The sequence below is a fragment of the Dyadobacter alkalitolerans DSM 23607 genome (genome assembly GCF_000428845.1).
Lineage (GTDB): Bacteria > Bacteroidota > Bacteroidia > Cytophagales > Spirosomataceae > Dyadobacter > Dyadobacter alkalitolerans.
The window spans coordinates 1-115,343 of sequence record NZ_AUAS01000008.1; the positions used below are offsets into that span (position 1 = coordinate 1).

Consider the following 115,343-nt stretch of genomic DNA (forward strand, 5'->3'; position numbering starts at 1 on the left):
AATATTCAATACAGATCAGGGTAGCCAGTTTACTAGCCCATGGTTCGTTAATTCCTTGCTAGAGAAGGGCATAAAGGTCTCAATGGACGGAAAGGGAAGAGCTCTCGACAACGTCTTCATTGAAAGATTTTGGAGATCGCTCAAATATGAATATGTATACCTGAACCCTCCCAATGGTGGGGTGGATTTGTATAATGGAGTAAAAAAATATGTAAAATTCTATAACGCTGAACGCAGACATACTACTATTGGATCTACCCCAAATGACCTGTTTTTTGGCGCAAAAGCATCTTAATCGAACTTAATTGTAATCACTGGCTGTCCAGCCAAACGGGAGTACTTCAGAGCTTTATGGCCAGGATCATTTCGAGCCGAAACGTATACGGAAATAACCTGTGAAGCAAATCATCGTTTTTCGACATTCATGCGACTACATGTTAAATCGCATGATTACTTCTTTGGCCCAAGAACCAAGAATTTGCCATAGGTCTAAGATGGTAAAAAGGATAACAACTCCCGCAATGGTCATAAACAATCCAGCCCAGAAAGATCTCCCTTTTAACGATCCATTACTGTTTGGAAGAATAATGGCTCGGACGATTGCAATAAATAAAATGAAAGTGATCAGTGATAAAAAGAAAACAACAAACTTCACCACGCCTCGTATTTCCAAGAACCACGGGAAAATGAATATAAGGAAAAGCGCCATTGAGGAAAAGTACTGGATGGCTGAGAGAATAAATTGTTCCCTTTTAGACTCATCTATTTCCCTATATACATACCGAACATTTAAGTCTAAAACCTTATTGTACGGCACTATAAAGCAATGCCCTGGAATTCCTATTGCTTCACCTTTTGAACTCGAGAATCGCTTGGCGTCAGTTAAAAAAATTGTCTCTAATTCTCCTGTCTTGCTCGAAATAGCATAGTCAGATAGAAAGCCTGAAACCATTTTATGTTTTCCCCCCTCTTCTATATTCAAAATGATATCCACATAGGTTTCGATGACTTTTCCCTTTGGAAGCGACTTGAAATTCTTTGAATAAATGATGTCACCCTTAAAGAAGTAATACCATTGATTATTAAAGCGTAATAGCGAAAATCGAGAATCCAAGCGTAACGTTCGGACAAGCATATGGGCAATTTGGCCTAATGCCGCGGCTACTACTAAACTAGTTATCAAGTAGCCAAAGGCAACCCATAAATATTGAGAAGTAACTTCTTGGAACTTCGCAGTGGTAACCGACTGATATGCACTAGAGGCCGGTTTTTTGATGGTTTCGAAGGTGAAACCATATATTTTACCAAGGATTAGGAAGCTAACTATCTGAACCAGAATGCCGAGAAAGATGCTGGTAATTAATCTGTCTGCAAAAATCCCGATTCCGAACTCTTTGGTAAAATGTCCCTGAAAGTAAAACCTTTTAAGGACTACTCCAGGGACAATCAATAGTACAACAAATATGATGCTGGTAGCCGATACGGGAAATTCCATTAACGACTAGAAATGGTCATAGGTCCTGTGGAAAGCGTAATCGTGTCAGACATCCCAGGTTTGAGTTTTTCAACGGCATCAACGTATATCTCCCTGTCTTTGGGATTTGCCATGATTTCCTTTGCCTCAGAACTTACCACATCTGTATCTGAAGAGAAAATCGATTCCAGCACCGTCAAAATCGAATTCCAGATTTCTTGATATATGTTCATGGTCGTAAAGTTTGCTTTCAAACTGACTTTTAGTTAACGTGAAACGGACAAATTTTATTCCAACGCTGAGTGAAAGAGAAACGCTAAACGGCTCGGCTACCTCGAATACCTACATCTTAATATCCACAAGCCAAACGATAGCGCAATTTACTTAAATAATGAAAATCTTGATCAAAAAGTATACTCTTGCATTACCTCCCCTCAAACCCGCTTCTTAAAAATCTTAACAAACTCCGACACACTTCCTCCTATCAACATCAAACCGCCAGCTGCAAAAAGGATGTAGAGGCCGGTGTAATGTTTGACTCGTTCGGATGTTGTTGGCAGGAATGCTCTGCCGCTTGCCGGGTCGAAATAGACTGCGATGGTATCTACGCCTGCCAGACTTCGGTAGTACTTTCTTCCCATCGAGAAATCGTAGGTTTTGCCCAGATATTCTGCGTAAATGCGATCGGGATATTTAACGGTTCCTAAGCCCTTTGTTCCGTAAGTGATTTTCATGCAGACAACTGGTAAATGGGGCGACATGTCGTCTTCCCATTTTGCACTGGTGTACATCATGTAGGTTATCACGAGGAGGCAAATACCCAGAAGAAACGGGACGAAAGGGACTATCCATCCGTATCGCCGGTTTTCAACGATCAGAACCTCATTCATAGGTTGCCTCGCTTTTGAAAGTTGTGCGGATTAGCGGGACATGCTGTATGTGGTTTTCCATTGGTATGCCTTTGAAATATTCATTGATGACCCATATGCCTTCTGTTTTAAAGGAGAGCAGGAAGCTGTTGCCGTTGGTAAGTTGGAATTGGGCAAAGCCCATTTGCAATTTGCCTTCGTTATGATACATCGTGATTTTGCGAATGTCGCCTTCTTTGATGCGTAAGGTTGTGTTGGGGAGTTGTATGTCAAGTTCATGTTCATCTGGTAATGTCGTAATCACGACGCCGCGGGCATAAGGCCAGTGATTTAAGTCAATCACTAAAATGATCATCCCCATACAAAGAAGGGCAAAGCCAGAGATGATGAGAATCGTCCGTCCAATCATGGGGTCGGGCCCTGAAAAGGTTGCGAAGAGCGAAGCTTTTAGAATTACGAAGCCCATAAAAAGACAAATCAATACAAACACAGATTCGAATCTGACAAAGAACGAGCGGAATGTAGTCTGGTAAATCCGTTGCACTTTAAGCGGAGAGTTCGTACCGATTGTATTACGTGTGAATCGCAGCAGTCGCCAGAATACCCAACCCATCGGAATAAAGACGATCAGAAATACCAGCAGCGTGCCCATTGTTACAATGATATGATTTGATCCTTAATATAATTAAATAAAGGTTACATATAAAGAAGATTGAAACATTTTTTGCTGTGATTTTCCTTGCAAAGGCGCTTCGCTAAAAGCAAATGACCGGTCGTCTTTTCTGGCGACCGGTCGGGAAATGTGCTCGAAATGAGCAGATAGGATTAGTATCCGTTGTTCTGTTTCAAGTTTGCATTTTTGTTAAGCTCTGGCCTTGGGATTGGAAGCAGCGTTCGGTAGGCGCCGTTGGGCACGTGGGATAACCAGGATTTGGTTGTAAACACACCAAAACGGATCAGATCTTGCCGACGGCGCCCTTCCTGTGCAAATTCCCATCCCAATTCATCGAGGAAACGGCCAAATTTGATATCCGCTCCGCCCTCGTTTGTAGTTGTATTGTGGTTTTTCAACCCGTAAGCATAAGTGCTTCCTTTTTGAAGATCCGCAGCAGTAACAACGGCCTTCGCAGGATTTGCTTTGAAATTTCGTGCTCTTACAGTAGTCACTATGGTTGCTGCTTCTGCGGCTTTTCCGCTTCTCAGTAACGATTCTGCCTTCATCAGTAACACATCTGCATAGCGCAGCAAGGGCCAGTCGTTGCTCAGGTTTACCGTGGTTCCTTTTTCAATTTCAAATTTCCCAAGCCTGAAACCATGCACTTCTTCCGACTGATCCACGCCGGGCAGTTGATTAATGTAGCTCAACGGTTTGCCCGCGTATGCACCCAGGGTGCTCGTTAGCGGTGTTCCGCCTGCCGAATACTGCGGACCTTGTATCCAGTTGCTTACCAGGCGCTCGTCGTCCTTGTCGAACGAATCAATAAACTGCGGAATGGCGCAAATTCCACCCCAGGGCGTGTTCAGCAGGTTGTAAGTGGCTTGATTGGCTGGCTGCAATGTTTCCATGTGAATAGAAAATCCGTTCCAGTCGGTTACGTATTTTATATCAAAAGGTATGGCAAAAATGATCTCCTTAGAAGATTCATTATTTGTTTTAAACACCTCTTTCTGAGTAGCTTCTAATGCATATCCGGCCTTGGAGTTGATCACCAGGTTGCATTGTTCGATACACTTCTCCCAAGCAGGTGTGCCGGTGTAAACTTCTGCATTGAGATACATTTTGGCAAGAAGCGTATGTGCCCCCCATTTATTAAAACGTCCGTAGGTTGTCGGATCGTTCTTTTCTGATAGCAGCGGCAAATTGTCCTGAATATCCTTGACAATAAAATCGAAAACCTCTTTCCGTGTGCTTTGCTTTGGAATAAAACCTGCGGGCACATCAAATTGCGTGATAATCGGCACATTCCCGAACAGGTCGCAAAGCACATAGTAATAGGATGCCCGAAGGACTTTCAGCTCGGCAATTACCGCCTCTTTCCCTTCTGTAAACGGAATACTTCCCGATTCGATCTGGAAAATAAGCCGGTTACAATTGGCAATCCCTGCATAAGACCTGTTCCAGTTATTGATCGCGATCTCGTCGTCGGCGGTCCATTTGTGATCGTGGATCCTACGGTAAACGCCGCCATCCACCCAGCCATTCGGACGGGAAGGGATAACAAGCTGGTCCCCCGATATCTCCTGGGTTCGGAAAAGCCCGTTCCATTGCTGCATCACATCCCGCCAATTGGTATAGGCAGCGCCCACCAGCGAGGCCACGTCACCGGAAGCAGGTGTGAACTGATTGGCTATAATACGGTCGAAGCTTTCGTCTTTCAGATCAGTACACGAGCTGCCCAGCAACAGCGCTACAACAGCAATTTTACTTTTTAAACCAAAGTGTATATTTTTCATAATCAAGTTTAGAGTTTTTACAATGACAAGTTTAGCCCCAGTGTGAATGTCCTGGTCATTGGATATTTATCGCGGCTGTCATTTCCCGGAGAAAGTCCCAGTCTGTCCACCTCAGGGTCTACGCCTTTGTATTTAGTAAAAGTGAATGTGTTAAGCGTAGAGCCGTAAACCCGAATGGCTTTAATGTGTTTTGTTTTCAACTTCGGGATGTTGTAGCCAATCGTGATGTTGTCGATTTTCCAGAAATCCCCGTCTTCAATGTAGTAACTGTTGAATTCCTGTGGCATGGTTGGGCTGAGTACAGCTTTGTCAAAAACCTTGTCATAGGACGATTTCAGGTTGTTGTACTGTTGAAGGCCAGTGCTTTCGAAGAACATTCGCTGGTAATTCAGGATCTGGTATTTGAATGCCCCACGCATGGTTACGCCCAGGTCCAGATTTTTGTAACGCAGGTTATTATTGAAGTTGAGATAGAACTTAGGCAAACCGTTTCCAAGCACGCGTTTGTCTTCAAAGGCATGCTGGAACTCATCGTAATTTTGCGGCTGACCGTCGCGGCCTTCGTAAATCCACTTACCGTCTTCGGATATATCCACCACCTTGAAGCCATAAAAATCACCCACCTGGTCACCAATACGCACAATGTGCGTAAAAGTCTGAACCGGGTCGCCGGTTGCACCCGTGGTAAAAAAGTCGTTGGTTGTCTTATAAATGTCATTTGAAAGACTCACCAGCTTGTTGGTATTGGTCGAATAGTTTACACTCGAGTTCCAGGTAAAATTGTTGGTCTGCACCGGCACGAAGTTCACCAGCAGTTCCAGTCCCCGGTTCTCCATCACGCCCACATTAGCGCGGGTAGATGTGTACAAGTTGGGCGGGCTGGGCACCTGGAAATCATACAAAAGCCCTTTGATCTTCCTGTTATAAAAATCAATGCTACCATTGATCCTGTTTTTCAGGATGGCAAAGTCAAGACCTATATTCGATTCATGCTTTTCCTCCCATCTCAGGTCGGGATTCGGGTTTTGGGCAGGAACCAATGTCTGGACCCACTTGCCATTGCTGTAAAAGAACTTCTGATAATTCAGGATCGCCACGCCGAGGAACAAGTTATTAGGCTGCGTTCCCGTAACACCATAACCGGCCCTGAGTTTCAGATCGTCGAAGATCGTCTGGCCTTTCATGAATGCTTCGTTGCTGATACGCCATCCCAGCGAAACGGCCGGGAATGTTCCCCAAGGGTTTTTTGCGCCATATAGCTGGCTCGCACCTTCGTGTCTGATACTTGCCAGCAACAGGTAACGGTCGTCGAAGTTGTAAGTGGCCCTTGCAAAAAAGCCGATCAGGTTCGTTTCCCTTTTGGAGCTGCCAATCGGCGCAAGCCCGGTTTTCAATGCGTCTCCGATGCCGATATTATTGTAGGAAAACTTATCAGTCGGGAAATCCCAGTTCTGCATGAAAGAATCCGAGAACGAGTTGTCCTGATAGCTGTAACCACCCAGCAGGGAGAACTTGTGACGGTTCAGGTTTTTGGAATATTGCGCGGTAAGCTCCATAAGCTTATCCACCGACCGCACCGAACCAATCGAGGCGTAACCATTACGCCCGTCCCGCAGTGCAGATACGTGGCTTTTGGTTTCTGAATAACCACGGTTCTGATTGTATTGATTGTAGGAAAACAGGGCCGACAGTTTAAGGTCTTCAATGGGACTGTAGCTGATATTGGATGTTATCCTGGTATTCTGGGAGTTGTTTTTCCCATCACTTTCCTGCAAACGCGCCACAGGGTTATCATAGTTAAAGATCCCCGTTTGCTGAAACCAGGTTCCATCCGGGTTCCGCAATGGTGCGGTAGGATTCTGGATGATCGCCTGGCGATAGGTATATCCGTTGAAACTTACGCCATCGCCGGTGGTAGGATAGCTGTTGTATGAGTTGATGAAACCAAGATTAATGTTGAGTTTATCATTCAACATGGTATGGTTTACATCGGCGCGTCCATTAAAGGTTTTGTTTTCAGATTTGATAAAAATACCGTCCAGATATCGGTAGTTAAGGTTCACAAGATAGTTGGTACGGTGATTTCCGCCCCGAAACGTAAGGTTATGGACCTGGCTCAATGCTTTTTTAGAAATTTCCTTCATCCAGTCTGTATCCGCGCCCAGGTCCCACGACGGCTCGCGGATGCCCTGCTCAATGTGCGCGCGATAATCCGCTGCTGAGAGGAGGTCAAGCTTCCGGGCAACTGTTTGTGTGCTGAAAGAGGTGTTGTACTCAACCGTGCTGTTATAATTGCCACTGGCTCTTTTTGTAGTGACAATGATAACGCCGTTGGTGCCCCGGGTTCCATAGATCGCTGCCGCAGAACCGTCCTTAAGAACGTCTATTGACTCAATATCCTCGGGCGCTACGGTTTTAAGGTCGCCGGGAACACCATCAATAAGCACAAGGGGGTTTGAGTTAGCACCCAGCAAAGTTGTATTTCCCCGGAGCAGGATCTGAGAGCCCTGGGTAGGGTCACCGCTTGGAGCTGAAATGGTAAGACCGGCTACTTTTCCCTGTAAAAGCTGTCCCGCATCCACGGCAGGGGTTTTTACAAAATTCTCTTGCGTAACACGCACTACTGAGCTGGTAATGTCTGCTTTACGCTGACTTCCGTATCCTACCACAACCACTTCCGTAAGTTCTTTGCTGTCGACAGCCAGCACAACATCGAAATTTGACCGACTGCCAATGGCAACTTCCTGGGTAACATAACCAATAAAGGAAAAGACAAGCGTGGCAGCCTGATCTTCTGCTTTCAATTCAAAATTTCCCTCGGGATCCGTAATAGTTCCGGTAGAAGTTCCTTTAACCACAACACTTACGCCGGGCAATGCTGCATTGTTGTTGTCCAGCACTTTTCCCTTCAGTACTTTTTCCGCCCTAACCGGCAGCTCCATGCCAGCCGTTGTTGGCGGGTGTACGGCCGCCCTCACCTGGCCAGTAAAGATGGATCCCGCGATCAGCATGGCACAAAGCGGTCTGCCAAACCCCGCGAGAGGAGTAAGTCTATTTGTAATCATAATGTTACCGGTTTAGTTAATTGTTACTGATATAGATGTATTTGTTGTTGTTTTTTGATATTTTAAATAATTTAAATCCTATTTATTTTGAGGCGTACTAATCCTTTCTACGTTTTAATGACCGTAATGGGCATAGCATGGCCGAAACCATTGATGGTTTATTTCGGGCTTTCTAACGATCTGTAATATACGTAACAAGATGTGCCGAATTGTTCAGCACATCAAATTACAATACAATTTTAAGCTTAAATAATGCTAAACAAAATACGGTTTTTGATAACTACTGACTATATTTTGACCTTATTCAGACATAACAGCCAGAAAGGTGCAAATTTTAGCCGTATCATCGATTCGTGTTTGGATGGAGATTTGTCGCATTAAATTCCAAACTTGCGCAGGTTATACACAAAGCTAAAAACGAAGTATCTTTTCAATACAACACTCTGAATATCTTCAATGTAAGTTTCCGTAGTGCTGCGGGCCAGGCTGCGGTTTTGGTTAAAGATGTCGTAGACCTGCAAGCGGATTTCGCCTTGTTTTCCCTGTAAAAATTGGCGGGATACGGAAGCATTCCAAAGCGTGAATTTTTGATTAAACCCTGTGGTGCGGCCCGTGTTGGCGGTGTAGGTCAGGTCGGTGGAGAATATAAATTGAAAGGGGAGCTGCCAATGGATATCTGCGGTCATATGCTGTGACCAGTATTGCGTATTTTGCTGAGGCAGAAGCGAATAATGTGCCTGCTGATAACTGATGCGCGCGCCAAATCCATAGTCCATCTTCCCGTCGAATGCAGATTGAATGTGGATACCCTGGCCTAGTAATGTCGTTTTCGCCTGATTTTTGAGGTTGTTCACAATGCTCCGACTGGCCGAAACATTGGCTTGCGTATTGAGCGTAAGGCCGAATTTTAATGAACTGATATTCTTGCTCCATGACAAGAAGCTGTTCAGCGCCCAATATCCCGGTGTGTTAATAGGCTTAGACAATCTTGCACCATTATCGTTGATTGTAGTCGCATTGCTGATCCGGCTGTTGCTTTGGTTGAGATTTGCAAACACGAAAAGACTGCGTTCGCCGCTGCTTTCCGAGCTGTTATAGTTCAATGTCAGCGTGTTATAATATTCCGGACGAAGCCCCGGATTACCACTTTTGATATCAAGCGGGTTGGTATTGTCGATCACGGGCTGCAATTGCGTTACGCTTGCAGGGGCAATGCGTGTGCGATACTGCAATCTCGCGCGCCGGTTACCCGAAAAAGTATAGCTGAAAAGTGCATTCGGCATCCAATGAAAATACTGTTTGCCTATGCGTGAATCCTGCGATAAATTATCAGAAACCTGCCTGGACGCTTGTACATCCAAACCCAGTGTGTAACTAAACCGCAGCCGCTGCGTCTGCAATGTTGCGCCCGCTTTATGCCCTGTAAATGTACCCGCAAAGCGGTTCGTGAGCATGGTGTCAGGCACCGAGTAGTTATTTGTTTCTTCATTTTTATCAAAAACAAACCGGGACTGGCGGTTCTGATTATTGAGCCAGGCATATCTTACTTCAATCTTATGACGAAAAGAAAGCGGCTCGGTAAAGTAGAAGTTCAGATTGTTTTGCGCGGAAAAAGTATTTTGCCGGTTCTGCTGATCAATGTGGTCAAGTATTTTTTCCAAACCCAAAGAATCGTAAAACACATTTTCGGATTGGTTATAGCCCGTATTTTTTCCGTTTGACAGCACGGTGTTCAGGTTAGCCGACAATGTCCGGCCTAGCTTCGTAAACTTCCGCATGAATATGAGATTGTTATAACCGTTTATCCCGCTGCCTGCTGAGCGGTAATGTGTTTCTCCCTGATTCAAAGGAATACCGTTTTTTGAGTACGAAAAATTGCCCAGATCGTTTTTGTAACGAACATTTTGCCAGGAAATATGGGGCGTAAGGCGCAGGCTTGTGAGGGAATCCAGCTGAAACTCAAACCGCCCGTTAAAGCGCTGATTAAATGCCTGGTTCCGGTTATAGTTTGATTGTTCTGTCAATAAGGATTGGCCCGGGAGAATGTATTCGCGGCGGCTGTTCTGGTTGGTGGTGGTAATGGCCTGATTTGCAAAGTAACTGGCCGATATTTCAGCACGCTTTCCATAGCGCACTTTTTCACCTTCTGTCCGGTAATTGAAGCCACCCGCGCGCACTTCGGTAATGTTGGCTGGCGTCTGCCCGTTTTCGTTACCGAAGGATCCCGGCTGCCCGATGAACATGGGGCCACCCATCCCGCCGCCCGGAAGTCCGCCGTCACCAAGAGAAAAATTCTGCTGATTCAGATTATTGGCCTGGCCAACGAGCGATATCTGTCTTCCCGGTCCGCCGTTACGGTTATTGAAGCGGTTCAGACTTAGTTTTCCCTCGTAACGCAAGGCATTGTTTTCCGTATTCCGGCCGGCACCTATCGCATTTTGACCAAAATAACCCTTTCCCTTGTCTTTTTTAATTGTAATATTGATCGTACGTTCTCGGTTGCCATCATCAATGCCCGAAAACTGCGACTGGTCCGACGACTGATCGTAAATCTGCACTTTGTCCACAATATCGGCTGGCAAATTGCGCGTCGCCATTTTAGGATCGTCGCCGAAAAACGGCTTCCCGTCTACGAACACCCTGCGCACCGCCTGCCCGTTGCTTTTGATTTCGCCGTCACGGGAAACCTCCACGCCCGGGAGTTTTTTGAGCAATTCTTCAAGCTGCGCATTCGGCTCGGTTTTGAATGATCCGGCATTGAATTGCACCGTGTCACCCTTGATAGTAACCGGTGGCGCTTCCTGTTTGATGACCACTTCTTGCAAATCCGTTCCCTGCTCGCTCATCCATAATGTATCCAGCCGCACAGGTTCTCTGTCAGCTATCAAGAAGGTAGCAGATTTGTTACGGTAACCAACATACGTCACCAGCAGCCGATAACTGCCTGTTGAAATATTTTTGAGGCGGAATTGTCCGTTCCCGTCGGTCACAGCGGCAGTAACATAAGCAGAATCGTGCTGCGTGAGCAGGGATATGGAGGCTGTGCGCAACGGCTTTCTGCTGATCGAATCGAGCACGATTCCCGACACCTCCGCCCGGACAGTGGTTTTCTGCCCGGCGGCGGTGAAGTGCAGCAGCATGATGGCTAATAGCATTGTAAGTTTCATAGGGTCATCTTCCGCCGTCTCCCGGCATCATTTTCTGCTGACGGAAATCGGCCAGCGCCTTTTCCCGAATGTCATTTAATTCTTCTTTGGAAATGGCCTGCGCACCAGGCTGCGGCTCCACCTCTTTGCTGTTCACAGCCCTGGGCTGCACTTTGGTTGCCTTAAATTGTTCACGACTTCCTTCGATCAGCAACACTATACCTTTTTCAGGAGTCAGTTCGTGCACAGGCGAATACGTTCCTGGCAACTCTTCCGTCAGCCATACAGTATAGGATTCATTTTTAAAGTTGACCAGGGCCTTTTTGCATTGATAACCCGCTATTTTTTTGGTTTGATCCGAATGTTGCCAGCCCGTAACGCGCTTGATTGGCGATTCACTTTGATAGGTTTTGGCATCCGGACCTTTCATGCTCAGCACGGTAATAACTTTTGAACCCGCCACATCCACACATCTGTTTTCATCAAATGGCCTGCCGAGGTTGGTCGTTTTGGGAGGCCCGCCGCCTGGGAAAACGCGGCTTACCATTGTATTCTGATCGTCGGAAACCTCTTTTACATAATTTCCGGAAAAGAGCGATTTCAGTCCCGAAGTGCGCGAGTCGGGGAGGTCGGTAGGGAAATTCGGGTCGCCTGGCTTCACGGGCTCACCATTGATGACCATCCGCAACTGTGAAGGATCAATCTTGCGGACGATCTCATAGCTGATCTGTCCCGAAAACTGCGCGTAAGCTTGTCCGGCGGCCACCCACATTGCGGCCAGAAAAATCTTGGTTTTCATAGCATTCGTTTGTTTAGTTTGAATGTTCCAAAATTGGCGGGAAGCAATGTTAAGCACTGGTATTTAGTGTTAAATAGTGTTACAGCCCTATAAAACCCGCACGCCGCATTGTAGCTTTGTACCATGAGCAGCGCACGTATCAGGTTCATTTTCTGGATGATGACCATTTGCATTGTAGCGATCAATGCTTTTCAGGGCTATTGGCTCCTGACCACTTACCGGCTGCACAACTCACAGTTCCAGCATACCGTGCAGGACGTGCTGTTCCAGGTGGTGGATCAGCAGCAGGTCGCGTGGGCGGATGCCATGTTTGGCCGTAACGGGACGAAACTTGCTGTTCCGGGCGCACCACCTTTGTCGCGGCAGCGGGTGATCGTTCGCAGAATCCAATCGGATTCGGAAACGCGCGTTTATATAAGCCCAAACATGGATGGTGTAAAAATGGCCCTGGGAGACACACTGGCAAACCGTATTTCTAAAATGCTGGTAACGGGCTGGGCAAAAGGCGACCAGATCGATAAAAGAAAATTGTTTAAGGCTTATCAATCAAAACTGCAAAAGCGCGGAATCCAGGCTAGTTTTTTAATTGACACCATACGCCTCATTCCCAGGTCCGATGGGGAGAATACACTTTATACCAATACCAGGACTGGCCGGTTGAATTCCGCAAAGCAGTTCAAGACCATCCCAGTGCCTATTAATCCGGTCAAAAACCTTTTTGTGCAGGCCACATTCGATATGCCGTTTTTGTATTTGTTCAAAAAAATGGGTGGCCTGCTGGCGGCAAGCAGCATTTTGCTTATCCTGACAACGGGCTGTTTTCTTTATATGCTGCGAACGATTTTAAGACAAAAGCGCCTGTCGGAAATTAAAAATGATTTTATCAATAACATGACCCACGAGCTCAAAACGCCCATAGCAACCGTCACAGCGGCTGTGGAAGCGATGATGCATTACGGCGTGCTCGACAATCCGGAAAAAACGCAAAGTTACCTGTCCATTTCCCGGAACAACCTCGGCCACCTTTCCGAACTGGTGGACAAAGTGCTACATATGGCTGTGGAAGATAAGCAGGAAATTACGCTTCACCCGGAACCGGTAAATCTGCGCCGGCTGGTTGGGGAGATCACCGAAAGCTACGCACTCAAAACGACGAAGCGGGTCAGTTTCGAGCATGATTTCAATGAGCATGACACGGTTGTCGTGGACCGTGTGCATTTCGGCAATGTACTCAGCAACCTGGTCGATAACGCCATTAAGTATTCTAATGAAGAGGTAACCATAGTTTTCAGGTACAAAAAGGATGGAGACAACTGGCGCCTGGCCGTCACCGACGATGGGTTAGGAATTGCAAAAAACCATCAGCAAGCTGTTTTTGAGCGTTTTTTTCGCGTGCCAACGGGCGATTTGCATGCAGTAAAGGGTTTTGGGCTGGGGCTTGCCTATGTGCGGCAGGTTGTGGAACGGCATGGCGGCAGCATTGATCTGGTCAGTGAGCCGGGAAAAGGAAGCGAGTTTATTTTGAAATTCTGATTTATGCCAAAAGTTTTACTCATTGAAGACGAGGCTGCCCTGGGTATGATTGTGAAAGACAGCCTGATTTATCGTGGCTTTACGGTTTTCTATGCTGAAAACGGCGTCGCCGGTCTGGCACAATTTAATGAGCACCATCCGGACATTGTAGTAGCAGACATTATGATGCCGGACATGGACGGCTTTACTATGGCGAAGCACATTCGCGAGCTGAACCCCAATGTTCCCATCATGTTTCTGACGGCCCGGTCGCAAACCGCCGACGTCGTGAAAGGTTTTGAGCTGGGCGGCAATGATTATCTCAAAAAACCTTTTAGTCTCGACGAGCTGGTCGTCCGCATTGAGGCGCTGTTAAGGCCCAGAAATACCATGAATTTTGCTCCGGCGGTTTTTGAAATCGGACAATACACCTTTGATCCTGCCAAACAAAAACTCACACTCTCCGGAAAAGAGGTGTCATTATCTCACCGCGAAGCCGAATTGCTGCGACGTCTGTATCAGCTCCGAAATCAGGTTTTGGAGAAGAATGTTGTGTTATTAGAGCTCTGGGGTGACGATTCTTTCTTCAATGGCCGCAGCCTGGATGTTTTCATCACCCGCCTCCGCCGCTATCTCAAAGACGACCCGCAGATCCAGATCGTCAATATCCGCGGGATTGGGTATAAGCTGATATGCTGAAACCGGCCAGTGGAATGGCCATGCGAATGCTGATGATTTTTAATTCAGGTTTCGGTATTCATTAGGCGTAACGCCCGTTTTTTGCTTAAAAAGCCTCGTAAAATGCTGCTGATATTTAACCCGAGCTGATATGCTATTTCGCTTAGAGATTGACTGCCTTCAAACATCTTTACTTTGGCCTCATCAATTAACCTTGACTGAATAAATTCCAGCGCAGTATGCCCGGTCTCTTTTTTAATTAAATCACCAAAATAATTGGGAGACAAATGCAATTCATCGGCGCAGTAAGCAACGCTCGGCAAGCCGGATGTCTGCGATTTTCCTGATTTGAAATAATCACTTAATAATTGCAGCCAGCCTGGGCGACCTTTGTCTATGATTTGGTTAATAAACAATAAAAAACGATCCGCATGCGCCCGTACAAAGTTATCCTGCTTCTCATTTTTATTCTCAGCTCCACGACCATGATGGCGCAACCTAAGACGTCCCTCAGCCAAACGAATGCGGAGATGATGGTCCGAATATCAGAAATTGAGATCGTGCCGGAGTTTCTGGCGGAGTATAATGCGATTTTGAAGGAAGAGGCCGCAGCGTCTGTCAAAAAGGAGCCGGGCGTGGTGGCCATTTTTCCAATGTATATGAAAGATCAGCCCAATCAGATCCGGATCGTGGAGATCTATGCCGATAGCGCTGCCTATCAGTCGCATTTAAAAACCCCACATTTCCAGCATTACAAAACAACAACTTTGAAAATGGTGAAGGCATTGAAATTGTTAGATATGAATGCAATCGATTCGCAGACCATGCCGGAAATCTTTAAAAAATTGAAATAAAGGTTAATGAGTACAGAAAAAGACATTTTCGCCCGGTTGCAGGCCGGTGAGCTGCTTCGGAAAGATGATCCTGAATATGGGAAATTCGCGGAAGTAGTTGCCCGGACAATCCGGTTGTCGCAGGCATTCCCGCAAGAATTATAAAAGAGAAATTTTAAAAATTTACATATTAAAAAAATGACCGAAACAACAAATGTAAAGGCTTACGGGACAGATGCTGCCGAGGCACCATTGGACCAAATGAATATCAACCGGAGAAAACCCACTCCTCATGATGTTGAGATAGATATTTTATTCTGCGGGGTCTGCCATTCCGACCTGCATACTGCCCGGAGCGAATGGGGTCCTTCCATGTATCCCTGTGTCCCCGGCCACGAAATTGTGGGAAAGATCATCAGCGTAGGCGATCATGTGCAAAAATTCAAAGTAGGAGATATGGTGGGCGTCGGCTGTATGGTTGATTCTTGTCGTGAGTGCGAATATTGCAAGGAGGATCTGGAACAGTTTTGCGAAAATGGCATGACCGGCACCTACAATTCGCCCGACAAGCATATCCCGGGTTCGCCAACATTTGGCGGCTATTCTGAGAAGGTTGTCGTGAATGAAAATTACGTACTGCGGATCCCGGAAAACATGGATCTGGCTGCGGCAGCTCCCTTGCTGTGTGCAGGCATCACCACCTATTCGCCGTTACGCCACTGGAACGTTGGTCCTGGTAAAAAAGTGGGCGTTGTAGGCATCGGCGGACTGGGCCACATGGGGATTAAGATTGCCAAGGCCATGGGTGCGGAGGTGGTTGCTTTTACCACATCGGAATCAAAATTTGGGGAAGCGAAACGCCTTGGAGCGGACGAAGTGGTTTTGTCCAAAGACGAAGCGCAGATGTCGGCGTATAAAGGAAAGTTGCATTTTATTCTGGATGCCGTTTCTGCCGAGCATGATATCAATGCTTACCTCAACCTGCTAAGGGTAGATGGTTCGCTTGCGCTTGTCGGCGCACCCGAGCATCCTCTTCCGGTGGCAGCATTCAGTGTGATCCAGGGGCGTAAAAGTTTTGCCGGTTCTATGATCGGCGGGATTGCCGAGACACAGCAAATGCTGGATTTTTGTGCGGAACACAACATTGTAGCGGACATTGAAATGATTGACATTCAGGAAATCAATGACGCATACGAACGTTTGCTGAAAGGCGATGTGAAATACCGCTTTGTTATTGACATGGCTTCTATTAAGGAGAATGCATAAACCAGTTATCTCAGGCATGCCAGCAGGCAATGCCTGAGATAACCAACTTCTGGCCTGATCTTTATAGTTTCTGCGCCCCTGGCCCGCGCACAAATCAACAATCACCATGGACAAAAATAAATCTGCCGAAAAGCCTGAAAAAGTGCTGGATAATGAATCCCGGCGCGACTTCCTAAAAACAACTTCCATCCTCACCGCCATTGCTGTTGCACCGGCAACAGTTGCGAAAGCAGCAAAGCATGAATTGGGAGAAAAGATCAGTGTAGCATTGGAAACTACACCTGTGAGTTTCAAGGTAAATGGTGTAAAGAAACAGCTCAACCTTGAACCACGCTCCACACTGCTGGACGTGCTCCGCGAACAGTTGCATTTGACGGGAACCAAAAAGGGGTGTGATTATGGTCAATGTGGTGCGTGTACAGTCCATGTGAACGGCGAGCGCGTGCTATCGTGTCTGAGTTTGGCTGTTATGCATGAAGGTCAGGAAGTTACAACCATTGAAGGATTAGCAAAAGGCGAAGAGCTGCACCCGATGCAGCAGGCGTTTATCAAGCACGACGGTTTTCAGTGCGGTTACTGCACGCCGGGGCAGATCATGTCGGCTGTGGCTTGCATTAACGAAGGGCACGCGAATAACGAAGACGACATCAGGGAATTCATGAGTGGGAATATCTGCCGTTGCGGAGCATATCCCAACATTGTGAAGGCGATTCAGGAAGTTAAAAACGGGGGGCAGAAATCATGATACAATTTCAATACGAACGCGCGGCAACCACGAAAGCAGCTGTGAATGCATTGGCCAACAGCAGCAATGCGAAGTTCATTGCCGGAGGTACGAACCTGGTGGATCTGATGAAGCGGAACATTACCGCACCAACCAAGCTGGTGGATATTAACCAGGTCCCGCTCAAAGATATACAACACCAAAATGACAAGATCAGCATTGGTGCCCTGGCATTAAACAGCCGCGTTGCCGAACACAAACTGATCATTGAAAAACATCCACTTCTATCACAAGCATTAAATGCAGGCGCATCGCCGCAAATCAGGAATATGGCCACCGTAGGCGGAAATATGATGCAGCGTACGCGATGCCATTATTTTTACGACACAGCGCTGCCCTGTAATAAGCGCGAACCAGGTTCCGGCTGCGGCGCATTGGAGGGATTGAACCGGATGCACGCCGTTTTCGGGACGAGTGAACAATGTATTGCTGTGCACCCGAGTGACATGTGTGTAGCGCTTGTAGCATTGGATGCAACGGTGCTGGTGGCAGGCCCGAAAGGAGAAAGAAGGATCCCGTTTGAAGAGTTTCACAGGCTCCCGGGCAATCAGCCTGAAAAGGACAATACGCTCCAAAATAACGAAATGATCATTTCAGTTGAGATCCCGGATAATGGATTCAGTAAAAACAGTCACTATATGAAGGTCCGCGACCGGGCTTCTTATGCGTTTGCATTGGTGTCGGTGGCGGCGGCTTTGAATTTGGATGGAAAGGTGATTAAGGAAGCAAGGCTCGCAATGGGGGGTGTGGCGCATAAGCCGTGGCGTTTGAAAGAAGCAGAAAAAGCGTTGATCGGCAAACCAGCCACCGAAGAGACTTTCAGGCAGGCCGCCGAAATTGCCATGCAAGGTGCAAAGGCTTTTAAATACAATGCATTCAAGCTGAAACTGGGTCCGAATGTAATTGTAGAAGCATTGAAAAATGCAGCTAACCTGGCGTAATCCTAACCCTGAATTCCAAGATCATGAACGAAGCATTTTTCGATAAAAAAGAATATAAGCCACTCGACCGGGTGGATGGACGCCTGAAAGTTACCGGCGCGGCGCAATATTCAGCAGAATATCCCTTACCGAATATGGCCTATGCCGTGCTGGTTGGCAGCCGGATCGCCAAAGGCACCATTAAAAGCATTGATACCAAAGCGGCCGAGCGCGCCCCGGGTGTGCTGGCGGTTATATCGCACCTCAATGCGATCAAAGTGCCTGGATACCAGCCCAAAGGCGAGCATCCCTCGGAGCCGTCGACCAGTGGCCAGCCGCTGCGCGTATTTTTTGACAATAAGATTTATTCCAATGATCAGCCTATTGTAGCGGTTGTTGCAGTGAGTCTGGAAAAGGCGCAGCATGCCGCGTCGCTGGTCAAAGTCCAGTACAATAAGGAGCAACATCAGACCGATCTGGAAGCAAACGCTAAAAATGCGAAGCTGCCTGAATCTGCCAAGAAAAACCCAAAGTCACCGACTGCGGATTACGACCGGGGACAAAAAGACGCATTTCAAAATGCCGCTGTAAAAATCGAAGCGGAATATGTGTTGCCTACCGAAATGCATAATCCAATGGAGTTGCAGGCGATAATCGCTCATTGGGAAGCCGATGACAAGCTCACGGTTTATGATAAGGTGCAGGGCACAAAAATGACGCAGAAGAATTTTGCAAAAGAATGGAATATTCCGGAGCAGAATGTGAAAGTGATCGCGACGTTCGTAGGCGGCGCATTCGGGAATGGACTGCATAACTGGCCGCATGAAACGGCTGCTATCATTGCTGCAAAACAGGTGAAAAGGCCCGTTAAGCTGGTTTTAACCCGCGAGCAAATGTTCACGATGGTCGGTTACCGGCCACGGACCTGGCAAAAAATACAAATGGGAGCCATGCAGGACGGAAAACTGGTGGCTATCAACCACGAATCCATCGGCCAGACGTCGAGCTACGAAGAGTTCACCGAATCGACTTTACAGCAAACGCGAATGATGTATGCTTCGCCCAGCATAAGCACGCGTTATCGAATCTTGCCACTCAACCTGGCTACGCCTATATGGATGCGTGGGCCGGGTGAAGCAACCGGTGCTTTTGGGTTGGAATCTGCCATGGACGAAATGGCGTACGCCATCGGAATGGACCCGATCGATTTCAGGCTTGCAAACTATACGGAGTCCGATCCGGACAAAAAAATGCCGTGGTCTACCAAGTATATGCGGGAATGTTATGAGGAAGGAAAAAAGCGCATTGGCTGGGAAAACCGTAAGCTGAAACCGGGCGAAGTGCGCGAGGGGGAATGGCTTGTAGGTTACGGAATGGGCACCGGCACATTTGGTGCAAACCGCAATTCGGCCACTGTACATGCAGAGCTGGACAGGGAAGGCAACCTCATTATGCATTGCGCTATCACCGATATCGGCCCCGGCACCGGAACGGCAATGGTACAAATCGCATCCAATGCTACGGGCATCTCGACCGACAAAATAACATTTCACCTAGGAAGTTCTGAATTTCCGAATGCAGGATTGCAGGGAGGTTCTTCGACTGTGAATAGCGTGGGGCCGGCAGTGCTTGCTGCTTGTAATGCGCTGAAAGAACAGCTCATTACCATGGCAGCGGCCAAAGGAAATGCAGCATTCACTTTGGCAAAGGCTGATGATCTGATGTTTGATAAAAATGAATTGCAGCTCAGTGGCAAGTCTGCAAAAACAACGCTCGCCGATTTATTTAAACAAAATAACATTGAAAAAATAGAGACCACCAACGAGTCCAAGCCCGACGAAAACCGGAATAAATATTCGATGTATGCATTCTCCATGCACTTTGCCAAAGTGCACGTGCATCCGTTCACAGGCCAGGTGCGGGTGAAAAAAATCGTATGCTGCGCGGATGCGGGCACCATCGTAAGCCCCAAAACCGCGGCAAGCCAGATGATCGGTGGCGCTACGGGTGGCATTGGAATGGCATTGACAGAAGATGCGGTAATGGACCACCGTTATGGACGATACGTTACCAAGGACCTGGCGGATTACCACATGCCGGTTCACGCCGACGTGCCCGACATTGATGTGTATTTTGTAAACAAACCCGATTTACTGGCTGATCCGGTGGGCAGTAAAGGACTGGGCGAAATTGCAATCATCGGCGTAGCGCCTGCCATTGCAAACGCAGTCTTCAATGCAACGGGAAAACGGGTCCGCGAGCTGCCGATCACGCCGGATAAGCTGATATAGCTTCACTAAGCTCCTTTATTTAACTTCTATACTGGACCAGTAGGGCTTTGATTCTGTCTTATCCGGAAAAACGCCCGTTACAATGTATGAGCCCGATGGCAGGTTTGCCGGGATTGTATATTTGCCGATGGCAAAAGTTACCCCAGCCATTCCCCAGTTGTAAGTTGCCAGCTCTGGAACGAGGTCGATTGCTTTTCCAGCAGATTTGAGGCGCAGCCGCGGCAGGTGGTTTACATCAAATTCAGTTCTGGGATGAATGAACAGAGCCGGTGTTGATTTGGCATAAAAAACGTCGCCTTTGCGAAGTGACAATTGCTCAACGCTCCTGTTGAGACTCTGGTTGAGATCGCCTTTCCAGATGCTTTCCAGACAATTTGTCTGCGCCTTTCCCAGATACACGGCTCCTTTTCCAATCAGCTTGTCTTTTTCATAATAGGAGAGGAGATAGGAGCCGTCGGGCCAACCGGCAGGGATTTTATCCAACATCAAGGTATGAACATCATGCACCCGCACAGGAAGCACTACCGGCACAGGCAGCGAAACACTCGAAACGGTCATGGTGTATTTTTCTGTGGGCAAAAAGAAACCACCTCCTGCCTTAATGGTATCCTGCCGTGCATATTGAAATGGAATATAGCCAAAATCACGCACGACGGGCGTATCCCGCCTGAATCTGATTCCTTTGAAAACCACCGGATTCTGATTGTAAAACCTGATTTCCATAGTTAAGGGATCATTGGTGGCCAGCGCCAGCGCATTGGACAGATACATATGCGGATCGCCGATATAGAAAGTGGCTTCCTCAGAATTGCCTGATTTTTCATTGGTAATCTTAATCAAGGGATCGCCCGAATCCGGCGCAGAGGGCGAACTTCCTTGCTTCACATTAAACTTAAAAGGCAGCTTAATCGCATCCGCATTAACCGCAATCTCTCTTTGCAGCAATTCGATTTGAGGTGTTCCTGAAAAATTGAAATAGATGTTTATATGGGTGAAATCATTGTCTGCCTTGTCCTGCAACGATAAGTACAAAGGCGGAGTGCCTTGAAATTTGTAGCTGATTACGCTATCCCGCGTTGGCTCACTTGCATTATAGAGCAGTAGATTTATTCGCAGTGCACATTTAACTATCATTCATTCTTCAAACTATTCACCGGATTTAAAATGGCGGCTTTCACCGCCTGAAAACTGACTGTGGCGAGGCTGATGATAAAAGCGCCTGCAATGGCTGCTGCAAAAATCCACCAGGATAATGATGTTTGATAAGTGTATTGTTGCAACCAGTCGTGCATGAGATAATATGCGATGGGTGTCGCCAGCAGGCAGGATATCATTACCAGGGTCAGGAAATCTTTGGAAAGCAGTTTCCATAAGTTGGCCACGGAAGCGCCAAGGACTTTTCGGATACTGATCTCTTTCTGGCGTTGTTCGGCAAAGAACGTAGCTAAGCCAAAAAGACCGAGGCAACTAATAAAAATTGCCAAAGACGCAAAAGTTGTCGAGATTTGCCCGATCCGCTCTTCTGCCCGGAATTTCCGTTCATATTCATCACTGGCAAACTTATATTCAAAAGGACTTCCGGGATTGTGTTTCTTGAAAACCGGTTCAAGCTTTGAAAGAGCCTCCCGGGTCGGAATAGCCGGATTAAGCCTGATGTGAATGAAAGATACCCAATCTTCTTTCAGCATAAAAACGGTGGGCTGGATAGACATAAACGGCGAACCGGTAACCACATCATGAATCACGCCGATAATGGTATACTGATCTCCATTCCATTGCACGCGGGTTCCGACGGCTTCTTTGAGTCCCATGAATTTGACTGCACTTTCATTAATCACCATGCCAAGGCTGTCGGTAGAAAAAGCGCGCGAAAAGTCACGTCCCTGCTTGATTTTCCAATTAACAGTTTTGCCATAATCGTGGGTGACACCAACAGTTCCCAGATCACCCAGCTGGTGGGGATCTTTGCCGGTCCAGTTGAAACTTGCATCGCTGCTCCAGACCTCCGAAGTCGGACTCGAAGATTTAGAAATATCGATAGCAGCACCGGTTTGGAGTAAATCGTCTCGGAGCGGCTGTGAATGTGCTTGCAGATCTGGGGTGTTTATTTCAACGGACAGTAATCCCGAACGATCGAAACCCACCGGTCTGTCTTTGGCATACTGGATCTGGCGAAGCACAACCAAAGTGCCAATTATCAGCGTGATAGAAACTGTAAACTGGACAATAACCAGGGTTTGACGGGGTAAGGCGGCAAGCCGCCCTGCATGAACCTGTAACGACGAACCAGCGCCTTTCAGAACTTTGATCGGACGAAAGCCTGACAAGTAAATCGCGGGATAACTGCCAGCCAGAAGCCCGGTCAAAAGCGTAAAGCCCACACCAATAACCCAGCTCGTCTGATTTGTCCACGGAAATGTAATTTGCTTATCAGAAATCTGGTTGAACCAGGGTAATAGCAGCTGTACCAACAGCAAAGCCAGCATAAATGCAAATATTGCGACCATCACCGATTCTCCCAGGAACTGCGCCACCAGCTGACTACGCAGGGAGCCCACTGCCTTGCGAATGCCCACTTCCTTGGCCCGCTTTTGCGACCGGGCCGTGGACAGGTTCATGAAGTTGATACAAGCCAGCAGCACTACAAATGCACCAATGATGCCAAACAGCCATACAAATTGTATCCGCCCACGGACCGGCACGCCGTTTTCCCACTCCGAATACAAATGCCAGCGGCTCATCGGGTGAAGAAATGCTTTTGGGCTAAATCTGGCTTCTTCTTTTGCATGACGGGCTTTGATATTTTTAATCTTGGCGTTGATCTGGTCGAAGCTTGTGTTCGGCGCGATTTGTGCCAGCAAAAGGAAAGAATTATTTCCCCAGTTTGTTTCTGAGCGTTTTACCCAGGGTGTTTCCTCTAAAAAGTGCTTCCAGGGCAGCAGGAATGTTACATCATGGAATTCCGTCGCGTAAGGAAGGTCCTCGTAAATGCCGGTAACCTTGAAGTAATTTTTGTTGTCAACCTTTATCGTTTTGTTAATCGGGTCTTCTTCGCCAAACAAAGCTTCTGCAACTGATTCCGATAGCAGGGCTGAAGCCGGGTTATCAAGACCGGTGGCCGTGCCCCTGATCATCCGCAGCGACATCATGAATGGAAAATCCGGCTCGACGCAATTGCCCTTTCTGGAAATCTTCTTTTCGCCAGATGCTAAAATATGTTCCTCAGTCCATGACGAAGATGCGATATACGTGAATTCACTGGCATGCTCACTTTGTAAAGCCGCTCGCATGGGCAGGGGAGTGGCGGGAAAAGTATTAGTGATCCCGTTATAAGTTTGATGCTGCATGACCCGCGCAATGCGGTCGTAATGCTGATGATTTTTATTGTAGGAAAGCTCATCCCACATCCAAAGCCCTATCAGAATGGCCGTTGTCATCCCGATGGACAAGCCAACAATGTTGATGCCGGAATAAGTACGATTTTTTGCAAGATTGCGAAAGGCGATCTTCATGTAGTTTTGCAGCATATCTGTATGGCTTGGGTTTGGATATTGAGTGGATTTATCTCTCATGAGTGAAGGCCGCAGCAGGCTAAATACATCCATAATATAGCGCCGCCTAGCCTTACGCAAGCCTATTGCCTGAATCCGTTGCTGGAACAGCTCATATAAGTCACCTTCCATTTCATTGGCCAGGTGCGCGGGGCAGAACAATTGTAGCAGCCATGTTGCCCAGCGTGGCGGGACTTTACCGGCAGGTTTTGAAGCGCTCATGACCAGGCGATTTTTGGAATGGTATCCCACATCTGATTGCGAAGCTGCCTGATTTCCTCCAATGCGCGTCGGCCCAATGCGGTCACGACATAGAGCCGTTTGCTCCTTCCGCCCCGCTCGCCCGTGGCGCCACCCATTTCGGATTTAACAAGTCCTTTCTCTTCAAGCCGGTGCAGGGCAGTATGCACTGCTCCTAAGTTGACTGCCCGACCAAGTTGCTGCTCAATTTCATTAACCACAGCGGCCCCATAAGCATCTCCCGTCCGTATGGCGACGGCCAGCAAAACCACTTCTTCAAATTCTCCAAGGTAAGTTCCTTTCATCGTCTCGTATTAGTTATGTAAATGTATAACAAATACCTTACCAACAATCCAAATAAGCTCAGAACGCCAGGAAAGCCACATTTTAAAATTTAAGGTGTTCAAAAACGCACAATTTCGCGTTCAGATCTGGACAAACGAATGATTGGATAGCAGGCATAAATGCGTCATTATCGAGGCACTTGCCTATCTATCCAGCTGCTTGTCAATTTCCAATGCAGCGCTGATTAATGCCAGGTGCGTAAATGCTTGCGGGAAGTTGCCCAGGTGCTCGGCTTTGTGGCCGATTTGTTCGCTAAACAAGCCCAGGTGATTGGCATAACCTATCATTTTTTCAAAACTATCGAGCCCTTTCGCGACTTCGCCGCTCTTGGCGAGGGATTCAATATACCAGAAGGAGCACATGTTAAATGTGCCTTCTTCACCTTCCAGACCATCAAATGATGCTTCACCGTTTTTGTAACGATACAGCAGCACGTCCACACCCAACTGTTCTTCCACGACTTTCAATGTGGACAACCAGCGCGGTTCGTGAGGTGAGATAAAATGCATTAGCGACATCAGCAAGACGCTGGCATCCACCGTTTTTGCACCTTTGTGCTGCACCCAGGCACCGATCTCATCGTTCCAGAAATTTTCATAAATGTCTGTATAAATGTCGTCACGCACTTTTTTCCAGTCATTTTCGGGAAAAGGGAATGAGCGGTGCTGCCCGATCTTTATTGCGCGGTCCATGGCGACCCAGCACATAAGCCTGCTGTGCAGGAAATGTTTCTCGGTGTTCCTGATCTCCCAGATCCCGTGATCGGCCGTATTCCACTGTTTGGTAACCACATTTACCTGTTTCACAATTGTTTCCCAAAATTCAAACGTGATCGCCGTATGCTGTTTGTTGTATATGTAAATGGTGTCGATCAGCTCCCCGTAAATGTCGAGCTGATACTGATCTTGTGCACCGTTGCCGATCCTTACAGGCTTTGAATCCAGGTAGCCGCTTAGGTGTTCCAGCTCCTTTTCTTCCATATCATGGCCGCCATCGATCGTATACATCAGGTAAAGCTTATCTTCCTGGGCACGGTCGTGGATCCATTCCAGAAATGCCGTGGCCTCTTCTGTATAACCCAGCCGGAGAAATGCGTACATCGTAAATGCCGCGTCCCGGATCCACATAAAGCGGTAATCCCAGTTTCGCCCGCCGCCGATCACTTCCGGCAAGCTGAACGTCGGGGCAGCCACCATGGAACCCTGCTCGCGGGAAGTGAGCAGTTTGAGCGTAATAGCCGAACGGTTCACAGCGCCCGTCCAACGACCTTTATAAGTCGACTTCTTGGACCAGTTCCGCCAGAAATCAACCGTATCCTGGTAGGTATCTTTTTTATAAACATCAATTGGATTTTCATCCTCCACCTGCGTTTTGCCACATTCCAGCACCAGATAAGCCGTGTTTCCCTGTCCCAGCGTAAATTCCGCATAACCTGCATTTTTCCTGATCTGCAACGGAACATCCGCTATCAGGCGCATAACAGTTCCATCCTTGTCATCTGCTTTGAAATAAACACCCTCATCACGCATCTCGCAAGTGTGTGAAGCGCCGGCGTAGTCAAAAGCAGGCTCACATCTCGCCTGAAAAGTAATGTTGCCACGCACTGTTTTAACCTGCCGAACGATTGCATTCGATTTGTCCATCTGATCATTAACTGGCATGTAGTCCGTCACTTCTGCGATCCCGTATTGCGAAAAAAACCGGGTAAGCAGCACAGCCGTTGCCGGAAGATAGAGCTGCTTGGTATTATACCCGTCCATTTGGGGGAATATACCAAAGCTGCCACCGCTTTTGTTATCCAGTAATTTTGCAAAAACGGTCGGCGAATCAAACGCAGGATAACACATGAAATCGATAGAGCCTTCTACGGACACGAGGGCAACGGTTTTGAGGTTTCCAATCAATCCATAATCCTCAATCCGCGCATGTTCAGGGTTCTTTCTGGGCATTTGTTATTTTGTAAGTGTGAGAACGGAGTGTGTAAATTATCACGCCAGGAGAAGGGCCTCACAGCCTTTCCAACGAAGAATAGTCTCTCTTTAAGAGCTGATTTGCGAACAAAATCCCCAGTTCCCAGCCTTGGAACATTTGCAAACCAAGGTTTACTCAAACACTTTACCGTTCAATCATCCATCCCTGCCGGAGGGAAACCCTATTGCGTAAATCGCGGGGTAGGGCATAGGTTTCGATGTTGGGTTTGAAAGTTTAATTATCATTTTTTCACTTAAATTAAAATCAAACATGAAGACGAACAGATCAATTATAGTTTTAGCTGCTTTGGCGGCACTATCAGCATGTAAGGAAAAAGAAGTTCCGAAAGCAGATTCTTCATACATCACGGTGACCTCTCCGACCTGGAAGCAGGAGATTAATGATAATACGGACATCGTTGTAAAGGCCGTTATCAAGCCCCAGGAAAAATCTGTGGTTAGTTATCACATATTTCTTGTAGATGACAAGAAAAGGGAGATATATAATACAAAAACAGACTGTGACTGCAAAGACAAGAGTGAAGTTCAGTTGGAGGCAGCATTCAAATATGACATTAAGAAAACCTCAGAACTGCTCCTCCGCATTGATGCTGTGCTCAGTGATGGCAGCTCTATCAGGGAGGAAATTCCATTCAAATTAATTGACGCCAAAAAATAGAAAGCGCCAGCATTCACCAGAACTGAGCCAATCAATTGAATATCCTTTCACTAAATTCAAAAGACATGAAAACGAACAGATCAATTCTCACCATAGCCGTTTTGATAGGGACATTAGGTTCATGCAAGATGAAGGACGTCTCAAAAGATTCCCCGCTGATAACCGTGATTTCACCTTCCCGCAAGCAGGATGTGAAAGACATCGTTCCATTTAATGTTGAGGCTATTGTTGAACCAAAAGATAAGTCGGTGGTCCAATACACTTTAACACTGCTTGACAGCGAAAAACGCAAGGTTTTTGAAAAAGATGTAGACTGCGATTGCAAAGGAGAGAAGCGCGTTAAAATTAAAGAATCCATTGAATATGATGTGAATCAATCGACCGATGTGTTATTGCGACTATGGGTCATCTTTGAGGACGGCACCAGCGTCGTAGAAGAGGTTCCATTCAAAATGATTGACACCAAAATTTAAACTCAGACATTTTGATTCGTTGGTTAACTCCCGACAAAGTTCTTTCGAGTTAACCATCATTTTCCACCACGCATTCAAGCGGGGATGCTAACCCTATGTTCAGGCGAGCCAGAACCAATGATCTGGCGTGCCTGGACTTACCAGGACGTGCGTCTTTGAATGCAATAAGCTTGATATTATATGAGAATAAACATCTTTATAGCCCTATGGCTGGCTTCTGTGGCCGCACTTGGGCAAAAACGTATAACCATTAGCGGTTTTGTGAAAGAGAAAGGGAGCCAGGAATTGTTGACCGGGGCAAATGTTTATGTTCCGGGAACATCTTCTGGCGCTACAACCAACAATTATGCATTCTATTCACTCACCATTTCAGCAGCTGATTCGGTGAGCGTGACCTATTCTTTGGTTGGTTATGAGAGTCAAACAATACGCATTTCCGCGCAGAAGGATACGGAATTGAATGTGTATCTGCCTTCCATTCGTCAGCTGGATGAGGTGACCATTTCTGCGCGGAAGCAAGAGGATAATGTCAGCAGCTCGGCCCAAATGAGCGTGCTGGAAATCCCGATTGACCAGATTAAAAAAATTCCATCGCTGCTGGGAGAGAAGGACGTTTTGAAAGGTCTCCAACTCATGCCCGGCGTCCAAAAAGGAACCGAAGGCCAGACCGGATTATATGTACGCGGCGGCGGGCCAGACCAAAACCTGATCATTCTGGATGATGCCGTGGTTTACAATGCAAGTCATTTGTTTGGCTTCTTTTCGGTCTTCAACAGCGATGCTATCAAGCGCGTTGAATTGACAAAAGGCGGCTTTCCGGCTCGCTATGGCGGGCGGCTTTCTTCGGTTGTGGAAATGGATATGAAGGAAGGAAATAAGGAAAAGCTGCATGGAGAGGGCGGGATTGGGCTAATTTCGTCTAGACTAACATTGGAAGGGCCGATAAAAAAGAATAAATCCTCCTTCCTGATCTCAGGGCGAAGGACTTACCTGGATGTTCTGGCAGGTCCATATTTGAATTATAAAGAAAAACATGGTGGAAACGGAATTCGGCCAGGATATTATTTCTACGATTTAAACGCAAAAGTCAATTACGACCTTGGTACAAGAGACAAACTCTATGTAAGCGGCTATTTGGGAAAGGATAAATTATCTGTAAAAAAAGAGCATGGAAATTCTAAACTGAAAGCGGGGCTGAATTGGGGAAATGCAACGGCAACCATGCGCTGGAACCACGTGTTCAACCGAAAACTTTTTGCAAATACAGCCCTGATCTTCACCAATTTCAACTTTGCTACAGCAAGCTATACCCGGGAACCCGGAGTTGGTGATGGTAGCCCTGCGACCGAGTCGAGGCTCAAATACCATTCGCGAATCCAGGATCTGAGCTTTAAAAGTGATTTTGACTTTTATCCCAATGCAGCTCATGCGATAAAATTTGGAATCCAGGGCACGCGACATAAATCTACACCGTCGGCGTTGGCGATTTCAGACACAAATGCCGAGGGAACGATTGACCCATTAGAGAAGCCTCTGTATTCTTTGGAAGGCGGAGCTTATGTGGAAGACACCTGGCAGCCGTTTGACGCACTTAAAATGAACCTGGGCTTCCGCATGAGTTATTTTAAAGCAGATAAAAAAACATATCTTAACCCCGAGCCGCGCTTTTCGACAGCGTTGAAGCTGGCCCCTGATTTTTCTGCCAAGGCTTCCTACGCCCGTATGAACCAGTATGTGCATCTGCTTTCCAACACAGGCTTGGGTTTACCGACTGACTTATGGGTAACCAGCACAGACCGCATTGCTCCTCAGCAATCGAGCCAGGTTGCACTGGGATTGGCAAAGGATCTTCATAATAAAGGCTTGACCATTACATTGGAAGGGTTTTATAAGGATATGAAAAGCATTCTTAGTTATCGTGAAGGAGCCAGTTTTCTAGGTGTGAACGGAGAAAATGCTAATGATGTAAGCTGGCAGGACAACGTTACATCAGGGAAGGGTTGGTCGTACGGCTCTGAATTTCTGATTCAGAAAAAAAGCGGAAAGTTCTCAGGGTGGGTTGGTTATACATTATCCTGGATTTACTGGAAATTCCCCGAATTGAACAACGGGCAAACATTTCATCCGCGTTACGATCGCAGGCATGACGTTTCGGTGGTTGGGATTTATGAGCTGAACAAGCGGGTTACCATATCAGCAAGCTGGGTTTACGGAACCGGAAACGCGCTTACTGTTCCTGCGGCAACATTTTATCCAGTCAGTGATAATTTTTTCACACGATTTGATCCGTCTGAGAATATTTTAAACAGCAGTTACAGAGAATTGAAAGCTTCTGAATTCCCTGCCAAGAACAGTTTTCGAGCGGAAGCATTTCACAGGTTGGACCTCGCTATTCAGTTTCATAAAAAAAAGAAACGCCACGAACGGACCTGGGAATTTAGCGTTTACAATGCCTACAACCGCAAAAATCCATTTTTTTATGATCGCTCTGAAGAGAAAATAAGTGAAAGCGAACAGAAAAGTGTATTAAAAAAGTACTCGCTATTCCCAGTGGTGCCCTCAGTTATTTACAATTTTAAATTTTAAGCCATGAACACATTGAAATCCATATTGAGCATTACGCTCATATTCATCAGCTTTTCTGCTTGTGAAACGCAAATGACAAACATTCCGCCTTCCAAATTACCACAAGCAGATTCAAAGTTGGTAGTCAACTCCATCATTTCACCCGAGCTCCCTTTTATCAATGTGGTAGTAACGGAATCTATCCCTTTATTTGCACAAACAGATGCGACCGAAAGGCGTGTTGAAGATGCTACTGTCAAGCTTTCCGATGGGGTAAATGAGATTTTAATTCCATACAGTGTTGAGAATAAACTTTACAGTATTCCACAATCCAAATTCCCAATTAAAGATTTAAAAACATACTATTTATTTGTGTCGGATAAAAGCAGAAGCGTTACTGCCAAATGTACGGTTCCAGGTAAAAGGCCGGTTATTAAATCCTACGAATTTGACACCCTCATTGTTGATAACATTAGTATGAAAGATACCGTCCTGACAGTTCGAATGAGCTGGCAGGACGTTCCGGGCGATACTAATTATTACAAGGCCGATGCCGCGGTCGATTTGCAATATTCTGTTGCAAAGAGAACGGATAAAAATGAAATACAAGAGAAAATATTAACAGACCGTTTTCACTTTTACTGGCAAGGACAAGATGGGAAAACTGAATTGAGTAGTGATAAACATCGCGACGGCACCATAATGCATTCGCTGTTTGGAAAGTTTAATTTATTCAGTCCAACTCAGTTGACTATGACGGATGGAAAGAAGGTACTTTATCATTCAAAAAATAAAGTTTTGGGCCTGCTGCTGCAAGTCTTTAACATAGATGTGAACTACTATAAATACTTACGGTCAATAGAAAATACTCAAAACTCTGACACTCCATCCGCCGAACCCGCACCGCTGTATTCCAATGTTAATGGCGGGTTGGGATGCTTCGCGGCGTACAACGCAGCGCAGGTGAAGGTGGCTTTTTAGGCAAGGAATATTCAAAATTCAATTTCACAATAAATCTTACAATTATGAAAAGCAACAGATTAGGTTTAGCAATATTAAGTTTAGCAATGCTTGTAGGTGCTTGCAAAGAAAAAAATGTTTTTGAAGACTCACCATACATTACCGTTATATCACCAGTCCGTGATCAGGTTTTTCAGGACAAAGACAGTATTCGAATTAAGGCCCAAATTGAACCAAAAAACACATCCGTTATTAATTCAAGGGTTAACATTATAGACAAGAAGGGAAAAGTTTTGTTTTCATCTAATCTCGGATGTGCTTGCTCGAATATGCCACTGATCAAAATCGAAAAATCAATTCTATATCCTGTAAAGAAAAAGCAGGATGTCTATCTTGAAATCTGTGCGGATTTGGAGAATGGTCAATCAATCTGTGAAAAAATACCATTCGTTATTACAAAGTAGGAGCAATTATTTCTCTAAATTTTTCAGCCTTGTTAGTTTTTGGCTAGTGATTGCTAAACTATAAAGTGAAAGCCATGAAATTCATTAGAACCTTTTTCAGTATCCTGCTGATGAGCATTATACTATCTGCTTGTGAAACGTCGTTGCCCAACATTCCGCTTTCCAAGCTTCCGCATGCAGAATCCAAATTGGTAGTCAACTCCATCATCTCACCCGAACTGCCTTACATCAATGTTGTTGTAACGGAGTCAATTCCATTGTTTACCGAAACAGATGCAACCGAAAAACGAGTAGAAAATGCTGTTGTCCGAATTTCTGACGGAGTGAATGAAATAACCATTCCCTTCGATGCCGAGAAAAAGCTTTACAGCATTCCACAATCCAAATTCCCCATTAAAGACTTAAAGACATACTATTTATCTGTTTCGGATAAAAGGAGAAGCGTTACTGCCAAATGTAAGGTTCCAGGTAAAAGGCCGGTTATTAAATCCTACGAATTTGACACCCTTATTGTCGATAACATCATTATGAAAGACACCGTTCTGACAGTTCGAATGAGCTGGCAGGACGTTCCGGGTGATACAAATTATTACAAGGCAGATGCAGCGGTCGACTTGCAGTATTCTGTTGCAAAAAGGACAGATACAAACGAAATACAAGAGAAAATGCTAACAGATCAGTTTCACTTTTACTGGCAAGGACAAGATGGGAAAACTGAATTTGTAAGTGACAAACATCTCGATGGTAGCACGATGCATTCGCTATTTGGAAAGTTTAATTTATTAAGTCCAAAATCAGCTGATTATGACTGATGGAAAGAAGGTGATTTATTATCCAAAAAATAAAGTTTTAGGGTTGTTGCTCCAAGTATTTAACATAGATGTGAACTACTATAAATACTTGCGATCATTAGAAACTACTCAAAACTTAGACACTCCCTTCTCCGAACCCGCACCGCTATATTCCAACATTCAAGGCGGGTTGGGATGTTTCGCAGCATACAACGCAGCGCACGTAAAGGTGGCATTTTAGGCCGTTGCCCTTACAAACAGGCACGGGTGAATGCATAAACATCTTGTTAATTGGGTCAAAAAGAAGAAAATTTGCTTAACCCAATTACTTCAACCTTACATTATAATGAACATTATATCGCATACTGCAGGCGAAGTCCAGATCGCGGAAGTCACTTCTGACAAGCTGATTATCGAAACAGCCGAAGATGGACTCGAACTGCTTGGAAACCTTTATTACCAAGGTTTTGACAGCATTATCATTCATGAGGCAAACATCACATCCTCCTTCTTCGACCTGAAAACCGGCATCGCCGGAGAAATCCTTCAAAAATTCTCCAACTACCGAATGCGTCTGGCTATCATCGGCGACTTTGACAAATATCCCGGAAAGAGCATTCAGGATTTTATTAGGGAAAGTAACCGCGGTGGGAGGGTTAATTTTTTAGGTGGCGTTTCTGAGGCGTTGGAGAGGCTTTCTAATCGGTAGGGAGAGAGCAATATTGATTGGTGATTGTAGTGGCAGCTTTGCAAGTTTTATGTTTCGCATGCTAGTGTTTAACCAACTTTACTGATTTAATTTGATCCTGATCTTGAATGGTCAGGATATATTGGCCGGTAGGAAGCGACTGATCCACCTCAATATTGACCTCGTTTTCAACAAATGTGACTCTCCTTATGAAGATGCTTTGTCCTGAACTATTGCTCAAATTGACCGTCGAGCTTTGCGACAATGCCCAGGGGACTTGAACCATGACCCTGTTGCTGAATGGATTGGGGCTGCCAAATGCAGTTGGCTGTTGTGAATCCGTCTTTATGTTTATGATACGGCTATAAGTAAAACTGGCATCTTTATCAACCATTTTAAGGCGGTAGTAAATTGAGCCTCCGGCGGGCAATCCTTGCACAAATGCTGTGTCCACTATGCGGTAGGCATGTTTTCCTTCAAGATATTGCTCTTCCAAAATTTTGGTAAAGACTCTTCCATTCAAACTTCTTTCCACCTCGAAATGGCTCACGTTCACTGCATCGGCTGTCAACCATTTTAAGGAAATCGCTTTTTCTTCCTGATTGGCCTCAAATTTTACAAGCCTGACGGGCAAGACCTCGTCATCTGCAACTGCAAAGCGGCCCATCTCCACGTTACTGCGGCTCAACGTGTAAGGACCTGATCCACTTGCGGCTTTTAATTCGTCACACTGCCAGCGACTACCTATGGAGTTGCCAATAATGGTTGCAAGACCGCATATCTCCCTATTAAACCCGGGTTTTTCGTCTGTGCTATTCCATTGCAGAGTGAGCGATATCTTACCGTGTTCTATCCCTCCGGTACCTTCAAAAGCAAACCAACTCTTATTCACTACTCCGTTGGCAATAGGCATACCCTGGGCATCCCCTCCATTGAAGTGCTCGTATGCACCATCTAAAACCAAACATTTAACGGGATAGGGATCACCATCATGCACAACGGTCATTGGTGTATAGCTGGTAGCTGTTCCAATTGGAAATATCTGTCCGGCTTGATCTGTATACATTACCAATCCACCGCCCATAGAGTAGTTCACCACAAAATACCTGTCCTTATCAAAGTTTGAAACGGTTGCAGAAGGCCCCATATAAAGGCTGGATAAGCCCAAGAGAAACTTGCCCGAGGCAAAATCAAAATTTTCAAGCACAGTAATGTCACTCCCGTATTGCTCCATAGTCTTGTTGCCTCCTACAATACGTATGTTTGCGTATGTCCCGCTGCGTATTTCTTGCGGCCCATTTGCAGAAAATACTGTAAGTGCATTAGGAGCGGTCGCGTTATAGCCATATCCAATAATCTTTCCGGCCAACATAAATGTTCCTCCGGAAGAAACTGTTAAGGATCCGGATGTTATTTGCACATTTCGCGCAGCCGAATTCGCAGTAACAATTGGGCTCCGTTGATATAGATATAGGATTTCGACGTCTGTGTTTATATCTGGCACCGCATTACACGACCAGTTTGCCGCATTGTCCCAATTGCTATCCACGGCGCCGGTCCAGGTCGATTTGATCGCTATATTCGCTTCGGAAGAAGTTGTTGTTTCGCCGGAATTGCTTGCTATACAACGATATACAAAATCTTGATAGGCAGACGGAACATTTGTTATTTTTAAATTAGGGGTGTTTACATTACTGTAAGGTGGCAGCTCGGCAAGATCTGTGAACCCAGTTCCCGTATTCACCTGCCATTGGTAAGATGTGGCCCCGATTGCGACAATGCTGAAAGTGGCGTCTGAGTTGGCACAAATTGCTTGTGATGAAGGTTCTTGAGTAATGATTGGTGCTGCTGATATTTCGTGCCTAGTGCCGCTCCATTCCCTATTTGTGATCCCATAAGTCTTTGGGATTGATAAAACGATTAAATAAAATGCTAATAAACAGAATCTGGGATTTTGTAAATGATTCCTCATATTTAGTTCAGTTTTCAGGATGATATTTATACTCTGTTGAAGAGAAGCCTTTCATCAAACTTTATAAACGTTGAGGATTACAAAGTAACTGATTTAAACCAAGATCTATATACACCATGAAGGAAATTATAATTATTCTCTATTTGTACTGCTAGAATTATCCTTCTTAATACGATCATGTACTTTCAAGTATCCAAGTCGCCCTGGAATGTTGAATGTCCCACTTCTGGCACAGATTTTTATCTACCCTTATCACAATTCATCAACAAGCTAAAAAACATGAAATCGTCAGCAAAAAATCAGGAATTATTCGAAGACCAAAACATATTTGAAAACACCAATCCTTTTCAGCGTGAAAGTGCTTCAGCCGGGATGCAGAAATCGGGTAAAAGACCGAGAATTATGAAGCCGCTTTATTCGGTTCGCTTGTCTTAAAAGTGGAAAGCGGCATTAAGCACACCATAAGCAGCACTAGACACACTATAAAAATATGGCCTGGAAGTTGAGATACATATCAACTCGCCAGGCCTTTTTATTTTTGCTTTCGCTTAGTTTGCAGTCCAAGCTCAATCTATAATTATCTAATTCAAACTCATCTTCTTGAATTCCAGCGGTTTCATGCCGGTTTGCTTTTTGAATAACCGCGTGAAGTAGGAGCTGTTTTCAAACCCGAGTCCGTACGCAATTTCTGCAACGCCCTGACTGCCTTCTCTCAACATATTTTTCGCTTCCGAAATCAATGATATATGAATGAGGTCCATGGCGGTTTTGCCTGTTTCCTGACGGAGCAGGTCACTGAGGTAACGTGAGGAAACATTGAGCTGCTCGGCGATTGAATTTACGCTGGGTAACCCCTTGGTTTGCAAATATCCCTGGCCATAATATGCCCCCAGCGCGTCGTTGAACCTGGTGACGGTTTTGCCCGACATGTCGGTGCGGTTGAGGAATTGCCTTTTGTAAAACCGCTGCGCATACATCAAAATCGAGGCTATGTGGCTCAGAATGATCTCCCGGCTATATTCGTCGGGATTATTTTGGTATTCCGCTTTAACCTTATCATGAAGCTCCCAGATCACAGCTTCTTCTTTTGGGGAAAGGTGCAGCGCTTCATTTACCTCGTAATCAAAGTAACCGTATTTCTGAATGGCGTGGTGCAGTTCGTGGCCGGCCAGGAAATCTTCGTGAATGAGGATCATAAATCCCTTTTCTTCAAACTCAACGTCCTTAATTTCAATGATCTGCCGGGGTTTGACAAACATCATCGAGCCCTCGCTATGGTCATATTCTGTTCGGCCATAACGGATAATGCCGGACCTTAACTTCTTGAAACCAATCATGTAAGCATCGCTGGTGAACTCGCGGTCACCGAGCGTGCAGGCATTGTTACAAGCATTGATGCTGAATAGCGGATTTTCCGGTGGCGCCCAGCCATTGCCCTTATGGATCTCGCTTATCGTTTTATAATGTTTCATTTGTATTGCTAAAAACGAATTGTTCAGAGTTAACAATTTAGCTGTTTTTATAATTCGGCCTATTCAATGTCCGTGCGCCGCAATGCTGACGTCCTTCCAGGCCTGAATATCTTTTAAGCGTTCTGTATAAGCCTGATTCATACCATGATAAGCCACTTTTCCCAACAATAATCTCAGCGGAGGATTTTCACTGTCTATCACTTTCAGAATAGCATCCACGGTTGCTTCCGGCTTGCCCCAGCCATCCGGATTCTCGCCTGATTCAGCAAATGCAGCGCGTAAGGGCGCATAATCTTCGATGTCCGATGTGGTCTGAACTGCGGAATTTCCAGCCCATTCTATTGCATATCCGTTGGGCTCGATCAAGGTGAATTTAATGCCGAGATGTGCCACTTCGCTCGCAATGGTTTCGCTTAGGCCTTCCACTGCAAATTTGGATGCATTATATAAGCCCAGCATAGGCAAGGTTGTTAGTCCCAAAAAGCTTGAAACCTGGATGATATGACCTTATTTTTGCGCTCTCATTACGGGCAGCACCGCTTGTGTGACCCAAAGCAAACCAAAGAAATTGGTTTCCATTTGTGCCCTTGCCTGCTCTTCTGTGGTTTCTTCCACCGTTCCGAATACCCCATATCCCGCATTATTAATTAGGATATCAATGCTTCCGAAATGCTCTTTTACCTGTGCAACGGCTTTGTTTACTGCATTTCTGTCGTTGACATCGAGCTGAACGGGCAGAATGTTGTCGCCGTACGTGGCAACCAAATCGTCCAGGGCCGCAATGTTGCGAGCGCTGGCGGCAACTTTATCTCCGCGTTTCAGGAGTGCTTCTGCCCATAATTTTCCAAATCCTCTGGATGCGCCGGTAATAAAAATGGTTTTTGACATGATCTTATTTTTTTGTGTTTTTAATGTTTATTTTGATGACACAAAGTTGGCGTACATGCCGGCGGATAAATAGCTCATTTGAGCGGAAGAATAGCACAGAATTACCTTGTTCTGTGGCAAGCCATGAATCATAAACAAAAAGCCATGTATCAGGAATTTATTGAAATCCGGGGTGCCCGTGAAAACAATCTGAAAAACGTTTCACTGCGCATTCCGAAACGCAAGATCACCATCTTCACAGGCGTGTCGGGATCTGGGAAGTCGTCCATCGTTTTCGATACGATCGCCACGGAGGCGCAACGCCAGCTGAATGAGAATTTCAGCATGTTTATCCGGAATTTTCTCCCCAAATACGCCCAGCCACACGCCGATGCGATTGAAAATCTCAGCATGGCCATTGTGGTCGACCAGAGGAGGTTAGGCGGGAATTCACATTCAACATTGGGCACGATTACGGACATTTCTCCGGTGTTACGATTGCTGTTTTCCAGGATCGGGAAGCCGCATATCGGGAATTCCAATGCGTTTTCATTCAACGATCCGCAGGGAATGTGCCCGGAATGTAATGGGATAGGAAAAAAAATGGGCGTTGTGGCGGACTCGTTTCTGGACATGTCCAAGTCCCTCAACGAAGGCGCCGTGCAGGTTCCGGTGTTTGCGACCTGGGAAAAAAGCAGTTACGCGAGTTCGGGGTTTTTTGACAATGATAAAAAACTTTCAGATTTCACGGATGAGGAAATGAAGCTGCTGCTCTATGGTAAGGACCTGAAATACAAGTTACAGGTTGGAGGCGGAACGATGAATGCGACTTACCTGGGCGTGATCGAGAAATTTGAAAAGTCATATATTAAAAGAGACATTAAGACATTATCGGAGCGGACGCAAAAGAGTGTTGCGCCTTACATTGCCCTCAAACCGTGTCCATCCTGCCACGGCGCGCGGCTGAGCCAGGCTGCATTGAACTGTAAAATTGATGGCAGGAATATAGCCGAAATGTCGGCGATGGAAGTGTCGGAACTGGTGTCATTGATCAGTAAAATCAAAGATCCGCTGGCCGCATCCATGGTAGCTACATTATCCGAAAGGTTGCAGCATTTAGTGGATATTGGCCTGGAATATCTGAGCCTGGACCGGGAAACGACCACTTTGTCGGGCGGAGAATCACAGCGGGTGAAGATGGTTAAGCATTTGAGTAGCAGCTTGATCGATGTTATGTATATCTTCGATGAGCCGAGTGTGGGTTTGCATCCGCGCGATGTGCACAGGCTGAATGAACTGCTGGGGAAATTGCGCGACAAAGGCAATACAGTGATTGTGGTCGAGCATGATCCGGATGTGATTAAGGTCGCGGACCACATTGTAGATGTAGGCCCGCACGCGGGAAGCAATGGCGGTAACATTGTTTTTGAGGGAACATATGCCGAGCTTGTCAAGGCGGACACGCTTACCGGCCGCCATATCAAGCAGTCTTTGCTGCTCAAAGAAAAATCCCGCAAAGCTTCGGGCAAGCTTTCTGTAAAAAATGCAAAGATCAATAACCTGCATGATGTAAGTGTGGACGTTCCGGTTGGCGTGCTGACAGTGGTTACGGGCGTGGCCGGTTCGGGCAAAAGCTCACTCATTAATCATGTGTTTTTGAAACAACATCCTAAGGCAATCGTCATTGACCAGTCGGCCGTGGGAACATCCACGCGCTCCAACCCTGCCACATATACGGGTGTAATGGACGACGTGCGTAAGGCTTTCGCGAAGGAGAATGGCGTAAGTGCCTCATTATTCAGTTTCAATTCGCAGGGTGCTTGCCCGAATTGTCAGGGGCTGGGTGTGATTTACACCGATCTGGCCTTCATGGACGGGATCAAAACACCTTGCGAAATTTGCGAAGGGAAGCGTTTCAAGGAGGAAGTCCTGGCTTATAAGCTGGATGGAAAGTCCATTTCCGATATTCTCGAAATGACCGTTTTACAAGCATTGGATTATTTTACACAAAAAGACATTCTGCATAAGTTGCAAGCTATGAGCGATGTCGGGCTTGACTATCTTACGCTTGGCCAGCCGCTAAGCACTTTATCCGGCGGGGAATGTCAGCGCATTAAGCTTGCCAGCGAACTGCATAAAAAAGGCAGCATTTACGTCCTTGACGAGCCTACGACGGGGCTGCATATGTCGGATATAACGCATCTGCTTTCCATCATGAACCGCCTTGTAGATGCCGGAAACACCATGATCGTCATCGAGCATAACCTGGATGTGATCAAGAATGCGGACTGGATCATTGATATGGGGCCGGATGGTGGCACGAAGGGTGGAAAAGTTGTTTTCGAAGGCACGCCGGTCGAATTATTAAGTGCGAAAGGATCGATTACCAGCTTATATCTGAAAAACGCAACAGCTTGATCAGGGCCGTTGCGCCAGGTTGCTATCTCCTCATTTACCTCATCCTTTCCAGCGCAGCGGTTACCAGAATTTGGGTTTTTCCAATGTCCCGCCCTGCTCCCGACAGTCGGTGCAGCTGGGCGGGGCACCCAAGAGGAATTCTCCCCTCAGGCCTGTGTATGACAATAATAATGAGGTAGTTTCGAGTCCGCATTGTCTGTTGCTCGTAGGGCTGCACACTACATCAAATGTATCGGGCATCATGCAGGTCGGGAATTTTCCAAGCTTTGGTGTGATCGTAAGCCTTTTCGTTTCTTCGGTTGATGCACTGAAGTAGCCAAACACGAGTTCTTTTCCGTTTGTAATGTTTTTGATATTGCCGGTAACCTGCGAAGGCTGGGGATCAAAAAGGCTTCCTGTTCCCTGTGTGGTTTTAGAAAGTGCGGTCCAGTATTCGAACGCAGGCCTGGAAAGGCCATATTGTCGCACCAGCACGCTGTATTTAATGTAAAGTTTATTAGTCGAAACAGGGACTTTGAAAAGTGGCAGATCTTTGATAATGTCACTGGAAAGTTTCACCGTTGTCCCAAGCAGAATGCTTCCGGAGCGCATATTTCCCCAACATTGATTAATGTCTTTAATCCGGGAAACATATTTCTTGTCAATCACTTCGATGCCCGTTTGGTAGGCCGCACGATATTCCCAGGTTTCTTCAAATTTCCAGCGGTAAAACTGTGTCTTTCCCTGCGCGTCGTGGGCGTTTACGTAAAATATCATTGCATCCTGGAAGCTGTCAAACTTGGTGGTCAGGCTGTCGATGGCAGGAGTAACACTAACCGTCACATAATCAGACAAATATTCATTTCCATCCTGCGTCTTGATCCGGATCCGGTATTTGTCGGCAGCATTGTATTGTCGTGGCGGAAGCTCATACAAGCCCGCACGCGACTCAGTAAACGCATTAATTTCTCCCGATTCCGATTCAACGGAGACGGCTGCATGGGATTCGATCGTGGGGCCGGCGGTTTGGTTTACATTCTGCGTTCTCCTGAGTTCTATCCTGCTAGTGTCCTTCCCCACATTCAGAAATCCATCCACAACCAGGTGATTTTCAACAGAATTGACCTCCGGCGGAGAGAATGGCTCAATGCAGCTGTCCATAAAAAACAGCAGGGCAAAAGAAACAAACTTAAGTAAACGATTTCGCATAGCCACTTTTCTCACTAAGTTCTGAAATTGTCAGTAAATCGAGAAACAATGTACCAAAATTTATCGGCGGATGGTTACTTATGCCTGTGGTAACCACCTTACTTCCCCATCCATTTCTTAAAATCATTCGTTTTTTCCCGGCTTACAATGGATTCTTTTTCGAAGGTTGGTTTTAATGTCAGGGCCAGGCGGTTATTGTAGTAGGGTTGGATCTGGGTTACGGATTGGTGGGTGACAATGAGGCCGCGGTTGATGCGGAAGAAGCGGTCGGGATCGAGAAACAGTTCCAATTCATCCATGCGATAATCCACGACGAACTTTTGACCCTGCTGGTTTTTGAAGAAGCTGACCCCGTCTTCAATGTAAAAATAAGCAATTTCTGAAATTTCAACTGACAGCATTCTTGCACCTTGCTTCACAAGAAAACGCTTCCGGTAATCGGCGGCTGGCTGCTGTAATTGGAGGTTTTTAAGGATGTTTTCCAGGTTAGCAGGCAATGTTGGCATTTCTTGTTTCCGCTGGCTTCCGGTAAGGTCGTAGAACTTCCTGATGCTGCGTTGCAGATCTTCCTGCTGCACGGGTTTCAGCAGATAATCAATGCTGTTGACCTTGAATGCCTGCAGTGCATATTCGTCATAGGATGTCGTGAAAATCACGGTGCTCCTGATTTCTATGCGGTTAAATATTTCAAAGCTCTGCCCGTCTGCCAGCTCAATGTCCAGAAAAATAATGTCCGGCTCAGCACTGCCCTTTTCGCGGTTTTCCGAAATCCATTCCACCGTAGCTTCAATGCTGGGTGTAATGCCTTTAATGACAAATTCCGGAGCGGTCTCTTCCAGCAGTTTTGTGAGTTTGCGCACGGCAAGCTTCTCGTCTTCAACAATTAAGATATTCATTGGTTATCAGGATTTTGCATAAGCAAGGGCAACAGTACGACAAAGTGGTCGGTGCTCAGGTCTATCACGGGCTGCCTGTCGGACAGCAGCCTGTATTTAGCTTCAATGTTGGCAAGGCCCAGCCGGGTTGATTTTACGCGGGTTGATTTTTCCAAGAGATTATTACGCACTTCCAGCTGATCGTTGTCGATCGAAGTGATCGCTATCAGAAGCGGATTTTTTTCCAGAATCGTATTGTGCTTTACGGCATTCTCGACTAGTAATTGCAATGTTAAAGGCGGAATATATTTGTTTAAAGCGCTGTCGCTCACGTTAATCACAAGTTCCAGTCCCGTATCGTATCTGGTCCGCAGGAGGTGATAATAGGATTTGATAAAACGGATTTCGGTGGCCAGCGTCGTGAGCTCGTGCTGGTTGGTTTGCAGCAGATAACGGTAAACCTTTGCCATTTCATCCACAAATTGCTCGGCCCGGGCAGGCTCGTCATGGATGAGTGCCGAAAGTGTATTCAGACTATTAAACAAAAAATGCGGGTTAACCTGGCTTTTAAGGCTTTGGAGCTGTCCCTGTAATCCGGCCTTTTTGATGGCCTCTTTATTGATCTTGATCTCTTTCCATTTTCGCAGTGAATAATTTACTTCATACAAACAGGTCAAAAGCAGTATCGCCAGCATTTCAAACAGATATACATTTATCATTTTCCCGAAATCCAATTGTGCATTTAATGGCCGGAAATGAATGATGAATAGGCCATATGCCGTCACATAAACGCCCGTAAGGACGCAAAATGAGAGCGCGGTGTACACTGCCCTTTTCAGTGAGGAATGGATGGACGGATATTTCCGGGCAATGTATTGCGCCGCCCAGTCATGCGGAATAAATGCCAGAATGGTCATGGACAAGACCATTAATGTACCTAAAATGAAATTCGGGATGCTGGCAAAATAAGGATCACCGATGAGCAAATAACTGATCGTGGGCACAAACCAGGGCACAAGCAGGACAAACATCCACCTGCCGAAGAGGCTCAGCCATATCAGCTGGCCAATGTGCTGAAATCTGTAATGTTTTATCATGTATAGATCAGGGGCAAAAGCACTGTGAATTCTGATCCTTCTTCCTTGATCTGAATGGTTCCTGCCTGGTTGAAAAGCATTTTATAGCGCGATATCAATGTGGCTAGACCGGCATTGCTGAATGGCGTGCGCACGGTCCTTTTTTGTAAATTATTGACCACTTCCAGCTGGCCGGTGGCGGTAGTCCGGATAGCAATCCGCAGCGGATGGTCGGCGGAAATAATGTTGTGCCGGATCGCATTATCGATCAATGTTTGCAATGTTAATGGCGCCATTTGGCCATTCAGATACAGGTCCGCAGCTTGAATGGAAATGCTTATGCCGTTTTCAAAACGCGTCTCCAGTAAGTAAATGTAGGAGCGGATGTAACGCAGCTCGGCATCGAGCGTAACCATGCTTGTTTCGCGGTCGGGGCCATTAACGCTTAGCAGATAGCGGTAGACTTTGGACATCTCATCCACGAATTTCTCAGCCGTAGCAGGCGATTCTGAGATCAGTACGGACAGGGAGTTAAGGCAATTGAATAAAAAATGCGGGTTAACCTGCTGTTTGACCACTTCCAGCTCAGAGAGCAATTGCCGCTGCTCCATCTGCTGCAATTCATCCTGATTGGTTTTCCACTGCATGAATGTATAAGCCAGTTCCGTAAGCCCGGCACCGATCAGCGAAGCCGCAAGAAGCAGGAATACGGACCACATGGCCCGTTCACGCTGGATCGAAAAGCCGAATAAATGGATCTGGTCATAGGCCAGCAGCACCGCCATCAGAATACAAACATTAACAATTGAATAAAGCACAAACCAGAACAACACGCGGAAAACGGACTGGTGTGTGTCGGGATATATTTTGGCAATGATAATGGCGATGATCTGATTGATATGATTGGCTATCAGGCAGAGTATAAGGTTAATAAAGCTCCCGCCCAGAAAAACCCGCAGATCCGAAAAGTAAATGCTTCCCCACATCAGGTAACCCACCACAGGAACCAGCCAGGGGATCACTAATACAAGAATGAAGAAGTTTAGACGGTTTTTTCGAAGCGTATCAAAATATTTATCGAAATACCTGAACCGGATTCGCATCATAGTAAAAACATGAACAGCAAAAATAGGAATGCAAGGAATAGGGCAGAAACGGATCGGCTGTCAATTGTATAAAAAAAGTGCTGAAATGTCATTAATCTTCTTCTAAACTGCTTACCTCCGACATTCATGTAAACCATTGGTGAAAACGGCGATACATACAGATCATCCGCCAAAAAGTGTAATACAGATACCAAATCTTACAGTACGGATAATATCTGTTTCCCACCGCAACAATTGCGAGCGAATTTTGTGTCATTCTAATAGCCAGGGCATTACCCTAAAATCAATTTAACTTTTATCTATTAAGCCATGAAAACAACTTTAATGAATCCATTCTCCTGGACAGCCGAACCAACCGACGTTGACAATGCTCACCTTATTGCAGTGCACATGCACGGCAAGATCTTGTGGGTTTCTGCGCAAGAGATCACGTTTCTGGAAGGGGAAGGGAACTACACTTACATTCATACGCGTCAGGGCAAGAAATATCTGGTGTCCAAAACGCTGAAAGTAGTGGTGGAGATTTTGAATGTCGATTTTATCCGGATCCACAAATCATACATTGTTAATCCAATGTACATTACGGCGCAAATCGAACCTGACACGCTGTTGCTGAGCTGTGGACGGAAGGTGCCTATTGCAAGAAGAAGAATGCGTGAAATTCATGAAATGCTTGCGGGTGAATCCCTGGCAGCGTAAGGATTATATAGAAGCAAGCCCCGGATCAGCAAAGGTCCGGGGCTTTTTCGTTTCCCGGCGGGCGGGCACAGATATTTAATGTCTGGCCGAAACACTTAACACGGCATCGATTATGGCTAAGAAGGCAAAGAAAAAAGGCGGTACAAAAGCAAAGACCAGCGGCAAGAAAAAGAACAAATTAGGCGTCAAAAACTCCCTCGTCAACAACATCAACGCCCGAAAGAAAAAAGGAACCTCCCGCCCCAAAAGCAAAAAAACAGTCAGCAAGAAGTCCTATACCAAGATGAAAAAGAACTGGGGTAAGGGGAAGAAGACCAGGAAGTAGGATTATAAAGTGTATTTTCTTGGGTTAATGTATTTTAACCCAGACACTTTTCCAAAATCTGAATCATTATCTGAAAGCAGGATCAGGTCGCTGGTTAATGCGGTCGCAGCAATGATTGCATCGGGAATTTTGATCCTGTAAGCTTTTCGTATTTTAATCGTCTTTTGCACGATATCCTCAGCAATGCCAAATTCATTGAAGATTTGAAGAAACTGCTTAATAAACTGAGCGAGATGATCGCTTTTTGGAGCAAAGCCTAATAATTCAATCCTGGATATGACGGAGATTTGGGCGTCGCCTGCATCTATTATCGAATCGATCAGATCAAGACCATTCTCGGAAAGTTCTTCGGTTAAATATTTTGTAACAACATTGGTGTCAATCAGATATCTCTTTCCCATTCAGTCCTGATATTGTCGAAGTAGCTTTGGATTTCTTTCTTGTCCGCGTCTTTCCAGGCTCCTCTCAATTGCGTAGAAGGGCGGGGCATTGATTTTTTTTCTTCTTCCGCGACCTCATCTGTGAAAGTTACAAAAACTTTAACACGCTGTTTAACGGCCGGTTTCTCTTTCAGGATAATCTGTCCGTTCTCGTAAATTCCTTCAACTGCGGTAAGCATAATCTTTTAGTTTGTAGTCAAATATAAACATTTCGGATTATAAATGTTCCTCTAAATGGTTTTACGAAACCACATTCTCCGGTTCATCGTGCATGAAGTTTTCGAGGTTGTCGGCTACCATTTGTAGCAGGCGTTTTCTGGCTTCGAATGTGGCCCAGGCTACGTGGGGGGTGATGATGCAGTTGGGTGCGGAAAGTAAGGGGTTATCGGATTTGGCCGGTTCTGTGGATAAGACATCCAGTCCGGCTCCGGCGATGGTGCCGTTTTTCAGTGCTTCTGCAAGGTCGTGCTCCTGGATGAGTGGGCCGCGGCCGGTGTTGAGAATGATAGCGTTACGCTTCATGCGGGCTAGCCGCTCTTTGTTGACGATCTCTTTTGTTTCGTCGGTTAAGGGGCAATGCAGGCTCACGACATTACTTTTTTCAAAAACTTCTTCCAGCGAAACCATTTCAACTCCTTCTGTTGGCGTGGGATGCTTCCTGTATGCAATCACATTCATCCCGAATGCCAGCGCAATTTTCGCAACCTGTGATCCAATGTCTCCCAAGCCGATCAATCCCATTGTTTTTCCTGCCAGCTCGGTTAATGGCGTTTTCTAGTAACAAAAATCCGGTGAAGCGGCCCAGTCGCCCGCGAAAACGCTTTGGCTGTGCAGCTCGGCGTGGTTTACAACCGCCAGCAGCAACGCAAATGTCTGCTGCGCCACGGAAGCAGGGCCATATGCCTTCACATTGGTAACTGTAATGTTGTGTTTTCGGGCTGCATTGATATCGATATTATTAAATCCCGTCGCCATCACACCAATGTATTTCAATTTCGGCAGTTGATCCAGGATCGCCTCTGTCAGCACGACCTTATTTACCAAAAGCACCTCCGCGTCTTTCGCCCGTCCGACAATTTCCTCTGAATTAGAGCGGTCATAAATATCGGCATGCCCCAGCTTATGGATCGGTGCCCAGTCCAGGTCACCAGGATTAAGGGTGTAGCCGTCAAGAATTACGATGTTCATGCTATGTATTGAATTGTAATCGTTTATAAATTGAATTTTGAATTACATGACTTCCATTTTGAAATTACATAGAATCCATTTTGAAATAACATAAAAAAACCTCCCCGAAACAAGGCTCGGGGAGGTTTCGTTTTTTGTTAAAAAAGCTTTAATTCTTCGGATCGGTGGTGATTTTTCCGGCGCCGGTTCCCTGCATTTGCATCGGGTTAGGCGTCTTTTTTAGTTGCTGCTGCTTGAAGATCTGGAACCTTGTGGGCGCAGCTACGCGCGGGAAGGCGTTGTTTTCTGTATCAATGTCTGCAATTTGCTGGTATGGGTCCAATGTCCATTGCACGACTTTCTTTTTGGTCGAAATCACCTTATTAACCTGTGCGTCGTTGAAGCGCCAAATTTCGGCAGGGAATACGGCCACAGAATCAGTGCCGTCTTCAAAACCCATTTTCACGATCACCGGCATGGGTAATCCGCCTTTGTTTTTGATAGAAAGCGTGTAAAAATTGCTGTTTTCCTGGATCAGCGCCTTTTCGTTGTCCGAAAGTGTCGCCAGGTATTGGTTGTATTTCTGCTTGTCCGCTTCCGTAACCTTGAATGGATCGTAGCGGTTGTAGAAGTCGGCCATGGTGGAATCCTGTGCAACCACGGTTTCGCCCTTGGTTTTGGCATCCTGCATTTTACTCATTGTCTGCTGCTTGCGCGCAGCTTCTTTCCTGGCGATTTCCTTTTCTACTTCGGGATTTTGCGTATCAATGCTAAACCAATCCACGCTTACGAGATCCTGGTCCACAGCCTCTGTTCCATAAAACCAGCCTTTCCAGAACCAGTCCAGATCCACGCCTGAGGCATCTTCCATGGTGCGGAAAAAGTCGGCCGGGGATGGGCTTTTAAATTTCCAGCGCGTTGCATATTCTTTGAATGCATGGTCGAACAGTTCACGACCCATCACGGTTTCGCGGAGAATGTTGAGTGCTGTGGCAGGTTTTGCGTAAGCATTTGGTCCCAAGCCGATTACATTTTCTGCGGAAGCCATAATAGGCGTCAGTACCGATTTGTCAGACGACATATAATCTGTGATCTGGTTAGGCTCGCCGCGGCGGGTAGGGAAGTTGTAATCCCACTCTTTCTCAGCCAGATATTGGCAGAATGTATTCAAGCCCTCGTCCATCCAAGCCCATTGACGCTCATCGGAATTCACGATCATAGGAAAGAAGTTGTGCCCTACTTCATGAATAATCACCCCGATCATGCCATATTTCACGGCCTCACTGTAAGTCCCGTCTTCCTCCGGGCGACCGCCGTTGAAGCTGATCATCGGATATTCCATCCCGCCGCCTGCTACGCCATGGCATGAGATTGCAACCGGATAAGGATATTCGAATGTGCGTGCGCCGTAAGATTTCAATGTATGGGCAACGGCACGGGTCGAATATTGTTCCCAAAGCGGATTCCCTTCTTTTGGATAAATAGACATACACCAGATTTTACGGCCGCTTTTGTAAACATCGGTTTGCATGGCGTCCCAGATGAATTTCCGGCTGCTCGCAAAGGCGAAATCGCGCACATTATCTGCTTTGTAAATCCACGTTTTCTTGCCTGGGTTTTTGTTTTCGCGTTTTTCAGCTTTTTCTGCTTCTGCCTGCGTAACGATCAAAACGGGCGTTTTGGAAGTTTCAGCTTGCTTCAAACGTTGTTTTTGTGTTGCAGTCAAAACCTGTGCGTAGTTCTGGCATTCGCCGCTGGCTGCAACCACGTGGTCGGCGGGAGCGGTGATGGCTACTTTATAGTTACCAAAAATCAATGCAAACTCGCCTTGTCCCAGGAATTGCTTGTGGTTCCAGCCATTAATGTCGTCATAGGGAGCCAGGCGGGGGAACCAGTGTGCGATGAAATAGTTGGCATTGCCGTCTTTTGGAAAAAACTCATATCCGCTGCGACCGTAGTATTCTGTAATGTTATAAGTCCAGCTAACGCCAAAAACGAAGCTTGTTCCCGGTTTCATTATCGCTGGCAAATCAATGCGCATCATTGTGCCATTGATGGTGTAAGGCAATGCTTTTCCGGCTTTGTCTTTTACTGCGCCAATCTTATAACCATATTCTGTTTTTGGGTCCAATGATGAGCCTCTGCCGTTATTCAATGCAGCTAGCTGAGCCGGGCTCATGCCTTTTTCGTTAATGGCACCGGTCCTGGAAGTGGCGCCAATTCCGTCTTTTTTGAAAAGGTTTTGATCCAGTTGCAGCCAGATGTATTTCAGATCGTCCGGGGAATTGTTGTAAAATGTAATGGTTTCGGAGCCGATGATCTGACGGTTGTCGTCATCGAGTTCCACCTTAATGTCGTAATCAGCGCGTTGCTGCCAGTATTCACGTCCCGGTGCACCGGATGCGGCGCGGGTGGAATTGGGAGTCGGGAGTATGGTGCCCAGCTGTTCAAAACGATCATTCGCCTTGTAATTGGGATTCATCGGAAGCTGCTGTGCCATCGCAGAAACCGTTATCAGCAGGATCAGTAACGGGAGAAGTGCTTTTTTCATATTAGTTGGTTATTGAGAATAATGCAGAAATGTTAGGATAAAAGGCTTTGCAGGAATTCGTTATTAATGATCAGCGAGAGCGACATGCCGACAATGATGCCCGACAAAATATGTATCCAGCTCAGCCGCTGCACTCTTAGTATTTCAATCACAACAAATGCGATTGATAAAATAATAAAGACGATAATCAGCTGCCCCAGTTCCAGTCCGACATTAAAACCCAGCAGCGGATTGAAGATTTCAGCTTCCTTACCCAGCAATGTTCGCAGATAATTGGAAAACCCAAGACCATGAATCAACCCAAAGAATAAAGCAAGCGGATAGCGAATGTTGGAAGCTTTTTCACTCGACGCCAGACCGGCTTTTTGTACTTTATAAAAAAAATTAAGAGACGCCGTGATCACAATGGTAACCGGGATCAAGAGCTCAATCCAGTCGGGATTCACATTTACAAAGCCCATCGTGGCCAGCGCAAGCGTGATGGAATGCCCAATGGTAAAAGCCGTGACGAGGATGATTACTTTTTTCCAGTCGATAAGTGTGTAAACAGTGCAAAGCGCCATGATAAACAGGATATGATCATAGCCTAAGGAATCGGTAATGTGACTAAAACCTAGTTGTAAGTAAGCCTGGAATTCGGACATTAATAAGTTGTAAAGTGGATCGGCATTAAAACAGAATACTTGTCAAGACAAAAAAAGGAATTCGAATATATTCTATTCATGTCATTATTACAATAGAAGTGCGTACACGAAGCAATGCGGAAGCCATTCAAAACGGCCAGAAGCAAAAAAAAGACCGGGAGCATCTGCCCCCGGCCTTTCGAAATTCTGACACCAATTATATAAGACTATTATTTATTTCTGAATTTCGTAGTTGGCATTCTGTGGATCCCAGTTAGCCCATTTGTCAGTCCAGTCGGTTGCTCCGAAAGCACCTACCACTGTGTTTGCTTCAAATCCTGCTGGCAATGTTGCACCGCCGGTCAATAAAGCGGAACCTGTTGTTGGAAGAAGACCTGGCTTAGCAGTGATCGAGTTATATCCGGCAGGCAGTTTAAGATCAGCAACAGCCGCAACTTTGTTTTTGCTTGCAGCAGGAGCGAAAAGCGCCTCAGTAATGCCTTCAATAACACCTTCTTTCGGAGTGCCGGTGATTGCTACCGCATTACCATCCATTTTGATCTTGCCAGTCGTGAAGTTTGCAACAGAAGGTGCGCCTTCTATTCTCACAGCTGAACGTGGCCAGGCGCCAGTTACCAATGTATTGTAAACCGAGATAGCAGAATTTTTTCTCACGCGGATTGCTGATGCGAATTTCGCGTTAGGCGTTCCTTCTGCCATTGCGATTGTTATGTTAGCAAATTTCGCAGAAGTTTGAGGTGTTTTTTCAGATCCGGCATTGTCATTATCTGACTCAAAACCATTTGAATCACCTGCCAAGTCAGCTACTGCCGGGTCGCGCAGGATAAAACCGTATTGTACGTTTCCTGAAAAACCGTTATCCGTATCAAAATCATCATCCAGGCCACGGTAAGCGATAAGGTGTTTCGCATTTACTGCTCCACCAAACCATTCGTATGAATCATCACCCGAGTAAGAAACCTGTACATAATCGATCTCAGTTCCTGAACCAACTCCACCAAATGTAAGACCGTTGATCTCTTTATCCGTTTCGTAAGCGATACCAGCAAACTCAATACGAACATATTTCAGTTGTCCTGAATTGTCGGCTGCATCCGTTCCGCCGAATGTCGATTGGTTTTCACCTTCGATTACTGCATCTGGCTTGTTAACCGGAGCTTTTCCAAGTAAGATCAAACCACCCCAGTCACCCGCTTTACGCTGACCTGCTGGCTTGCTCGATGTAAAAATGATAGGCTTATCAGCAGTTCCTACGGCAACAATTTTTCCGCCTGGCTTTATGATCAGAGAGCCTTTTTGGTTTCCATCACCTTTGATGATTGTTCCCGGTTCAATAGTCAATATTGCGCCAGATTCAACATATACAAATCCTGAAAGCAAGTATTGGTTCGAAGCAGACCAGGTCGTATTGGCAGTGATTTTGCCTGTAACGGTTTTTATTTCACCCACCGGTGTTACAATCGGCTCCTCGTCATCATCGTCATCATTTGTGCAAGAGATAGATCCGAAAATGGTAAGCCCCAACATCAGCAAGCTTAAAAGTTTACCTGTGTTTTTCATAATTCAATTGTTTGTTTTTCTGTTTAAAGTTTTTTGTGATAAAAGAGCGGGTTCAGGACTTAATTAAAATTTGTACGTAACGCCAATGGTTGAGTAGCTTCCTCTTTTGAAGCTTTGGTATGTCTCATCTACGTCGGTAATGTTCTGGTCTTGGTTGCTATCCTGGATCAGGCGGAAACGCTGGTTAAGCAGGTCCTGGATTCCCAGCTTAATTTCAAGATGTTCTCCTAATGCTTTCACAATATTCAGGTCAATGATATTCCTTGGCATTTCGTATACTGTTGGCTGCAAATCCTTATCGCCTACCAGGAAGATCCTGCGGCCCACCACATTGTAAAGTGCGTTCACCTGCCATCCGCGGTTTACGTCATTGTAGTAAAGACCTGCATTGATCAGGTAAGGAGATTGTCCCTGTAACTGGCGGTCATTTTCCTGTCCCGCAAAGCCTGTTAATACATTACTATGGATGACAGATGCATTCAGCAACACACTCAGGTTATCCACGAATGGGGAAACGGTCAGGTTTTTAAGGGATTTGCGCAGTTCGATTTCTGCACCGGCTGTGTAAGCAGACTTTGCATTATCCACATAGAACGACACACCTGAGCCTGCGTAGCGGATACGCGTTTCGATCGGGTTAACAAAGTGCTTGTAGAATGCTGCAACCGAGATCATTTCCCCATCTTTCGGATAGAACTCATAGCGAAGGTCAACATTCTGGATCGAAGGCGTTTTCAGGTTCGGATTACCCACACGGGATACATCGAAGTTAAAGTCATAGTAAGTAAATGGCGCCAGTTCGCGGAACTCAGGACGGTTTACAGAAACCGAGTAGGCTAGTCTTACCAGCGATTTTTCGGTGAAGTTGTAAGCTAAGTTCGCAGAAGGAAGGAAACGGAAGATCGGGTTGTTAACACGAATGCGTGCGCCACTTCCACGCTGCCTGCTTTGCAGTTTCTGAATGTTGTTCTCAACACGCAGACCAACCGAAACATTGAATTTTTTGGTAAAAGGAATATAAGAACCCAGATAACCTGCCATTAATGTGTTTTGCGCAGTATATTTATCATCTGTGTTGGTTCTTTCTGCATAATAAAGTTTGTCGCCAGCAATGTTCTGTGAATCGAAAAGCTGCGCTGGTGCCTGTCCAAGCAATTCCTGAGAAGCATTACCGGAATTGGTCAGGTTAAACCATCTCGCTTTGAAAGCCCTGTCTTTAAGCTCGCCATAAGCCCCTGCACGCAATTTTATTTGCATGCTCTCGTCGTCTTCATAGCCGCTGCGTTCGATGCGGTGTTCAAGATCGGCACGGAATGAACTGGTATATTCAGTTAATTCAGAGTAAAATCTGGCACCTCTTGTCAAGCTGGCGTTGCTTCCCGGAACAAGTTCCACCTGGAAAGGGCCAGTGCTACCGATGGAACGGGTTGAAATAAAGCGGCGGTAATCAGGTTCGCTACGGAATGTTGTTCCCAATGCGCCAAGCCATTTCAATGTCGTATGTGCGCCCAACTCGTGGGTCCCGCCTAACTGGCCTGAGTAAATGCTCTTCGACTCGTAACGGAATGCGTAATTTTGAACTTCCACATCATTGTCTGTATTGTAACCCTGGCGGAAGTTGGTCTCTTTATTAGAAAGCTGATTGAACAGGTTTCTGAATTCGATCTTGTGATTCGGATTGATGATCAAAGCCCAGTTGGACATGACGCCCAGACGGACATTGTTTTGATACAACTCATCCTGATAAGCGCTTTGAATGTCTGATTTTTGCTTTTCCTTGTCGAAGCTCAGATAACGGAATTGCGTTGTTGGCAAAAATTGATTTGTTGATGAATAGTTGACATTATTGAATGTTGTCAACTTCATATTTCCTAATTCAAACTTATGGTTGTAACCCAGTGAAGCGCGCAAATCAGGCGTCACCGATTTCGATTTCAAATCATAAAATTCGGGAAGGTTACGAAATGCATTTAAAGATGCATCTGATGGAGAACCTTCGCTTTGCAATCTTTTTGTAGATGGGAAGCCGTTGGGAAGTGCTCTGTCCGGTGCACCGAAACCCGTCCAGTCCAGTGAGGAACCTGCGTAGTCAAGAACATTCTTGAACGTGGTATTTCCGCGGTAACCGCCCGTTAAGCTGAATGTAAATCCGTTGTCGTCAGGGATTGTTTTTGTATAAATTTTGATAATCCCGCCTGCAAATTCACCTGGAAGTTCAGGTGCGCCGGATTTGTAGATCATCATCCGGTCAATGGCCGTGCTGGGAATCAGATCAAATGAAAAGGATTTTACATCAACCTCTGTTGAAGGTGTGATTGCATCATTTAACATTACGGTGTTGTAACGCTCGTTCAAACCACGGATGATCACGAAACGGTCATCCTGGATAGAAACGCCCGGCACGCGGCGCACAACTTGTGAAGCATCGCGGTCCTGCGATTTCTGGATTTGTTGGGCAGAAATACCCACGGCGATTTGCTCTGCTTGCTTAATTTCAGTGATTACAGAAACGTCGGTGAAGGATTGACGTTGTCCTACGATCTTAACCTCTTCCAGGTTTGCCACATCTTCCTCAATAGTTGTATTAATGAGGACGGCCTGATTTGGGTAAACTTCAATCGCAATTTCTTTCGGCTTATAAGAAACGTAGCTTACAATGACCGTCTGTTTTCCTGTGGGGATATTCTGAATGTCGAAATTTCCTTCAACATCTGTTGCCGTTCCGATCGGAGGAGTGGAGCCTTTTAAAACAACGCTGGCTCCAATGACAGCTTCTTTGGTCTTGTAATCAACAATGTTCCCCTTAATCGAACCCGTTTGGGCATATACCAGCGTGGTAGTAAAGAGGAAAAATAAGAGAGAGGTAATTTTTAAGTTCATGTCTTGTGTCAGAATTATTTTCTGATACAAAAGTAGACTCCCAATATTACCCCAATGTTACCCCCATGTTATGGCTCGGTTATTTCGGGGTGTGGTTTTTTGTTTAAAATCAGGGACTTACTCAATAATCCCGTTTCCAATTCCTGCTTCATAATTGTCCAGGTCGTAAACAAAGCCATTGATGACAGCATACTTCACTACGGCACCTTTTTTGAGGATAAATGTGGCTGTATTGCCTAATACCGGCGTGCCGGATGGAGCAGCTTGTCCGCTTCGCAGCACGTGCAGTGGAGTTGTTGTAAAGTACAGTCCAAGGGCGCGGGTGTTGCTGTCGGATGCAAGACGGACGTAGGTGTAACCCTGTTTGAGCAGGCTTAATGCGTTGAGTTTGCTGACCTCGCTTACATTCTTATATGTCGTGGGATAGACCTTGCCTTTTTCAATGGTTAATCCTTTTGCATCAATTTCTTCACTGCCGAATTGCGGGTGCAGATCACCGAAATCTTCTATTTTGCTGTAATAAAAAAACTTAGTTGCATTGGAATAACTTACTTCATTGCGGTTAATGCCCAAATCTGCCAAAAACGATTTTCCGGATTGCTTCACCGTTGCATTCCGCACCACGAGGTCATAAACCCAGCGGCCGTTTTCAGGGATTTTATAGTAATCGTCGCGTTTTTCTTTGGTCAGGGAGTTGTCAGCGATTTTATCTAAAGCAGAAAGGATCGCCATGAAATTGAGCTTCCTGATATATTGTTTTTCAGGATCGCCTACATAGCCGCCCGATTCGATCAGTACCAATGTGGTTCCCCATTTCTGAACATTATCACCAAAGCCACGAGGTTCGTGATCGTCGGAATAGCGTGCAACCTGACCGGGAATGTATTTTTGTAAAACCTTATTCATGCCCACGATCAGCTGCATGGAACGCTCGCGAACGGGGTTGATATTTAGCTCGTAATCATAGGAAGTAGCCAGGAAAGAAATGGTCGCAACCTTGGCGCTTCTGCCAGCCGAATAGCGTGGGCTCTGGTCGTGCAAGTTGAAGCCGTAATCGGGTTTTAATTGATCCACCAAACCTTTCAGCACCACTGCTTCGGGGGTTTGACGAGAAGCGGCATCACGGTTCATGTCGATGCCCTGCATGGTGCGGCGCTGGTAACGTTCGGCGCCGTCGGGGTTGAGCATGGGAACAAAATATAATGTTGTTTTTTCGAGCAGCTCTTTCCGGAAATCGTCGAAACCGTCATTCTTTCCTTCCAAAAAATTAAATATATCAAAGCTCGCCATGGTTGCAGTGGGCTCATCGCCATGCATTTGGGTCCATAGGAGCACTTTTCTCTTACCCGTCCCGACTTTGATCATTTGTATTGTCCTGCCCTCGAAGGATTGGCCGACGGTTTCGATTTTGTAAAGCGGGTTGCCCTGGCGCTTGGCTATGAGCGGAAGAATGTCTTTTTGTTTGAAGCGGCGCTGTGTTAATGTGGTCTCGCGGTAAGTGTCGTGCACTTTAAAAAGCCGGTTCGCCAGCTCGTCAGACTGTGCCTGGGATGTAACGGTGGTCAAGGTAATTAGAAAGAAAAATAGTTGTGAAATTATAATGCGCATGATCGTACAAAACCGTTTTGTAATCGCAATGTACAAGAATTTTCTAAGCAAATTTTAATTTTAATATTTGTTCCTATGCTTTCTACTTCTTGCAATTATTACTTACATTTGTGCATGTTTAAAGCTGAAACAAATCATCATTTTCATCAAGGCCATCTGGCTTTCGGACGTCTTGGGTGATGTGTTTTTGCAAGTAGTGTTGTAATAAGGTTGAATACATAGTATCCCAGAAGCCCGATTTTCAAAAATCGGGCTTTTTTTGTTTTGCCTCAAATCACATTGGATGAAAACAGTCATTATTAAATACAACGCAGGCAATGTGCAGTCGGTCATGTACGCCCTCGACCGCATTGGCGCAAGTTACCTGTACACGGACGACGAGGAAGAAATCCGTTCGGCGGATAAGGTCATTTTCCCGGGTGTGGGAGAGGCCAGCACGACGATGAACTACTTGCGCAAAGTGGGCTTGGATAAAGTCATCCCGACATTAAAACAACCTTTTTTCGGAACCTGCATTGGTATGCAGCTTATGTGCCGTTTTTCGGAAGAAAACAATACCGAATGCATGGGCATTTTTGATGTGGACGTAAAGCGGTTTCCAGCCACTCCGGGATTAAAGGTGCCGCATATGGGCTGGAACAACATTACCGGCTATAAAACTCCGCTTACCACCGGTTTGCCCGACAATGCTTATGTTTACTTTGTGCACAGTTATGCCGCGCCGGTTTGTGATTACACCGTTGCCAGCTGCGAATATGTGCTCCCGTTCAGTGCTATGCTGCATAGGGACAATTTTTATGCTGCCCAATTTCACTGTGAGATTAGCGGCGATGCCGGACAGCAGATCCTTCAAAACTTTTTAGACATCGTATAAACCCTTTGAAATGATTGAAATAATACCAGCCATTGACCTGATCGAGGGAAAGTGCGTGCGCCTTACCCAGGGCGATTACGGGCAAAAAACCATTTACAATGAAAACCCGCTCGAAGTAGCGATGCAATTTCAGGATGCCGGACTGAAACGTTTACACCTGGTGGATCTGGACGGAGCGAAAGCGAAGAAAGTGGTGAACTGGAAGGTTTTGGAAAAAATTGCATCAAAAACTTCGCTGCACGTTGATTTTGGCGGAGGTGTTCAGTCGGATGATGATCTGAAAGCGGTTTTTGAAAGTGGCGCCAAACAAGTTACCGGCGGAAGCATTGCCGTGAAAAATCCTGAGCTTTTTTTGAACTGGATTTCCGTTTACGGGGGAGAAAAGATCATACTCGGAGCTGATGCGAAGAAAGAAAAAGTGGCGGTAAGCGGCTGGGAAGAGGGGACGGAGATCTGGGTTTACGATTTTGTTGAGAATTATGTTGATAAAGGTGTTAAATACACGATCAGCACCGATGTGGCGAAGGATGGTTTGCTGCAAGGCCCATCGTTTGACCTATATAAAAATTTGCAGGACAAATGTCCCGACCTGAAAATCATCGCTAGCGGAGGAATAAGTGGTTTGGAAGATGTGGAAAAGCTGGCCGAAATGAACATTTACGGCGTGATCATCGGAAAAGCAATTTACGAAAACCGGATCAAGCTGAGCGAGTTACAGCGTTTTTTGAATTAAGATATGCTAACAAAACGAATCATTCCATGTCTGGACGTGAAGGACGGGCGGACAGTTAAGGGCGTTAATTTTGTGAACCTGCGCGACGCGGGCGACGCGGTGGAACTGGGCGCATTGTACGCGGCACACGGCGCGGACGAGCTGGTTTATCTGGACATTACGGCTACGGTTGACGGGCGTTCCACATTCATTGACCTGGTCAGGAAAGTCGCACACACGATTAACATTCCGTTTACAGTTGGGGGAGGCATTTCTTCTATTGCGGACGTTTCCGCACTGTTGCACGCCGGGGCCGATAAGGTTTCTATTAACTCAGCGGCGGTAAAAAATCCAGATCTCATCAACGAGCTTTCGCTGGAATTCGGAAGCCAGTGCATTGTGGTTGCGATTGACACGCGCTACATTGAAACGGAAAATGGCCGGGAGCACATTGTGCACACACATGGCGGACGCAAGCCAACCGAACTCCGGACTATTCCATGGGCAAAAGAAGTGGAAGACCGTGGTGCTGGCGAAATTTTACTGACTTCGATGGACACCGACGGAACTAAGGCTGGTTTCGCTTTGGAGCTTACGGCCACCATCAGCGGAAATGCGAACATTCCGGTGATCGCTTCCGGTGGGGCGGGAAATATGGAGCACTTTTACGATGTTTTTACTGCCGGAAAAGCCGACGCAGGGCTGGCAGCAAGCATTTTCCACTTCCGCGAGATTGATATTCCGGATCTGAAAAAATACCTTCATGACAAAAACCTTCCTATGCGTATGACGCGCTGAAGCGGGAGATTCGGTAACTATTACCGGCAACATTCTTTAAAATAGCCGGAAAGAATGCAACTTTGTCCAAATGACTAAACTACAATGAGCGATACTTTTTCAACTATTGATTTTAATAAATCCCCGGACGGGCTTATACCGGCTATTATTCAGGATATCAACACCAGCAAAGTGCTGATGCTCGGTTACATGAGCCAGGAAGCACTTGAAAGAACGAAGGAACTGGGGACCGTAACGTTTTTCAGCCGCAGCAAGCAAAGGCTCTGGACTAAGGGCGAAACTTCGGGCAACTTCCTTTTTGTGAACGAGATAGCCGCTGATTGCGATGGCGATACGATCCTCATAAAGGCAACTCCGGCCGGCCCTACTTGCCACACCGGAGCAGATACATGTTTTGGGGAAAAAAATAGTCAGGATGCCCGAATCGGGGAAGCATCTTTTCTCAATTACCTGCAAAAGGAAGTGATCCGGGAAAGAAAATTAAACCCCCTCGACGAGTCTTACACCAGCAGCCTGTTCCGCAAGGGAATCAATAAAATAGCGCAAAAGGTGGGAGAAGAGGCAGTGGAAGTTGTGATAGAATCCAAGGATGACGACGCGGACCTTTTCAAAAATGAAGTATCCGATTTGCTTTTTCACCTGCTCGTCCTTTTGGAGCAAAAAAACATTGACTTAGATGAGGTAATTGGCGTACTTCGCAGCCGTCATCAATAAAAATACCCTGCTTATGAAATTAATAATACGTCTGTTAATCAGCACATTAGCAATTTTGCTTGCTGCTAAATTAATTCCGGGAGTTGTTGTGGCGAGCACAACCACCGCCATTATTGTAGCTATTGTGCTGGGGATTTTAAACACATTTTTGAAACCCGTATTGCAGATTCTCGCACTGCCGATCACGATCATGACATTGGGGCTATTCTATTTTGTTGTGAACGTTTTCATCATTTACCTTGCCACCTATCTTGTTTCCGGGTTTTCCATAGACGGGTTCATTCCTGCATTGCTTTTCGGTTTCGTCGTTTCTATCATTTCAGGTATTCTTGGTATGTTTTTGGATTAGTGTCAAGTCCAGCTCCGTAAGAGCCTTAAATTGATACACATGATTGAAAACTACTGCTTATGCTTAGTCAACTAGAGGAAATTAAGGACACGCTTTTTAAGTACTTCGAGACCCGTATCGATCTGTTTAAAATCGAAACAAGGGACAAGATCGAACGTGCGGTTGTAATGGGGCTTTATGGCGCCATTCTGCTTTGTATCGCGCTTACAGTGCTTATATTGATGGTAATTCTACTCGGGACTTTCCTGAACAAATGGCTCGACAGCGATTATCTGGGCTATCTGATTCTGTTGGGAGTGTTCATTCTGAAACTGATAATCTGGATTGTTTTCAGAGAAAAGCTGATTCAGTTTATCCGTGGAATTATCGTTCGTTTTGTCAAAATAAAAGAGGATTAACACTTTTGAAATAGTATTTTGGGAAAAAATTCACTCAAATTGCTATTTTTGGGTTCCTTTTGAAAATTTCTCAGGTTCATCATTAAACTAAAAATGAAATGAGTGCTTCAATAGATTCTTCCGTAAAGATCACCAAACCATTCTCATCTGATACGGATAAGGATAAGCAAGACCTACTGCTCGATGCGGATTTATATAAGGACAAGCTTGAATTACAGTGGAGCGGTTTAAAAACGAACGCTTCTGAATATGGAAAGAAAGCATTGATTATCGGCGGTGTGGTGGCAACCACATATGTTATAATGAATGCGATTTTACCAAAAAATAAGAAAGACCAAAGGGCGGCAGAGGAAGAGGCTGAGGCATATGAGCGAGCTCAGGCATTCAAGGCAGGAGAGGCGAAACAGAAAAGCAAATTTGCGGTTGGAGCAGCCGTTCAAAGTTTAGCCTGGACGTTGGCTGTGGGGTGGGCACGCCAGAAGCTTAAACATTTAATTGCAGATGATAGAAAAATCGAATGAAAACAGCGAATCATAAAATCGCAGACCTCCTTTCAGCAAGAAAAATAGAGAAAAGGAAATCGTTTGCTGTTCTCTTGGATCCTGACAAAATTAATTTTTCAACATTTCCGAAATTCCTGGAATTCGCGGTTGAGCATGGCGTTGACTTTTTTTTCGTAGGAGGCAGCCTCATTACCAATTACGCGATTGACCAGCTTATTGCCGCTATACACCAGTACACGAACATTCCTGCTATCCTTTTCCCCGGAAGCAGTCTTCATATTGATCCTTCCGCCGACGCAGTCCTTTTCCTTTCCCTTATTTCGGGCCGCAACCCGGAACTTCTTATTGGTCAGCATGTTATAGCAGCGCCATTATTGAAAAGAAGTGGAATTGAAGTTTTGCCTACTGGTTATCTGTTAATAGAAAGCGGAAAGCTCACAACTGTTTCCTATATCAGTAATACTACACCCTTACCAAGGGACAAGCCGGGCATTGTAGCTTGTACTGCATTAGCAGGAGAATTTTTGGGTCTCAAACTCATGTTCCTGGACGCCGGCAGCGGCGCACAGTTTCCGGTTACATCCGAAACCATTAGAGCTGTCCGCGAAACCGTGGACACACCCATCATCGTGGGCGGCGGCATCGATTCGTATGAAAAAGCTGATGCCGCACTAGGCGCGGGAGCCGACGTAATCGTAGTCGGTAACGGAATAGAACAAAACCCGGACCTGCTTCCCGAAGTTGCAGCATGCGTAAAGGCTTTCAATAGGAAAACAGAAAGCGTTTAAGGAAACAATAGGAGATTTTATTGTACAAAATAAAGGGATTTGGGTGTTTTCTAAGGAAATTTTAAGTTCTTGGAAAAATACAATAGCAAACGTTAGGAACATTCGGTTTAATCCTGCTACATTTGTATCGAACCTTAATTACACCCAAGAAATGAAAAAAATATTTGCACTTGCGTTCGTTGCCGGGATGGTAACTTTCGCTGCTTGTACTAGCAAACCAGCTGACGAGTCTGCTGATACTACTGCTGTAACTGTTGAAACTCCTGCTGTTGATACTGCAATGGTTGATACAATGTCAACAGATTCAGTTGCTGCTGATTCAGTTAAGTAATTAGACGTACAAGTCGAAATTCGCGAAAAGCGCTATGAAAATAGCGCTTTTCTTTTTTTATTTAAGGAATGAAAAACATATCCTTCGGCCTCCATGTTCCCCAGGCGGCAATTGCATATTGCGAGGAGTTACACCAGGTTTATAAATTTGATTTCTTTCTCTCCCGGCCCCGCCGCACCAGACTGGGCGATTTTACGGTCCGTCCGCGCTGCACTCCCAGAATAACGGTTAATGTTAATCTTAATCCCTACAACTTTCTGATCACGTATCTACATGAAGTGGCACATTGCGTGGTGCATTTGAATTATAAAGTCCGGCTGAGAAAGCGTGTTGCACCGCATGGAGTGGAATGGAAGCAGGAGTTTAGTAAATTATTGCAGCCCGTACTCGACGGAAATCACTTCCCGGCAGATATTTTGGAAGCATTAATACGTTATGCTAAGAACCCGAAGGCGTCAACAGGCGGTGACCTGATTCTGTATAATGCGATCCGTAAATACGACAGTCAGGAGCTGAATGCATCCAGGATAGCATTGTTTCAGCTTCATGAAGGAAGTAATTTCGTGTTTCAGAACAGGTTATTCGTCCGTGGATCGCTTAGAAGGACACGTGTGCTTTGCACGGACAAAGCTTCCCAGCGTCTTTACACCATTCCAGCCCATGCATTGGTTGAAGCATGTTAATGTGCCTGATCGCCTGATCCATTCAGTACTCTGCTGTTTGGGATTACTCATTTCTTTTTCTTCCGAAGCACAGGAAAAATCTATTCTTTCAAGCGGTAACTGGTTCAAGCTGGCAGTTACCAAAATGGGCGTTCACCGTCTGGACGCAGCTTTTTTCAAAAAGCTGGGCATTAATGCGTCAGAAATTGATCCCAGACAAATCCAGATTTACAGTCAGCAAGCAGGAATGCTGCCGCAGGCTAATAATGCATTGAAATCAAATGCAATGCTGGAAAATGCGGTTTGGGTTGCAGGGGAGGCGGATGGCAAGTTTGATGGAAACGACGCAGTTTACTTCTTTGCCGAAAGCCCGCACGAAATCTTATACGATTCGGCCAAGGCAGAGTTGAAGCATCAGATTAACACATACACCGATTCCAATTATTATTTCCTGACCTATGGACAGCAAAATGGGCTTAGGGTGAAGCCCCTGGCAGCACTTGCTTCTTTGAATGGCAAAATCATCAATCAGTTTGATGACTATTGGTTTCATGAAACTGAAAAATACAACCTGCTTAAATCTGGCAGGGAATGGTTGGGCGAGTATTTGAATAATACGCCGCTTGCCTTTACTGCGAACATTCCCGGCATTGTTCCGGCGTCGAAAATTAAGCTTCGTACTTCTGCTATCGGCGCAGCCCAGATCGCCACCAAATTCCTCTGGCAACTGAATGGCAAGCAAATAGGAGAGTCTCCCATTGGAACCGTCAGCAGCGGAACTTATGACATCAAAGCATTACGGTCCGATGCAACATTTACAGTAAATGCAGATAACGCGCCAGCCGAGGCGTTCAACATGGCTGTAACCTACGAGCGAAACGGTCAGAATTCCGCACAGGGATATCTGAATTATATGGCCCTGCATGTGAAACGACAACTTCGTCGCTACGATAATCAACAGGTTTACAGGTTTTTACCGGAAATTGCTGACACGGTTACCTATCAATTCGCAAATGCAATCCCGGAATGGCAGCTCTGGGATGTGACCAATGCGCATGTCCCTTCAGTCGTGAATCAAAATATACGGAACGGCACATATTCATTTACAACAATAGGCGGGACGCGAGGCAGGCAATATGTAGGCTTTCTTGCAAGCCAGGCGATTGAGCCGGTTTTTTTGCAAAAAATTAATCTGCAAAACATTATTAGCAATGCTACGCCAGACTTCCTGATTGTTACACCTCCGGCATTCAGGCAAGCTGCTGAAAGGCTGGCTGCATTCCGCGAAAGCAATGATGAGCTGGAAACGCTGGTGGTGACTACGGACGAGATTTACAATGAACTTGGAGGAGGAAAGCCCGATTTGACAGCGATAAGAGACTTTGTAAAGCACCTTCATGATATGAACCCTGAAAAGCTGAAATATCTGCTTTTGTTCGGTGATGCGACATTTGATTACAAAAATCTTTTACAAAATCAATCGGAGTCACAGCAGCGGCTTTGGGTGCCGGTTTACGAAAGCAGAGAGTCTTTAAATCCGGTTTATACGTATTCTTCCGATGACTATTTCGGTTTCATGAAGGATGGCGAGGGCGCATGGCAGGAATCGGCTTCGGGCGATCATACGATTGACATCGGGGTAGGAAGACTTCCGGTCATAACATTGGTTGAGGCAGAGCTCATTGTAGACAAATTGATCCGCTATGGTTCGTCTGGCCGTGGTTTTGGGAATTGGCGGAACACCGTTCAGTTCGTTGCTGACGATGGCGACGGTAACATTCACCAGCGTCACGCGGACGAGCTGGCGACATTGCTTCAAAACGATTTTATGCCTTCACGGGTGTTCATTGATGCATTTTCGCAAAATACAGGTGCGGAAGGGCAAAAGGCGCCAGCTGTAAATCAAGTTATCAACAAAAAGATCAACGAGGGCACATTGATCCTGAACTACACGGGTCACGGCGGCGTGAGCGGCTGGGCGGAGGAACAGGTGCTCACGCTGGCAGATATGCAATCGGCGCGCGGGATAGATAATTTGCCACTGCTTTTTACAGCGACTTGCGATTTTGGTCGCTACGATGATCCCGGGCTGGTTTCGGGCGCGGAAATAATGGTTTTAAGTCCGAGAGGTGCAGCGATTGGAGCCATCAGCACCACCCGGCCGGTTTATTCCAGCACCAATTTTACACTTAGCAAAGCATTTTACGAAGCTTTGGTTAACAAAGAGCCCAGCCGGAGGTTAGGGGACCTATTCAAAGAAACTAAAAACAAGGCGCTGGTAGGAAGCCTGAACCGCAACTTTACATTGCTTGCAGATCCATCTATGAAACTCGCCCGGGCTCAGAAAGCAATCCGATGGGCGGAAAAGCCGGATACATTGCGCGCATTGCAAAAGGTGAAGCTGAAAGGGCAGGTCTTTGACGCAGTTACAACATTAAAAGACAGCAAGTTCGAAGGCATTGCACGCATTGTATTATATGATAAGCAAACCACATTCAAAACGCTGGGTAATGAAGGCAAGCCTGAAACTTATTCAGAATTTCGCAGCAAATTGTTCGATGGCAGTGTAAAGGTGATTGGAGGGGAATTTGTTTGTGAGTTTGTAATGCCAAAGGATATCGATTACCGCATGGGAATAGGCAGGGTCAACGTCTATGCTGTTCAGTCAGACAGTCTTGGTGACGCCAGTGCACAGCTGAGTGTTACCATTGGCGGCAGCGCTATCCCTGAAATCGACAACACGCCGCCGCAACTTACGGCCTATGTGAACGATCCGTCGTTCAGGGATGGCGACGTTATTGAGCCGTCGGGCAACTTATACATTTCTGCCAGCGACGAAAATGGGATCAGTATTTCCAATGCGGGGATCGGGCATGATATCACGATGGTTGTGAATGACACGATGTCGGTTAACCTGAACGAATACTACACAGCGGATACGGGTGATTACCGCAAGGGTGTAATCAATTATCCGTTTGAAAACTTACCAACCGGTAAATATGTAATTCGAGTAAAAGTCTCGGATACTTATACTAACTTCTCCGAAATTGCGTTCGGTTTTCAGATAGGTGCATTCAAGGGCATCAAACTCAACACGCTGAAAGTATATCCAAACCCATTCGAAAAAGATTTGTCATTTGAGCTGACACATAACAGGGAAAATGATGATGTCGAAATAGTTTTTAATATATTATTAAACAATGGGCAGTCTCTGGGACATTTCCGCAGACAATATTTCAACATTGAGTCCACGGTCAGAGAAACATTTGACGCTGCTCAATCAGGATATTGGATACCGAAGCTTACTTCTCTTATTTACCAGTTAAGCATCAGGTCATTAAAAGATAATTCCAGCGACCAGCGGTCCGGAAAGTTGGTCCGTTCTCCGTAGTTTAATAAAACTTATCATTTTTTTAGTAATAACTATCTTTCATTGTATTTTTGACCCTTTAAAGAAGCTGATTCAAAGCACTTCCTATCGCAAATCCACTTTCTATGAGACTATTTTTTGTTAGTTTATCTTCTCTCTTTATTCTATCAACGGGTGCAGTTTTGGCCCAAACCACACCATCAAGCACACAAAGGATTCCTCATTCCCCGCTTTCATTTTTAACATTTGCCCCGGACGCGAGAAGCGCTGCGATGGGGGAAGCCGGGGTCGCACTTAGTCCCGATGCCAATGCTACTTACTGGAATGCTGCCAAGCTTCCTTACAATACGAAAGACATAGGTGTTTCGGCATCGTATACGCCGTGGCTCCGGAACCTTGTAGACGATATGTGGCTGGGTTACCTAACAGGATATAAGAAATTGGGTGACAAGCAGGCTGTTGCACTTTCGGTTAACTATTTCAACAATGGCGAGTTGGATTTGAGAACTTCTACCGGAGCTCAAAACGGATATTTTACTTCGAGGGAACTTGCGATCAGCGGAACTTATGCACGCCAGCTGGGTAAAAATTTCTCGCTGGGCTTAACATTGAAATACATTTCTTCAAACCTTGCAGGAAAAGCAGTTATCGACCAAATTTCACTAAATCCAGCTCGTGTAGCAGCGGGTGATATCAGCGCTTATTACCGCAAGCAAATGAGAAACGAAGAGACGGGCGGTGACTTCACATGGTCGCTCGGCGCGGTGCTTTCCAACCTGGGTGGTAAAGTGAATTACGGTGCAGGGACTGATACTGAGAATTTTATCCCTACAAATCTTAAACTGGGTGGTGGCATTTCTTTCTCAGCAGACGGACGTAACCGGTTCAATTTCGTTGCTGACGCAAGAAAACTAATGGTGCCAACTCCGGACGGAACCAACATTAATTCCCGTCCGCTGCTTAATGGCGTGTTCGGATCATTCTCCGATGCTCCTGATGGATTTAAAGAAGAGTTGCAGGAAATCGGATTGGCAGTTGGTGCTGAATATTGGTATAATAACATCTTCGCACTTCGCGCCGGTTATAACTCAGAACATAAGAACAAAGGCGACCTGAAATATTTCACAGCAGGCGCAGGAGCTCATTTTATGGACAGATATTCGGTTGATTTCGCTTATCTTTTCCCAGTTACACAAGGAAGCCCGTTGGCTCAGACTCTTAGAATCACACTTTCACTTGGCCTTAACAAGTCGGAGAAACTGGACGTAAGCGATACAGAGAACTAACAGAATTCAGAATTTAGTTTTTTCAGAACGAATGGCGTAATTGTAACGTCATTCGTTTTTTATTACTCAACCATTCCACATGACCATTGACCGCACCATCGCGCCCGAATTCAGAGTTGTAAATACTGTTAACCTGCCAGATCCGCAAACTTATACACTCGATAACGGGACCTCTCTGCACGTAATCAATATCGGGGACCAGCCGGTGATCAGGCTTGAAGTTATTTTTGAAGCGGGAAATTGGTATGAAAGTGAAATTGGTGCGTCATTCTTTGCGATAAAAATGCTTTCGGAAGGAACCCGTTCGAAAGCATCTGCGGAAATCAGCGAGGCTTTTGACCGGATCGGCGCATTTACGGAAATGACGCATACTGCCGACCGTATAGGAATCGTCGTTTATGCACTTTCCCGGTTTTTACCGGAGGTTTTGCCCCTGGTAAGCGAGCTGATCCATGATGCCGTTTTCCCAGAAAAGGAATTTGAAGACCTTCGGAATATCAATATTCAAAATCTGCGGGTTAATAAGGAGAAAAATGCTTACCTGGCAACGACTGCATTCCGTGCAAAGCTGTTTGGCAGCAATCATCCTTATGGCCAAAGCCAGGAAGAAGAAACGATTTCTGCACTTTCCATTGAAACTGTTAAAGAGCATTATCACAATTTCATTAAAAACGGAAAATTTACGGTCGTTTTAGCTGGTCAGGTTGGTGACGAGGATATAAAAGTGGTGAATGAGCAGCTTGGGAAAAGCCAGACTGAGGCATCGGTTACGCCATTAAAGAATTTTGAACAATCTCATTATATCGATACAGAAGTGCTTGTAGAGAAGCCTGAGAGCGTGCAGTCATCCATCCGGATGGGAAGGAAGCTGTTCAACCGTCATCATGCTGATTATTTTAAAATGCTGGTAACCAATGAAATATTAGGTGGTTATTTCGGGTCCAGGTTAATGAAGAACATAAGGGAAGAAAAAGGGTTGACCTATGGCATTTCATCACATTTGGTAACGTTGCGCAAGGAGGGTTACTATATGATCGGGACGGATGTGAAAAAGGAATTTACCCAACAAACCATTGACGAAATCAAGAAAGAGATATACAAATTGCAAACCGAGCCGGTGGGTGAGGAGGAATTGCAAACTGTAAAGAATTTCATGGCAGGAGAATTCGCAGGATCTTTGAACACCGCGTTTGAGGTAGCAGATCGCCAGAAAATCCTGCTTCTCGACGGCTTGCCAACAGATTTCTTCAAACATTACATTGATCAGATCCACGCGACCACGAGCGAAGATGTGCTTGCAATGGCAACGCAGTATCTGAAACCTGAGGATATGCTTACTGTAATTGCCGGCGGAAAGTGATTAAGACTTGTCCAATGCCCTCTTATAGGCTTTGAGACATCTTTCCCGCGCCATTTTGTGATCTACCATGGGTTCCGGATATGCATCAGTGCCAAATTCGGGAACCCATTTTTTGATGTATTCTCCTTCCGGATCAAACTTTTTTGCCTGTGCTTCCGGGTTAAAAATTCGGAAATAAGGGGCTGCATCCGTGCCTGAGCCAACCGCCCATTGCCATCCGCCGTTGTTTGCTGCCAGGTCGTAATCCAGCAATTTTTCTGCGAAATATGCTTCTCCCAGGCGCCAGTTGATGAGTAAATGTTTGGATAGAAAGCTCGCGGTAACCATCCTGACGCGGTTATGCATAAAGCCGATTGCATTCATCTGCCGCATACCTGCATCCACCAGCGGATAACCGGTTTTGCCGTCGCACCATTTTTGGAACGCTTCTTTGTCATAGCCCCAGTTAATGTCATCATATGCAGCCCGGAACGCTTTGCCTTTTCCTACATGCGGGAAATTATACAGAATTTGCTGATAGAATTCCCGCCAGATCAGTTCGTTGAGATACAGGTTACTATGTTCTTTGGCAAATCGCGCCAGCTGGCGAATGCTCACTGTCCCAAATCTTAAATGTATGCCGATTCGGCTTGTGGCCTCCATGGCAGGAAAATCTCTTCCTTTTTCATAGTTTTCGAGCAATTCAGCCGGGATTTGGCTAGATGGGAAATCTGTATCCGTAGGCTGAAAGCCCATTTCTTCCAGCTTTGGAATTGCGTCGCCTTTCCATTGTAAAAAGTTTTTGAAATATTTTTTATTAGGGTAAGAAGACAAATAAAAGTCATTACACTTCTGCCTCCACATGCGGCTATAAGGCGTGAAAACAGTGTATGGCGTATCCTGACCGGTAAGAATTTCTTTTTTTTCAAAAATCACCTGATCCTTGTAGGCTTTCAGCTGCGCATTTTTTGCTTGAAGAATTTTATTTACCGCCGTGTCCCGTTCAGTTGCATAAGGCTCGTAATCGGTGTTGGTAATGGCCTCGGCAATGTCATATTGCTCACTTAATTCTTTCCAGACATCGGTTGGGTGACCGTAAAATACGATAATGTCAGAGCCCAGCTCACGCAATTGCTTTTGTAATTCCAAAACCGTCTGATGAATGAACATCAGGCGCTTATCTTGCTTATTTTCAAGATCATCCAGGATCGTTTTGTCAAATATAAATAAAGGGACGACAGGATATTCTCCCCGCAGGGCATAGTATAAACCCGCATTGTCGTGCAGCCTCAGGTCCCGGCGAAACCAAAATAGTGTGATCTTTTCTTTCGTTTTTAAGCTCATATTTTACAATTGCAAGAATAGTATGCCAAACGGATAAAGGCTTGTTATAAATACGGAGGAAAGAATTTTTTGGATGCCCCGGATTTGTAACAATCGTCTGTTTACTTTGTGGTCTCATTAATCCTTGATCCATGAAATTACAACTTACTCTACTTTTCAGCATACTGAGCTTCATCGCTTTCGGTCAGAAAAATGCCGATAAACAAGAATGGAAGCAACTGTTCAACGGCAAGAACCTCGACGGCTGGGACATTAAAATACGTGGATATGAACTGAACGACAACTACCTGAACACATTCCGTGTGGAAGATGGCAAAATGGTTGTGCGTTATGATAAGTATGACGACTTCAAGCAAAAATATGGTCATATTTTCTATAAAGGGGACTTTTCATACTATCGTATTTCCGTGGAATATCGCTTCGTAGGCGAGCAGGCACCCAAAGGCGAAGGCTGGGCATGGCGCAACAGCGGAATCATGGTACACGGCCAGCCCGCTGCAACGATGGGAAAAGACCAGGATTTTCCTGCTTCCATTGAAGTGCAATTGCTCGGTGGCAATGATAAAACCCGCACGACCTGCAACCTTTGCACGCCAGGAACCAATGTGGTGATGGACGGAAAATTAATCACACAGCATTGCATAAATTCTAAATCACAAACTTACAACGGTGATCAATGGGTGAAAGCAGAAGTGCTCGTACTAGGCGATTCACTGATCCAGCATTTTGCCAATGGAGAAATGGTTTTGGAATATAACAAACCACAAATCGGTGGAGGCAATGTAAGCGGCCATGATCCATCGCTCATGATTGCCGGAAAGTTACTAGATCACGGTTCCATCTCACTACAAAGCGAAAGCCATCCTGTGGAATTCAGGAAGGTTGAAATCCTGGATTTGAAAGGCTGCATGGACCCGAAGGCGGTTAATTATAAGTCTTACTATGTGAAGGCGGATAATAGTAAGTGTAGTTATGGGAAGAAGTAGGGTGTTGCCCCTGTCTGCCTGAGCCGTTAATAGCCCTGTCAGCCTGAGCGGAGACGAAGGCGCGTTACCCAGGAGTAGCGCGCCTTCGTCTCCGCTCAGGCTGACAGGGCTAGACTTTTGCGCTCAGGCTGACAGAGCTTACTACAACCTAATAATCTCAGCCCCAATAGCATTCAACCTTCCATCAATATTCTGATAACCACGGTCGATCTGTTCGATGTTATCAATGATGCTGACGCCTTTTGCGGATAGCGCTGCGATGAGTAGCGCTACTCCGGCGCGTATATCGGGCGAAGTCATGCGGATGCCGCGGAGTTGTGTTTCCCGGTTATGTCCGATTACTGTTGCGCGGTGCGGGTCGCAGAGGATGATCTGTGCGCCCATTTCAATTAATTTATCTACGAAAAACAGACGGCTTTCAAACATCTTCTGATGGATGAGCACTGTTCCCTGTGCCTGTGTGGCTGTTACCAGGATAATGCTCAGCAAATCCGGCGTAAAACCTGGCCATGGTGCATCGGCAACAGACATGGTGGAGCCGTCCAGGAAGTTCTCAATGCGGTAATGTTCCTGTGCGGGAATGAAAATATCGTCGCCCTGGAATTCCATTTTGATCCCAAGCCTTTGAAAAACATCGGGAATGATGCCCAATTGTGCGATCTGGCAGTCTTTGATCGTAATTTCGGATTGTGTCATGGCTGCTAACCCAATAAAGCTGCCAATTTCAATCATATCAGGAAGCATTGTATGTTCCGTTCCGCTGAGCTGGCTAACGCCTTCTACCACAAGCAGATTAGAAGCGATTCCTGAAATTTTGGCGCCCATTCTGTTCAGCATTTTACATAATTGCTGTAAATAAGGCTCGCAGGCTGCATTATAAATTGTAGTAGTGCCTTCGGCCATCACAGCAGCCATCAAAACATTGGCTGTTCCGGTAACAGATGCTTCGTCCAGCAGCATGTAAGCGCCTTTCAGGTTAGTAGCATCAACTTTATAAAAACCACCATCTTCTTCGTCGTAACTGAATTGCGCACCTAATTTTTCAAAACCTAAAAAGTGCGTATCTAACCTGCGACGGCCTATTTTATCGCCGCCCGGGCGCGGGATTCTGCCTTTGCGGAAACGTGCAAGCATAGGTCCAAGCAACATAACAGATCCACGCAAGGCAGCTGCTTTTTGCTTGTAAGATTCCGATTCCAGGTGATCCAGATTGATATCAGTTGCTTCAAAGCGAATCGATGACTCACTCAGTCTTGTTTGACGGACACCCAGGTCTGCAAGGAGATTGATAAGCTGATTTACATCCCGAATGTTAGGGATATTATGAATTGTTACCGGTTCTTTGGTCAAAAGCACTGCGCAAATAATCTGCAATGCTTCGTTTTTTGCGCCTTGGGGAACAATAGATCCTTTAAGCCGTCTATCTCCGGTTATTTTAAATGAAGCCATATTTGAATGTGGGGCAATTGACAGGATAAAATGAAACCTGGATGTTAAATTCCAGGTTTTTTACGGTTATTCCGGTTGTTATTATTGTTGTTGTTACCACCGCTATTGTTCCGGCCCGAGAACTTGTTATTGGGCCTGTTTCGGTTGGAGTTGCCCTGGTTGTTGTTCCCTCCCTGCCGTTCCGCATTATGGCTAGACTGGGCTTTGAAGCCGCCGCCGCCGTTGCCCTGGCCTTGATGGCTGTTTCCGCGGTTGCGCTCCTGGCTACTATTATTGCGGTCTTTCGGTGCTGCCTCAATAGGCCCGTTAGCACGGATATAATCGATTTCTTCTTTTAGCTGACCTTTGCTAAGTTGTTCCAGCTGGCCCAACAAAACGTGATCTTCCGGATTGTCCTTATTCCAGGTGTTGAAAAAGGAGCGCATAAGGCGAAAAATGTATGAGACAAAAGCCAGTTTATCTTCTTTACTTTCCGTATTAATGGCTTTCTCAAGAAGCAGATCAATGTTACGGCCGTAATGGCGGTACATCAGATTTTGCTGGTTATAGCCAACGGTCAAAGGTTTTTTACCTAATGCTTCGGGTGAAGGCGGGGGAAATGGACTGTCAACGTCCAATTCAAATCCGGAAATAATGTACAGGTCATCCCACAGTTTATTGGTGTAATCCTGGTTATCCCTCATGTTCGGATGGATCTGACGCATGAGCTCAACCAGAATGTGCGCATAAAGGTTGCGTTTTGTCCGATCTTCCATCTTAACGATGTGATCAGCAAGTTTTTGTACGTTACTACCGTATTCTTTCAAGTGGATAAGTCATTTTTATAGTCAACAAAAATAAGAAGTTTTTACGGAAACAAAAGGATGACCACGGTTAATGGAGCCAAATCAATTTTCCTTGCAGGGCGTTTTGGGCCGCCGGTGAAATTGTTCTGTTTCCAAGATCCAATTTCAGTTTGTATATATAAACGCCGGAAGGCAGGTTTTTGGGATACCAAAACCATTCGTTTTCTCCATAATGTGCTGAAAACAACATTTCGTCCACTTTTCTTCCCACCAAATCATAAACGAGCAAACTGACTTTTTCGGAAGATGGCAATGGTCCAAATTTGACAGAGAACCGGAACCATTCATTGGAAGGGTTTGGTGAAACATGTATGGCTTCAATGTCCGGTAATGTGGCTGATGTTGTGTCTGAAATTGATGCTGAATCTTTTGGGAAAATACGGATTGCAGGGTCGCCATGGAGCACCATTTGCTGTGCGGTGATGATGGCCATTATGTTTTTTTGTTTAGTTAAATTCCTGCGGATGGCTTCATTTTGTATGATACCAAATGCCTGATGAGTAAAATTGGAATCGCCTAGAACTTCGTAAAAGCTATCTGTATAGTGTTTTAAATCAGTTGATAAGCCATTGAATGTGTGTGCCAGAAACAGGACAGCGCCCTTGTTCGGCGTAAGGATCCAGTCGCTGCTCAGCGTTTTGGTAGAGTAGAAAATGCTTCCCGCCGCACAGCCGTTAACAATGATCGCCGGATAGCGCGGATGATTGTTAATGTTGGCTTCGAAATCGCTGGCTAACCCGATATCAATGTCGGTCACGTCCAGGCTCGAATGCCCAAACAGTGTAATCAGCCCGACACCCTTGTTAATAGGAATGTGAGCCTGAATCTTTTCAACAGGATCGGTGGTTTGCTTTGATATTGTTTTAAAATGGGCTGATAATGTTGAATGCGCTAATTTTTGCTCAAAAGATTTTACATAATCCAAGAAAACGGCGATCTCACCGGTGGTTCGTCCTCCGCTCAAATGCAGGATATTTTTACGCCACTTTGCCGATGGCGGTTCCGATTCTACGGCCTTTACTTTCAACAAATAATCATGAACATGTTGCGAGTTCAATGCATTCAGCCGCCCAATAGGCACGATAGGGTTTAAACCCGATGTTGAATCCGCCCGCATCACCAGCGCAATGTCCGACCCCGGCCAGCCAGCATTAGGAACCATATCCAATGTCCGCGCATCAACCGATTTTCTCACGGTTTGCGGGTCAACAGATCGGCCGATCAAGAACACAAATTTCAGATTTCCGGCTTCTGTCATCCAGGAAATGAAATTCCTGATCCCTGCTGGTCCTGGCTCACCGTAATTAAACTGATCATAAATGTCCTCGCTATGTATAATTAATGGTTTGAAGCCGCCTCCCTGCTCAGAAGCGCGATAAGCAGCATAAGCCGCAACAGGATCAGCATAGGTAACGGAAATCCGAACAGCCGGATGTGTAATGATTAAGTAATTAAATCTTTGTGGGTCAATGTCTGTAAATTTGACCAGCCGCGGTTTTAGAATGTCCATAGGTTCAATTGGTGCGAAATCCTCATTTAAGATCCTTTGCGGATAGTGCAGCTTAGCATAAGACAAAGAAAAAGAGCCCTCATTTTCGGCTGGGACCAAGGTGAATGTAAGCTCGCTTTTACTCGTAGCGTCATCTGGATCGAGAAAAGCTTTACATGTTATTGACTCAAAATCCTTAAAATAGAATGTGCTGATTTTTCTCTTTAAACCTGACTGATCAGACGACCAAAGCGCACAAGCATGGTTCCCGGCCGATCTTCCAACCAAAATGAGCTCGATTTCAGCTTTTGAGAATTTGTCAATACAGGCATTGTTAATATTGAATGAAAAGGAATAGGCAACATTGTTTTTGATTTCGGGGCCTGTCCAGCCTTCTCCCACGCCATAGCCGGAAAGCGCTGAGCCATCATTAAAGCCGCTTTCCGGCGGGTAAAACCTTCCGGGCGCGTAATGGGATACGAAGAGTTTCTCCACTTCGGCAAGGCGATAATCAAGCGAATCCTGCGTTGGGGATATATTGAAATTCACTCGCTTACCCGGAATGCCGACAGCATTATGTGTTAAGAAAAAGGCACTGGTGTCGGAATAGAGGCTGTAATGTGGATGGGGAATAGCAGTGGGTTGGATGTAAAGCGCGCTGTCCAATGCGCCGTCGTTCCTTTGTCCTTGGAAAATGATCTCAATATTGTTCTGCTCGTCGGCGCTTACATGAATAGGAACTTCTTTTCCGCGCCGGAACATTTGAAATGCGGCAGACTGGCTGCTATCCATTGGAAATCCGGCTTGCCGGAGTTCGGCATTGGTAATTTTGTAAAAACCGTTTTCGACAACCGGAATGCGCAGATAAGTTTGTGATGCAACTATCCATTCGTTGCCGAATAGGTTTTGGGCTGATAGTGATGCCGGCTGCACTGTCCAAAATAAAAAAAATAGCGTGTGCTTGAAAAATTTGTCCATACTGAAAACAGATGAACAGGCTGCGTACGTCCTTAACCGGTGTTTTTTCTTTCATAAACATTCATCGAAAAGGAATAAGCATGCTGCTCGTCTTTTTCATGAAATTCAGAACTGATCAGATCCCAATCATCCTGGTTCACAACCGGAAAAAATGCGTCGCCCTCAACCTGTGCGTGTACAATGGTTAAATATAGTTTTTGCGCGAGCGGCAGCATTTCCAAAAAAACAGAAGCTCCGCCCAATACAAATACGGCGTCTTCGCCAGAAAGTAACGCCAGTGCAGAAGAAATATCTTTTGCATACAGCTTATCAGACGCACTCGTATCTGGCTGGCTGGAAGACAGGATCACGTTTTTATAAGTCGAATGCAGCGCATCAGGCGCTTCAAAACTTTTCCGGCCAGTTATAAATGCTTTGCCATCGGTCACTTGCCGGAAATGTTTCCACTCGTCCGGCAGGTGCCAGGGTAAGCTGTTGTTCTTCCCAATGACCCGGTTTTCGCTCATGGCGGCGATGATATAAAGCTGAGTTTGTGTTGCCAATGAAGTTTGATTTGAATTCAATTTTTTATAAAATTTTTTCTAAAATAATAAGGCCAGAAACATTAAATATATTTTGCGCCGGTCAGCATTCAAAATGACCATTCATCCTAACGGCTAAATCTTTTTAACATGGTACCTTGCATCACAAAGTACCTGTGTATACCTTTGTTATATCAGAAGGCCAATCCTATCTGTTAGCCATGAACTGTTACATATAATTAACACATGAAACCACATGAATATTGAAAATGCCCAAGTGCAGATGCGGAAGGGAATTTTGGAATTCTGCATCCTGCACATCATATCGAGGGGCGAAGTATACGCCTCGGATATGTTGGATGAGCTGACTTCCGCACGCATTATGGTTGTGGAAGGCACGCTTTATCCGCTTCTCACCAGGTTAAAAAATTCTGGCTGGCTGGATTATAAATGGGTGGAGTCCTCCTCGGGCCCGCCAAGAAAATATTATGTTTTGACTGATGAGGGGAAAATATTCCTGGATGCAATGCAAGCCACCTGGTTTGAACTGGCGGAGTCTGTGCAAACTGTTATTCACCGCACAGAGGAATTGAGCAAAACGGCCTCTTCCAATCTTCCCGAACCTAACTGATCATATAGAGACATTCGATTATTACAATCATGAAAAAGACAATCAGCATAAATATAGGCGGCATCATCTTCCATATTGAGGAAGACGGTTATGAAAAACTGAAAGGCTACCTTTCTTCCATCCAGAAATACTTCTCTTCTTTTGCAGACAGCAAAGAGATTTTATCTGACATCGAAGGAAGGATTGCAGAGCGGTTTTTGAACAAACAAAAAGCAGAAGCTAAGCAGGTTATCTCCCTTTCCGACGTAGACGAACTGATCGCTGCCATGGGAACGGTTGCTGATTTCGAAGCCATCGAACAGGCGGAAGACATTCTTGCCGATCCGTTGGAATCTGCCGCTTCAAAAGGTTACGCACCAAGGGAAGAAACGTATTCATCTGCTTCATCTTCCTCATCGTCGTCATACAGCGCGCCTAAATCAGAACCTGCACCATTCGCTGCGCCGAAAAAACTTTACAGGGATTTGCGACGCAAGCTTTTGGGCGGTGTTGCGGCCGGGCTTGCACATTACTTTACGATTGATCCGCTTTGGGTAAGGCTTGCATTCCTGTTTTTTGTTATTGGCTTACCAGCCGGTTCGGGAATGATGAATCTGAATATGGAAGATGAATTCGGACCGTTTTCTGGCTTTATGGTGCTGGTTTACATTGCGATGTGGGTTGCTTTTCCAGGTTCTACAACTTTGGAAGAAGATACAAAAATCAAAAAGTTCTATCGCGATCCAGACCGCAAAGTGGTGGGTGGTGTTGCTGCCGGTGTAGCGTCTTATTTTGGTGTGGATCTGGGCGTTGTGCGGTTTCTTTGGGTGTTGTCAATCCTGCTTTTCGGAACTGGTGTGCTGGTTTATATCATCCTTTGGGTCATTGCGCCGGTTGCGAATACACTTACCGAAAAAATGGAAATGCAAGGCGAGCCTATCACTTTATCCAACATTGAATCCAACATTAAACATGGCTTAAACCTCGACGAAAAAACAGGTGAGGAACATATCGTAACAAAGATTTTTCTTTTTCCCTTTCGTGCAATCGCATTGGTAATCGGTGCATTGGGAAGAATGTTGAAAGGATTGGGGCCTATTATCCGGATTCTGATCGGCGCATTCCTGGTGGCAACGGCCGTGATGGGGCTATTGGGGCTGATCATTGCTGGCGGTGTTGCTTTGGGCTTGACGAGTTCCGCAGCATTTGACAATTTGCCGCTTCCGTTCCTGATTTTTCAAGAATTACCAGGCGTTCTGATTTTATCAGGATTTCTTGTGTCAGCCATTCCCTTGGTTACGTTCCTTCTGCTGGGTCTGACGCTTATTTCTAACAAAAGGATTGTTGGAGGCTCAGTTTGGCTGACAATGCTCGGCCTTTGGATTGTTGGAATTATCGGGGCTACGATCGGTGGGATTTCTTACCAGAGAAATTTTGCAAAAAGAGGTGAAGTGGTGCAGTCTGTATCTTATCCAGCACCCTCCGGAACGCTCATACTTGATTACAATTATATTAATGATGAAGAAAATGTGGATGTTGATATCCGTCTGGTTGGATACACAGTAACTTCGGACAGTATCAGGTTGGATAAAACATTATATGCAAGGGGGCGCAGCCGCCAGGATGCGGAGAAGAATGCAAGCGAGTTGGCATACGATATAGATGTGAAGGATTCTGTATTTATTTTTAAAGAAGGCCCCATATTGGCAGGACATGGCCCGTTTCGGGATCAGCGGATCGATCTTGCGGTGCATATTCCATTTAACAAACCATTTGTGATGAAGCGCGATTTCTACTTTTCCATGAATCGCTGGGATCAGAAAACGACAGACCGCTATGACCTTGATAACGATGAAGTTGATTTCAACACATTGAAATGGGAAATGCGTCAGGATTCAGGGTTGATTTGTGTGAATTTGCCTGCTAAATTCCTGAAAAGCGATACAGCGGAGAATAATGAAAACGCCGGCTACTCATTTGATTATGAGGACAACAGCGATCTTGAACTCGGCGAGCGTGGCAATTACAGCAAGCAGTTTCCGGTAGGGGATTTTAATAAAATAGACATAGGCGGCGCTTATTCGATCATAGTCCGCCAGGGAAGTGAGTACAATGTTACTGCCGATAGCGAAGAACCGGCAGATGTAGATGATCTCAAAGTGTACGTGGAAAATGGCACATTACGTGTCACCAGAAATAAGGAATTCAGTCTTTTTGATTCTGATAAATGGAAAAGGATCGGCTTGGTGATTACGATGCCAAAGATCGAAAATCTGTCTCTTTCGGGTGCTAACAAAACGTTGGTAACCGGCTTTACAGGTCTGGGCAAATTAGCAGTGGACATATCCGGCGCTTCAAAATCGGAAATTAATGTTGAGGCGGATCAATTGGAAGTGAGTATTTCAGGTGCTTCCAAGGCAACATTAAAAGGATCTGCGCGGTCGGTAAATCTGGATGCTTCCGGCGCTTGCAAGCTGGATGCCGTGGGACTGAACATTCAGACCGCCGATGTGGACGCTTCCGGCGCTTCCAAAGTGGAGTTGGGAAGAATTCCAAGTATCAGACGTCACACGAGTGGCGCCAGCAAGATTAATGTTCAGGAATAGTTGGCCCGATGCAACTTTTGATCTTGACTACACATCTTTTCGAAAAGTCATCTAATTAGTTTATACCATGAAAAAGATCCCTTTATTTTCAGTTGCAGCATTATTAATGCTCTTTTTAACATTGACCGCCAGCGCACAGGAAACACGTAGTTTCAACTTATCCGGTTTTGATAAGGTTTCTATGGGCAGTGCATTCCGGATTGAGATAAAACAAGGAAGCAAATACAGTATTTCCACGACCGGTCGCTCGGAGGATCTCGAAGATTTGGAAGCGACGGTGAAAGGGGATGCGCTGCATTTGGGTTACAAAGATCATAAATGGAATAAAAACAGGAAGACGGTAAATGTTAACATTACGATGCCTGCTTTGGAAGCCGTTGATTTTTCAGGAGCCTGCAAAGCTTATGTGGCTCCTTTTTCGGGCGTCAAAAGTATGGAAATAGAAATTTCCGGTGCATCACAGGTGAATATGGAATTATCGGCGCCGAAGGTAGCATTAGAACTATCCGGTGCTTCTTCCCTGGTCCTGGTTGGCAAGGGTGACGTTTTAAGCGGGGAAGTCTCCGGGGCGTCATCATTCAAGGGCCGTGATTTTGCTGCTAAAACCGTAAACATTGATGCGTCGGGAGCCAGCAGTGCGGCCGTTATGGCCAGCAACGCGGTGCATGCAGACGCAAGCGGTGCGAGCAGCATTCGTTACTCAGGCGAGGCGAAGGACATTCGTTCCAGCACTTCCGGCGCGAGTTCGGTAAAAAGGGATTAGTACAAGCACCCCTATATCATTTGAATAAGAAGCCGGCTTTGTCCGGCTTTTTTTGTTTTTGTGAGATCCGTGAAAAAAGCAACAAATTAGGTTAAGAGTAATATATTTACGGACTTAACCTTCTCTGCAATCAACGATCAAAAACTTTACCTGAGTAAAATGAGAAGTGAGCTTTACCTGAAATATCATGTTTTAAATGCATTAATCCTGGTCTTTTCATTCCTGACCGCACAGGATGCAGCCGCGCAGAACCGATCCGGCAAATACATCAATCCATTTGGCGTCATGAGCGTAACGGCCGGTGTAGGCGTTGCATATTACATGGGAGACTTGTCGGATGGTGTGAACATGAAGCATTTGGGATTGGGGCCGTCCATCTCAGTTGGAGGACTTTACAGGCTGACAGAACACCTCAGCGCACGCGGAGAACTGAGGTTTTATAAGGTTTCAGCCGATCAGAAATATTCTAAAAACGCGCAGAATAATTTATCATTCAAGACATTCAATCCGGACATTAACCTGGGCATACAGGCGGAATTGTTCTCTTTCAACAGCCAGCCGCGGGTTAATCCTTATCTTTTCGGCGGCTTAGGTTTTACATTATTAAATCCAAAAGCCAGGATCGACGGCGAGTGGGTGAATCTCGCACCGCTCACCACAGAAGGCGTAAAATACAAGCGCTTACCATTGGTTTTTACAGCCGGAATCGGTGTTTCTCTCAAAACGACGGAGCGGTTGAACCTCGGCTTGGAGCTTTGCAACAACTTCGTTAATTCCGACTATCTTGACGACGTCAGCACAGTTTATCCCAATCCCGATCAGTTACCGAGCGACTTAGCAAGAAGATTATCTGACCGCTCGCCGGAAATCGGTTTGGAGCCACGTCAACCGGGCTGGAACCGCGGAAGCGCCAAAAGCAAAGACAGTTATTTATTCTTACAGGTGCGCGGCACTTATTCCATTGGCAACAGAATGCAGGCCAAGGAGCGCAGGAAAACCCGTTGTCCCAAATTTTAATAAACATCCATTGTTACATATGTTAAAGCCCAAACACCCTCATCAGTCGGAGGTTACCATGACCGAAATGGTGCTTCCCAATGATACGAATACATTGAATAATCTGATGGGAGGCAGGCTTTTGCATTGGATGGACATTTGCGCCGCTATTGCCGCACAAAAACATTCCAACCGCATTGTGGTAACCGCTTCGGTGGACAATGTGTCTTTTACGGAGCCGATTAAGCTCGGTAACATTGTGACCATGCAGGCCAAAGTGACCCGTGCATTCAACTCTTCTATGGAGGTTTTTCTGGAAGTGTGGGCCGAGGATATTCCTGCCGGGCACCGTGTGAGCACAAACCGCGCGTTTTACACATTCGTTGCTGTGGACCAAAACGGCCGTCCTATCGAAGTGCCGCCACTCGAACCTGAAACGCCAGAAGAACATGATTTGTATTTAAGCGCACTTCGCCGGCGCCAGCTGCGCCTCGTGCTGGCTGGTCGCATGAATCCTGCGGATGCCACCGAACTGAAAGCGCTTTTTCAGGTAACATAAGTCGGGCTTACTCCCATATTTTTGGTATTTTTACGGCATAAATCCATTCAACTTATGCCAAAAGAGATCATATTTTCAGATAAAGCGCCTGCTCCGATCGGGCCTTACAGCCAGGCCGTTAAAATAAACGGGATCCTTTATGTCTCAGGCCAGATAGCGGCAGAACTTGCCAAATCAGGCGACATTAAAGCCGAAACCGGGATCGTGATGCAGAACATTGGTCACATTCTCGGCGCAGCCAAGTTAGGTTTCCAGAATGTGGTGAAATCGACGATTTTCCTGAAAGATATGAACGACTTTGCGGCTGTAAATGAAGTTTATGGCAGCTTTTTTACCAAAGAACCGCCTGCCCGCGAAACGGTGCAGGTTGCGCGTCTGCCTAAGGACGTCAATGTTGAAATATCCGTTATTGCCGTCGAATAGGACGCAAAAATCATCCAGTAAATTTTAGATTGAAATAATGAATAATAAACCTGTCCGGGTAAGATTTGCCCCCAGCCCGACCGGCCCGCTGCACGCAGGCGGCGTCCGCACTGCCTTGTATAACTATTTGTTTGCACGCCAGCAGGGTGGCCAAATGTTGCTTCGCATTGAAGATACAGACCAGAACCGCTACGTTCCCGGCGCGGAAGAATATATTTTGGAAGCATTGGAATGGCTCGGTGTCACTATCGACGAAGGCCCGCAGCAAGGCGGTCCGCATGCACCTTACCGCCAGTCGGAAAGAAAAGAAATGTATCGCGAATATGCCGAAAGGCTTGTTGCTGAGGGAAAGGCTTACTATGCTTTTGACACAGCCGACGAATTGGACGCGATGCGCAAACGCCTGGAAGCAGCCAAAGTTGCCGCGGCACAATACAATGCGATCACCCGCATGGAAATGACCAATTCGCTAACATTATCGGCCGAAGAAACGAAATCAAGACTGGAAAGCGGCGAAGCGTATGTGATCCGGATGAAGATCATGCCGAAAGAAGACATTCGTTTCAATGACCTGGTCCGCGGATGGGTCGTGGTGCATTCGTCGCAGATCGACGATAAAGTACTTTTGAAATCCGACGGCATGCCTACATATCATTTGGCCAACATTGTGGATGATCATTTGATGGGCATTACGCACGTGATCCGCGGTGAAGAATGGCTTCCATCGGCTCCATTGCACGTTTTGCTTTACCGATATCTGGGTTGGGAAAGCACCATGCCGCAGTTTGCGCACCTTCCGCTTTTGCTGAAACCAGACGGAAACGGCAAGTTATCCAAACGCGACGCAGATCTGGGCGGTTTCCCGATCTTCCCCCTCGAATGGACCGATCCGAACACAGGCGACAAGGCCAAAGGTTTCCGCGAAGAAGGTTATTTCGCAGACGCAACAGCCAATTTCCTTGCCTTACTAGGCTGGAATGCAGGAACCGAGCAGGAGCTTTTCAACATGGAAGAGCTGATCGCGGCATTTAGTTTCGAGCGTGTGCATAAGGCCGGAGCAAGATTCGACATTCAAAAAGCAAACTGGTTCAACCAGCAATATTTGAAAAATCTGGACGATGCCGCGCTTATCGAGCAGGCAAAACCGCTTTTTCAAGCACAAAATATTAATGTTGACGACCATCAAATTGCGCAAATTGTTTTCTTGCTAAAAGACCGCGTGCATTTCGTGAAGGAGATTGTGAGCGAATCCAGCTTTTTATTCCATACGCCCGAAACTTACGACCAGGAATTGGTTTTGAAAAAATGGGATGAGCAGGCAGTGAATGCGATTTCCGGCTTCAAAGATTCTCTGATCGCTTTTGAAGATGAATTTACCGCTCATAACATTAAAGAAAACCTGTCTGCAACGATGGAATCCCTTGGTATAAAAATGGGCAAAATCATGCAGGCGCTCCGCCTCGCGCTTACGGGCGAAGGCCACGGACCTGACCTGATGGTGACGATGGAAATTCTAGGAAAAGACGAAGTGGTAAAACGCCTGGATAATGCCTCAACCCGCTTACCAGCCCAAATTCGCCTGGCATAATTGTGATATGACCGTTGGATCAAATTGACTTGGGATCAGTAAAAGGGCTCCTTAATTTAGTAATCATTCGAAATGACCGCTTTGCGGCGAATTTTCAGACACATGGCTAAGAAAAAACCAACCGATACGACCAAACCAGCTGCCGAAAAACCCCGTGTACATAAGGACCTGGACGGATTTGACATTCAGATCAATTCATTTGGCGAGATTACGACCAGCTTTGATATGGACCGTATCAACGAATTTTTGAATAAAAATGTGGACGACAAAAAGCTCCGCGACCGGGAAGATATTCCCGGCCGGAAAACCCGCAAAAAGAAGAAAACAAGCGAGGAAGAGGAGGAAGAAGAGGAGTAGCAAGTGGTCATTGCAGTTCAGCTTACTATCAAATTAAACCTTTTACGCACAAATGATCTCTCACGAAATCGATTACAAAATTATTGGCGACGATATCCAGGTCGTGGAAATTGAGCTGGATCCGAACGAAACCGTGATCGCAGAAGCCGGCGCAATGCTATTTATGGAGGACGGCATTGAATTTCAAACTAAAATGGGCGATGGATCGGAAGCGAACCAGAGCATTATGGGCAAGATCTTCCAGGCCGGAACGCGCCTGATCACCGGCGAATCGCTTTTCATGACCCACTTTACAAACCGTGGTTATGGCAAGAAAAAAGTAGCATTTGCAGCCCCTTACCCGGGGACCGTGATGCCTATTGATCTTTCCAAAATCTACGGCAACGAGCTCATCGTTCAGAAAGACGGTTTCCTGTGCGCTGCTATGGGCACAAGCATGAAAATCCATTTTAACCAGCGTTTCGGTTCAGGCTTATTTGGTGGTGAAGGGTTTATTTTACAAAAAATCAAAGGAGACGGAATGGCGTTCGTGCACGCAGGCGGCGTGGTGATGGAGCGAAATTTAAATAACGAAACATTGCGCGTGGATACAGGCTGCGTGGTTGCCTTCGAACAATCATTAAGCTTCGATATTCAACGTTCCGGCGGGTTGAAATCCATGGTTTTTGGTGGCGAAGGTATGTTCCTGGCTACATTACGCGGCACAGGTCGTTGCTGGATCCAATCCATGCCGATTTCTAAACTCATCCAGCGCCTGGCGATTGGCGGGCCTAATGCTAATAAAGAAAGCGGGTCTGTTATTGGTGGGTTAGGGCGATTGTTTGAAGATTAGCATCGTGCCAGCACTTCGGCTCCGCTCAGTGTGACAAGCCAGATTTGTCACACTGAGTGGAGCCGAAGTGCTGGTACAATGTTGCTCACTACGGAATTCTTATTCAAAGAATATCCGCTGCGTACTACTCCCACTTTCCGTCACAATCCGCAAAACATAAACTCCTGCCGACAAGTTATATAGCGGGCGAACAGATAGCAATCCAATAATTTCACGATCGGAGATGAACAACGGATGGACACGTCCGGCAGCATCATATAACGAAAGCTGCGGGACTGGATCAATGTCGCCGGTTTCCAGGTAAAATGCCTGCTTGGTAACAGGGTTGGGGAATGCAGTTAGCCGTGGTAATGCGCCGGGTTCCAGAATGGTCACGACGGGTGAGTAGGAGGTTCTGCCATCCGTATATTCCATTCTTACCCTGTAAAAAATGATCTTTGCATCCGTATCGGTGTCGGTGTAAGCATATACGCTTGATCCTGTTCCCCGATCGGGCACATTGTATTGCTGTAAATCGGTGTAGGTGTCGCCGTTGGTTGTTTTTTCCAGAACCATCCTTTGCATACCTGGATTTGCGGCCACTAACCATTTGAGGTTGATGACTTGATTCGTTTTTACGGCGCTGATGGTGTTGACGACCTGCACGGATCGATAAGCATTGTTTACATAGAATAATGTTGAAGTGCTGCCCGCGAGATTCGGCGTGGTTCCTGCCAGGCGAATGCTGTAATTTCCATTGGCCAGATTGGCCGGAAGCTTAACCAGCATTGGGTTTCCGCTCCCTATGCCTGCTGTATCTACAAATTTCCCACTTTCATCAAACAACTCTGCGCGCAAGGAAAGTGTGCCTGTATGATCGCCATGAAAGTCATAGCCCAGGTAAAGCGACGCGCCAGGAAACGCCGTAGAAGGCACAACGCCCGTATGAATGGAATTTGTAGGTTGTATAGGGACGATCTTTTTAAACAGCGAATCCGTTAGTGCCCTGTTCCAGGCAGACGCTGCTAATGTGAGGCCCTGAGTGCCTCCCGGCACATTTTCGAAATGCTCAGAAACGGGCCTGGGAATTTGAATGGTGTCGAGGTTTGGACCAGGAAATGTGTTGAAGTTTTTTAGTGTGGAAAGTCTGTTTTGTGCATTGATAATGGGCAAATAAGGATCTTTAATAATGTTGCTGGCCGAATTTCTGGCAATAACCCAAGGCACATTGTAACCCGCATCCGCACGGGCATTTGTAATTAAGGTCTGAATGTTATTGAAGTAATTCTGTTCGGTGAATTTTAGCTGGGCATCATTCTCTCCGTGCGACCAGAGCACCGCACGGATTCCGAGCCATGAGTTCAAATGGCGGATGGTGTTGACAATGTTCGAGTAAGGCTGTCTGTTTGGCCAATTTTTTCCAACATAAGGATTAAAGGCATCTTTCCCGGTTGCCGCATCACGGTAACTGTCGGAATTTGCTGCAGCCCATGCAGCATTCAAAAAGAGCACCGGGGTTTTGAATCTTTTTGAAATAGAATCACCCAATTCTCCCCAGTACCAGGCCGTTTCTCCGGAAGGGAAAATGAAATTGTCTTTTTGCAAAACCTCAAAACTTGGCTTTCGCATGGGCTCGTTTGGCGCAACGGTAATGTTTTCTGCATTCAACTGCTTATTGACTGCATTGAAGGAAACAACCTGGTCGGATGCATTCTTAGCACCAAGCCCGGGCAAACCCATCGCATTGGAATTTCCTGCGACAAGGAAAACTTCACCTACACCAACACGGTCAACTGAGATGGAATCAATATCCCCATTTTCGGTCACAGCCAAAATTTTCAGCTGATACCAGCCCGTTTCAGCCTGAACATAAGCCGTCAGAAATCCCTGCCGAACTTGCTCTTCATCAAACTCCCAGACTTTCTCCCGATGTACATTTCCTTTGATCGGGACCAAACGACCTTCAATGCTTGTATAAGGCTGATAAGCATACGCCGTAATCGCTATCGAGGCAAAACCCGAAAGGTTACGCTGGACAATCTGGTTGTTAGCAGGAGCAGTTAAGGTGATCTGTGCGTTTGCAGAAACAGCAAGCATTAGGAAAAAACCAATGCACTGAAAACACAACACCGCTGTATATCTTTTGCAAAAAGGTGCGCAGTATGTTCGTATCGTTCTCATCATTAGCCTGCTCTTCACATCTGTTTCGGGTTCAATTTAGCTTAAATTACGGTGAGGTGCCTATGGTTTTGGCATAAAAAAAGAGCCGGTCCAATCGGACCGGCTCTTCAAACATTACGCTAACTATTGACCGTAACCTGGGTTTTGAGGTTTAAGGTTAGGGCTATTTCTCATTTCCTGGATAGGAATTGGGAACAGTAAGTGTTTTTCCAACAAAGGAGCACCGCCGGAAACATTGAGGTTACGGTGACCAACGAAGTTGTCAAATCCTTTCGTTGTTTCATTAAACACTTTGCGAAGACGCACCATATCAAACCAGGTGATTCCTTCGTAAGCGAATTCATACCAACGCTCTCTCCAAACAGCTTCTCTGAAAGTAGCCGTTGTAAAGGTGCTTTGAGCAGGTGTTTTCAATTGCGCACGGTCGCGGATGCGTTTGTATGCATCGTAAGCCTCTTTGTTCACACCACCCACTTCGTTCTGCGCTTCTGCATAAATCAAAAGTACTTCTGCGTAACGGATTTGGTTAACATTCAAGTTGTTAAGCCTTGTTGGTGTTATTCCAGGGCCTCCCAAAGCATTGATGTTAAAATACTTAAACACGTAGGGAGCACCCAGTTCGAATTTAGCGCCTGTACCATTCTCATAGTATGAGGTATAAAACCAGCCCTCCTGATCTTTCGTACGAAGGTCGCCTTTTTCATAAGAATTGTAGAAAGAAAGCGTGGGAACCGTACTTCCTGTCCCGCTAGGGCCCGCATAGGTTACAGGCTTAAAGTTCGGGAAGTAGTCATTGAGTGGGAAACCTGCAACAACCGTGTTGTACTGGATCTGGAAAATGTGCTCAACCCTGTTTTTCAGGTTTTCCTGGTGCAATTCTCTGTAAGTAGGGAACAGGTTCAAGGTCGTAGGATTAGCTTTTGAGAAGTTGATCACTTCCAAAGCCTTATCCGCAGCCAGCTTGTAGTGCGAAGCTCCTTTGCTCAATGGGAAACCTGCCATAGTCAGGTAAACCTTCGAAAGAAGTGACTTAACTGCAATTTTGGAAACGCGGCCATTTGTATTGAAATCAGCTAATCCGGCAGCTTCTGCATCTGCAAGATCTGCTACGATCAGATTATAAATTTCCTCCTGAGACGCTTTGGATGGAAAGAAATCTTCCGACTCAACAGTTTGCGGCATTGTAATCAACGGAGCATCACCCCAAAGTCTCACAACATAAAAGTAAGCCCAGGCACGAAGGAATTTAGCTTCTCCGATCAGCCTTGCTTTTTGTGCTTCGTTGGCAGCAGGGAAAGTGATTCCCGGGATTTTTTCAATAGCCAGGTTCGCATTTGCGATTACGCGATAAAGTCCGTTCCAGAAATTGGCAATGTGGCCTGTGTTACCATCGTAAATAAGCGCATACAGGTTGTTCAAATCCGAATTCTGTCCGGTTTCGGTTGTAGCCGTTCCGGTAACTGCTTCCAGCATTTGCCAATTGGCAGAGAAAATACCCGCACCTTCACCATAGAAACGCGTTTCTGCATAAGTTGCAGCAACCGCAGCCTCTGCGTGGTCAGGAAGCGTGTAAAATACATCCGGTTGAAGGTTTGATGGGTCCTGCTCGTCCAGGAAGTCGGAGCAGCTTGTCGGGCCCAAAAGAACTGCCCCGAGGAGCAAGAGTTTGGAAATCGTAATTTTATGTAGTTTCATACTGAATTTCATTTTTAATATTAACCAATAATTTGGTTGTTAGAATGATACCTGGATACCGCCCATGTAAGTGGTTGGTCTAGGATAGCTGTGCCAGATCATACCTTGTGAGAAAACGTTGTCCGAATCACCACCACGGATAGGTGTCTGCTCTGGGTCACCATGTGGGTATTTGCTAAGCAAGAAAAAGTTTTGGGCAGACACATATAGTCTCAAACGGCTCATTTTCAATTTGCTTGCAATTTCAGATGGGAAGTTATAACCCAACAACAAGTTACGGCCACGTAGGAAAGAACCGTCAAAGATCCAGCGGGTATCCACGTTTGTTACATAACCTGCTTTTGTATCACGGATCTGGGCAATCATCGTGTTTTGATTTTCAGGAGTCCATGCATCCAATACAGTTGCGTAGCTGTTTGCAAGTGCCTGACGGTCTTCGCTGGCGTGGAGGTTCATGTCCATCAAGTCGTTTCCGTACGAGAATTGCAAATCAAGTGTCATGTCGAAGTTTCCTAAGCGAAGGGAGTTGGAAAGCGTTCCCCATCCTTTTGGACTACCATTACCAATGATCATACGGTCAGCGTCGGTGATCGCATTGTCTTTGTTAACGTCAAGATACTTCACATCACCTGGTAGCATTTTCAGGTTACCACGGTAGCTGGTGAATTTCGCAGCTTCGTCTCTTTCCGCTTCGCTCCAAGTTCCAAGACGTGTAAGTCCCCAGAATGCACCCACAGGCTCTCCGATACGGATAATGCTTGTTTGGTTGGTAATAGAAGGACCACCCACTCCAAAGATATCAGAAGGTGTTGCCAGCGACAATACTTTGTTTCTGTTGAATGAGATATTGAAGTTGGTGTTCCATGAGAAATTTGCGTTCTCAATGTTCACGGTGTTCAAAGCAAATTCAAAACCTTTGTTCTCCATAGAACCGATGTTCTTTCTGATGGTTGCGTAACCACTTGTACGTGGAACTGGTGCATCCAAAAGCATGTCAGTGGTTTTACGGTAGTAGTAATCAGCTTCAAATGAGATTCTTCCTTTCAGGAAGCTAATTTCAAGACCTGCGTCAGTCTGAGCAGTTTTTTCCCATTTCAAATCTGGGTTAGAAAGTCTGTTGATCCCGGTTCCGCTGATACGCGTATCGCTGTAGATAGCGGCATAGTTGGATCTTAGCAATGGAAGTGATGAGTATGGCGGAATTTCCGAGTTACCTGTCAAACCATAGCTCGTACGCAGTTTCAAGTTAGAGATCAATGTGTTTCCTTTCAGGAACTCTTCATCAGACACTTTCCATGCGAATGCAGCAGAAGGGAAGAATGCAAATTTGTGGTTATCCCCGAATTTGGAAGAACCATCGGCACGACCCGTTACCGTGAACAGATATTTCTCAAGCAACGTGTAGTTTACACGGCCAAAGTAAGAGTTAAATGCAAAACGCTGCGCACCAGAAACGTAAGGGTTTGAAGATGGCAATACAGAACCTGCGCCAAGGTTTTCAAAGCCGAAATAGTCAGTTGAGAAATTCTGTGAACCTACGCCGGTTGTGCTGATATTCGTTTCTTGCCAGGAAATACCAGCCAGGAAGTTAAGCGAATGTATGCCAAATGTTTTGTTATAAGTCAGCAAGTTTTCCCATGACCAGAAAAGCTCTTTTCTTGTTTCTTTTCTGGCGGTTCCAAGCTCGTTAGGCGTCAATGAACGCGTCTGAGACTGGTTTACTTCCTGGTCGATAATGTTTATACCCAATACAGAGCGGAAATCCAGTCCTTTTGCAAGGGTTACGTTTCCGTAAAGGCTACCCAGTGTAGTTTGGGTCTTGAGGTTGTATTTACGTCCGTTCAAACGGTGAACCGAACTGAATGCGCCTTCTGCACCAGGATAATCGCGGTTGTTAGCGAAAGTTCCGTCAGGATATTTTACCGGCATGAAAGGGAAATCCTCCACCATCTGACGAGGAACGGCGTCATTAATATCGACAAGGTTTTCAGCCTGATTGTTATAGCTCAATGTTCCTCCGATGCGCAACCATTTTTTAACCTGGTCATCAATGCTGAAACGTGTCGAATAACGTTTCAAATAAGATGTTTTGATCAAGCCCTGGTCATCGCGATAGTTAAGCGACAAAGAGTAGGTTGTTTTGTTGTTACCACCGCTGAAACCAAGCTGGTGATTTTGAGAAACACGGCTTTGCGTAGATTCTTTGAACCAATCAGTATCGTAGTTTGGAGAGAATGTGCCATCCGCATTCTTGGTGAAAACGTCTGGGTGAGCAGCAGCCAGTTGTCCGCGGCGTACAAGCGGATCATGCGTTTTATATTTTCCGGATGCCCAGCCAGCAGGGTCAAATTTCTCCATATTTCTGTAAGCAAGGTCTTCCACCGCCATGTATTCTTTGGCGTTCAATACCTTCGCTCTTTTTGGTCCTGCTGTCGGCACGCTCAAATCCAGACCGTAAGTGATAACGCCTTCGCCAGACTTACCTCTTCTCGTCGTGATCATGATTACACCATTGGCACCTCTCGCTCCGTAGATCGCAGTAGAAGACGCATCTTTCAAAACTTCAACAGACACAATGTCGTTAGGGTTGATGAAGTCGATCGCCTGGCTCTGCTGGTTTTGGTTACCTTGTGGCAACATTACTCCATCCACAACATACAATGGGTTGTTGGAAGAGTTGATCGAACTGAAACCACGGATACGCACATTGGAACGACCGCCCGGACGACCCGAGTTCACGTTCACCTGCACGCCTGATATTTTTCCCTGAAGCGCCTGGTTCAATGAAGGAGCTGGTCTTTCTCTCAACTGCTCTTCTTTCACGGAACCCACAGAACCCGTCAAATCCGATTTCTTCGCGGTACCGTACCCGATTACAACCACTTCGCTAAGTGCTTTGGAATCAGACTGCAGAGCCAGGTCAATTGTAGATTGATTACCTACTTCCACTTCCTGTCCTACATAACCCACAAAGCTGAAAACCAGCGTGCCGCCATTGTCAGGAACAGACAATGTATAGTTTCCTGATCCGTCGGTTGTTGTTCCTGTGCTTGTGCCTTTCAGAACAACGTTTACGCCCGGAAGGCCTTCGTTATTATCCTTATCCGTTACTCTTCCTTTTAGTGTTTTGTCAAGTTTAATGTTTGCCACGGTCCGTAAGCCAACATTCGTATTGGCCACCGCCAGTATCGGGCTCGAGAGCGCCGGGATCAGGACAAGGGCATTTCGGAGAGTCCTCATCCGAAACATCCATTGATTGGTATCGGTATTTTTCATGTAGTGATTTGTTAAACGTTTTTCATAGATCTGTGTAATGGATAATTGATTTTACTTTACTTTTAAGCATAGTAGCTTCTAATCATTGTGAATCATTGTTTTAATGGTGAGGAACTGGTATTTATTATGTTATGCTTATTATTCAATTAATTCAATTATAAAAAATGCATAGTTATGGCTTTGACAGATTTGCATGCCTATAAACTTACAGAGGGATGAATTTTGATTTGAGAACTAAAATGTAACAATTTGTTATCAGCAGGGTGTCAGACGTGTGATTTTCTCAATGTCAGTATCACTTTCTTTCGTTTTTTTAGAAGGCGTAACATAAAGCTCAAAGCACGGGTATTTTTAATTTGTCTTAAAAACACGTTGCAATATTATAATAAATAACAATAAATTTTGAATAACGAACGGATAAAAAATACATATTTCTGTGCAAACGTTTGCATAAATCCGATCATATATGGTCAATATTCGCTCGAAATCAGGTACTTGACTACTATTTTACAAAAAAAAGCCTTGCTGCAATTTTCGATTTGTAACCGAAAAGCAACAAGGCTTTTATATATGTTTAAGGCTCTTAAACCAGATCCACCGTCCGGCCTGTCTTCACAGACTCGTCGCAGGCAAATGCAATTTGCAGGCTCATGACCGCATCCTGCAAGTGATCCGTCAGGTCGAAATCGTCATTGATCGCACTTAAGAAATAACGCTGCTCGCGGTTGCAAAGCTCCTGGTGATCCGGCTCGTCTTCCAGGTTGATCCAGGAATCTTCTCTTACGAATTCATCATTCTCGTTTAAATCCGCATGGTGCACGCGGATCGACTCCGTTTTCGTATGTGCTTCTACGGAAGATGATTTTCCAGTGCCGCCGGCATCTTTCGCAACGATAGAAACACTGCCTTTCGGCCCGATCACATCTTTCACAAAAAACGCAGTTTCACTGATCATTGGTCCCCAGCCCGCTTCATACCAGCCCACGGAACCATCCTCAAACCAGATTTGCAACTGGCCATAGTTATAATTTCCAGCCGGAATATCTTCCGTCAAACGCGCCCCGATTGCATTCACACGCAAAGGTTTCGAACGCGTCATCTGGCACATTACATCTATATAATGTACGCCGCAGTCCACGATCGGGCTCAGGCTTTTCATCAGGTTCCGGTGAACGCCCCACATATATCCGTGGCTCTGCTGGTTCAGGTTCATACGCATTACGAGCGGTTTGCCCAGGTTTTGCGCCTCGGCCACAAAGCGTTCCCACGATGGGTGCACGCGGAGAATGTAGCCCACAACAACTTTTTTGCCAGCCGTTTTCGCAGCTTCCACCACGCGCTTAGCGCCTTCAACGGTGTCAGCAAGCGGTTTTTCGATGAAAACGTGCGCGCCGGCTTCCAATGCTTTTACAGCAAAATCCTCATGCGTGTCCGGGTAAGTGGAAATGCAGACCGCATCCGGTTTTGTTTCTGCCAATGCCGTTTCATAATTGCTGAAAAGGGCATAACCGCCGCCCAGCTTTTCATTCAATACTTCTTTGCTTTTTCCGGTCGAAACGATTCCGCAGATCTCGAAACCGTCCAGCGAATGATACGCAAATGCATGGGAAGCGCCCATATTGCCACAACCAACGACTAATACGCGAAGTGGACTTCCATTTTCAAAAGATGACATAATAATGTTAAATGTTAATGTTCCGGGTTAGCAGGAATAGGTAAAATAGCAACAACGACATGCGCTGTTTCGTCCCAAAAATAGGCATTAAAATCCGTTTTCGCATTTAGGCTTATTTCAGTCAAAAAAAATCTACGAACAGTTACAAAATCTTTGCTTAAATCAAATTAATGCTGCAATTATGCATAATAATTTCTACCTCTTTCTCTATTCGTTGCATGACTCATTGTTTACTTCAGTGCAGACTGTCCTGCGTTGTCTTGTGGAAGGTTTGCGTCCTTTCCTTACTACTTTTTTTCTCTACCCATGCATTTGCTCAGGAAGATTTCAAGCCTAAGTTCGGGGTGGCGGATCGTGCATCCGTGGAAATGACGGCTTTCCCGGGCGATAGTTCGGCCGCCGCAGTTTATCTCTATGATTTTGGCGAAGTCACTTACCGTTACGACGATATCCGCGGGTTAGTGATGGTAATGGAATCCTGGATGAGGATTAAAATCCTCAAAGAATCGGCGCTTGACCGGGCATCCGTTGCCATCAACACTTACGAAGGCAGCGGACCCGAAAATCAGGAAATGATGGACGACATTCAAGGTTATACCTATAATATGGAAAACGGCCAGGTTGTGCGAACCGCTATGGACCGAAAGTCGATCAAACGGGAGAAGTCCACGGGTAAATATTATACTTACAAATTCAACCTGGCCAATGTCCGGAAAGGTTCGGTGATCGAGTATTCTTACAGGCGCACAACGCCGTTGACGGTTCGTGATAAGCCCACGCCCTGGTCTTTTCAGGCATCTGTGCCGAGTAAGTGGAGCGAGTTCCGCATTACGATCCCATTTTTTCTGGAATATAAAACGACCATGAGTGGTTACCTGCCCCTTTATATCAGTGAGCAGGAACCTACGGATGTGCATGTGGGCTCGTCCAAACTGGACGGACGCGGCGTTGCTTATCGTTTTGTTGTGAAAGATGCGCCTGCATTTGTCAACGAACCTTTTATAACGACGGAAAGCGATTATTTGTCAAAAGTTAATTTTGAGCTTTCTACCATTCAGGTGCCCGGTGAAATGTCAAAGCACTTTTCGAATACGTGGGATAATGTTGAAAAGACATTGAATGATGCGAACTGGTTTGGTGTAGAGTTGCGCAAATCCTCATTTCTGAAAGCCAAGCGCGATGAAATTATGCAGACCGCCAAGACGCCGGAGGAAAAAATGGAGCTGGCTTACCGGCATTTGCAAAGCCATATGAAATGGGATGGTTCGTCATATCTGGGTTCCAGGGATGGCGTCAAAAAAGCGTATGAAAACAAAGCAGGCAATGCTACGGAGGTGAATCTGATCCTTACTTCATTGCTGCGCGAACTGGACCTGAATGCGGATCCCGTAATCCTGAGCACGCGTTCCAACGGCAGGTTCCTGAAAGAAATCCCGCTTCTCGAAAGCTGCAATTATGTGGTCAGCCACGTAGAGATTGCCGGGAAAGAATATTTCCTGGACGCCACGCAGCCTTATGCCAAGCTAGGCCTGCTTCCGGAACATGCATTGAATGGTTACGGCAGGCTGATTCCTAGAAAAGGATCGGGGAGATTCTTGGAGATAAAACCACTGGATTCACAAACCAGACTGGAAATGGTGAATGCCAACATTCTGCCCGAAGACGGCACCATTAAAGGCAATTACAGCATTTCCTACGCAGGTTATGAAGCATTGCGCTGGCGTGATAAGTATGTCAAAGAAGCGGATGACATCTATCATGAAGCCCTTAAAAAACAATCGCCGGAATGGAAGATCAGTAACATCGCCGTCAAAAACAAGACCGAAGATTTGAAATTGGCCGTTAATGTTGCCTGTGATTTTGAATTGGAAGACGAGAATGCTTCACCCGATTTGTTTTATTTCAATCCCATCATGGCTGGTCGCTGGGAAAGCAACCCGCTGAAATCAAAAGAAAGGATTTACCCGCTCGACTTTACCAGCGGAATGTCCGAATCATTCATCGGCAACTACAAGCTTCCGGCGGGTTACGTTTTGGAAGAAATGCCCAAAACGGAAATGATAACGCTCCCTGAAAAAGCCGGGAAATTTGTTTACCAGGTGCGCCAGACCGGCGATATGATCCAGGTGAGCAGCGTCATTGTGCTTTCTAAAACGAATTTTCACGCCGAAGAATACCACGACGTAAAAGAGTTTTTCGAACGCGTGGTCCAGAAACATGCGCAACCGCTGGTGATCAAGAAAAAGGCCAATTGACATTCAACAACATGCGAACATTATTACTGAATGTATTTTTTGCGTGCTCAATGGCTTTTGCGGCGCAGGCGCAAGACGATTTTGACGTAACCAAAATAAGCCCCGAGCTGCTCACCGGCGCTAATGCCGTGATACGCGAGGATGATGACCTTTTCGACATTGTGTCCAAAGCAGAAGCCAGGCACAAAAAACGCACAGTGATCACAATCCTGAACGAAAAAGGAGAGGAAGAATACGGGCAGCTGATTGTGGGCTACGACAAGTTTACCAAGATCACCGACATCAGCGGAAGCCTTTACGACGCCACCGGCAAGCTCAAAAAAAAACTTAAAAACGCCGATATCACCGATTATGGTTACGGCGGAGGCGGCGACAACATTACGGACGCAAGGGTGAAGCTGGCGGATTTTGGCAAGAAAAGTTACACTTACCCTTACACGGTCGAGTTCAGTTATGAGACCAAGGAAAAGAACATGATGTTCTATCCGCGCTGGATGCCGTTATCTGATACAAAAACGGCGGTTCAGCATGCGCAGTTCACGATTAAGGCGCCTGCCGGGTTCAAGTTTCGTTACAAAGAATACAATGGGGCGCCTGCTGTCGCCCGGTCCAAAGCCTCGGACGGAGCAGATGTTTACCAGTGGGCCGTCAAGAACTACGCTGTTCCTAAAACGACCGATTTTTATCCGTTGCCTTTATTGGAATACACGCCATTGGTAATGGTGGCGCCTTCGGATTTTGAAGTGCAGGATTATCAGGGAAATTTCAATAGCTGGGATGATTTCGGAAAATTTTATCACACATTAAATGCAGGCCGGGACGTGCTGCCGCCTGCAACGGTGGCTGAGATTAAATCCGTGGTGAAGGATGCAAAGTCGGATAAGGAAAAAGTAGCATTGATTTACAAATGGATGCAAAAGCGTTCGCGCTATGTGAGCATTCAGCTGGGCATCGGCGGCTGGCAGACCATTGACGCTATGACCGTCGCAAATAAAGGTTACGGCGATTGCAAAGCACTGAGCAACTTTACCGTTGCTGCATTGCGCCAGGCCGGCATTCCGGCTTATGTGGCGCTGATCAAAGCAGGCGACGAGGCCTTGATGAAACCTGATTTTCCAAGCAGCCAGTTCAACCACGTGATCGCCTGCGCCGTAGTAGCCAAAGACACCATGTGGCTTGAATGCACGAGCCAGACCACTACACCCAACTTCATGGGCACATTCACAGGCAGCCGCCATGCATTGCTTATCACGCCCGAAGGCGGAAAACTCGTGCCGACGCCTGTTTACAAATCCCATCAGAACACCAGGAAAAGTCACGCGAATGTAAGTCTGGATGAAGGTGGCAATGGCAAGGTGGAAGTGCATACATTATATGCAGGCTTACAGCAGGAATCGCGCAACAGCGTTTTTCATAACGGCAATAAAGAAGAGCAGCGCAAATGGCTGATGAACCACATTAACCTGCCCAGCCTGGATTTGCAGCAATTTGAACTCATGGAAAACCGCGAAACTGAGCCTACGATCACAGAAAAGCTCTCGCTCAATGTCCGTAATTGCGCTACCAAAACGGGAACACGCCTTTTTATCAAACCCACATTACTAAGCAGGCCGTTTGACCTGCCCGCAACCACGGAGCGTACAACCGACTTTTATTTGCCCGGCTCGGTTTACAATTTTACCGATTCAGACACGGTCGCTTATGCCATTCCGGGAAATTATAAGCTAGAAACAACATTGCCTTCATTCCAGATCAACTCGGTTTTTGGAAGCTATGAATCGAAAACGGTTTTGGAGAATAACAAGCTCGTGTGCGCTCGTAAGGTGGTTATGAACGGCGGACGCTATCCTGCCAAGGATTTTCCGGCCTGGATCGACTTCCTCAAAAAGGTCAGAAAAGCGGATCGGGCGCAAGTCGTATTTGTCGAAAACAAACCGTGAATGCCGAATTCGGTTTTATGTTAAAATTCGTATATTATTGATTAATACGTGAAACGTTTGTGGGTTAATCAACAATTAACTTTGACAAAAATTCAGAATTTTCATATCTAATCATAAACCAATATATGAACAAGGAATCCTGGCAAGGTGTATTTCCGGCGTTGCTAACGCCTTTCAAATCAGACGACAGCATTGATTTTGATCTTTTCCGTAAAAATCTCGAAGTGCAGATCGAAGCAGGCGTGACCGGCGCGATCGTTTCAGGCTCACTGGGCGAAGCAAGCACATTGACGAAAGCTGAAAAAGTGGAGCTGGTGAAATTTGCAAAGAGTTTCGTAGCGCAGGATTTTCCGATCGTGGTCTGCATTGCCGAGCAATCGACTGCCGAAGCGGTAAGCCTTGCCAAAGAAGCCGAAGCCGCTGGTGCCGACGGTCTGATGGTGTTGCCTCCGATGCGTTACAAAGCAGACGACCACGAAACCGTTGTTTATTTCAAAACCATCGCGCAAAGCACTGCATTGCCATTGATGATATACAACAATCCGGTGGATTACAAGATCGAGGTGACGCTGGAAATGTTCGAAGAGCTTGCAAAGGTTCCTAATGTGCATGCGATTAAAGAATCGACACGCGACGTAAGCAATGTTACCCGTCTTTACAACCGTTTCGGCGACCGTTTCAAGGTTTTCTGCGGAGTGGATACATTGATCATGGAAGAAGTAATGCTGGGCTGCGACGGCGTTGTAGGCGGCTTGGTGGATGCATTCCCGAAAGAAACCGTTGCCATTTTCAATCTGGTTAAAGCCGGATTATATAAAGAAGCATTGGCCGTTTACCGCTGGTATCTGCCTTTGCTCGAACTGGACATTCATCCAAAGTTGGTGCAAAACATCAAGCTTGCAGCCACAAAAGCGGGCATCGGCTCTGAATTTGTTCGTGCGCCAAGACTGGTTCTGGAAGGCGCAGAGCGCGAAAAAGTGCTTGCAATTATTGATCAAGCCATTGCAACTCAGCCTGCATTGCCCGATTATTTGAATTTGTCTTCGGAAGTTTCTGTTGCATAACATTGTCGCATTGCGCAATCCGGCTTTACTTTAAAGCTGGATTCGCATTCATTTTGCGACTTTTACAAACAGAAATTATCCTAACCAGCCCATGACAACTTCAAAAGAACAACTGGAAGCCATTTTGCAAAAGTCTCTCGAGGCTTTTGTGATCATAAAAAAACATTCGATCCAGCAGCGCGTAGCGTTAATGCGTACGATTGCAGACGAGATCGAAGCCATTGGCCCTGAACTTATTGCAACAGCAAAAGCAGAATCCAACCTGCCAGAGGCACGCTTGACAGGCGAAAAAGCACGGACTATCTTTCAATGGAGAAGTTATGCGGATGCATTAGAAAAAGGCGCTCCGCTCGATGCCAGCATTGACACAGCAAATGCCGAAAGAACGCCTCCTAAGCCTGATATTCGCAAAACAAGCATTGCATTAGGCCCCGTTGCCGTTTTTGGTGCGAGCAATTTCCCATTTGCATTTTCGACGGCAGGAGGTGACACGGCCAGCGCCATTGCGGCTGGTTGTCCGGTTGTGGTGAAAGCCCATCCCGGCCATCCTGAAACTTCGTGGATCATGGCCGAGGCCATCGCTAGGGGCGTTAAGAAAAGCGGTTTCCCCGAAGGCACTTTTTCGCAGGTATATTTCCAAACCAATGAAGAATCGCAGTTTCTGGTAAGCCATCCGATCATTAAGGCGGTCGGATTTACAGGTTCTTACCGCGCTGGAACTGCATTGGCCGAGATCTCAGCGAAAAGAGCCGATCCGATTCCCGTTTTTGCTGAAATGGGCAGTGTTAATCCAGTGTTTTTATTGCCAAATAAATTGGAAGTTTCGGCTGCTGATTTGGCAAAACAATATGCTGGCTCATTAACATTGGGTGTAGGTCAGTTCTGCACCAATCCGGGCATCGTGATCGCCATTGAAAGTCCTGCATTGGAAACATTTGAAAATGCATTAGAAGAAGAAATTATAAAAATTGCTCCTTCACACATGCTGCATGCAGGCATTGCAGAAAGTTATGAAAAAGGATGCAAAAAGTTAACGACCCAGCCCGGCGTTGAAATTCTTGCTGTTACAGAAACGGAAGTTTTGGAAGGACAAGGCGGCGCGACGGTTGCCACGGTGAACGCGCAGACATTCCTGACTAATGATGCATTGCAAGAAGAAGTTTTCGGCCCTTTTGCATTGATTATCAAATGTGAAAGCATCGACGAGGTAATCTCCGTTGGCGGAAAACTGCACGGACAGTTAACAGCCACATTGCTGGCCACCAACGAAGATCTGGCAGAAAATGAGGAGCTGATCGGCTTGGTAACCGACAAATGCGGCCGGATTTTATTCAACAACTTCCCCACGGGCGTTGAAGTTTGCAAATCCATGCACCACGGCGGACCATTCCCGTCGTCGAGCAACAGCCAGTTCACATCCGTCGGCTCCGACGCCATCAAACGTTTCGTGCGGCCGATGAGCTTCCAGAACTGGCCGGATGAATTTTTACCCGAAGAATTAAAAAATGCCAACCCGCTCGGAATCTGGCGGACGGTTAATAATGAGCTAACCAAGGATGCTTTGTAATGAGAAAAACGTTTTTCTGCATCGACGCGCACACTTGCGGGAATCCCGTTCGGGTGGTGGCCGGTGGCGGCCCGCTTTTGCAGGGCAATAGCATGATGGAGCGCAGGCTTCACTTTTTGAAAGAATTTGACTGGATCAGAAAAGGGTTAATGTTCGAGCCACGCGGCCACGACATGATGAGCGGGAGCATTCTATATCCACCCGTCGATCCCGAAAATGACATTGGCGTGCTTTACATTGAAACCAGCGGCTGCCTTCCGATGTGCGGCCACGGAACCATTGGAACCGTCACCATTGCGATTCAGGAAGGATTGGTAACACCAAAAGTGCCCGGAAAGCTGCGCCTTGAAACGCCGGCCGGTTTGGTTCTGGTGGAATATGTGCAGGAAGGGAAAAGGGTGAAATCTGTTAAATTGATCAATATCAAATCATTCTTGGCGGCTGAAAACCTGGAAGTAGAATGTCCTGAACTGGGCACACTAAAAGTGGATGTATCCTACGGCGGCAACTTTTACGCAATCGTTGACCCGCAGGAGAATTTCAAAGGCATCGAACATTATACAGCCGATCAGCTGATCAGTTGGAGTCGGGTTTGCCGCAAGCGGATGAATGAAAAGTACAAATTTGTCCATCCCAAAAACGAGCATATCAACGGATTAAGCCATTTTCTATGGGCTGGCGCCGTTCTGGACGAGACTTCCACTGCCCGCAATGCAGTTTTCTACGGCGATAAAGCCATTGACAGATCACCCTGCGGAACCGGAACTTCGGCCCGTATGGCGCAATGGCATGCCAAAGGAAAGCTTAAAAAAGGTGACAAATTCATTCACGAAAGCATTATCGGCTCCAAATTCACCGGAACCGTTGAAGACGAAGTGACCATAGGAGACAAGCCCGCAATCATCCCCGGCATTGAAGGCTGGGCGGTTGTGACGGGTTACAATACAATCATTATCGACGACGAGGAAGATCCATACGCATTTGGATTCCAGGTTTTGTAATAGCAATATGAACGTGACGAATAAGGGAAAAGCCACCATCATTGGTGGCGGGATTATGGGGTTGACTTCGGCTTACTATTTGTTAAAAAGTGGCTGGAATGTGACGTTGATCGATAAGGGCGATCTGGCGGATAATTGCTCGCAAGGCAATGCTGGAATGATCGTTCCAAGTCATTTTATTCCGCTCGCCGCACCCGGCATGATTTCCAAAGGCATCAAATGGATGTTCGACAGCAGAAGTCCGTTTTATGTAAAACCTTCGCTGGACTGGTCGCTGATCTCCTGGGGTTTGAAATTCATGAAAAGCGCCACGCCCGCTAATGTGGAACGCGCCGCGCCTTACTTGCGCGATTACCATTTGCTGAGTAAGCAGCTTTACGAAGATCTGGCCAAAGAAGACGGTTTTAATTTTGGTCTGGAAGAAAAGGGCATTCTCATGCTTTACAAAACAGAGAAAGCCGGAGAAGAAGAAATCCACGTTGCCAAAGACGGCCAAAAACTAGGTTTGGACATTGAAATGCTTACTAAGGAGCAAGTCCAGGCCATTGAACCGAACATTAAGCTGGACGTTATAGGCGCAGTGCATTATCATTGCGACGCACATTTATATCCAACCGCATTGTTCTCGCAGCTCTTGAAATACATCAAAGCACAAGGCGCGGAAGTAATTTTAAATGCGGAGGTTAGGGGTTTTGATATTAAAAACGGAGAAATAAAAGGCGTTCAAACCGAAAGCAAAACGGTAGAAGGCGACTTGGTTATTATGACTGGCGGGACCTGGCTTCCCGAGCTTTCGAAATTGGCAGGTTTGTCAATTCCTGTAATGCCTGGAAAGGGTTATTCCTTTATGGAGCCTAATTCGGAACATAAAATCGAACATCCAGCATTGCTGATCGAAGCCCGCGTGGCGGTGACGCCTATGAATGGGCAAGTTCGATTCGGTGGCACGATGGAGCTTGCGGCGGTGAACGACAATATTAATATGAACCGCGTGGAAGGCATTGTGAACTCTATTCCGAATTATTATCCCGAGCTGAGTGTGAGCGTTCCGGCCAAAGAGCGGATCTGGTATGGATTCCGGCCGTGTTCTCCGGATGGTTTGCCTTACCTGGGTTACAGCAAAAAATTGAAAAACCTGATCGTCGCCGGGGGCCACGGCATGATGGGCATCAGCCTCGGACCTGCCACGGGTAAAATGGTGGCCGAGCTGGCCAACGAGTCTGCATTGTCGGCAGACATCAAACTTTACAATCCTGAACGATATAATTAACCCGGAAACTTTCCGGGTTTTTTGTTTCAAAATAGTTTTTTCTAAACCTTAATCAGACCTGGATGAAACTTTTCAACCACAGAACTTTCTTGTGCCTTATTTTCCTGATAAGTGCCACATTTCTCCCAAAAACTTTTGCCCAAAGCAAATTCAACCTCTACGAACAAACCAGCGAAACAGCCGGGCTCATCATCCAATATGGCCAGGACACACGTGCCATCCGTTCTTTCTACTCGCCGATGGAACGTGGAAGAGGCGGTTTTGGAGCGCCTAGCAGTGTTTTGAATGCACCCGAGCAACGAAAGCGGCTGCGTGAAGTGGATCAAAGTTACCTGGATAAACTCGCCAAGCTAGATTTCAATGCCATGAGCATTTATGGGAAAGTGGATTATATTTTGCTCAAAAGAAGCATTGAGGGCGATTTATTGACATTAAGCAAAGAGGAAAAAGAATACAATGCGGTAAAAGCCTATTTCCCTTTTGCTGACAAAATATATGCATTGGAAAAAGGCCGGAGACGCGGCGCGACCGTTGACGGACAAGCAGTTGCGGGTCAATTGAATGATATTCTCAAAGAAGTAAAAACAGCTTCCGACGCATTCAAAAAAACAGAAAGTGTCGAAATGCCACTAGCAGAACGTGGCGAAGACGCAGTAAGCGGATTAAAGTCCAGATTAAAAAGCACCTATGATTTTTACAAAGGTTATGACCCCATGTTTACTTGGTGGGTTCCCGAACCATACGAAGCATTGGACAGCGCCTTAACCGCTTATGCCAAAACCATCAAAAGCAAAGGCAAACTAACCACAACTCAAAAAGACGACAACAGCGGCATTAAGGGCGTTCCCATCGGCCGCGATGAGCTAATCCGCCAGCTGGACGCGGAAATGATCAGTTACACGCCGGACGAATTGATCGAGCTGGCCAACAAAGAATTTGCCTGGTGTGACAAGGAATTGCTGAAAGCCTCACAAGAAATGGGTTTCGGAAATGATTGGAAAAAGGCGCAGGAAAAGGTTAAAAACAGCTACGTAAAAGCAGGAACCCAGCCCGAATTAATCCTGAAACTCTACGACGACGCCAAAACTTTCATCACCGCCAACAACCTGATGGATTATCCCGAAATCGCGGATGAAACCTGGGGAATGCAAATGATGACGCCTGAAAGACAGCTCATTAACCCGTTTTTCCTGGGTGGCCGGGACATTATCATTTCCTACCCAACCAACACCATGCAGCACGAGGACAAGCTCATGAGCATGCGCGGCAACAATCCTTATTTTTCAAGAGCAACCGTGCATCACGAGCTCGTGCCGGGGCATCATTTGCAATATTATATGAACAGTCGCTACAAAGCTTACCGCAGCGAATTCAGGACGCCGTTCTGGACGGAAGGCTGGTCGCTTTATTGGGAATTGCTGCTGTATGACAAGGGTTTTGCGAAAACGCCCGAGGAGAGGATTGGCATGTTGTTCTGGCGCATGCACCGTTGCGCGCGGATTATTTTCTCGCTGAATTATCACTTAGGCAAATGGGGCCCGCATCAATGCATTGATTTTCTGGTGGATAGGGTCGGGCACGAACGTGCTAATGCGGAAGGCGAAGTGCGCCGATCGTTCGAAGGCAGTTACAGTCCACTTTACCAGGTGGCTTACCTCATCGGCGGCTTGCAGATCCTGAGCCTGAAAAATGAATTGGTCGACAGCGGAAAAATGACATACAAGCAATTTCATGACGCCATCATGAAGGAAAATAACATGCCCATTGAGATGGTCAGGGCCACATTGACCAACCAGCCGGTGACGCGCGATTTTAAAACAAAGTGGAAATTTTATAGTTTCAAATAAAAGCGTACTTTAAGACTTGAAACCTGCCTTTTCTAACCCAAAAAACTTTTATGTCAGTAGAATCCGTCCCGGAGAAAACCGCATTTAAACCCTCATTAGGTCTTGTAGACGCAACCATGCTCGTTGCCGGCAGTATGATCGGATCGGGTATTTTCATTGTAAGCGCGGACATTACGCGCAACACCGGGAGCGTCGGCTGGCTCATGTTTGTTTGGCTGATCACCGGTTTCATGACGCTGACGGCCGCACTGAGTTACGGCGAGCTGAGCGCCATGTTTCCCAAAGCTGGCGGCCAGTATATTTATCTCAAAGAAGCCTACAATCCGCTGATCAGCTTCTTATATGGTTGGAGCTTTTTCACTGTAATCCAAACCGCCACCATTGCAGCCGTTGCCGTGGCTTTTGCCAAATTCACCGCTTACTTATTGCCTCAGTTCAGCGAAGACCTTATTGCACTCGATCTCGGATTTTTACAAATAACACCCGCCCAGTTACTGTCCATTGTCGTCATTGTGCTGTTAACGTTCATCAATACACGCGGCGTCAACAGCGGCAAAATTATCCAGACCACATTCACATTAACCAAGCTTTTAAGCCTATTAGGTTTGATCGTTTTCGGCCTGCTTTTCATGAAACCGGAGATTTGGGCGGCCAACTGGGACTCAGCCACGATGTGGGATATGCATAAATTGAATGTCGACGGAAGCATTGCATCCTATACAACGATCGCAGCTTTCGGAGCCATCGCTGCATCCATGGTCGGTTCAATTTTCAGCAGTGATTCCTGGAATAATGTAACTTTCATCGCAGGGGAAATCAAGAACCCGCAGCGTAACATTGGGCTAAGCCTTGCATTAGGAACCATCATTGTGACGGTCATTTATTTGTTGACTAATGTCATGTACACCGGCGTTTTGTCCTTGCAGGAAATCGCCGCTTCGGACAAAGACCGCGTGGCCGTAACCGCTTCGCACGTTATTTTCGGCACATCGGGAACGGTCATTATTGCGGTTATGATCATGATTTCAACATTCGGCTGTAACAATGGTTTGATCATGTCTGGCGCGAGGGTTTATTATTCCATGGCCAAGGACGGTCTGTTTTTCAGTAAAGTAGGACAGCTGAACAAGAATGCTGTCCCCGAATTTGGACTTTGGATTCAATGCGTCATCGCGTCGCTTTGGGCATTGAGCGGAAAATATGGTAACCTGCTGGATATGATCTCGTTTGTGGTGGTTGTGTTTTATATGTTGACCATTGTCGGAATTTTTATTCTGAGGAAAAGAAGACCGGATGCTGAGAGGCCGTATAAAGCATTTGGATATCCTTTTTTGCCGATCATTTACATTGTCATGGGACTGGCTTTCTGCATTCTGCTTATTATTTACAAGCCAGAATATACATGGCCAGGATTAATCATTGTGCTGCTGGGCATTCCGGTCTATTATATCATTGCAAAAAAAGAGATTAAAGCTTAGATTTTTAAAAATTGCCGGTGGCTTAAGCCACCGGCAAAAGGGAGAATAGAATGAATATATCAGCTTCTATGAAAAAGATCTTTTATTCATTGCTGTTCTGTCCGGGGCTTCTTTTTGCTCAGAAATGGATCAGGCTGACATTGCCAAAATCCGAAAGGAGGGTATAGGAAATTCCAAAAGTAGGGTTTACAGAACTAACGAATTGAAGAATGGGGCGAATTCAGAAAAGGCTGACAGGGTGAAAAAAGAGCTATCTAGCGATGACCAAGCCTTATTATGCCATTTAGCGCTCTAATCGTTTTGGTAGGGATAAACATTTTATTGTTAGAAAGCCTGATAAAGCCGTATCGCTTATAAAAGCTCTGGGCTTGATCGTCGATCGGATCAACAATCACAGCCATAGAGCCGATTGTTTCAGAAATTTCTAAACTTCTGGCAAGTGCATTGACAAGCAGTATTTCACCAAATCCACGTCCCTTGATACTCAGATCACACGCTAGTCTGCCAAGTAAAATAGTTGGTAATGACTGATAAGATGGTGGAAGATTTTTAATAAGGGTTTCGTGAAGAGAGTCTCGTGAAATCGAGGAAGCAGAAAGTGTGTAATATCCTTTGATCGTTTGTTCTTCATCAACTAAAACAAAACATGCAGAAAGATCTCGACCTACATCTTGTTTAGCTTGTAATCTTATGTAATTGTCCAGTACAGCATTCCCACATACGAAATTCTTTTTCTTGTGCTCATTCAGCAATTTTGTGATCCGATAGCTCATTATCACTTTGAAATTTCTTGTACTTTGAAACAGCTTTTCTAAGATTAGCATTGGGAGCAGGCGGATTTAACAAAGCATCCGCAAAGATTTTCTTGTCTTCGAGAGTTCTAAGAATGTTGTTATTTTCCATAATAATTTTATCTGCTTCTGTTTTAACACAAAATACAATAAACTCAGACAAGCTTTTAAACCCGCTTAACTCCGCTGCATGCTTAATTAATTCCTTATGTTCCTTGCTTATACGCACATCAATCCGATCGTTAACTGAGGTTTTCATTTTCATCCATTGAGTAAGTGATGTCAAATGTACGTTAGATATCCGTACGTTGCAAATTTATGGAACAATGTAACTGTACATGAATTAGTTAAACATTGTCACTTTTGCTTTTTCCATCAAACCGAGTAAGTTTACAGTGTCCAAGTTTTCCCAGGCAATGTTGTTGGCAAAGAAGTTTGTCGGCATTATTTGCTTCGATATCGTATTGCACCATACATAAAGTACGGTGTCGTAACTACCGTAATGGTTTGAACACCATTAGCCTGGGAAGGTTTGGACAACGGCAAGTGCAGCACCGTGTTTTGCTTCACAAAATGTCCAAAATCATCCCCGCAAAGCCTCAATCCCCGCCACATCCTTCACCAATTCCTTTCCAAGCACCCGATTTCCATCCTCGGTAATCACCAAATTATCCTCCACCCGAATCCCCGTAAAATCCCTGAACTGCTCCAACTTCCCATAATCAATAAAATCAGCAAGCTTATTCTCAGCCTTCCAGCGATCAAGCAATGTAGGAATAAAGTAAAGCCCGGGCTCGACGGTTAGGACGAAGCCGGGTTCCAGGGCGCGGCCCAGGCGGAGAGATTTCCAGCCGAAGGTGGTGCCTTTGATTAGGTCTTCGGTGTAGCCTACGTATTGTTCGCCGAGGTTTTCCATGTCGTGGACGTCCAGGCCCATCATGTGGCCGAGGCCGCATTGGAAGAAAAGCGTATGGACGTCGTTTGCAAGTGCTTCCTGTGGGTCGCCTTTGATGATGCCGACTGATTTCAGGCCTTCCAGTAATTTGGTTGATGCCAATGCGTGCACGTCTTTGAACAAAACGCCAGGCTTGCAGGCTTCAATCGCTGAAACTTGTGCGTTGAGCACGATTTCGTACATTTCTTTTTGAATGCTGCTGAATTGCTTGCCTGCCGGAATGGTACGGGTGAGGTCACCGCAATAGTGCATGGCAGTTTCGGCTCCGGCGTCACATAATGCCATTTGCCCGGCCTGAACAATGTAATCCCGGGCGTGCGTGTGCAATGTTTCTCCGTTGACAGTGAGGATGATCGGGTAGGAAATGTCGCCGCCTTGTCCTATGGCGATGCTTTGTAATTTGCCGGCGATGGCTTTCTCCGTCATGCCTGGGCGGGTTGTGCGGATGAAATCCAAATGCATATCAATGGAAGTGTTGACGGCTTTTTCAATTTCTGTAATTTCTTCTTCTGCTTTGTAAGAACGCATGGAAACAACGGCTTTAATCAACTTCACGGAAGCGCGTTGCGATGCTTCGGCAGGAGAAACTTGCAGCCATTCCAGTAATTGCAAATTATGCTCAGCGCGGTAAGGAGGCAAAAAATGCACTTCCTGCTTTCTGCCTTGAATGTCCCGCAGATATCCAGCGAGTGCAGAAAGCGGTTTAACTTGATTAACACCAACTTTCGCAGCCTTTTCTACAAGCGGCTCCTGGTAACCCGTCCAGACAATGTCATCAATCGTCAGCTCATCGCCGAAAATGATCTCCTGATCATTATCAATGTCGATAATGGCATGAATCGAAGCCGTATCCAGTCCGAAATAATATAGGAAAGTGCTGTCCTGGCGAAATGGATAAACATTATCACGATAATTCATCCCCGACTCATCATTGCCGAGCAGAAGAATAAGGCCGCTTCCGACTCTCTGTTTTAATGTTGAGCGGCGTTGTATGTAGGTTTCTTTTGAGAACATAATGATTGATTGCCGACAGTCAGCGGTCGGCTATTTTGTTGATTTTTGATTTTAATGTTAAACAAAAAAATCCTGCTCACCAACAAAGCGCGGGAGCAGGAGCTTATTACCTAACCTTGTTAAAGTCTTTATTAATAACCTGGGTTTTGTTTTAGGTTTGTGTTTTTGTCCAGTTCTGTTTGCGGGATCGGGAACAGGGCGCGTTGCTGGGCTTGGGGGCGGTGGTTGAACCATTTTTTGGTTTCGTATACACCGAACCGTATCAAATCCTGGCGACGGTGTGCTTCTGCTGCGAATTCCCAGCCTAGCTCGTCCAGGAAGCGGCCGAATTTAATGTCGTCTCCGCCCTGGCGCTCGGTAATGCTGCCATTCGTTGCCTGGTAACCGTAGTTGTAGCGACTGCCTTTTGTGAGGTCTGCGGCGGTTACGGTTGCTTTTGCAGGATTGGTTTTGAATGCGCGTTTGCGGACTTCCGTCACGATGGTCGCTGCTTCCGCGGCTTTGCCAGTGCGCAGCAATGCCTCTGCTTTGATCATCATGACGTCGGCGTAGCGGAGCAATGGGAAGTCGTTGTCCAGGCTGCCGGTTGCGTTGGGTTTGATTTTGTATTTTCCGATGCGGTAACCGTCGGTTGAAGCTGTTTTTTCAATGCTGGGGACGGTTTTGGAATAAGTGATGACCACTGCGCCGGTTGTTGCGTTTTTCTGTGGGCCCATAATCCAGGTGTCGGCGAGGCGGCTGTCTTCGGCGTCGTAGGTGTCGATGAATTGCGGCACGGCGCAGTTTCCTCCCCATGGACCTGCATTCATCGGATACACAGTGCGACTCAATGGATCGAGTGTTTTCATGTGGATCTGGTTTCCGGTTCCGTAAATTTCATCGTAAGGGATCGCAAAAATGATCTCTTTGGAATTGAAATTTGTCCAGGTGAAAACATCCGAATAATTAGCATCCAGTACATATTTTCCGCTTTTGATCACATCGTCGGCTTGCTGGATGGCCTTTTCCCATTCCGGCGTTCCGGTGTAGACTTGCGCGTTCAAATATATTTTTGCCAAAAGCGCTTTTGCGCCCCATTTGTTCAGCTGTCCGTAAGTTGTGGACGCGTTTTCGCTGAGGTTAGGCATTACTTCGAGCAATTCTTTTACCACAAAGTCATACACTTCTTTGCGCGTGTTTTGTTTGGGTAAAGTAATGTCCTTGAAATCGGTCACGATGGGCACATTGCCGTGGTTGTCCAGCAAAAGATAGTAAGCCAATGCGCGCACCGCCCGCAGCTCGGCTTCCACTTCCACTTTTCCCGTTGTCAAAGGAATTTCACCTTCTGCAATTTGGGACAAAACCCTGTTGGCCGTGGTAATGCTGCGGAATGAGCTTTGCCATGCGTTTTCGGGTTGCCATTGTAGGGAAGTCCAGGTGTGCTGGTGCATGCGGCGGTAAGTGCCGCCATCGTCCCAGCCATTCGGGCGAACGGGCGTGACAATGGCGTCGGCTGCTTCTTCCTGTAAGTCAAAATAGCCCTGCCAGCCCAGCATTAACCCGCGAAGGGATGAGTAAACGGGTGCAACGATGGCTGGAAGGTCTTTTTCGGTAGGCTGGTAAGTGCTCGACAAAACTTCTGAATAAACCTGTTCTTCCAGGTCGGTGCAGGAGTAGAGCGTGGCTGCACCCATGATGGATGCGAGTGCGATGTATATTTTACTTTTATTGATCATTGTTTCAAAAATTTTGCTGTGGATCAGAATGTTACACTAAGGCCTGCTGTGAATGTCCGTGTCGTCGGATACTTGTCGCGCTGGTCGCTGCCCGGGAAGAAGCCAGTCATGTCTACGCCTTCGGGGTCGATGCCGGTGTAACCTGTGATGGTCGCCAGGTTCAAGCCGGAAACGAAGATCCGGGCATTTTTCAGACCTTTCAGGCTGGGTAGGGTGTAGCCAAACGTAACATTGTCAATTTTCCAATAATCGCCTTTTTCAATGTAATTAGAAACATAAACAAGCTCATTGTTCAGCACTTTGCCCTCAATCGGATCGTAGGCTGTTTTGAGCATGTTATAGGCTTTGTTTCTTGGGTTATTGTAAAACATGCTCTGGAAGTTCAGAATGTCGAATCCGAATGCGCCGCGCATGTTCACCGCCAGGTCAAAGTTTTTGTAACGAACCGAGTTATTCCAGCCAACATTGTGTTTTGGAATTCCATTGCCGTAATACTGGCGGTCTTCCGGCGTGGCATTGGCAATAGGAATCACCTCGCCATCTTTGTTTTCAACCAGCCAGGCGCCTTTTTCATCAACACCTACACTTTTCCAGACAAAAAACCGTCCGATCGGCTCGCCCACTTTTACGCGGTGCGTAGAAACCTGGATCGGCTCACCTGTGTAACCGTCATCAAAAAAGTCGTTGGCGGCCTGGAATTGGTCGTTTGAAAGACTTACCAATTTGTTTCGGTTTGTAGAATAAGTGAAGCCTGTGTTCCATTGAAAATTAGCCGTTTGCACAGGCACAATGTTCAGAAGCACTTCCATACCCTCGTTTTTCATCGTTCCGGCATTGATCAGCATGGAACCGATCAGGTAAGGCGGCACGGGAACAGGGAAATCATAAAGCAGATCTTTCACCTTGCGGCTGTAAAAATCAATCGAACCATTTATCCTGTTTTTCAGGAAACCAAAATCTACACCCGCATTAACCTCTTCTTTTTTCTCCCAGCGCAAATCGGGATTAAAGTTACGAGCCGGCACAAAGCCCGGAACCCATTTTCCACCAATGAAAGCACCATTATCACGACTAAAATTATAGCTGATCTGAGACAGATAAGGATCACTCGCGATGGTTCCGGTTATACCAATCCCTGCTCTAAGCTTAATCTCAGAAACGCCCGGAAGTCCTTCCATGAAGCGCTCTTTGCTGATTCTCCATCCCACGGAAGCCGCAGGGAATGTTCCCCACTGATTGTTAATGCCAAAACGGGAAGAACCTTCACGACGCACGCTCGCCATGAACAAATATTTTTCGTCCAGACTGTAAGTTAAGCGGCCAAAGAAACCGGCTAACTGCCATTTGTTCTTTGTACTCGACATTCCGGCTTGTCCTTTTTGCAAAGCGCCGCCCGCACCGAGGTTATTCCAGTCGTAAGCATCTGTGGGGAAATCCCAGTTGCTTGCACTGAAAGCTTCATAAGTTGCATCCTGCCAGCTGTACCCGCCCAGCAATGTAAAGCGGTGCTTGCCAAATGATTTGGCATAATTTCCTGTCAATTCAAGCAGGTTTTCGTTGTTGGCTTGGGTGCCTCTGAATGCGGTGGCATTCTGGTTGCTAAGGCGCGTTGCGGTGTGGTTGAATGTTGTAGAACCGCCTTCGAGGTTGTTGTTCTGCACATTTGAAACCAATAATTTGAAGTTCAGATCAGCAATCGGCGCATAATCCAAACTTCCGCTCATCCGCATTTCTTTGAACTTTGCTTCGTAGTTCGATTCGTTCAATAAAGAAACTGGGTTTTCGTAAAAATAGCCGTCCCTTTCCTGCCATGCGCCCGTTTCTGTGCGCACACGGTCTGTCGGGTTGCGGATCATGGCCTGGCGGTAAGCGTAGCCGTAAGCGGCATCATTGTTGGCCGGTGAGACTGCGCCGTTGGATGAAGTGATGCGGTTGATGATTTGGATGTTTGTTTTCAATTTGTTATTGAACATCGCGTGGTTCAGGTCGGCTCGGCCGGTGAAGCGGCTTTGGCCTGATCTCAAAAAGATCCCTTCCCAGTTGCGATAATTTACAGATCCGGTAAAGTTTGTCGTGCTGTTTCCGCCGAAGAATGTGAGGTTATGGTTGTGGCTCACTGGCTTTTGCGTGATCTCTTTGAGCCAGTCGGTGTTGCCGCCGTAATCCCTATAGTCAATTCCTTCGCTGATTTTTTGACGATAATCATCACCCGTAAGCAGCTGAGGACGGCGTGCAATGGTCTGAATGTTCACATAATTCGAATATTCTACCGTTGAGCGTGAATTGTTGCCTCGGTTTTTACGTGTTGTAATCAGGATAACACCGCCCGTTGCGCGCGTTCCGTAAATCGCAGCCGCAGAACCATCTTTCAAAACATCCACAGATTCAATGTCTTCCGGTGCCACTGTGTTTAAGCCGCCCGGAATCCCGTCAATTAAAATCAACGGGTTTGAAGTTCCGTTGATGGAGTTGATTCCTCTAAGGTTAATCTGCGTGTTGGATGTAGGCGAGCCGCTAGGTGTTGTAATGCGCAAGCCGGCAACTTTTCCCTGAATCAGCTGAGCGGCATCACGAACAGTTCCTTTGATAAAATCCTCGCGCTTAATGCTGGCAACCGAACTCGTAATGTCACCCTTTTTCTGCGTTCCATAGCCGATCACGACCACTTCCGAAAGCTGCTTCTGATCCGAAGCCATTTCAATGTTAAAATCGTTTTGGGTTCCTACTGCAACTTCCTGACTGGTGTAGCCAATGTAGCTCAAAATCAGTGTTGCTTCTTCGGGAACGGTCATTTTAAACTTCCCTTCGGCATCTGTCGCAGTTCCTATCGTATTATTTCCTTTCACAATAATAGTCACACCGGGCAGCGGATTTTTGTCTTCTGCTGAAACCACGGTTCCGGTAATCTGGCGATCGGCTGCCTGTGCATTTCCTGGCAGGACAAGCAGCACGGCGACACTGCAAAGCAGGTAACAGGCCAGTTCCTGAATAAGTCTGGATAATTGTTTATTCATGTGTCAAAAGTTAGATGGTGATAAAATTTTAGTTAGCTGGGTTACTTGGCTTCTTTATTGGACGGGTTTGACTCAACTTTCATGATTCCATTCATCATCCGCCAATGTCCCGGGACGGTGCACAGGAAAGGATAATCACCGGGTTTTTCGGGGGCAATGAAAACAAGCGTTGTACTTCCCTCCGGACTGACCAGCTCAGTCGAGTGAAGGATTTCGGGCATTTTTGGAATGTAATTCAATTCAATGGCATTGCTTTCACGGGCGAGCAGATCGGCAGCGGCGCCCACTTTTTCCAGACTTCCCGGCGCCGCAATGAGCAGGTTATGCTGCATAAAATCGGGATTCGTAAAGCGAATAGAGACCTTTTGACCAGGTTTTACAGTAAATGTCTTTTTATCAAATTTCATCTCATGCTCAATCACTTTCAGATTGATTGTTACGGGTGTTCCTTTGCCTTTTCCAATTGCTTCCGGCTTGCTAACTGGCGCTGCTGAGGCCACTTTTTTCTCTGATTTATCTTTGGAAACCTGGTTCAATTGCATCGTACTTTTGACATCCAGCCAGCCTCTTAACCTGAAATTTTCAGGATAATCACCCACTCGGTTTTCGTCACGCAAGTCGCGGCCAAGGCGAATGTCTTCGGGATTAAATGGTTTGGTAAAAAGCGATGCGGCTTTGCCCTTAACGGGCGTTTCATCTTCAATTGCCAATGTTATTTCGCCGCCTTCGGACAATGTTGCAACGGCGTTGAAGCGCTCAGTGGGCAATGTTTGGTTGGAATAAATGTCATAAGCTTTGCCATCCTGCTTGATCAGCCAATGCAATTTTCCCTCGTTCATATAAAGACTGTAACCATTCTCCTTGTTGCCTTGCGAGGCCACTACGCCGGATAATGGTTCATCGGCTTTGGTAATAATGGCCTTAATGGTGATTTCTTTGTTGGTAATGTCCGGCGGGAAAATCGGCGGTGACCACAGGTTCAGCACATAAGTTTCCTGCACCAAACCGCGTTCAATGCGGGCGGTTAATGTGGAATCTTTCAGTTTCGCAGCTGCATTTTTGAAACCTGCTTCATGCTTGATCACGCCTGAGAAAATCGCCTGCTGTAAATATTCATCCGCTGCATTTTCCGAATCCTGACCAGCCAGATAAAGCATTTTTCCCATTTCTTCGGAAGCGGGCAGATCCGTAAGCGCCTGAATGGCAGCAAGTCTTACTTTCAAATCAGGATCATTCAATGAATTCGTCCATTTCAATGCAGAAAGCGTTTTATCGTTTCTTGGCAAAAGCTTCACTGCATTCTTACGAACACCCGCAGCCGGATGCCGCACCGCACGAACCAGCGCATGGTAAGCTTCTTCATTTGAACCATCCAGCGCACCCAATCCCTGCAATGTCCAAAGCGCGTGCACGGCCGGACTATTTAACCCAATTTCATCAACGGACTGATCATTAAGCATTTTGATCAACTCGGGAACCAATGTTTTGTGTTGCGCTTCCACGATCAATCTTTGCGCCGTGGTGCGCCAGAACATGTTGTCATTTTTCAATGCTGCTAAAAGTCCAGCAGGATGGTTTTTGTCCAGTTTTACCGGTTGATAAGGTTTTGCTTTTTTATAAACGACCCTGTATATACGTCCGTGTTTATTGTCGCGCAGTGGATTGATATAAGCATTGCCTTTTCCATTTTCAAAACCACGCGGCGTAGGGTTATGCTGAATGATGAAACTATACCAATCCGCCACCCAAACAGCGCCATCTGGGCCAACTTCGGCATGCACGGGTGAGAACCATTCGTCGGAGCTTGCCAGTAAATTGAAACCGTTTTTCTCCTTATAACCAGCGCCCTTTGGCTTTATCATGGCCTGGTAAAGCAATCGGCCCGTCGGCTCGCATACAAATGCCGTTGCATTCCAATATTGTTTCGGGAAATTTCTTGCCGTGTAAAGATTATGTCCAGCCGCCGCCGTGAAGCCGCCATGAAAATCCACCTGGCGCAACGCAGGCGTCATATAGTTCATGTCATAATGTGAATCGAGCTTGTAAACCGTGTTGCCTGAGCCGTCCGCGACAGACCGTTTTACATATTCCAATGGCATTGCGAAATGTCCGCTGTAATTGCCGTTGGCTGTTGAAATAAACACTTCAAAATCCTCTGAAAAGCCCAATCCCCAGGTGTTATTCGACGTCCGGCCGATGTATTCCAGGTTTTTGCCATCCACATCAAATGTATAAATGCCCTGACTGAAATTCACCGATTTGTCATTCACAGTTCCACGGTAACCTGCATAACCTAGCACGCCCCAGATCTTGTTGTCCAGGCCATATTTCAAATTAGAAGGTCCGGCGTGCGTATCGCTTTTGCCCCAACCGCTGATGATGTTTTCACGAATGTCTGCTTTGTCGTCGCCGTTGGTGTCTTTGAGGAAAATGAAATGCGGGGCTTGCGCTACGATTACGCCGCCGTTGGCAAATGTAAGGCTGGTTGGAA

General features: G+C 46.1%; 93 protein-coding genes and 2 pseudogenes (1 of these 95 running past the window's edge). 51 read left to right on the plus strand and 44 right to left on the minus strand.

Annotated features, from left to right (window positions below; genetic code table 11):
* Positions 1-295, plus strand: a 295-nt coding sequence (locus G395_RS0116695) for an integrase core domain-containing protein (RefSeq protein ID WP_026631098.1), incomplete at its 5' end; no start/stop codon positions are given.
* A 135-nt stretch (positions 296-430) separates the two neighbouring features.
* Here the strand turns inward: G395_RS0116695 and G395_RS0116700 are convergent.
* The 8 genes from G395_RS0116700 to G395_RS0116735 form a co-directional block, all read right to left on the minus strand.
* Positions 431-1,495, minus strand: a complete 1,065-nt coding sequence (locus G395_RS0116700) for a hypothetical protein (protein WP_026631099.1) — start codon at positions 1,493-1,495, stop codon at positions 431-433.
* Positions 1,495-1,707, minus strand: coding sequence for a hypothetical protein (locus G395_RS0116705; protein ID WP_026631100.1), 213 nt, complete (start codon positions 1,705-1,707; stop codon positions 1,495-1,497). The genes G395_RS0116700 and G395_RS0116705 overlap by 1 nt, the downstream gene beginning before the upstream one ends.
* A 201-nt stretch (positions 1,708-1,908) precedes the next feature.
* A complete protein-coding gene (locus G395_RS0116710; RefSeq protein WP_157486720.1) occupies positions 1,909-2,364 on the minus strand; it encodes a hypothetical protein in 456 nt (151 codons plus the stop codon).
* Positions 2,357-2,995 (minus strand): hypothetical protein, encoded by a 639-nt coding sequence (locus G395_RS0116715; RefSeq protein ID WP_026631102.1) that lies wholly within the window; start codon positions 2,993-2,995, stop codon positions 2,357-2,359. Before G395_RS0116715 ends, G395_RS0116710 begins: the two co-directional genes overlap by 8 nt.
* A gap of 173 nt (positions 2,996-3,168) precedes the next feature.
* Complete coding sequence (locus G395_RS0116720; RefSeq protein ID WP_035361597.1) at positions 3,169-4,797, minus strand: RagB/SusD family nutrient uptake outer membrane protein; 1,629 nt, start codon at positions 4,795-4,797, stop codon at positions 3,169-3,171.
* Positions 4,798-4,814: 17 nt separating this feature from the next.
* Positions 4,815-7,862, minus strand: coding sequence for a SusC/RagA family TonB-linked outer membrane protein (locus G395_RS29620; protein WP_211237784.1), 3,048 nt, complete (start codon positions 7,860-7,862; stop codon positions 4,815-4,817).
* Between the two features lie 377 nt (positions 7,863-8,239).
* Positions 8,240-11,017 carry a TonB-dependent receptor gene (locus tag G395_RS0116730; RefSeq protein ID WP_051350218.1) on the minus strand — a complete coding sequence of 926 codons (2,778 nt, stop codon included), beginning with the start codon at positions 11,015-11,017 and terminating at the stop codon, positions 8,240-8,242.
* A 16-nt stretch (positions 11,018-11,033) separates the two neighbouring features.
* On the minus strand, positions 11,034-11,807 hold the full coding sequence (locus tag G395_RS0116735) for a hypothetical protein (RefSeq protein WP_026631105.1): 774 nt from the start codon (positions 11,805-11,807) through the stop codon (positions 11,034-11,036).
* A gap of 123 nt (positions 11,808-11,930) precedes the next feature.
* Between G395_RS0116735 and G395_RS0116740 the strand changes: the two genes are divergently transcribed.
* Positions 11,931-13,340, plus strand: coding sequence for a sensor histidine kinase (locus G395_RS0116740; protein WP_026631106.1), 1,410 nt, complete (start codon positions 11,931-11,933; stop codon positions 13,338-13,340).
* 3 nt (positions 13,341-13,343) lie between these two features.
* Entirely contained in the window at positions 13,344-14,018 is a 675-nt protein-coding gene (locus tag G395_RS0116745; protein WP_026631107.1) for a response regulator transcription factor, read from the plus strand.
* Positions 14,019-14,057: 39 nt separating this feature from the next.
* Here G395_RS0116745 and G395_RS29625 read toward each other — a convergent pair.
* A pseudogene (locus tag G395_RS29625) lies at positions 14,058-14,365 on the minus strand (helix-turn-helix domain-containing protein); the annotation flags it as partial.
* Positions 14,366-14,527: 162 nt separating this feature from the next.
* Between G395_RS29625 and G395_RS0116755 the strand changes: the two are divergent.
* The 6 genes from G395_RS0116755 to G395_RS0116780 all read left to right on the plus strand — a co-directional run bounded on the left by G395_RS0116755 (position 14,528) and on the right by G395_RS0116780 (position 20,091).
* On the plus strand, positions 14,528-14,851 hold the full coding sequence (locus G395_RS0116755; RefSeq protein ID WP_084439697.1) for a putative quinol monooxygenase: 324 nt from the start codon (positions 14,528-14,530) through the stop codon (positions 14,849-14,851).
* Between the two features lie 6 nt (positions 14,852-14,857).
* The gene (locus G395_RS31740) at positions 14,858-14,995 is read left to right on the plus strand and encodes a hypothetical protein (protein WP_229204199.1); all 138 of its coding nucleotides are present in this window, start codon (positions 14,858-14,860) and stop codon (positions 14,993-14,995) included.
* Positions 14,996-15,028: 33 nt separating this feature from the next.
* The gene (locus G395_RS0116765; RefSeq protein ID WP_026631110.1) at positions 15,029-16,096 is read left to right on the plus strand and encodes an NAD(P)-dependent alcohol dehydrogenase; all 1,068 of its coding nucleotides are present in this window, start codon (positions 15,029-15,031) and stop codon (positions 16,094-16,096) included.
* Between the two features lie 106 nt (positions 16,097-16,202).
* Positions 16,203-16,841, plus strand: coding sequence for a (2Fe-2S)-binding protein (locus G395_RS0116770; protein ID WP_026631111.1), 639 nt, complete (start codon positions 16,203-16,205; stop codon positions 16,839-16,841).
* Positions 16,838-17,821 carry an FAD binding domain-containing protein gene (locus G395_RS0116775; RefSeq protein WP_026631112.1) on the plus strand — a complete coding sequence of 328 codons (984 nt, stop codon included), beginning with the start codon at positions 16,838-16,840 and terminating at the stop codon, positions 17,819-17,821. The genes G395_RS0116770 and G395_RS0116775 overlap by 4 nt, the downstream gene beginning before the upstream one ends.
* 23 nt (positions 17,822-17,844) lie before the next feature.
* A complete protein-coding gene (locus G395_RS0116780; protein WP_035361600.1) occupies positions 17,845-20,091 on the plus strand; it encodes a xanthine dehydrogenase family protein molybdopterin-binding subunit in 2,247 nt (748 codons plus the stop codon).
* 15 nt (positions 20,092-20,106) lie between these two features.
* Here G395_RS0116780 and G395_RS0116785 read toward each other — a convergent pair whose 3' ends face one another.
* The 4 genes from G395_RS0116785 to G395_RS0116800 form a co-directional block, all read right to left on the minus strand.
* Positions 20,107-21,225 (minus strand): hypothetical protein, encoded by a 1,119-nt coding sequence (locus G395_RS0116785; protein ID WP_026631114.1) that lies wholly within the window; start codon positions 21,223-21,225, stop codon positions 20,107-20,109.
* Positions 21,222-23,864 (minus strand): ABC transporter permease, encoded by a 2,643-nt coding sequence (locus G395_RS0116790; RefSeq protein ID WP_084439682.1) that lies wholly within the window; start codon positions 23,862-23,864, stop codon positions 21,222-21,224. Before G395_RS0116790 ends, G395_RS0116785 begins: the two co-directional genes overlap by 4 nt.
* Positions 23,861-24,187, minus strand: a complete 327-nt coding sequence (locus G395_RS0116795; protein ID WP_026631116.1) for a PadR family transcriptional regulator — start codon at positions 24,185-24,187, stop codon at positions 23,861-23,863. The genes G395_RS0116790 and G395_RS0116795 overlap by 4 nt, the downstream gene beginning before the upstream one ends.
* Positions 24,188-24,370: 183 nt before the next feature.
* Complete coding sequence (locus tag G395_RS0116800; protein WP_026631117.1) at positions 24,371-26,176, minus strand: glycoside hydrolase family 15 protein; 1,806 nt, start codon at positions 26,174-26,176, stop codon at positions 24,371-24,373.
* A gap of 292 nt (positions 26,177-26,468) precedes the next feature.
* Here G395_RS0116800 and G395_RS0116805 point away from each other — a divergent pair, with 292 nt between their 5' ends.
* The 8 genes from G395_RS0116805 to G395_RS0116840 all read left to right on the plus strand — a co-directional run bounded on the left by G395_RS0116805 (position 26,469) and on the right by G395_RS0116840 (position 32,838).
* Positions 26,469-26,876: a hypothetical protein gene (locus G395_RS0116805; RefSeq protein WP_026631118.1), complete on the plus strand. Its 408-nt coding sequence runs from the start codon at positions 26,469-26,471 to the stop codon at positions 26,874-26,876.
* A 65-nt stretch (positions 26,877-26,941) separates the two neighbouring features.
* A complete protein-coding gene (locus G395_RS0116810) occupies positions 26,942-27,349 on the plus strand; it encodes a hypothetical protein (RefSeq protein ID WP_157486721.1) in 408 nt (135 codons plus the stop codon).
* Between the two features lie 180 nt (positions 27,350-27,529).
* Complete coding sequence (locus tag G395_RS0116815; protein WP_026631120.1) at positions 27,530-29,935, plus strand: TonB-dependent receptor; 2,406 nt, start codon at positions 27,530-27,532, stop codon at positions 29,933-29,935.
* A 72-nt stretch (positions 29,936-30,007) separates the two neighbouring features.
* Positions 30,008-30,895, plus strand: coding sequence for a DUF4249 domain-containing protein (locus G395_RS0116820; RefSeq protein ID WP_169720052.1), 888 nt, complete (start codon positions 30,008-30,010; stop codon positions 30,893-30,895).
* 44 nt (positions 30,896-30,939) lie between these two features.
* Positions 30,940-31,338 (plus strand): hypothetical protein, encoded by a 399-nt coding sequence (locus G395_RS0116825; RefSeq protein WP_026631122.1) that lies wholly within the window; start codon positions 30,940-30,942, stop codon positions 31,336-31,338.
* A gap of 74 nt (positions 31,339-31,412) precedes the next feature.
* Positions 31,413-32,150, plus strand: a complete 738-nt coding sequence (locus G395_RS0116830) for a DUF4249 family protein (protein WP_026631123.1) — start codon at positions 31,413-31,415, stop codon at positions 32,148-32,150.
* A complete protein-coding gene (locus G395_RS33100) occupies positions 32,143-32,370 on the plus strand; it encodes a DUF4249 family protein (RefSeq protein WP_026631124.1) in 228 nt (75 codons plus the stop codon). Before G395_RS0116830 ends, G395_RS33100 begins: the two co-directional genes overlap by 8 nt.
* Before the next feature lie 105 nt (positions 32,371-32,475).
* On the plus strand, positions 32,476-32,838 hold the full coding sequence (locus G395_RS0116840) for a DUF4180 domain-containing protein (RefSeq protein WP_026631125.1): 363 nt from the start codon (positions 32,476-32,478) through the stop codon (positions 32,836-32,838).
* A gap of 61 nt (positions 32,839-32,899) precedes the next feature.
* Here the strand turns inward: G395_RS0116840 and G395_RS0116845 are convergent, their stop codons facing one another.
* The 3 genes and pseudogenes from G395_RS0116845 to G395_RS29630 form a co-directional block, all read right to left on the minus strand.
* A complete protein-coding gene (locus G395_RS0116845; RefSeq protein WP_084439684.1) occupies positions 32,900-34,789 on the minus strand; it encodes a DUF8693 domain-containing protein in 1,890 nt (629 codons plus the stop codon).
* Between the two features lie 581 nt (positions 34,790-35,370).
* Positions 35,371-36,261, minus strand: a complete 891-nt coding sequence (locus G395_RS0116855; protein ID WP_026631128.1) for a helix-turn-helix domain-containing protein — start codon at positions 36,259-36,261, stop codon at positions 35,371-35,373.
* A gap of 63 nt (positions 36,262-36,324) precedes the next feature.
* Positions 36,325-37,149, minus strand: a pseudogene (locus tag G395_RS29630) (oxidoreductase).
* 123 nt (positions 37,150-37,272) lie between these two features.
* On the opposite strand from G395_RS29630, the gene G395_RS0116870 reads away from it, so the two are divergent.
* Positions 37,273-39,546 (plus strand): ATP-binding cassette domain-containing protein, encoded by a 2,274-nt coding sequence (locus G395_RS0116870; protein WP_229204200.1) that lies wholly within the window; start codon positions 37,273-37,275, stop codon positions 39,544-39,546.
* 60 nt (positions 39,547-39,606) lie between these two features.
* Here G395_RS0116870 and G395_RS0116875 read toward each other — a convergent pair whose 3' ends face one another.
* From G395_RS0116875 to G395_RS29635, 4 genes are all read right to left on the minus strand, one after another.
* Positions 39,607-40,686, minus strand: a complete 1,080-nt coding sequence (locus tag G395_RS0116875; protein WP_229204201.1) for a DUF4249 domain-containing protein — start codon at positions 40,684-40,686, stop codon at positions 39,607-39,609.
* A 146-nt stretch (positions 40,687-40,832) separates the two neighbouring features.
* Positions 40,833-41,630, minus strand: coding sequence for a LytR/AlgR family response regulator transcription factor (locus tag G395_RS0116880; RefSeq protein ID WP_026631131.1), 798 nt, complete (start codon positions 41,628-41,630; stop codon positions 40,833-40,835).
* Positions 41,627-42,706 (minus strand): sensor histidine kinase, encoded by a 1,080-nt coding sequence (locus tag G395_RS0116885; RefSeq protein WP_026631132.1) that lies wholly within the window; start codon positions 42,704-42,706, stop codon positions 41,627-41,629. Before G395_RS0116885 ends, G395_RS0116880 begins: the two co-directional genes overlap by 4 nt.
* A complete protein-coding gene (locus G395_RS29635) occupies positions 42,703-43,791 on the minus strand; it encodes a sensor histidine kinase (RefSeq protein WP_157486723.1) in 1,089 nt (362 codons plus the stop codon). Before G395_RS29635 ends, G395_RS0116885 begins: the two co-directional genes overlap by 4 nt.
* 309 nt (positions 43,792-44,100) lie before the next feature.
* On the opposite strand from G395_RS29635, the gene G395_RS0116895 reads away from it, so the two are divergent.
* Together G395_RS0116895 and G395_RS0116900 are read left to right on the plus strand one after the other, a co-directional pair.
* Positions 44,101-44,490 carry a LytR/AlgR family response regulator transcription factor gene (locus G395_RS0116895; protein WP_026631133.1) on the plus strand — a complete coding sequence of 130 codons (390 nt, stop codon included), beginning with the start codon at positions 44,101-44,103 and terminating at the stop codon, positions 44,488-44,490.
* 112 nt (positions 44,491-44,602) lie between these two features.
* Positions 44,603-44,815, plus strand: coding sequence for a hypothetical protein (locus G395_RS0116900; RefSeq protein WP_026631134.1), 213 nt, complete (start codon positions 44,603-44,605; stop codon positions 44,813-44,815).
* Positions 44,816-44,817: 2 nt separating this feature from the next.
* Here G395_RS0116900 and G395_RS0116905 read toward each other — a convergent pair whose 3' ends face one another.
* The 9 genes from G395_RS0116905 to G395_RS0116940 all read right to left on the minus strand — a co-directional run bounded on the left by G395_RS0116905 (position 44,818) and on the right by G395_RS0116940 (position 55,665).
* Positions 44,818-45,216, minus strand: a complete 399-nt coding sequence (locus tag G395_RS0116905; RefSeq protein WP_026631135.1) for a type II toxin-antitoxin system VapC family toxin — start codon at positions 45,214-45,216, stop codon at positions 44,818-44,820.
* Positions 45,198-45,434 carry a hypothetical protein gene (locus G395_RS29640; RefSeq protein WP_035361604.1) on the minus strand — a complete coding sequence of 79 codons (237 nt, stop codon included), beginning with the start codon at positions 45,432-45,434 and terminating at the stop codon, positions 45,198-45,200. Before G395_RS29640 ends, G395_RS0116905 begins: the two co-directional genes overlap by 19 nt.
* Before the next feature lie 61 nt (positions 45,435-45,495).
* Complete coding sequence (locus G395_RS32985; protein ID WP_310588899.1) at positions 45,496-46,011, minus strand: NAD(P)-dependent oxidoreductase; 516 nt, start codon at positions 46,009-46,011, stop codon at positions 45,496-45,498.
* An 18-nt stretch (positions 46,012-46,029) separates the two neighbouring features.
* The gene (locus tag G395_RS32990) at positions 46,030-46,443 is read right to left on the minus strand and encodes a Rossmann-fold NAD(P)-binding domain-containing protein (RefSeq protein ID WP_310588892.1); all 414 of its coding nucleotides are present in this window, start codon (positions 46,441-46,443) and stop codon (positions 46,030-46,032) included.
* A gap of 148 nt (positions 46,444-46,591) precedes the next feature.
* Positions 46,592-48,973, minus strand: coding sequence for a M1 family metallopeptidase (locus G395_RS0116920; RefSeq protein ID WP_026631136.1), 2,382 nt, complete (start codon positions 48,971-48,973; stop codon positions 46,592-46,594).
* A gap of 32 nt (positions 48,974-49,005) precedes the next feature.
* Positions 49,006-49,617: a HupE/UreJ family protein gene (locus tag G395_RS0116925; RefSeq protein ID WP_026631137.1), complete on the minus strand. Its 612-nt coding sequence runs from the start codon at positions 49,615-49,617 to the stop codon at positions 49,006-49,008.
* Positions 49,618-49,830: 213 nt separating this feature from the next.
* Complete coding sequence (locus G395_RS0116930) at positions 49,831-51,177, minus strand: beta-helix domain-containing protein (RefSeq protein WP_026631138.1); 1,347 nt, start codon at positions 51,175-51,177, stop codon at positions 49,831-49,833.
* 63 nt (positions 51,178-51,240) lie between these two features.
* Complete coding sequence (locus tag G395_RS0116935) at positions 51,241-54,057, minus strand: TonB-dependent receptor (protein ID WP_026631139.1); 2,817 nt, start codon at positions 54,055-54,057, stop codon at positions 51,241-51,243.
* 117 nt (positions 54,058-54,174) lie between these two features.
* Positions 54,175-55,665: a M14 family zinc carboxypeptidase gene (locus G395_RS0116940; RefSeq protein ID WP_035361606.1), complete on the minus strand. Its 1,491-nt coding sequence runs from the start codon at positions 55,663-55,665 to the stop codon at positions 54,175-54,177.
* 283 nt (positions 55,666-55,948) lie between these two features.
* Here G395_RS0116940 and hisH point away from each other — a divergent pair, with 283 nt between their 5' ends.
* From hisH to G395_RS0117005, 13 genes are all read left to right on the plus strand, one after another.
* Positions 55,949-56,539 carry an imidazole glycerol phosphate synthase subunit HisH gene (gene hisH / locus G395_RS0116945; RefSeq protein ID WP_026631141.1) on the plus strand — a complete coding sequence of 197 codons (591 nt, stop codon included), beginning with the start codon at positions 55,949-55,951 and terminating at the stop codon, positions 56,537-56,539.
* Positions 56,540-56,549: 10 nt separating this feature from the next.
* Positions 56,550-57,272, plus strand: a complete 723-nt coding sequence (gene hisA, locus G395_RS0116950; protein ID WP_035361608.1) for a 1-(5-phosphoribosyl)-5-[(5-phosphoribosylamino)methylideneamino]imidazole-4-carboxamide isomerase — start codon at positions 56,550-56,552, stop codon at positions 57,270-57,272.
* Between the two features lie 3 nt (positions 57,273-57,275).
* Entirely contained in the window at positions 57,276-58,049 is a 774-nt protein-coding gene (hisF, locus tag G395_RS0116955) for an imidazole glycerol phosphate synthase subunit HisF (protein ID WP_026631143.1), read from the plus strand.
* An 84-nt stretch (positions 58,050-58,133) separates the two neighbouring features.
* Positions 58,134-58,763 (plus strand): bifunctional phosphoribosyl-AMP cyclohydrolase/phosphoribosyl-ATP diphosphatase HisIE, encoded by a 630-nt coding sequence (gene hisIE / locus G395_RS0116960; protein WP_026631144.1) that lies wholly within the window; start codon positions 58,134-58,136, stop codon positions 58,761-58,763.
* A 13-nt stretch (positions 58,764-58,776) separates the two neighbouring features.
* Positions 58,777-59,112, plus strand: a complete 336-nt coding sequence (locus G395_RS0116965; RefSeq protein ID WP_026631145.1) for a phage holin family protein — start codon at positions 58,777-58,779, stop codon at positions 59,110-59,112.
* Between the two features lie 59 nt (positions 59,113-59,171).
* The gene (locus G395_RS0116970) at positions 59,172-59,510 is read left to right on the plus strand and encodes a phage holin family protein (RefSeq protein ID WP_026631146.1); all 339 of its coding nucleotides are present in this window, start codon (positions 59,172-59,174) and stop codon (positions 59,508-59,510) included.
* A 98-nt stretch (positions 59,511-59,608) separates the two neighbouring features.
* Positions 59,609-60,031, plus strand: coding sequence for a hypothetical protein (locus G395_RS0116975; RefSeq protein ID WP_026631147.1), 423 nt, complete (start codon positions 59,609-59,611; stop codon positions 60,029-60,031).
* On the plus strand, positions 60,028-60,801 hold the full coding sequence (locus G395_RS0116980) for a phosphoglycerol geranylgeranyltransferase (RefSeq protein WP_026631148.1): 774 nt from the start codon (positions 60,028-60,030) through the stop codon (positions 60,799-60,801). The genes G395_RS0116975 and G395_RS0116980 overlap by 4 nt, the downstream gene beginning before the upstream one ends.
* A gap of 151 nt (positions 60,802-60,952) precedes the next feature.
* Positions 60,953-61,132, plus strand: coding sequence for a hypothetical protein (locus G395_RS0116985; protein WP_026631149.1), 180 nt, complete (start codon positions 60,953-60,955; stop codon positions 61,130-61,132).
* A 68-nt stretch (positions 61,133-61,200) separates the two neighbouring features.
* Complete coding sequence (locus G395_RS0116990; protein ID WP_026631150.1) at positions 61,201-61,815, plus strand: SprT family zinc-dependent metalloprotease; 615 nt, start codon at positions 61,201-61,203, stop codon at positions 61,813-61,815.
* Complete coding sequence (gene porU, locus G395_RS0116995) at positions 61,793-65,185, plus strand: type IX secretion system sortase PorU (RefSeq protein WP_051350219.1); 3,393 nt, start codon at positions 61,793-61,795, stop codon at positions 65,183-65,185. The genes G395_RS0116990 and porU overlap by 23 nt, the downstream gene beginning before the upstream one ends.
* Before the next feature lie 104 nt (positions 65,186-65,289).
* Positions 65,290-66,450 carry a type IX secretion system outer membrane channel protein PorV gene (gene porV, locus G395_RS0117000; RefSeq protein ID WP_026631152.1) on the plus strand — a complete coding sequence of 387 codons (1,161 nt, stop codon included), beginning with the start codon at positions 65,290-65,292 and terminating at the stop codon, positions 66,448-66,450.
* A gap of 79 nt (positions 66,451-66,529) precedes the next feature.
* Complete coding sequence (locus tag G395_RS0117005) at positions 66,530-67,810, plus strand: M16 family metallopeptidase (RefSeq protein ID WP_026631153.1); 1,281 nt, start codon at positions 66,530-66,532, stop codon at positions 67,808-67,810.
* Here the strand turns inward: G395_RS0117005 and G395_RS0117010 are convergent, their stop codons facing one another.
* A complete protein-coding gene (locus G395_RS0117010) occupies positions 67,811-69,133 on the minus strand; it encodes a cryptochrome/photolyase family protein (RefSeq protein ID WP_026631154.1) in 1,323 nt (440 codons plus the stop codon).
* A gap of 131 nt (positions 69,134-69,264) precedes the next feature.
* Between G395_RS0117010 and G395_RS0117015 the strand changes: the two genes are divergently transcribed.
* On the plus strand, positions 69,265-70,119 hold the full coding sequence (locus G395_RS0117015) for a 3-keto-disaccharide hydrolase (protein WP_026631155.1): 855 nt from the start codon (positions 69,265-69,267) through the stop codon (positions 70,117-70,119).
* Positions 70,120-70,260: 141 nt separating this feature from the next.
* Here G395_RS0117015 and murA read toward each other — a convergent pair whose 3' ends face one another.
* From murA to G395_RS0117035, 4 genes are all read right to left on the minus strand, one after another.
* Positions 70,261-71,568 (minus strand): UDP-N-acetylglucosamine 1-carboxyvinyltransferase, encoded by a 1,308-nt coding sequence (gene murA / locus G395_RS0117020; RefSeq protein WP_026631156.1) that lies wholly within the window; start codon positions 71,566-71,568, stop codon positions 70,261-70,263.
* A 44-nt stretch (positions 71,569-71,612) separates the two neighbouring features.
* Positions 71,613-72,323: a DUF4290 domain-containing protein gene (locus G395_RS0117025; RefSeq protein WP_229204202.1), complete on the minus strand. Its 711-nt coding sequence runs from the start codon at positions 72,321-72,323 to the stop codon at positions 71,613-71,615.
* Between the two features lie 118 nt (positions 72,324-72,441).
* The gene (gene porU2, locus G395_RS29650) at positions 72,442-74,880 is read right to left on the minus strand and encodes a putative type IX secretion system sortase PorU2 (RefSeq protein WP_051350220.1); all 2,439 of its coding nucleotides are present in this window, start codon (positions 74,878-74,880) and stop codon (positions 72,442-72,444) included.
* Positions 74,881-74,912: 32 nt separating this feature from the next.
* Positions 74,913-75,422 carry a dihydrofolate reductase gene (locus G395_RS0117035; RefSeq protein ID WP_084439701.1) on the minus strand — a complete coding sequence of 170 codons (510 nt, stop codon included), beginning with the start codon at positions 75,420-75,422 and terminating at the stop codon, positions 74,913-74,915.
* 235 nt (positions 75,423-75,657) lie between these two features.
* On the opposite strand from G395_RS0117035, the gene G395_RS0117040 reads away from it, so the two are divergent.
* The 9 genes from G395_RS0117040 to G395_RS0117080 all read left to right on the plus strand — a co-directional run bounded on the left by G395_RS0117040 (position 75,658) and on the right by G395_RS0117080 (position 84,135).
* Positions 75,658-76,032: a PadR family transcriptional regulator gene (locus G395_RS0117040; RefSeq protein ID WP_026631159.1), complete on the plus strand. Its 375-nt coding sequence runs from the start codon at positions 75,658-75,660 to the stop codon at positions 76,030-76,032.
* A 29-nt stretch (positions 76,033-76,061) separates the two neighbouring features.
* Positions 76,062-78,617, plus strand: coding sequence for a PspC domain-containing protein (locus G395_RS0117045; protein ID WP_026631160.1), 2,556 nt, complete (start codon positions 76,062-76,064; stop codon positions 78,615-78,617).
* Positions 78,618-78,684: 67 nt separating this feature from the next.
* On the plus strand, positions 78,685-79,380 hold the full coding sequence (locus G395_RS0117050) for a head GIN domain-containing protein (RefSeq protein ID WP_026631161.1): 696 nt from the start codon (positions 78,685-78,687) through the stop codon (positions 79,378-79,380).
* 159 nt (positions 79,381-79,539) lie between these two features.
* On the plus strand, positions 79,540-80,397 hold the full coding sequence (locus tag G395_RS0117055; RefSeq protein ID WP_035361612.1) for an outer membrane beta-barrel protein: 858 nt from the start codon (positions 79,540-79,542) through the stop codon (positions 80,395-80,397).
* 19 nt (positions 80,398-80,416) lie between these two features.
* Positions 80,417-80,935: an acyl-CoA thioesterase gene (locus tag G395_RS0117060; protein WP_026631163.1), complete on the plus strand. Its 519-nt coding sequence runs from the start codon at positions 80,417-80,419 to the stop codon at positions 80,933-80,935.
* A gap of 54 nt (positions 80,936-80,989) precedes the next feature.
* On the plus strand, positions 80,990-81,358 hold the full coding sequence (locus G395_RS0117065) for a Rid family detoxifying hydrolase (RefSeq protein WP_026631164.1): 369 nt from the start codon (positions 80,990-80,992) through the stop codon (positions 81,356-81,358).
* Between the two features lie 37 nt (positions 81,359-81,395).
* Positions 81,396-82,946, plus strand: coding sequence for a glutamate--tRNA ligase (gene gltX / locus G395_RS0117070; protein WP_026631165.1), 1,551 nt, complete (start codon positions 81,396-81,398; stop codon positions 82,944-82,946).
* A gap of 102 nt (positions 82,947-83,048) precedes the next feature.
* On the plus strand, positions 83,049-83,303 hold the full coding sequence (locus tag G395_RS0117075; RefSeq protein ID WP_026631166.1) for a hypothetical protein: 255 nt from the start codon (positions 83,049-83,051) through the stop codon (positions 83,301-83,303).
* Positions 83,304-83,355: 52 nt separating this feature from the next.
* Positions 83,356-84,135 carry a TIGR00266 family protein gene (locus G395_RS0117080; RefSeq protein WP_026631167.1) on the plus strand — a complete coding sequence of 260 codons (780 nt, stop codon included), beginning with the start codon at positions 83,356-83,358 and terminating at the stop codon, positions 84,133-84,135.
* A 99-nt stretch (positions 84,136-84,234) separates the two neighbouring features.
* Here G395_RS0117080 and G395_RS0117085 read toward each other — a convergent pair whose 3' ends face one another.
* From G395_RS0117085 to G395_RS0117100, 4 genes are all read right to left on the minus strand, one after another.
* A complete protein-coding gene (locus G395_RS0117085; RefSeq protein WP_035361614.1) occupies positions 84,235-86,211 on the minus strand; it encodes a sialate O-acetylesterase in 1,977 nt (658 codons plus the stop codon).
* A gap of 207 nt (positions 86,212-86,418) precedes the next feature.
* A complete protein-coding gene (locus G395_RS0117090) occupies positions 86,419-87,990 on the minus strand; it encodes a RagB/SusD family nutrient uptake outer membrane protein (RefSeq protein WP_026631169.1) in 1,572 nt (523 codons plus the stop codon).
* Positions 87,991-88,029: 39 nt separating this feature from the next.
* Positions 88,030-91,266 (minus strand): SusC/RagA family TonB-linked outer membrane protein, encoded by a 3,237-nt coding sequence (locus G395_RS0117095; protein WP_026631170.1) that lies wholly within the window; start codon positions 91,264-91,266, stop codon positions 88,030-88,032.
* Between the two features lie 583 nt (positions 91,267-91,849).
* Positions 91,850-92,941, minus strand: coding sequence for a Gfo/Idh/MocA family protein (locus G395_RS0117100; protein ID WP_026631171.1), 1,092 nt, complete (start codon positions 92,939-92,941; stop codon positions 91,850-91,852).
* 260 nt (positions 92,942-93,201) lie between these two features.
* Between G395_RS0117100 and G395_RS0117105 the strand changes: the two genes are divergently transcribed.
* The 8 genes from G395_RS0117105 (at position 93,202) to G395_RS0117140 (ending at position 105,363) form a co-directional block, all read left to right on the plus strand.
* Positions 93,202-95,196 (plus strand): DUF3858 domain-containing protein, encoded by a 1,995-nt coding sequence (locus G395_RS0117105; RefSeq protein ID WP_026631172.1) that lies wholly within the window; start codon positions 93,202-93,204, stop codon positions 95,194-95,196.
* 11 nt (positions 95,197-95,207) lie between these two features.
* Entirely contained in the window at positions 95,208-97,136 is a 1,929-nt protein-coding gene (locus tag G395_RS0117110; RefSeq protein WP_026631173.1) for a DUF3857 domain-containing transglutaminase family protein, read from the plus strand.
* Between the two features lie 125 nt (positions 97,137-97,261).
* The gene (locus G395_RS0117115) at positions 97,262-98,200 is read left to right on the plus strand and encodes a dihydrodipicolinate synthase family protein (protein WP_026631174.1); all 939 of its coding nucleotides are present in this window, start codon (positions 97,262-97,264) and stop codon (positions 98,198-98,200) included.
* 91 nt (positions 98,201-98,291) lie between these two features.
* Entirely contained in the window at positions 98,292-99,767 is a 1,476-nt protein-coding gene (locus G395_RS0117120) for an aldehyde dehydrogenase (NADP(+)) (protein WP_026631175.1), read from the plus strand.
* On the plus strand, positions 99,767-100,768 hold the full coding sequence (locus G395_RS0117125) for a 4-hydroxyproline epimerase (RefSeq protein ID WP_026631176.1): 1,002 nt from the start codon (positions 99,767-99,769) through the stop codon (positions 100,766-100,768). Before G395_RS0117120 ends, G395_RS0117125 begins: the two co-directional genes overlap by 1 nt.
* 7 nt (positions 100,769-100,775) lie before the next feature.
* Positions 100,776-102,038, plus strand: coding sequence for an NAD(P)/FAD-dependent oxidoreductase (locus G395_RS0117130; RefSeq protein ID WP_026631177.1), 1,263 nt, complete (start codon positions 100,776-100,778; stop codon positions 102,036-102,038).
* A gap of 62 nt (positions 102,039-102,100) precedes the next feature.
* Positions 102,101-103,885: a DUF885 family protein gene (locus G395_RS0117135; RefSeq protein WP_026631178.1), complete on the plus strand. Its 1,785-nt coding sequence runs from the start codon at positions 102,101-102,103 to the stop codon at positions 103,883-103,885.
* Positions 103,886-103,935: 50 nt separating this feature from the next.
* Positions 103,936-105,363, plus strand: coding sequence for an APC family permease (locus G395_RS0117140; protein WP_026631179.1), 1,428 nt, complete (start codon positions 103,936-103,938; stop codon positions 105,361-105,363).
* A 254-nt stretch (positions 105,364-105,617) separates the two neighbouring features.
* Here the strand turns inward: G395_RS0117140 and G395_RS0117145 are convergent, their stop codons facing one another.
* The 6 genes from G395_RS0117145 to G395_RS0117175 form a co-directional block, all read right to left on the minus strand.
* Positions 105,618-106,136 (minus strand): GNAT family N-acetyltransferase, encoded by a 519-nt coding sequence (locus tag G395_RS0117145; protein WP_026631180.1) that lies wholly within the window; start codon positions 106,134-106,136, stop codon positions 105,618-105,620.
* Complete coding sequence (locus G395_RS0117150; RefSeq protein ID WP_026631181.1) at positions 106,105-106,413, minus strand: type II toxin-antitoxin system TacA family antitoxin; 309 nt, start codon at positions 106,411-106,413, stop codon at positions 106,105-106,107. The genes G395_RS0117145 and G395_RS0117150 overlap by 32 nt, the downstream gene beginning before the upstream one ends.
* 324 nt (positions 106,414-106,737) lie before the next feature.
* Entirely contained in the window at positions 106,738-108,123 is a 1,386-nt protein-coding gene (locus tag G395_RS0117160; protein ID WP_026631182.1) for an aminopeptidase P family protein, read from the minus strand.
* Positions 108,124-108,254: 131 nt separating this feature from the next.
* Complete coding sequence (locus G395_RS0117165; RefSeq protein WP_035361617.1) at positions 108,255-109,838, minus strand: RagB/SusD family nutrient uptake outer membrane protein; 1,584 nt, start codon at positions 109,836-109,838, stop codon at positions 108,255-108,257.
* Positions 109,839-109,861: 23 nt separating this feature from the next.
* Complete coding sequence (locus tag G395_RS0117170; RefSeq protein WP_026631184.1) at positions 109,862-112,852, minus strand: SusC/RagA family TonB-linked outer membrane protein; 2,991 nt, start codon at positions 112,850-112,852, stop codon at positions 109,862-109,864.
* Between the two features lie 41 nt (positions 112,853-112,893).
* Positions 112,894-115,343, minus strand: the 3' portion of a protein-coding gene (locus G395_RS0117175; protein ID WP_026631185.1) for a PVC-type heme-binding CxxCH protein. It continues 1,081 nt past the right edge of the window; 2,450 of the gene's 3,531 nt are visible here — the last part of the coding sequence; the start codon falls outside the window, past its right edge; it ends in the stop codon at positions 112,894-112,896.

Coding starts and splice junctions, on each gene's coding strand:
- G395_RS0117110 (WP_026631173.1), top strand. CDS start 95,208: ATGCGAACATTATTACTGAATGTATTTTTTGCGTGCTCAATGGCTTTT.
- G395_RS0116730 (WP_051350218.1), bottom strand. CDS start 11,017: ATGCTATTAGCCATCATGCTGCTGCACTTCACCGCCGCCGGGCAGAAA.
- G395_RS0116920 (WP_026631136.1), bottom strand. CDS start 48,973: ATGAAAAAAGCACTTCTCCCGTTACTGATCCTGCTGATAACGGTTTCT.
- G395_RS0117095 (WP_026631170.1), bottom strand. CDS start 91,266: ATGAAAAATACCGATACCAATCAATGGATGTTTCGGATGAGGACTCTC.
- G395_RS0117075 (WP_026631166.1), top strand. CDS start 83,049: ATGGCTAAGAAAAAACCAACCGATACGACCAAACCAGCTGCCGAAAAA.
- G395_RS0117100 (WP_026631171.1), bottom strand. CDS start 92,941: ATGTCATCTTTTGAAAATGGAAGTCCACTTCGCGTATTAGTCGTTGGT.
- G395_RS0116765 (WP_026631110.1), top strand. CDS start 15,029: ATGACCGAAACAACAAATGTAAAGGCTTACGGGACAGATGCTGCCGAG.
- G395_RS0116830 (WP_026631123.1), top strand. CDS start 31,413: ATGAAATTCATTAGAACCTTTTTCAGTATCCTGCTGATGAGCATTATA.
- G395_RS0117125 (WP_026631176.1), top strand. CDS start 99,767: ATGAGAAAAACGTTTTTCTGCATCGACGCGCACACTTGCGGGAATCCC.
- G395_RS29640 (WP_035361604.1), bottom strand. CDS start 45,434: ATGCTTACCGCAGTTGAAGGAATTTACGAGAACGGACAGATTATCCTG.
- G395_RS0117010 (WP_026631154.1), bottom strand. CDS start 69,133: ATGAGCTTAAAAACGAAAGAAAAGATCACACTATTTTGGTTTCGCCGG.
- G395_RS0116990 (WP_026631150.1), top strand. CDS start 61,201: ATGAAAAACATATCCTTCGGCCTCCATGTTCCCCAGGCGGCAATTGCA.
- G395_RS0116710 (WP_157486720.1), bottom strand. CDS start 2,364: ATGAATGAGGTTCTGATCGTTGAAAACCGGCGATACGGATGGATAGTC.
- G395_RS0116780 (WP_035361600.1), top strand. CDS start 17,845: ATGAACGAAGCATTTTTCGATAAAAAAGAATATAAGCCACTCGACCGG.
- G395_RS0116770 (WP_026631111.1), top strand. CDS start 16,203: ATGGACAAAAATAAATCTGCCGAAAAGCCTGAAAAAGTGCTGGATAAT.
- G395_RS0116800 (WP_026631117.1), bottom strand. CDS start 26,176: ATGCCCAGAAAGAACCCTGAACATGCGCGGATTGAGGATTATGGATTG.
- G395_RS0117015 (WP_026631155.1), top strand. CDS start 69,265: ATGAAATTACAACTTACTCTACTTTTCAGCATACTGAGCTTCATCGCT.
- G395_RS0116795 (WP_026631116.1), bottom strand. CDS start 24,187: ATGAAAGGAACTTACCTTGGAGAATTTGAAGAAGTGGTTTTGCTGGCC.
- G395_RS0116870 (WP_229204200.1), top strand. CDS start 37,273: ATGAATCATAAACAAAAAGCCATGTATCAGGAATTTATTGAAATCCGG.
- G395_RS0117080 (WP_026631167.1), top strand. CDS start 83,356: ATGATCTCTCACGAAATCGATTACAAAATTATTGGCGACGATATCCAG.
- G395_RS0117115 (WP_026631174.1), top strand. CDS start 97,262: ATGAACAAGGAATCCTGGCAAGGTGTATTTCCGGCGTTGCTAACGCCT.
- G395_RS0116720 (WP_035361597.1), bottom strand. CDS start 4,797: ATGAAAAATATACACTTTGGTTTAAAAAGTAAAATTGCTGTTGTAGCG.
- G395_RS0116940 (WP_035361606.1), bottom strand. CDS start 55,665: ATGCGCATTATAATTTCACAACTATTTTTCTTTCTAATTACCTTGACC.
- hisIE (WP_026631144.1), top strand. CDS start 58,134: ATGAGCGATACTTTTTCAACTATTGATTTTAATAAATCCCCGGACGGG.
- G395_RS0116705 (WP_026631100.1), bottom strand. CDS start 1,707: ATGAACATATATCAAGAAATCTGGAATTCGATTTTGACGGTGCTGGAA.
- G395_RS0117170 (WP_026631184.1), bottom strand. CDS start 112,852: ATGAATAAACAATTATCCAGACTTATTCAGGAACTGGCCTGTTACCTG.
- porU (WP_051350219.1), top strand. CDS start 61,793: ATGCATTGGTTGAAGCATGTTAATGTGCCTGATCGCCTGATCCATTCA.
- G395_RS29620 (WP_211237784.1), bottom strand. CDS start 7,862: ATGATTACAAATAGACTTACTCCTCTCGCGGGGTTTGGCAGACCGCTT.
- G395_RS31740 (WP_229204199.1), top strand. CDS start 14,858: ATGAGTACAGAAAAAGACATTTTCGCCCGGTTGCAGGCCGGTGAGCTG.
- G395_RS0116775 (WP_026631112.1), top strand. CDS start 16,838: ATGATACAATTTCAATACGAACGCGCGGCAACCACGAAAGCAGCTGTG.
- G395_RS0117085 (WP_035361614.1), bottom strand. CDS start 86,211: ATGCTTGCTGTTTCTGCAAACGCACAGATCACCTTAACTGCTCCTGCT.
- porU2 (WP_051350220.1), bottom strand. CDS start 74,880: ATGGACAAATTTTTCAAGCACACGCTATTTTTTTTATTTTGGACAGTG.
- G395_RS0117060 (WP_026631163.1), top strand. CDS start 80,417: ATGTTAAAGCCCAAACACCCTCATCAGTCGGAGGTTACCATGACCGAA.
- G395_RS29635 (WP_157486723.1), bottom strand. CDS start 43,791: ATGATGCGAATCCGGTTCAGGTATTTCGATAAATATTTTGATACGCTT.
- G395_RS0116885 (WP_026631132.1), bottom strand. CDS start 42,706: ATGATAAAACATTACAGATTTCAGCACATTGGCCAGCTGATATGGCTG.
- G395_RS0116735 (WP_026631105.1), bottom strand. CDS start 11,807: ATGAAAACCAAGATTTTTCTGGCCGCAATGTGGGTGGCCGCCGGACAA.
- G395_RS0116925 (WP_026631137.1), bottom strand. CDS start 49,617: ATGTCCGAATTCCAGGCTTACTTACAACTAGGTTTTAGTCACATTACC.
- G395_RS0116980 (WP_026631148.1), top strand. CDS start 60,028: ATGAAAACAGCGAATCATAAAATCGCAGACCTCCTTTCAGCAAGAAAA.
- G395_RS0116895 (WP_026631133.1), top strand. CDS start 44,101: ATGAAAACAACTTTAATGAATCCATTCTCCTGGACAGCCGAACCAACC.
- G395_RS0117025 (WP_229204202.1), bottom strand. CDS start 72,323: ATGGAAGATCGGACAAAACGCAACCTTTATGCGCACATTCTGGTTGAG.
- G395_RS0117045 (WP_026631160.1), top strand. CDS start 76,062: ATGAAAAAGACAATCAGCATAAATATAGGCGGCATCATCTTCCATATT.
- porV (WP_026631152.1), top strand. CDS start 65,290: ATGAGACTATTTTTTGTTAGTTTATCTTCTCTCTTTATTCTATCAACG.
- G395_RS0117040 (WP_026631159.1), top strand. CDS start 75,658: ATGAATATTGAAAATGCCCAAGTGCAGATGCGGAAGGGAATTTTGGAA.
- hisF (WP_026631143.1), top strand. CDS start 57,276: ATGCTAACAAAACGAATCATTCCATGTCTGGACGTGAAGGACGGGCGG.
- G395_RS0116700 (WP_026631099.1), bottom strand. CDS start 1,495: ATGGAATTTCCCGTATCGGCTACCAGCATCATATTTGTTGTACTATTG.
- G395_RS0117130 (WP_026631177.1), top strand. CDS start 100,776: ATGAACGTGACGAATAAGGGAAAAGCCACCATCATTGGTGGCGGGATT.
- G395_RS0116715 (WP_026631102.1), bottom strand. CDS start 2,995: ATGGGCACGCTGCTGGTATTTCTGATCGTCTTTATTCCGATGGGTTGG.
- G395_RS0116820 (WP_169720052.1), top strand. CDS start 30,008: ATGACAAACATTCCGCCTTCCAAATTACCACAAGCAGATTCAAAGTTG.
- G395_RS0117120 (WP_026631175.1), top strand. CDS start 98,292: ATGACAACTTCAAAAGAACAACTGGAAGCCATTTTGCAAAAGTCTCTC.
- hisH (WP_026631141.1), top strand. CDS start 55,949: ATGAAAACAGTCATTATTAAATACAACGCAGGCAATGTGCAGTCGGTC.
- G395_RS0117055 (WP_035361612.1), top strand. CDS start 79,540: ATGAGAAGTGAGCTTTACCTGAAATATCATGTTTTAAATGCATTAATC.
- G395_RS0116810 (WP_157486721.1), top strand. CDS start 26,942: ATGAAAACGAACAGATCAATTCTCACCATAGCCGTTTTGATAGGGACA.
- G395_RS0116970 (WP_026631146.1), top strand. CDS start 59,172: ATGCTTAGTCAACTAGAGGAAATTAAGGACACGCTTTTTAAGTACTTC.
- G395_RS0117050 (WP_026631161.1), top strand. CDS start 78,685: ATGAAAAAGATCCCTTTATTTTCAGTTGCAGCATTATTAATGCTCTTT.
- G395_RS0117165 (WP_035361617.1), bottom strand. CDS start 109,838: ATGATCAATAAAAGTAAAATATACATCGCACTCGCATCCATCATGGGT.
- G395_RS0116875 (WP_229204201.1), bottom strand. CDS start 40,686: ATGGACAGCTGCATTGAGCCATTCTCTCCGCCGGAGGTCAATTCTGTT.
- G395_RS0116880 (WP_026631131.1), bottom strand. CDS start 41,630: ATGAATATCTTAATTGTTGAAGACGAGAAGCTTGCCGTGCGCAAACTC.
- G395_RS0117065 (WP_026631164.1), top strand. CDS start 80,990: ATGCCAAAAGAGATCATATTTTCAGATAAAGCGCCTGCTCCGATCGGG.
- G395_RS0117140 (WP_026631179.1), top strand. CDS start 103,936: ATGTCAGTAGAATCCGTCCCGGAGAAAACCGCATTTAAACCCTCATTA.
- G395_RS0116840 (WP_026631125.1), top strand. CDS start 32,476: ATGAACATTATATCGCATACTGCAGGCGAAGTCCAGATCGCGGAAGTC.
- G395_RS0116825 (WP_026631122.1), top strand. CDS start 30,940: ATGAAAAGCAACAGATTAGGTTTAGCAATATTAAGTTTAGCAATGCTT.
- G395_RS0116790 (WP_084439682.1), bottom strand. CDS start 23,864: ATGAGCGCTTCAAAACCTGCCGGTAAAGTCCCGCCACGCTGGGCAACA.
- G395_RS0117150 (WP_026631181.1), bottom strand. CDS start 106,413: ATGAAAACCTCAGTTAACGATCGGATTGATGTGCGTATAAGCAAGGAA.
- G395_RS32990 (WP_310588892.1), bottom strand. CDS start 46,443: ATGAACATCGTAATTCTTGACGGCTACACCCTTAATCCTGGTGACCTG.
- G395_RS0117005 (WP_026631153.1), top strand. CDS start 66,530: ATGACCATTGACCGCACCATCGCGCCCGAATTCAGAGTTGTAAATACT.
- G395_RS0116785 (WP_026631114.1), bottom strand. CDS start 21,225: ATGATAGTTAAATGTGCACTGCGAATAAATCTACTGCTCTATAATGCA.
- G395_RS0117135 (WP_026631178.1), top strand. CDS start 102,101: ATGAAACTTTTCAACCACAGAACTTTCTTGTGCCTTATTTTCCTGATA.
- G395_RS0116935 (WP_026631139.1), bottom strand. CDS start 54,057: ATGAACTTAAAAATTACCTCTCTCTTATTTTTCCTCTTTACTACCACG.
- G395_RS0116855 (WP_026631128.1), bottom strand. CDS start 36,261: ATGAAACATTATAAAACGATAAGCGAGATCCATAAGGGCAATGGCTGG.
- G395_RS0116965 (WP_026631145.1), top strand. CDS start 58,777: ATGAAATTAATAATACGTCTGTTAATCAGCACATTAGCAATTTTGCTT.
- G395_RS0116740 (WP_026631106.1), top strand. CDS start 11,931: ATGAGCAGCGCACGTATCAGGTTCATTTTCTGGATGATGACCATTTGC.
- G395_RS0117145 (WP_026631180.1), bottom strand. CDS start 106,136: ATGAGCTATCGGATCACAAAATTGCTGAATGAGCACAAGAAAAAGAAT.
- gltX (WP_026631165.1), top strand. CDS start 81,396: ATGAATAATAAACCTGTCCGGGTAAGATTTGCCCCCAGCCCGACCGGC.
- G395_RS0116745 (WP_026631107.1), top strand. CDS start 13,344: ATGCCAAAAGTTTTACTCATTGAAGACGAGGCTGCCCTGGGTATGATT.
- G395_RS0116815 (WP_026631120.1), top strand. CDS start 27,530: ATGAGAATAAACATCTTTATAGCCCTATGGCTGGCTTCTGTGGCCGCA.
- G395_RS0116930 (WP_026631138.1), bottom strand. CDS start 51,177: ATGAAAAACACAGGTAAACTTTTAAGCTTGCTGATGTTGGGGCTTACC.
- G395_RS0116805 (WP_026631118.1), top strand. CDS start 26,469: ATGAAGACGAACAGATCAATTATAGTTTTAGCTGCTTTGGCGGCACTA.
- hisA (WP_035361608.1), top strand. CDS start 56,550: ATGATTGAAATAATACCAGCCATTGACCTGATCGAGGGAAAGTGCGTG.
- G395_RS0117160 (WP_026631182.1), bottom strand. CDS start 108,123: ATGTTCTCAAAAGAAACCTACATACAACGCCGCTCAACATTAAAACAG.
- G395_RS0116845 (WP_084439684.1), bottom strand. CDS start 34,789: ATGAGGAATCATTTACAAAATCCCAGATTCTGTTTATTAGCATTTTAT.
- G395_RS33100 (WP_026631124.1), top strand. CDS start 32,143: ATGACTGATGGAAAGAAGGTGATTTATTATCCAAAAAATAAAGTTTTA.
- G395_RS0117090 (WP_026631169.1), bottom strand. CDS start 87,990: ATGAAACTACATAAAATTACGATTTCCAAACTCTTGCTCCTCGGGGCA.
- murA (WP_026631156.1), bottom strand. CDS start 71,568: ATGGCTTCATTTAAAATAACCGGAGATAGACGGCTTAAAGGATCTATT.
- G395_RS0116755 (WP_084439697.1), top strand. CDS start 14,528: ATGATGGTCCGAATATCAGAAATTGAGATCGTGCCGGAGTTTCTGGCG.
- G395_RS0116985 (WP_026631149.1), top strand. CDS start 60,953: ATGAAAAAAATATTTGCACTTGCGTTCGTTGCCGGGATGGTAACTTTC.
- G395_RS0116975 (WP_026631147.1), top strand. CDS start 59,609: ATGAGTGCTTCAATAGATTCTTCCGTAAAGATCACCAAACCATTCTCA.
- G395_RS0116900 (WP_026631134.1), top strand. CDS start 44,603: ATGGCTAAGAAGGCAAAGAAAAAAGGCGGTACAAAAGCAAAGACCAGC.
- G395_RS0116905 (WP_026631135.1), bottom strand. CDS start 45,216: ATGGGAAAGAGATATCTGATTGACACCAATGTTGTTACAAAATATTTA.